Raw genomic sequence first — 114139 nt, forward strand, 5'->3', positions numbered from 1 at the left:
GCTTCCTGCCGCCGCTGTCGATCGACGACGACCTGCTCCGCGACGGCCTGACCGTCGTCCTCGACGGGCTGGCCGCGTCGTGAGCGCCACGATCCCCGCCACAGCGTGGCCCAGCGTCCCCGACGCCACCGGACCAGCCGCCGAACAGGCGGTGCTCGACCGCGTCCCCACGGGCCTCCTGGTCGACGGTGTCTGGCAGCCGGCGGCCGACGGCGGTACCTTCGCCGTCGTCGACCCTGCGACCGGCGAAACACTCCTGCACATCGCCGACGCCTCGCCCGAGGACGGCCGGAAGGCGCTCGACGCCGCCGTCGCCGCACGGCACGGCTGGGCGACCACGCCCCCGCGGCAGCGCGCCGAGGTGTTGCGCCGCGCCTTCGACCTGCTGCAGGAGCGACGCGAGGAGTTCGCGCTCCTGATGACGCTGGAGATGGGCAAGCCCCTGGCCGAATCTCGCGGCGAGGTCGCGTACGGCGGCGAGTTCCTCCGCTGGTTCTCCGAGGAAGCGGTCCGGATCGGTGGTTCGTACGGCACCAACCCCGAGGGGACCGGCCGCGCCACCGTCTCGCACAAGCCCGTCGGACCCGCGTTCCTGATCACGCCGTGGAACTTCCCGTTGGCGATGGCGACCCGCAAGATCGCACCGGCGCTCGCCGCAGGCTGCACCGTCGTCGTGAAGCCGGCCGAACTGACGCCGCTGACCACCCTGCTGTTCGCCGACCTGCTCGTCGAGGCCGGTGTGCCCGCCGGCGTCGTCAACGTCGTCCCGACCACCCGGGCCGCCGACGTCTCCGCACCCGTGATCGCCGACCGGCGCCTGCGCAAGCTGTCCTTCACCGGTTCCACGCCGGTCGGACGCACACTGCTCGGCCAGGCGGCACAGAACGTGCTCCGGACGAGCATGGAACTCGGCGGCAACGCCCCGTTCCTGGTGTTCGCCGACGCCGACCTCGACCTGGCGGTGGAGGGCGCGCTCGCCGCGAAGTTCCGGAACACCGGCCAGGCCTGCACCGCCGCGAACCGGTTCCTGGTGCACGAGGACGTCGCCGACGAGTTCACCCGCCGGGTCACCGAGCGGGTCGCCGCGATGCGGGTCGGCCGGGGGACCGAGGACGGCGTGGCCATCGGGCCGCTCATCGACGCCCGAGCCGTGGACAAGGCGCACCGCCTGGTCACCGACGCGGTCGAGCGCGGGGCGACGCTCCGGACCGGCGGACACCCGGTCGACGGGCCCGGCACCTTCTACGCACCGACCGTCCTGACCGACGTGCGACCCGGCAGCGCGATCCTCGACGACGAGATCTTCGGGCCGGTGCTCGCCATCCGCACGTTCCGCTCCGAGGACGAGGCCGTGGCCGCCGCGAACGACACCGAGTACGGTCTGGTCGGATACGCGTTCACCGAGGACCCGGCACGCGGGCAGCGCCTGATGGAGCGGCTCGAGACCGGCATGCTGGGGCTGAACACCGGGGTCGTGTCGAACGCCTCGGCCCCGTTCGGCGGCGTGAAGCAGTCCGGCCTCGGTCGCGAGGGCGGCGGCGAGGGCATCGCCGAGTACCTCGAGACCATGTACACGCTCACCCCGGACCCGTTCCGGCACACCGACAGCACCACGACCGCACAGGGAGCAGCTCGATGATCGAGAAGGACGTCGTCGTCATCGGAGCCGGTGTCGCCGGTCTCACCGCCGCGAACCGCCTGCGGGCCGCCGGCCTGCGGGTCGCCGTGCTCGAGGCCCGCGACCGCGTGGGGGGCCGCACCTGGACGAACGACATCGACGGGGTGACCCTGGAGATCGGCGGGCAGTGGGTCTCGCCCGACCAGACCGCACTGCTCGAGACCCTCGACGAGCTCGGCCTGCAGACCTACGACCGGTACCGCGAGGGCTCCAGCGTCTACGTCGACGCCGACGGCACCCGGACCGAGTACACCGGCGACATCTTCCCCCTGCCCGAGGCCACGGCGAACGAGATCGAACGGCTCGTCGCCGTCGTCGACGAGTACGTCGCGAAGGTCGACCCGGCCCGCCCCTGGGAGACCCGGGACGCGGCCGCGCTCGACGAGGTCTCGTTCCGCGCCTGGCTGCACGACCTCAGCCCGGACCGGGTCGCGACCGACAACGTCGAGCTGTTCATCGCCGGCGCGATGCTCACGAAGCCCGCGCACGCGTTCTCGGCGCTGCAGGCCCTGCTGATGGCGGCGTCCGCCGGGAGCTTCACCAACCTGGTCGACGCCGACTTCATCCTCGACAAGCGGGTCGTCGGCGGCATGCAGCAGGTGTCCGAGCGGCTCGCCGAGCGCCTCGGCGACGACGTGCACCTGAACGCGCCGGTCCGGACGCTGCGGTGGGGTGACGACGGGGTCGTCGCGCTCGCCGACGGCGGCATCGAGGTGCACGCCCGACAGGCACTCGTCGCGGTCCCACCGCCCCTGTACTCGCGGATCTCGTACGAGCCGCCGCTGCCCCGACGCCAGCACCAGCTGCACCAGCACCTGTCGATGGGCTTCGTGATCAAGGTGCACGCCGTCTACGACCGTCCCTTCTGGCGTGCGGCGGGCCTGTCCGGCACCGCGTTCAGCCCGTACGAGGTCGTTCACGAGGCGTACGACAACACCTCGCACGGTTCGGAGCAGGGGACCCTGGTCGGGTTCGTCTCCGACCAGCACGCGGACGACCTGTTCGCGCTGTCGACCGAGGAACGCCGGGCCCGGGTGCTCGCCTCGCTGGCGCACTACTACGGCGACGGGGCCCTGTCGCCCGTCGTCTACTACGAGAGCGACTGGGGCACCGAGGAGTGGACGCGCGGCGCCTACGCGGCGAGCTTCGACCTGGGCGGGCTCGTCCGCTACGGCGCCGACCAGCGCGCCGCGGTCGGTCCGATCCGGTTCGCCTCGAGCGACCTGGCCGGGCAGGGCTACCAGCACGTCGACGGTGCCGTGCGCATCGGGCGCGAGGTCGCCGAGGAGATCCTGGCGGTCGTTCCACAGCCCACTGCGGCACGGTAATCACCTCGGCGGGTTACGGCTGGGTGCCCCGTCCAGGCGCCGACGCGTACCGTCCGGGCCATGAGTGACGCAGCGAACGGGTCGAGCGAACCCACCAAGGACCAGGAGCAGTACACCGAGGACCTGCCGGACGGGTCGCCCACGGGCGACGCGACGGAGGACCCGCAGCAGGACAGCGACACGGACTCCGGCGGCGAGCCCGCCGACCCGCAGCAGTAGCGGCGACCCACGGACGGACGGGAGGCGCGGTGCCAGCTGGCACCGCGCCTCCCGTCCGTCGTGGGGCCGGCTGCAACACACCGGCGTCTTGATCGGACGCAGTCACGTCAGCGAGACGCCGCCGGATTCGGCGGCGTCTCGCGGAGACGCCGGCGTCTCCGCGTCGGTCAGCCGATGCGGATCAGCTTCTTGTTCACGAACTCGTCGGCCCCCAGGGGCCCGAGCTCGCGGCCGAAGCCGCTGCCCCTGACGCCACCGAACGGCAGCTCCGGGCTGTCCGCGCCGACGATGTTCACGTAGACCATGCCGGCCTCGATCCGGTCGGCGACCCGGAGCGCCTGGTCGGCGTCGGTCGTGAACAGGTACGAACCGAGGCCGTACGGGGTGTCGTTGGCCAGGGCGATCGCCTCGTCCTCGTCGGCGACGCGGTACACGGCGGCGACGGGGCCGAAGAACTCCTCGCGGTAGGCGTCGTTGTCCGGTGTGACGTCGGTCAGGATCGTCGGCAGGAAGGCGTTGCCCTGGCGGTCGCCGCCCGTGACGACGGTCGCACCCTGCTCGACGGCGGCAGCGAGCTGTTCCTGCAGCCGGTCGGCCGCGGCCGGGGACGACAACGGACCGAGTTCGGCACCGGGCACGCTCGGATCGGTCGGTTCGACCGCCGACATCGCCGCGGTGAACTTCGCCAGGAACTCGTCGTACAGGCCGTCGACCACCAGGAACCGCTTCGGGGCGTTGCAGACCTGGCCGTTGCCTTCGAGCCGGGTGGTGACTGCGGACTCGACGACGGCGTCCAGGTCGTCGGTGGACAGCACGATGAAGGGGTCGGAGCCGCCGAGTTCGAGCACCACCTTCGTCAGGTTCCGGCCGGCGATCTCGGCGACCGCGGCACCGGCGCGCGCCGAACCGGTGAGCGAGACGCCCTGCACGCGCGGGTCGGCGATGACGTCGGCGACCTGGTCGTTCGTCGCGAACACGTTCGTGTAGGCGCCGTCCGGGAAGCCGGCATCGTGGAAGATCCGCTCGATGGCCAGGGCGGACTCCGGGCACTGCGGTGCGTGCTTGAGCAGCACGGTGTTGCCGATGACCAGGTTCGGTCCGGCGAACCGGGCGATCTGGTAGGCGGGGAAGTTCCAGGGCATGATGCCGAGCACGACGCCGATGGAGGCCTTGCGGATGAACGCGGACCCCTCGGACCCGTCAGCCAGGGTGATCGGCTGGTCGGCCAGGAACGCCTCGGCGTGGTCCGCGTAGTAGTCGTAGATGTCGGCGCAGAAGTCGACCTCGCCCTCCGCCTGGTCGATCGGCTTCGCCATCTCGCGCACGATCGTGGCGGCGAGCTCGGCGTGCCGCTCCCGGTACAGGTCCGCGACCCGGTGGAGCAGGGCCGCGCGGTCGGCGACCGTCGTCGTCCGTGACCACTCGGTGTGGGTGCGGTCGGCGGCTGCGACGGCGTCGTGCAGCTCCGCGTCCGTGATGGTCGGGTAGGTCTCGAGGGTCGTGCCCGTGGTGGGGTCGGTGACGGCGTACATGGCGTCCTCTCGTGGTGGCGGTCAGGCCTGGTCGGTCAGCTGCTTGTTCACACCGGTGACGGGCTGGTTCTCGTCGAAGCCCTTCGGTGCGACCCGGAAGCCCTTGGTGATGACGAGCAGGTAGACGAACCCGATCGCCGCCCACACTCCTCCTGCGATCAGGGCGTCGGCATGGAGCTGCGACCAGAGCACCCCGGTCAGGAGCATCGCGACCCCCGGCAGCACGATGTAGCGCCAGCGGTCGCCCGCCGTGTGACGGCGTCCGTTCCGGATCGCGAAGTGCACGATCACGGTGGCGTTGACGAAGGTGAACGCGATGAGCGCGCCGAAGTTGATGTAGGCCGCGATCGTGTCGAGCGAGAAGCTCATCGCCAGCAGGGTGACCGCGCCGACGAAGACCACGTTGAACACCGGGGTGTGCGTACGGGGGTGCACGTAGCCGAAGACCCGCTTCGGCAGCACGTTGTTCCGGCCCATCACCATGAGCATGCGGGCGACGCTGGCGTGCGACGCGAGACCCGAGGCGAGTGCGGCGACGAACCCGGCCGACACCAGGACCGCCTGGAACACCGGGCCGCCGACGAGCAGGCCGATCTGGGGGAGCGGGTCGTCGGTGAACTCGCCGAACGGCGCGTTGGTGGGGAAGCGGAGCTGGGCGAAGTAGGCGGAGACCAGGAAGATCGCGCCGCCGAGCAGAACGGTCAGCATGATCGCCTTCGGCATGATGCGGATCGACTTCGCCTCTTCCGTGTACATCGTCACCGCGTCGAAGCCGATGAACGAGAAGCACACCACCGTCGCCCCGGTGAGCAGGGCCGACATCGTCACGCCGTCGTGGACGAAGGGTTCGGCGCTGACGATCGTGCCCGCACCGGCACCGTGGGTGAGCTCGATCACGGTGAAGACCACGAACGCGATCATCGCCAGGACCGCACCGATGAGCAGCACCATGTTGAGGTTCGACGTGCCGCGCATCGACAGGCAGATCACCGTCGTCACGAACACCGTGTACACGACGACGGTCACCCACGGGGGCAGCCCCGGGAACACCTGCTCCAGGTAGAGCCGGATGATCAGGGCGTTCACCATCGGCAGCAGCAGGTAGTCGAGCAGTGACGCCCAGCCGACCATGAAGCCGAGGTTCGGGTGCATCGACTCCCGGACGTACGTGTACGCGGAACCGGCCGCGGGGTAGACGCGCACCATCTTCCCGTAGCTGACCGCGGTGAGCGCCATGATGACGAGTGCGATGAGGTACGCGCTCGGCACCGCGCCGTCGGTCTGCCCGGAGACGATGCCGAAGGTGTCGAACACGACCGTCGGGGTCATGTAGCCGAGGCCGAGTCCGACGATCGCCCAGAGCCCGAGGCTCCGCTTCAGCGACCCGCCGCGCACCGGTGCTGCCGGCGCGGTGACCGCGATCGGTGATGCCATGTGACTTCCCTGCTCTTCGGGGCCGGGCAGCGTCGCCCGGATCAGTTCGGAGCACCATACCGACGGGTCGGCAGTGGGCGGACCGGCCGCGGTGTACAGGTGATCGGCACCCGCTGTACACCGCGGCGGTGGTTCAGGCCACCGGTTGCTGCTGCGTGATGCAGTGCAGCCCACCACCGCGTGCGAACACCTGTCGCGCGTCGATCGAGCGGACCCGTCGGCCCGGGTACGCCTCGGCGAGGATGCCCCTGGCGCGGTCGTCAGCGACCGGGTCGCCGAACGCGCAGGCGATCACGGCACCGTTCACCACGACGTGGTTCACGTAGTTCCAGTCCACCGGTCCACCGTCGTCCGACAGCGTCGAGGGGGCGGGCAACTCGATGATCGTCGCGTCGGTCGCCTGCTCGAGCGCACGCCGGATCTGGGGCACGACCAGGTGGTCCGGGTGGCCCGCATCCGGCTGGGCGTGCAGCAGGACCGTGCCCGGGTCGGCGAAGGTCGCCACCATGTCGACGTGCCCCCGGGTGCCGAAGCCGTCGTAGTCGCGCGTCAGACCGCGGGGCAGCCAGATCACCCGTGTGGCGCCGATCGTGCGCGCCAGCTCCAGCTCGACGCGCTCCCGGTCGGCGTACGGGTTCCGGCGCGGGTCGAGCTGCACCGTCTCCGTCACGAGCACGGTGCCGGTGCCGTCGACGTGGATCGCCCCGCCCTCGTTGACGAGCAACGACGGGTTCCGTGTGGCTCCCGCAGCACGGGCGACCGTCGCGGCGACCTCGGCGTCACGCGTCCAGGTCGACCACGGGTTCGCCCCCCAGCCGTTGAAGACCCAGTCGACTGCGCCGAGTCGCCCGGTGTCGTCGTCGACGACGAACGTCGGACCGATGTCGCGCATCCAGAAGTCGTCGAGGGGCGCCTCGAGCACGTCCACGCCGGACGACAGCAGGTGAGCGGCATCCGCGCGGGCGACCGGGTCCACGATGACGGTCACCGGCTGGTGCTCGCTGATCGTGTTGGCCGTGGTCGCCCACGCCGTGCGCGCGGCCTCGGCACTCGCCGCGTCGTCGCCGAGCGTCAGGCCGGGGCGCGGGAACGCCATCCAGGTGCGTTCCTGCGGAGCCGTCTCGGGAGGCATCACCCACGTCATGCGCGCGCCTCGCGCCCGGCGGTGGCCGGTTCCACGGCCAGGGCCGCGTCGATCGCGTCGCGTGCGCCGTACGCGTGGCGTTGCTCGTCGACGGGGTCGACGAGCCCGGCGTACAGGTCGGGTCGCCGGGTCAGGTAGAAGGGGAACAGCCGGAGCCACTCCGTCCGGGCGTCGAGGTCGAGGTCGGCGACGAGCACCACGCTCGCGTCACGGGGCGCCTCGACGAGCACCCGGCCGAACGGGTCCGAGATGAAGGACGAGCCGTAGAACGTGATGTCGCCCTCGTCGCCCCACCGGTTCGGCACGACCATGAACTGTCCGGCGGTGATGCCGTTCGCCACGATCACCCGCTGCCAGATCGGCGCGGTGTCGAAGTCGGGGAAGGTCGGTTCGGAGCCGATCGCCGTCGGGTACACGAGCACCTCGGACCCGGCGAGGCCGTAGGACCGGGCGACCTCGGGGAACCACTCGTCCCAGCAGGTCGGCAGCCCGAGGCGCGCGCCGAGTCCGGCGGGCTCGTACACCGGGAAGGCGTCGTCGTCCGTCCCCGGGCGGAAGTACGTGTCCTCGTGGTAGCCGGCGCTGATCGGGATGTGGGTCTTCCGGGTCCGGCCGACCAGGGTGCCGTCGGGCGCGACGAGGATCGCCGTGTTGTACCCGCGCGGGTCGTCGGGCTGGTCGTCGTCGTCCGGCCGCTCGTACAGGGAGGCGTGCACGAACACCCCGTGCTCGATCGCCTGGGCACGGGCGAAGGCAACGGTCGGACCGTCCTGCAGCGACTCGGCGAGGTCCTTCGGGGTCCCGCTCGCCGGGGAGTCGCCCGGGTAGCGGCGCAGCGTCAGTTCGGGCAGGAACACCGCGGTGGCTCCGTGCGCTGCGGCGGTCGCGATGCCGTCGGCGAGCTGGGCCCGGTGCTCGTCCGGGTCGGGGAGCCACCGCACCTGCACGAGGGCGACGCGGAGGGACCGGCGGGATGCGCCGGTGTCGGCGTGCAGCGGCGACGGGAGCGAGGGGGCGGTGACGACGTCCATGCGCCATTGTTGATCACACGATCAACTACCGCAAGGCCTTCAGCTGATGATGTTGACCGCGCGCGAGATGACCAGTGCCAGCAGGATGAACCCGCTGAGCGCCTGGTAGGCCATGATCATCTTCGCCCGGACGGTCATGGGCATCGTGTCCGTCGGGCTGAACGCCATCATGTTCGTCATCGCCACGTAGAGGTAGTCGAGGTAGACCGGCCGCCAGTCCGCGGTCTTCGGGTCGGTCTCCTGCGGGAACTGGAAGTCCGCCTCGGCACCCGCCCACAGCTCGGGGCGACGCCGTGCCACCGGACCCCCGCGGTCGAGCTCCCAGTAGACGAGCCCGAACACGATGATCGTGCTCACCCAGACCTGCAGCGCGGTGAGCAGCACGGCCGCACCGTCCGCGTGCCCGCCGAGCAGCTCGGTGATGGTCCGGATGACGGTGAGCTGGCTGGCGACGGTGAGCAGGGCCGCGAGCGCGAACGACAGCCAGCGTGACCAGGTGGTCTCGCGCGTCAGACGCCGCGGGTTGAAGACGATGAGCGGGGCGAGCAGCAGGACGCCCAGGACGGGCACCACCCATGACGGGAAGAACAGCACCTCGTCGGGCAGGAACAGGCTCAGCGCCAGGTTCACCAGGACCGCGACGGCGACCGGTGCCCGGTGTTCGTGTCTCGGTCGGGTCCTCGTCGGGGTCACCGAGCGAGTGTCGCACGGGCCGACACCCGCGGGGGTGTGGCGCTCAGGGCGTGGACAGCGGGTCGGCGAGCGAGAGCGGCTCGAGCTGGGTGTCGAGCAACCGCCCGGCTGCCCGCAGCCCGGACAGCAGCGCACCGTGCACGGTCGCCGGGTCGTCGCTCCAGGTGGCCTCGCCGGCGAGCTGCACCCGGCCGGACGGGGTGCCGAGCAGGTCGTGGTCGTCGGGTGACGCCCCGACGTGCAGGTACGAGTACGAGCCCCGCGAGAACGGGTCCTCGGCCCACCGGGTGATCCGGAACGCGTCGGGCCGGGGGACGGACGCGCCGAACATCTTCCGCAGCGCCACCACCCCCTCGTCGACGACCATGGCGTCCGGCAGGGTCTCGAGTCGACGGGCTCCGGCACCACCGACCAGGGCGGCGAGCACCGGCGCACCGGTCACCCGGGACATGTCGTACCAGGAGTGCCAGTCGACCCCGGCGGACCCCTGCTGCCGGACCACCCACGAGTCGCCCCAGAACCGTGAGGGGAACCGCAGGAACACCTTGTCGTAGGTGCCCATCCCGAGCCGGTCGAGCGCTCCGGTCACCGGCGCGGACAGGGGCGGGTCGAAGACCACGTCGCCGGCCTGCAGCACCCCGAGCGGCACCGTGACGACGACCTGCCGTGCCACCACGGTGGCGCCGTCGGTGAGCCCCATCGTCACCGAGTCGCCGGCCTGGGTCACCGACCGCACGACCGACGACAGCCGGACGTCGAGACCCTCGGCCAGCGCGCGGGCGTACTGGGCGTAGCCGCCGGGGAACACCACCTCGTCACCGGGGACGTGCTCCTCGTCGAGGCCGTGCGCGTCGAGGACGGTCACGGGGGCACCGCAGAGGTCCTCGGAGCGGTGGGCCGTGTACTCGCGGACCCGTGCGGCCCGGTCGCCCTGCCACTGCAGCGACCGCAGCACGGTGTCGACGGCGGCCGCGTAGGTCGAGGGCGGGGGCGCTTGCGCGACGACGGCGTCGAGGGCCGCGTCGACGGTGTGCAGGTCCGCCACGAACGCCGACGTGTCCTCGGCGGAGAGTGCGGCGCCGGACGGGTCGTGCCACGCGATCGGCCGGCCGTCGAACTGGAAGCTGCCGACCGTGAACTCCACGGTGTCGATGCCGAACGCCGACGCCAGGGCCCAGAGCGGGTTGCCGTCGACCCCGTGGATCCACGAGGCGCCGAGGTCGACCGGAACCCCGAGCGACGAATCGGTCCAGGTGCGCCCGCCGATCCGGTCGCGGGCCTCGAGCACGACGACCCGCTGCCCGCCGAGTGCGAGCGCCCGGGCGGCGGCGATCCCGGCGATCCCCGCCCCGACGACCACGACGTCGGCGTCGAGACCAGCAGCCATCAGTGTCCTCCGGTCAGCGGTGCCATCAGCCGGGCCGCCAGACTCGGCCGCCCGGTCAGCGCTTCCTCGCGGTCGGCAAGGTCGGTCGCGACGAGTCCCGCGTTCGCCCCGAGGAACCGCAGCGGCTCGGGCTCCCAGTCGGGCGATCGGTGGTTCACCCACGGCAGTGCGGTCAGTGCCGTCGACTCGCCGCGCACGAGGTCGGCGAGGGTCCGTCCGGCCAGGTTCGTCGTCGACAGGCCGTCCCCGACGTACCCACCGGCGCTGCCGACGTGTCCGTCCCAGGTCACCGAGGCGCACCAGTCACGCGGGACCCCGAGCGGTCCGCCCCACGTGTGGGTGACCGGGGCGTCCGCGACGACGGGGAACAGATCGACCAGGGCCCGCCGCAGGTGCTCGAACACCCGCGGTACCCGGTCGTACCCGGGCGTGATCGCGGATCCCCAGTGGTAGCGGGCTCCGCGGCCGCCGAACGCCAGCCGGTCGTCGGCCGTGCGCTGCCCGTACACGAGCAGGTGCCGGTAGTCGGAGAACGTCTGCCCGTGCTCGAGCCCGATGCGCTCCCACGCGGACGCCGGCAGCGGGGCCGTCGCGATCATGAGCGAGTACAGCGGCAGGATCCGCCGCTTCGTCTGCTCCAGCTGGGCGCCGTACCCCTCGACCGCGATCACCACGGCGCCCGCCGTGACGGTGCCGCGCGACGTGACCACACGCCCGCGATCCCAGGACGAGACGGGCGTGTGCTCCGCGATCCGGACGCCACGGGCCTCCAGGGCGGCCGCGAGGCCACGCACCAACGCGGCGGGCTGCACGCGCGCGCAGTCCGGGGTCCAGGCGACACCCGCCGATCCGGCGGCGTCGCCCGCTCGAGCGGGTCGCCACGTCATGTCGTCGCCCCATGCCGCGGAGGACGCGACCTCGTCGTGGGCGGCGCGTTCCTGCACGGCGGAGCGTGCGTACAGGACGGTTCCGCCCTTCACGTAGTCGCAGTCGACCTCGGCTTCGGCCGCGGCGCGGCCGACCTCGTCGACGGTGTCGCGCATGGCGGCCCGCAGCGCCAGTGCGGCGTCGCGCCCGTGCTCCTCGGCGATCGCGGAGGCGGACCGCGGGAACAGCGCCGAGCACCAGCCGCCGTTCCGACCGGACGCGCCGAAGCCGGCGATCTCGCGTTCCAGGACGACGATCCGGAGGCCCGGGTCGGCCCGGTGCAGGTACCACGCGGTCCAGAGACCCGTCAGTCCACCGCCCACGATCACGACGTCGGCCGTCGTGTCGCCGTCGAGCGGCGGCCGGGGCGTCAGGTCGTCGCGTCCGGTGGACGCGAGCTGGTCGAGCCAGAACGAGGCGCCCCGGTAGCCGCCCACGGTCAGATCTTCGTCCAGGCCTCGGACAGGACGCTCCGCAGGATCGACGTCATCTCGCGGAACTCCGGCTGCCCGATGGTCAGCGGCGGTGCGAGCTGCACGACGGGGTCACCGCGGTCGTCGGCCCGGCAGTACAGCCCCGCGTCGAACAGTGCCTTCGACAGGAACCCGCGCAGCAGCCGCTCGGACTCGTCGTCGTCGAAGGTCGTCTTGGTGGCCTTGTCCTTGACGAGCTCGATGCCGTAGAAGTAACCGTCACCGCGGACGTCCCCGACGATCGGCAGGTCGAGCAGGGTGTCGAGCTCGGCGCGGAAGAGCGGGGCGTTCTGCTGCACGTTGGCGAGCAGCCCCTCTTCCTCGAAGATGTCGAGGTTCTCCATCGCGACGGCGGCCGACACCGGGTGCCCGCCGAACGTGTAGCCGTGGTAGAAGGTCGTGTCCCCCTTGGAGAACGGCTCGAACAGGCGATCGCTGATGATCGTCGCGCCGATCGGGGAGTACCCGGAGGTCATCGCCTTGGCGCACGTGATCATGTCCGGCACGAAGCCGTAGGTGTCGCAGGCGAACATCGTGCCGATCCGGCCGAAGGCGCAGATGACCTCGTCCGAGACGAGCAGCACGTCGTACTCGTCGCAGATCTCGCGCACCCGCTGGAAGTACCCGGGCGGCGGGGTGAAGCAGCCGCCGGAGTTCTGCACCGGCTCGAGGAACACCGCGGCGACGGTGTCGGGGCCCTCGAACTCGATCATCTCGCGGATCCGCTCCGCCGCCCAGAAGCCGAACTGCTCCTCGGTGCCGCCGGGGAAGCCCATCTCCTCGGCGCGGTACGAGTTCGTGTTCGGTACCCGGAAGCCACCGGGGGTCAGGGGCTCGAACATCTCCTTCATCGCCGGGATGCCGGTGATCGCCAGGGCGCCCTGCGGGGTGCCGTGGTAGGCGACCGCACGGGAGATCACCTTGTGCTTCATCGGCTTGCCCTGGAGCTTCCAGTAGTACTTCGCGAGCTTGAAGGCGGTCTCCACCGCCTCGCCGCCGCCGGTGGAGTAGAAGACCTTGTTGAGGTCACCGGGGGCGTGCTCGGCCAGCCGGTCGGCGAGCTCGATCGCCGCGGGGTGCGCGTAGGACCAGATCGGGAAGAAGCTCAGCGTCTCCGCCTGCTTCGCGGCCATCTCGGCCAGGCGCTTCCGCCCGTGCCCGGCGGCGACGACGAACAGGCCGGACAGCCCGTCGATGTACTCCTTGCCGTGGCTGTCGTAGACGTGGTGGCCCTCACCGCGCACCATGATCGGCACGTCGGCGCCGGCCTGGTTCGCACCGTGCCGGGCGAAGTGCATCCACAGGTGGTCCCGGGACTTCCGCTGCAGGTCGGCGTCGTCGACCGGTGCGAACGGGTCGTACGAGCCGAGGCGGGTGGGCTGTTCGGTCTTCTGGTCGGAGATGGTCATCGCGTTCCCCAGTCGTAGAGCTGTTTGCGGAGTTGCAGGTAGACGAAGGTCTCGGTGCCGGCGACGCCCGGGATGGCCCGGATGGTGCCGTTGAGCAGTTCGATCAGGTCGTCGTCGTCCTCGCACACGACCTCGACCATCAGGTCGAAGCTGCCGGCGGTCATCACGAGGTAGTCGACCGCCGGCAGCTGCTCCAGGGCATCGGCGACGGTTCGGGTGTCGCCGCTGACCCGGATGCCGATCATCGCCTGGCGGTGGAAGCCCAGTTGCATCGGGTCGGTGACCGCGACGATCTGCATGACGCCGGTCTCGGTCAGCTTCTGCACGCGCTGTCGGACCGCCGCTTCACTGAGACCGACGGCCTTGCCGATCTCGCCGTACGGGCGGCGCCCGTCCGCCTGGAGTTGTTCGATGATCCGCTTCGAGGTGTCGTCGATCGGTCCCGGACGTCGTGGTGCTGCCGCCATGCCGGACAGCATGGCAGCGAGGTTCGGGGCGCGCAAGGGATTCCGTTGTGAACACCGTGTTTCGCGACGATTTCCGTTGTTACGGTTCTCCACAACCTCCGGATCCTTCTTCCGCGCCGTCGGAATCCGTGTCAGTATCACCGCCATGCTGGACGCACAGAGCACGGCGACGGCGGACACCGACACCCGGGTCCTGCGGAACTTCGTCGGGGGTGCCTCGATCGAGTCGACCGCCGACACCACGTTCGACCTGGTCGACCCGACCGACGAGCACGTCTACGGCACGTCCCCGGTGTCCACCCCCGCCGACGTCGACGCCGCCTTCGGTGCGGCCTCTACCGCGTTCGAGTCCTGGCGCCGCACCACCCCCGGCGAACGGCAGCTCGCCCTGTTCCGGATCGCCGACGCGATGGAGCAGCGGGCGTCGGAGTTCGCCGACCTCGAGTCGCTCGACACCGGGAAGCCCCGCGCCTCCCTGGTCGAGGACGAGATCCTGCTCTCCGTCGACCAGATCCGTTTCTTCGCCGGGGCCGCCAGGAACCTCGAGGGCCGGAGCGCCGGCGAGTACCTGGCCGACCACACCTCGTTCGTCCGGCGTGAACCCATCGGTGTCGTCGCCCAGGTCACCCCGTGGAACTACCCGCTCAACATGGCGGTGTGGAAGTTCGCGCCGGCGCTCGCCGCGGGGAACACCACCGTGCTCAAGCCGAGCGACACGACACCCCTGTCGACCCTGCTGCTCGCCGAGGTCGCCGCCGAGTTCCTGCCGCCGGGGGTCCTGAACGTCGTCGTGGGGGACCGCACCACCGGCGCCGCGATGATCGACCACCCCACCCCGCAGCTCGTCTCCATCACCGGGTCCGTCCGCGCCGGCATGGAAGTCGCCCGTGCCGCCGCCGGGGACCTCAAGCGCACCCACCTGGAGCTCGGCGGCAAGGCACCCGTGATCGTGTTCGACGACGCCGACATCCCCTCGGCGGTGGCCGGGATCGTCGCCGCCGGGTTCTTCAACGCCGGACAGGACTGCACCGCCGCCACCCGGCTGCTCGTGCAACAGGGCATCCACGACGAGTTCGTCGCAGCGCTCGCAGCAGAGGCACGCGTCAACGCGAGAACCGGGTCAGACGGTCACTACGGCCCCGTCAACAACGCGAACCAGCTCGCGCACGTGCAGTCGTTCCTGGACACGCTGCCCTACCACGCGACGATCGAGCTCGGCGGCGCACGACAGGGTGACCGCGGGTACTTCCACGAGGCCACGATCGTCGCCGGCCTGCGCCAGGACGACCGTGCCGTGCAGCAGGAGATCTTCGGCCCCGTGCAGACCGTGCAGCGGTTCTCGACGGAACAGCAGGCCCTGACGTGGGCGAACGGCGTCGAGTACGGCCTGGCGAGCTCGGTGTGGACGACCGACCACGCGCGTGCGATGCGCTTCGCCCGCGACCTGGACTTCGGTTGCGTGTGGATCAACACGCACATCCCGATCGTCGCCGAGATGCCGCACGGCGGGTTCAAGCACAGCGGGTACGGCAAGGACCTGTCCCAGTACGGCTTCGACGACTACACCCGCATCAAGCACGTCATGTCCTACATCGGCTGAGGCCGACCACCCCCTGGAGGCACCATGGCAATGACCGGAACGTTCGCCGAATCGGGAGCCGATCTCCGGCTCGACCAGATCACGAAGTCCTTCCCCGGCCACACCGCGGTGGACAGCCTCGACCTGACGGTGCCCGCCGGCTCGTTCTTCGCGTTGCTCGGCCCGTCGGGCTGCGGCAAGACGACGACCCTGCGGCTCGTCGCCGGGCTCGAGGAACCCACGAGCGGCACCATCACCATCGGCGGCCGGGACGTCACCGAAACGAAGCCGTACCAGCGGCCCGTCAACACGGTGTTCCAGAACTACGCGCTGTTCCCCCACATGAGCGTGCTCGACAACGTCGCGTTCGGGCTGAAGCGCCGCCGGATCCCGGACCCGATGACGAAGGCCAAGGAAGCGCTGCGGCTCGTCGAGCTCGAGGGGTCGGCGTCGAAGCGGCCCGCCCAGCTCTCCGGCGGCATGCAGCAGCGCGTCGCCCTGGCCCGCGCGATCGTGAACCGGCCGGCCCTGCTGCTGCTCGACGAGCCCCTCGGCGCCCTCGACCTGAAGCTCCGCCACCAGATGCAGCTCGAGCTGAAGACGATCCAGGCCGAGGTCGGACTCACGTTCCTGCACGTCACCCACGACCAGGAAGAGGCGATGACGATGGCCGACACGGTCGCCGTCATGAACGGCGGCCGGATCGAGCAGATGGGCAGCCCGCAGGACCTGTACGAGCTGCCGCGCACCGCGTTCGTCGCGAACTTCCTCGGCCAGTCGAACCTGCTCGAGGGCGAGGTCCGCGGCACCGATGCCGGCCTGCTCGTCGTCGCCACCGCGGCCGGCTCCATCGCGGTGCCGGCCGACCGAGCCGTCGCCACGACCGGTCGCGTCGTCGTCGGCGTCCGGCCCGAGAAGCTCAAGATCCGCACCGCCGAACCGACCCCCGAGGCCGGACGGAACATCCTCGGCCCCGGTCGGGTCGTGGACGTCTCGTTCTCCGGCGTCAGCACCCAGTACCTGGTCGACGTGCCGGGCGCCGGGCGCGTCTCGGTGTTCGCGCAGAACTCGAAGGGCGGGCCGCGGATCGCGACCGGCACCGAGGTCTGGCTCACGTGGGGCGTCGACCACGGGTTCGGCCTGGAGGCGCACCCCGCGTCCGACGCGACCGTCACCACCCAGGACGACCCGGGCCTCCAGTCCGTCCCCGCCACGGCAGGATCGCTCGCGTGACCGGCGCGGTGCCCGGTCCGGACCTGCTGCGGGGGCTGACGTCGGCCCGCGTGAGCCGACGCGGCCTGCTGGCCGGCGGCGGGGCCGCCGCGCTGGCCGCCCTGCTCACCGGCTGCAGCATCAAGGGCTCCGCCGCCGCCGGCGCCGAGGACACCGTCGACTGGGCGGCGTTCTGGAAGGACGCGAAGGCGACCGGCATCCTGAACTTCGCGAACTGGCCGCTGTACATCGACTCCGACCACGGCAAGTCCGAGTCCCTGGCGCTGTTCAAGCAGGAGACCGGCATCGCGGTCGACTACCAGGCGGTGATCCAGGACAACGCGACCTTCTACGCGACCGTCTCACCGATCCTGCGGGCGCACGGTGCGACCGGCTACGACCTCGTCGTCATGACGAACGGGTTCGAGCTGACCCAGATGATCAAGAACGGGTTCGTGTGCGAACTCGACCACTCGCGGCTGCCGAACTTCGCCGCGAACGCCTCGGACTCCGTCAAGGACCCCATCTACGACCCGGGCAACAAGCACTCCGTCGTCTGGCAGACCGGGTTCACCGGGCTCGCCTACAACCCGAAGTACACCGGGCGGAAGATCACCTCGCTCAAGGACCTGCAGGACCCGGCCTTCGAGGGCCGCATCGGACTGATGAGTGACAACACCGAACTCGGGTCGCTCGGACTGCTCGCGCTCGGCATCGACCCGGAGACCTCGACGCCCGCCGACTGGCGGAAGGCCCAGGCCTGGCTGCGCGAACTGCGGCCGAGCGTCACCGGCTTCTACGACCAGAGCTACATCAACCGGTTGGAGAACGGCGACACCTGGATCACCCAGGCGTGGTCGGGCGACGTGTTCCAGGCGCAGCAGTCCGGGTTCCCCGACCTGGAGTTCGTCACGCCGGAAGAGGGGCAGATGACCTGGCACGACAACATGCTCATCCCACGGCAGGCCGCGAACCCGGTGTCGGCGCTGGAGTGGATGAACTTCTACTACACGCCGAAGGTCGCCGGGATCGTCGAGGACTGGGTCAACTACGTCTGCCCGGTGCCCGCGGCCGAGGACTACGTGCGGGACGAACTCGACGACGCCACCGTGGCGGACAGCCCGCTCGTGTTCCCCTCTGCGGACGTGCTGGAGCAGTCGCACGAGTTCCGGGTGTTCGAGAACTACGACGAGTACTCGGAGTGGAACGGCATCTTCAACGCGGTGGTGCAGTCGTGAGCGCGGTCGGAGTGACGCCGGGGCTCGCTCCCGGTGGTTCCGCCGGCCCGGCGCCGGTGCGGCGGGGACGCCGTCGGAGCACACCGTTCTTCCTGGCGCTCGTCGGCACCGCGTACCTCTGCGTGTTCTTCGTCATCCCGCTGGTGTCCGGGCTGATCGTCTCGCTCATGACCGGCAACCCGGACGACGGCTACACGTTCACCTGGAACTTCGGGATCTACGGCTCGCTGTTCGTCGACCCGCAGGTGCCCTACCTGACGTTCCTGCTCCGGTCGCTCTGGTACGGAGCCGCCGCCACGATCGCCTGCATCGTCGTCGGGTACCCGGTGGCGTACTTCATCGCCTTCCGGGTGTCCCCGCGGTGGAAGAACCCGCTGCTCATGCTCGTGTTCATCAGCTTCCTGGTGTCGTTCATCATCCGGACCGACATGTGGGCGTTCGTGCTCGCGTCGCAGGGCCCGGTCGTCACGACGCTGCAGGCGCTCGGGCTGGCCGGCAAGGACTTCCACATCCTCGGCACCGGCGGCGCGGTCATCTTCGGCGACGCCTACAACGACCTGGCCTTCATGGTGCTGCCGATCTACGCCGCCCTCGAGCGCATCGACCCACGACTCGGCGAGGCCGCGAACGACCTGTACGCCGGCAAGTTCCGGGCGTTCTGGCACACCACGCTGCCGCTGTCCCGCTCGGGCATCTTCGCCGGGGTGCTGCTCGTCTTCATCGACAGCGTCGGCGACCCGGTGAACTCGGCCCTGCTCGGCGGCACGAACACGTACACGATCGGTCAGGCGATCCAGGACGCCTACTCCGGCAACCAGCAGTACAACGTCGCCGCAGCCCTGTCGACCGTGCTCATGGTCGTGCTCGGCATCATCCTGTTCATCTACGCCCGCGTCTCCGGCACCGACGACCTCGAGGACCTCGTATGACCGCCGTCGCACCGTCCCGATCCGCCGCCGCTCCGGCCTCGCCCGTGACCGGTTCCGTCGCCGGCCGTCCGCGTCGTCACGGGGTGAACCGTCGTGGGCCCTGGCTCGCCATCGTGTACTGGGTGACGATCGCGATCACCCTGGTGCCGATCGTCTACATGATCGTGTACTCGTTCAACGACGCCCCCACCAACCGGCTGTCGTTCGCCTGGAACGGTTTCACGACCTACTGGTACGCGAACCTGGTGAACGTGTCCGGGCTCGGGGCGGCGTTCGTCACCTCGGTGCTCGTCGCGTTCCTGGCCGCGATCATCTCCGTCGCGATCGGGCTGCCCCTCGCGCTGGCGCTGGAGCGGTACCGGTTCCCGGGTCGCGGAGTCGTGAACACCGTCGTGTTCGCCGACATCGCTGCACCGTCGATCGTCGTCGGTTCCGCGTCGCTCTCGTTCTTCCTGTCGGTGGGGCTCGGCACCGGGTTCCTGACCGTGCTCATCACGCACGTGGCGTTCGACGTCGCCTACGTGGTGGTCGTGCTGCGGGCCCGGATCGCGGGGACCTCGCGGGCGCTCGAAGAGGCCGCGGGTGACCTCGGGGCGACGCCGTTCCAGGCCTTCCGGCTCGTCACCCTGCCGCTCCTGGCGCCGGGCATGCTCGCCGCCGGGCTGCTGGCGCTGGCGATGTCGATCGACGACTACGTGATCACCTCGTTCGTCGCCGGGCCCGCGGTGACCTTCCCGCTGTTCGTCTACGGCGCCGCGAAGGCGGGGATGCCGCCGCAGGTGCTGTGCTTCGGGACGCTCGTGTTCGCGGTGGGGCTGCTCGTCGCGCTGCTGAACGGGGCGCTCAACCGGCGGCTGGCGCGCACGCGGGGGTAGGGCTGCGCGCGCTGGCGCTCCGGCGCTCTGGTGCGAGGTTCCGTCCTCGGTGCGAGCCCGCGCGCCTCGCACCGAGTACGGAACCTCGCACGGAAACACGAGGCCGGGGTGATCAGGACGCAGTGTCGGCGAGCTGCGGGCCGAGTGACCGGCGTCGGGCCTGCAGCACGGGGTTGACGGTCGCGACGAGCATGATCAGCAGGCCGATCGCGGTCACGAACGGCACCGGCCGGAGTGGGGTCGCGGGCGGGCACCGGCACGGTGTCGGGTGCGTGGTGCGCGCTTGTAACCGGGCACGGTGCTTGGAAGCTCGCACGGGGTGAATAGGTGCGCACGGTGCGGACGGGAGGCGCGTGGCGGGCTGGCGCCGTGCCTCCAGACTGCGGGTGGTGCGTCCACAGCACGGTGCGGCCTTCGCGGGCCGGTGCGCGATCGGCGCGAGTCGCACGGTGCGGGCGGGAGTGCAGTGGACGTGACGACCGGTGGACAGGAGTGTTACGGGCACGAGTCGGGCGGTGTGCCGCGGTGCGTGCCACAGGGCACACGCGTAGGTTCCAGCCATGAGTGCAGAGCTGACGCTCGGCGCCGAGGAAGAGCTGCACCTCATCGACCTCGAGTCCGGCCGACTTTCCGCGAAGGCCCCGCGCCTTCTGCCCAAACTGCCCACCGACCGCTTCGGCGCCGAGCTGCAGCGCACGACGATCGAGACGAACACCCCGGTGGTGCGGACCCTCGACGACCTGCGGCGGGTGATCGTCGACCTGCGCAGTGAGCTCAGCGCCGCGATCGCCCCGGCCGGCGTCACCATCGCGGCCGTCGGCACCGCGCCGAGGTCGGAGTACGCCGACTTCGAGCTGAGCTCCGGCGGTCGGTACGGCCGGATGCAGGAGCAGTACCGGATGCTCGTCGACGAACAGCTCATCTGCGGCCTGCAGGTGCACGTCGGGGTGAGCGACCGCGACCTGGCGGTGCTGATCGCCCAGCGGGTGGCGCCGGTGCTCCCGGTGCTGCTCGCCCTGAGCGCGTCGAGTCCGTTCTGGAACGGGCAGGACACCGGGTACGCCTCGTTCCGCAGCATCATCTGGCAGCGGTGGCCGTCGGCCGGCAGCTTCGGTCCGGTCGAAGACGCCGCCGAGTACGACCGGGTGCTCGACGACCTGATCGCCTCGGGCGTGATCGCCGACAAGAAGATGGCCTACTTCGACGTGCGGCCGTCCTCGCACGCACCGACGCTCGAACTCCGGGTCTGCGACGCGACCCCGGTGGTGGACGACGCCGTGCTCATCGCCGGACTCTTCCGCGCCGCCGTGCGCAAGGCCGAGAAGTCGGTCGTGTCGGGCGCCGAGTGGCATCCGCGCAGCGAACCCCTGCACCGTGCGGCGATGTGGCAGGCCGCCCGCTCCGGGTTGAGCGGGGAACTCGTCGGCCTCGGACAGCACCCCGAACGCCTGCCCGCCGAGGTCGCGGTGCGCCAGCTCGTGTCCCGCCTGCGCCCGGAGCTCGAGGAGCTCGGCGACTGGGGGACGGTGACGGAGCTGCTCGACGCGACCCTGGCCCGCGGCAACTCCACCGACCGGCAGCGCACCGCGTACGCCGAGCGCGGGGAGATGGACGACGTCGTCGCCCTGGTGGTGGAGGACACCGCGGGGCTCCCGTCCGGACGCGACGAGGACCCGGTGGTCCCGATCCACGGGTACCGCGTCCGCGCCGGCGACGAGGCGGTCGGCCCCGGGGCACGCCCTCGTCCGGCGTTCCGTGACCTGGCGGCGTTCTTCGACGGCTGGGACGCCGAGACCGCGATCGAGCGCTGCATCGCCCGCGACGTCTGGACCCGCGAGCACCACGTCGGCTTCGTGGTGGACGGCGGGGCGCAGGAGTTCGGCTGCGACCTGGTGCCCCGGACGATCAGCGCGTACGAGTGGTCACAGCTCGAGCGTGGCCTGGGGCAGCGTGCCCGCGCGATCGAGCTGTTCCTGCGTGACGCGTACGGCGACCGGCGGATCGTGGCCGACGGCGTGCTGGACGCGGACCACTTCGTCGGCGCGAAGGGCTGGGACCCGGACGCCACCCGGCTGCCGGCGACCGCCGTCCGTGCGCCGGTGCTCGGGTTCGACCTGGTGCGCAACGAGTTCGGCGGCTGGCGGGTGCTCGAGGACAACGTCCGCTCGCCCTCGGGCGTCGCGTACGGCATCGCCCTGCGCGAGCTGATGGACGACGTCGTGCCGGACGCCCCGCGGCCGGCGCACCTGCGCGACCCGCACAGCGTGACCGACCGCCTCCGCCGGACCCTCTGCGCGAACACCTCCGCGGTGACGGGCGCGACCGACCCCGTGATCGCGCTGGTCAGCGACGGCCCCGCCGCCGGCGCGTGGTTCGAGCACCGCAGGCTGGCCGACGGGGCCGGGTTGCGCCTCCTGGCCGGGTCCGACCTGGACGTCCGTGACGGACGCGTGGTCGACGCGACGACGGGCGACGTGCTCGACGGGCTGTACCTGCGGATCGACCGCGACGTCAGCGCGCTGACCGCGGAGCACGCTCCCGACCTCGGCGCGCGGATCCTCGACGCGGCGGAGGCAGGACGCGTCTACCTGGCGAACGCGCCGGGCAACGCGCTGGTCGACGACAAGGCGATGTACGTCACCGTGCCGGACCTGATCTGGTACTACCTGGACGAGAAACCCCTGCTGGCATCGGTGCCGACCTACCGCACGAGCATCGAGGTCGAACGGCTGTCGGTCCTGGACCGCGTCGGGGAACTCGTGACGAAGCCGGTCGACGGCGAGGGCGGCCGCGGGGTCCTGATCGGACCGAGCGCGAGCGCCCCCGAGGTGGCCGAGCGACGGCGGGAGATCGCCGCGGACCCAGCCGGGTGGGTGGGGCAGGAGGTGGTGCAGCTGTCCTCGCACCCGACGATCGGACCCGCAGGTCTCGACCCGCGGCACGTCGACCTGCGGGCCTTCGTCTACGCGACGGGGACCGGACCGGACGACGTGCACCTGGCCGACGTCGCCCTGACGCGCGTCGCGCCCGAGGGCAGCATGGTCGTCAACTCGTCGCAGGGCGGCGGCGCGAAGGACACGTGGATCGTGGGGAACGCCCCGGCGGACACCGAGGGAGAGCGCTGATGTGTGGACTCGCGGGCGAGATCCGGTTCGACGGCCGAGCGCCGGACGTCGGGGCGGTCGCCCGGATGACCGGCTGCATGACGCACCGCGGCCCGGACGGCGACGGTCTGTGGGCTCGCGGCCCGGTCGCGCTCGGGCACCGACGGCTGTCCATCGTCGACCTGTCCACCGCGGGCGCGCAGCCGATGGTGCTGGCCGAGGCCGGGCTGACGATCGCCTACAACGGGATGGTCTACAACTACCGGCAGCTCCGCGACGAGCTGCACGGCAAGGGGCACCGGTTCGCGTCGACGTCGGACACCGAGGTCATCGCCCTGGCGTACGCCGAGTGGGGCACCGCGTTCGTCGACCACCTGATCGGGATGTTCGCCATCGCCATCTGGGAGCACGGCAGCGGCCGACTCGTGCTCGCGCGGGATCGGCTCGGCATCAAGCCGCTCTACGTCGCGCCCGTCCCGGGCGGCCTCCGGTTCGCGAGCTCGCTGCCGGCGATCCTGGCCGGCGACGCCGGCAGCAGCCGCACGAGCGGCAGCGGTGGCACGGGCACCGGCACCAAGGAAGTCGACACGTCCATCGACCCCGTCGCCTTCGCCTCGTACATGAGCTTCCACTCGATCGTCCCCGCGCCCCGCACGATCCTGGCCGGCGTCGGCAAGCTCCCGCCGGCGACCGTCCGGGTGATCGAGCCCGACGGCACCCCGCACGACACCGTCTACTGGGAGCCCCGTTTCGAGCGTGACCCCGCCCGGGCCGACTGGTCCGAGCGGGACTGGGAGCAGGCGTTCATCGGCTCGCTCCGCACAGCCGTCGAGCGCCGGATGGTGGCCGACGTCCCCGTCGGGGTGCTGCTCTCCGGCGGGATCGACTCCTCGCTCGTGGTCGGGCTGCTCGCCGAGGCCGGGCAGCAGGACCTCGCCACGTTCAGCATCGGGTTCGAGGCGGCGGGCGGCGAGTCCGGCGACGAGTTCGAGTACTCCGACCAGGTCGCTGCGCACTTCGGCACCGACCACCACCGCATCCACATCCCCTCGTCGCGCCTGCTCGACGGCATCGACGGTGCGGTCGCCGCCATGAGCGAGCCGATGGTCAGCCACGACTGCGTCGCCTTCTACCTGCTGTCGCAGGAGGTCTCGCAGCACGTCAAGGTGGTGCAGTCCGGCCAGGGCGCCGACGAGGTGCTCGCCGGGTACGACTGGTACCCGCCGCTCGCCGACGTCCCGCGCGACCAGGCCGCCGAGGCGTACCGCTCCGTGTTCATGGACCGCCGGTGGTCCGCGCTGCAGGGCCTGCTCGGGGAGCGGTGGAAGAGCGACGACGACACCCCGTCGGCTTTCGTCGACCGCCAGTTCGCACGGCCGGGCGCGGAGACGAGCGTGGATGCCGCGCTCCGCAGCGACACCACGATCATGCTCGTCGACGACCCGGTGAAGCGCGTCGACAACATGACGATGGCGTGGGGGCTCGAGGCCCGCGTGCCGTTCCTGGACCACGAGTTCGTCGAGCTCGCCGCCGCGATCCCGCCGTCGATGAAGCTCACCGACGGCGGCAAGGGCGTGATGAAGCGCGCCTCGCGTGGGATCGTGCCCGACGCCGTGATCGACCGCAGCAAGGGCTCGTTCCCGGTCCCCGCCATCCGGCAGCTCGAGGGCCCGTACCTGGAGCGCGTCCGCGACGCGCTGCACGCACCCGAGGCGCGGGAGCGCGGGCTCTTCGACCCCGCCACCGTCGAGCGGATGCTGCAGGACCCGAACAGCACCAGGACCGCGATCGGCGCGAACGCGCTCTGGCAGCTCGGCCTGATCGAGATGTGGCTGCAGCAGCAGGGGGTGCGGTGACCGTGGGTTCCGTCCGGACTGGAGGCGCGCAGGGCGTCGCGTCGTCGGCCACCGTCGAGCCGTCGGTCACCACCAGGGCCGCGGCCGACCTGGGTGCGCGCCTCACCGCCGCCTGGGGGTCGTGGGGACCGACCATGACCCGGAACGCCCGGCGGGTGGCGTTCGTGAGCGACCGGCACGGCACCCCCGAGGTCTTCGTGCAGGACGTCGTCGTCGACGGCGAGCTGCCGGAACCGGTGCGGATCGCGCTGTCCGACGATCCGGTGATCCGGGTGTCGTGGTCGTCCGACGGGGAGTGGCTCGCCGTCGCCATCGCGACCGACGGCGGCGTGAAGCAGCAGGTCTGGGTGGTGCGGCCGGACGGCTCCGACGCCGCGCAGATCGCCGGCTCGCGGTACCAGCACGCCGAACTCGGACCGTGGAGCCGCAGCGGACACCGGGTCGTCATCACCCTGCCCTCGACCGAGCCCGAGCAGCCGGCCCGTGCGTACCTGGTCGACCCGGTCACCGGGGATCGCGACGACCTGGCCGTGGGGGAACTCATCCACATCCTCGACCTGTCGGTGGAGGAACGGCTCGTCGTGCTGAGCGACGGCCAGCGCGGCCAGGAGTTCGTCGTGGTCGTCGACCGGCTGACCGACGAGAGCCACGCCCTGTTCGCCGACGACCCCGACGGGTCCGCCGAGATCGCGTTCCTGCGACCTTCGCCCGCGAGCGAGACCAGCCCGCTCGTCGCCTACGTCGCCACCGAGGCCGGACTGCCCCGCCGCGGACTCGTCGCGCAGCCCGTCGGGCCGCACGGCTGGCGCGGCACACCGCGGCGGATCGTCGAGCGCGACGACGCCGAGCTCGAGTACCTGGACGCCGACGACGCCGGCCGCACCCTGCTGCTCGTCTGGAACGTCGACGGTCGCAGTGAACTCGACCTCATCAACACCCACGACGCCTCGCGCACCCCCGTGCCGGACCTGCCCGGGTACGTCGTCACCGACCCCGTGCTCAGCCGTGACGGCCGGAGCGTGCTGCTCGCCGTCGAGGGACCGACCCGGCCGCGCGAACTGTGGCGACTCGACACGAACGCGCTGACCTGGAGCCGGGTCACCGACGTACCGGTGCTGCCGGACGTGCAGCTGGTCGAGCCGACGCTCGAGCGGTTCGCCGCCCGCGACGGACTGGAGCTGACCGGGTGGCTGTACCGGGCCGTGGAGCCGACCGCGTCGGCGGCGCATGCCGACCCTGGTGCTGGTGCCGCGCCTCCCGGCCGCGCAGCGCTCGTCCACCTGCACGGCGGACCTGAGTCGCAGGAACGACCCACGTTCTCGCCGCAGCACCAGGCGCTCGCCGCCGCCGGGGTGACCGTGTTCGCACCGAACATCCGCGGGTCCTCCGGGTACGGCCACGAGTTCGTGCACGCCGACGACCTGGCGCTGCGGTGGAACGCGCTCGCCGACGTCGTGGACTGCGCGCGGTTCCTGGTGACCAACGGGTACGCCGAGCGTTCCCGGGTCGCCGTCGAGGGACGCTCGTACGGTGGGTACGCGACGCTCGCGTCGTTGGCCTTCACGCCCGACGTGTTCGCGGCCGGGGTCGCGGTGTGCGGGATGAGCGACTTCGCGACCTTCTACCGGGACACCGAACCGTGGATCGCGGCCGCTGCCGCCACGAAGTACGGCCACCCCGTCGAGGACGAGGCCCTGCTCGCGGCACTGTCGCCGATGCGCGCGATCGACGACGTCACGGCGCCGCTGCTCGTCGTGCACGGTGAGCTCGACACGAACGTGCCGATCGGTGAGGCGCACCAGGTCGTCGCGGCGCTGCGGGAGCGGTCGCACGACGTGGAGTACCTGGAGCTCGAGGGTGAGGGGCACGAGTACCGGCGGGCGGCGTCGCAGGCGCTGCTGGTGCGGCGGATGGTGGAGTTCGTGGCGGCGCGGCTGGGGTGAGGCCTGGCGGGGCGGGGCGCTCGGTCTGGCGCTCGGTCTGGTGCGAGGTTCCGTACTCCGTGCGGCGCACGTGCCCTCGCACCGAGTACGGAACCTCGCACGGGGCGTGGGCCCCTTCGCACCGTGCGAGCCGCGGCTCGGCGTCACCGGGTGCAACGATGCGCCGGCGGCGCTCGCCGCGGGCGGAGAATGGTGGCATGACGACGACTGCGCCGACCTCGACCGCGCTGCCCCGACCGGGAGAGGTCCTCGTGGCCTCGGCAGCGGAGGTTGAGCAGGTCGTCCACCGTGCCACCAACCAGTACGCCTCCGGCGTCGTCGCGGACACCGCCGGGTGGGCGGACGGCGATCGTCGGCGGATCGAGGACCTCGGGTTCCGTGGTGGTGATGCCCGCGGCGAGGCGCTCCGGACCCTCGACCTGACGATCGCCGACGACGGAACCCCGACGCGCATGCTCGACGCACCCGCGATGGCCGCGCTGAACAGCCACCACGCGCGGTTCGCCGAGCGGCGCGGCGACGTGGTCCGCTACCAGACCGACGTGTCGGTGTGGACGGGGATCCCCGAGCGACCCACCGCGCAGGACTGGGAGGACGTCCGGGCGCTGCTCGGGTCGGGCGGGATGCTCGGCGTCGGTGCGGCTGCCGTCCTGCCCGAGGGGTGGGAGCTCGTCGAGGGTGCCGGCGGCGTGCAGCTGACCGGTGAGGCGATCGAGGGTGCGCCGGACGACGAAGCCGTCGTGCTGACGCCCGACGACGTGCCGGAGATGACCGCCCTGGTGGAGCGGACGAAGCCGGGGCCGTTCCTGCCGCGCACGATCGAGCTCGGCACGTACCTGGGCATCCGGCGGGACGGGCGGCTCGTCGCCATGGCGGGGGAGCGGTTGCACCCGCCCGGGTGGACCGAGATCAGCGCGGTGTGCACGGACGAGGCGTACCGGGGGCAGGGGTTCGGGCGTCGGTTGGTGCTCGCCGTCGCGCACGGGATCCGGGAGCGTGGGGAGACCCCTCTGATGCACGCGGCCGCCGGCAACACCGGGGCGATCGGGCTGTACCAGCACCTGGGGTTCCGCCTGCGGGACCGTGGGGCGCCGCGGTTCGTGCGGGTGCCGGACGGGAGCGATCGGCCGGCCGGGAGCGGCAGTTCGGGGGGTTGACTGCCCCGAGTGGCGCTCCGCACACTGTCTTGGTCGCCGGGGGACCTCGGCGCGTCATGACAGGAGAACCATCATCGTGAGGACGTCGTCGTGGACCGCAGGTGCGGTCACCCTCGGTATCGCGCTGGCCGCGGTCGTCGTCTCGACCGGCCCGGGTTCACCGGCGGTCGCAGCGCCGGCGTGCAAGGGGGACCGTGTCACCCTCGAGCAGCTCGCGAGCGGGTGCGCCGTGGCCACGCCGACGATCGTGCTGCCCGACGGCCGGCAGTTCGTCGTGCCGGAACCGGGCACGACGGTCTCCGCGCTGCCGGTGGCCGCGTCGGGCGTCGACGACGGCGGGGACGTGTCGATCACGAACACCGGCCGCGCGGGTGTCGCGGTGCGCGTCGACGATGCCTGGTCCGGGTCGGCGGCCGCCGTCCGGCAGGAACGCCAGGCGCTGCGCGACCGGGTGGCCGCCGCGGTCGTGACGCGCGGAGCGGCCACCACGTCGGCCACGAAGGCGGCCACGAGCTGCACCAACACCTCGTACACCCGGCTCGGGTTCCGCTGGGCGGGCCCGGTGAACTGGAGCTACAACCCGAACAACCAGAAGGTCACCGGTCCGTCGGCGATCGGGGCCGGAGCCGACGCCTGGACCGGGCCGGTCTCGTCGTGCGGCCGGACGATCACCTCGACCGCCGACCAGAAGCACCTCGGGGTGCTCAAGCAGGCGATGGGCGTCACCGCGACCGGTGGCTGCGGAGCCGCGAACGCGTCGAGCGTGGTCGGGTGGGGGTCGCTGCCGAAGGACACCCTCGGCGTGACCTGCGTGTGGTCGCGCTCCGGCACGGCCGTCGAGACGGACCAGCGGTACTCGACGTCGGTCAACTGGTCCGCCGCCGCGACCTGCTCCGGGGCACGGTTCGACCTGCGTGGCGTCGCCACGCACGAGTGGGGTCACGCCTACGGGCTCGGGCACACGGCCGCGAACAGCGGCCTGGTGATGAAGCCGTCGGTGTCGACGTGCGAGACGAGTCAGCGCGGCCTCGGCCTCGGCGACCTGCTGGGGATCGACGCGATCTACTGATCGGGACGCCTTCGTGGATTCTCTAGGATCGACCCATGTCCACGACCATGCCCGGCTTCGGGACGGAGCGCATCACGCAGCTCGGTCTGCGTGATCGCGTCTACGACCGGGTGCTCGAGGTCCTGATGGGCCACGACGTCGAACCGGGCATGCGGCTGTCGATCGACGGCCTCGCTCGCTCCCTCGGGGTCTCGCCGACCCCGGTGCGCGAGGCGCTGGTGCAACTCGAACGCACCGGCCTCGTCACCCGTGAAGCGAACAAGGGGTACCGGGTCTCCCCGCCCCTGGCCGGCGACCAGCTCGAGGCCCTGTTCGACGCCCGGCTCATCGTGGAGAGCGGCGCCGTCGAGCTCGCGGCCCGCGGTGACGTCGACGGCCTGCGCGAGCGACTCGCGGCAGCGCTCGACGAGCAGGCTGCGGTGGCCGTAGAGGTCGCGTCCGTCGGGGCTGCGCACGCCCCGGAGGAGCTGATGGCCCGCTTCTTCCGCAGCGACTGGCAGTTCCACCAGCTGATCTTCGACGCGACGCGGAACCCGTTCCTCGAGGAGATGTCCGAGATCATCACGACGCGCGTGCACCGCATGCGGCAGATCGTCGAGGGTGGTGGGGACGACACCGATCGCGCCGTGCAGGAACACCGGGCCATCCTGGAGGCGCTGGCTGCGGACCCGACGTCGGCCGTCGCCGCGATGCGGCTCCACATCGACGCCGTCCGGTTGCGTTCGCGCGCGGACGCATCCCACACCAGCTGAGGCAGAGGGGTTGCGATCTGGCGACGTGCGAGTATCTTTCCTATAGGAAAGAGGTTCATCGCCGAACCACCACGACATGCAAGGGAGCATTCCGTGACCACTCCACAGGACTGGGTCGACCAGGATTGGGACCCCACCACCTGGACGTCGGAGACCTGGCCGATCGCCGCGTGCCTGCACGGGTTCGCGCAGGTCACCCGCGACGGGACGGCCTTCCACGACGCCCCCGCCGAGGTGTGGGACGAGGTGTTCGGGCAGATCGAGGCCGTCGGCTTCTCGCTCGCCGAACTCGCCGACAGCCACATCCGCCCCGCAGACCTCGAAGCCTCGCGCCGCGACGAGCTGTTCGCCGTCGCGAAGTCCCACGGCGTCGGGATCCCGTCCGTGCACCTGCAGCGCAAGAGCGTCATCCAGCCCGGGCACGAGGAGGAGAACCTCGCCTACGCCCACCGCACCATCGACGCGGCGGCCGAGTGGGGCATGCAGGTCTTCTCGACCGGGCTGCACCAGCCGTTCACCGACGCCCAGAAGCGCGCGCTGTGGTTCTGGACGGCACCGGGCCCGAAGGACCCCGACGACCCCGAGGTCTGGGCCGCCGCGGTCAAGCGACTGCGGGAGCTCGGCGAGCACGCTGCGAGCGTCGGGCTGCCGATGGCGCTCGAGCTGTACGAGGACACGTACCTCGGCACCGCCGACAGCGCGGTCCGTCTGGTCGAGGAGATCGGGCTCGACAACGTCGGGCTGAACGCGGACGTCGCGAACCTCATCCGGCTGCACCGTCCGGTCGAGGACTGGCGGGAGCTCTTCGCGAAGACCATGCCGTACACGAACTACCTGCACGTGAAGAACTACACCCGTGACGAGGCCGGCGACGGCAGCCGGGCGACGAGTGCGCCGAGCACCATGGAGACAGGCCTCATCAACTACCGCCAGGTCCTGCGCGACGCCGTCGCCGACGGGTTCCGCGGGATCGTCATGACCGAGCAGTACGGCGGGGACAGCCTCGGCGTCTGCGCCACCAACCAGCAGTACATCCGATCCGTCCTCGCGACGACGAAGCTCGACGCGACGGCGACCCCGACTGCAGCAACCAGCACCGAAGGAGCAATCCGATGAGCACCCTCGACATCGCCGTCGTCGGGTCCGGCTACATGGGCGGCGGGATCGCCCAGGTCCTCGCCCTCGCCGGCCACACCGTCCGGATCGCCGACGTCTCGGCCGAGATCGCCGCGTCCAACCGAGCCCGGCTCATCGCAGAGACCGAGCAGTTCGTCGCGGACGGCCTGTTCCCCACGGACGCCGTGGCACGCGTCGAGGCCCACCTCAGCGCAGCCGCCTCCATCGAGGAAGCGGTCGCCACGGCGGACTTCATCGAGGAGGCCGTGCCCGAGAAGCTCGAGATCAAGCACGCCACGCTCCGCCGCATCAGCGAGGCCGCCCGCCCAGACGCCGTGATCGGCTCGAACACCTCGACGATCCTGATCGAGTCGCTGGCCGAGGCGGTCGTGGGTCCGGAGCGGTTCCTCGGCGTGCACTTCTCGAACCCGGCACCGTTCATCCCCGGCGTCGAGCTCATCCCGCACCCGACCACGAACGAGCACGCGATCGAGGTCGGCGAGACCGTCGTCGCCGCGACCGGCAAGCAGTCGGCGCGGGTGAAGGACTCGACGGGGTTCGTCCTGAACCGCCTGCAGTACGCGCTGTTCGAGGAGGCCACGAAGATCGCCGACGAGGGCATCGCGAGCCCCGACGACATCGACACCATCGTGCGGACCACGTTCGGGTTCCGCCTGCCGTTCTTCGGCCCGTTCGCGATCGCCGACATGGCCGGGCTCGACGTCTACGCGTTCTGCTTCGAGTCGTTGCAGACCCGCTGGCCCGAGCGCTTCGCCACCCCGCCGTCGCTGCAGCAGCACGTGGACGCCGGTGAGCTCGGCACGAAGTCCGGCGCCGGGTACCTCGAGGTCCCCGCCGACCGCACGCCCGAGCTCGTCGCCTACCGGAACAAGGCGTACGTCGCGATGCAGAAGCTCCTCGACGAGCTCGGCCCGGCACCGATCCACTGAGGCGGGAGGGACACCATGAGCGACCAGAACCAGTCAGCCGGCCAGCACCAGGACCGCACCGTCGTCCTCACCGGGGCCGCCTCACCACGGGGCATCGGCCGCGCCACCGCCCATCACCTGGCCGAGGCCGGGTGGGACGTCGGGATCATCGACCTCGACCAGACGGCGAGCGAGCAGGTCGCCGCCGAGATCCGCGAACAGCACGGCGTGCGGGCCGTCGGCGTCGGGGCGAACGTCGCCGACGAGTCCGCCGTCCGTGCGGCCTTCGACACGATCGAGGCCGAACTCCGGCCGATCACCGCACTGGTGAACCTGGCCGGGGTCTCGTCCGCGCACGCCTACCTCGACCTGCCCGAGGGGGAGTGGCACCGGGTGCTGTCGATCAACCTCGACGGTGTGCACTTCGCCAGCCTGCGGGCGGCGGAGTCGATGGTGCGTTCCGGCTACGGGCGCATCGTGAACCTGTCGTCGGTCTCCGCCCAGCGCGGCGGCGGCACCTTCAGCAAGACCCCGTACACGGTGGCGAAGGCCGGCGTGATCGGCCTGACCCGTGGCCTGGCGCGCGAGCTCGGCCCGCGCGGCGTCACGGTCAACGCGATCGCCCCCGGTCCGATCGACACCGACATCATGGGCGGCACCCTGTCCGAGGAGCGGAAGGCCGAGATGGCCGCCGACGGCGTGCTGCCGCGCATCGGTACCCCGCGGGACATCGCCGCCGCCGTCGCGTACCTGATCAGCGAGGACGCCGGGTTCGTCACGGGCCAGACGCTCAACGTCGACGGCGGCCTGTACATGCACTAGGGCCAGCCGCCCACGGAACGCGCGCCGACCGGGCGACGCGATCCGTGCCTCCCGTCCGGACGACCGAACCGACCGCCGGACGCCAGAACGACCGCACCGTGCTCGCAAAGGAGCGAACCCGTGTCACTACCCCCTGCCCCCGCGCTCGGGTCGACGAACGACCCCGGCCTGAAGTCCGCCATCGGCAAGGCGACGAAGCACCTCATGCCGATGCTCGTCATCCTGTACTTCGTCGCGTTCCTCGACCGCACGAACGTCGGCTTCGCCGAAGAGGCCCTGCGCGTCGACCGTGGCATCTCGGACGCCGCCTTCGCCCTGGGCGCCGGCATCTTCTTCATCGGCTACGCGATCTTCGAGATCCCGTCGAACCTGCTGCTCAAGCGGTTCGGTGCGCGCTTCTGGCTCGCCCGCATCGCCGTCACGTGGGGCATCGTCGCCGCACTGTTCGCCTTCACGACGAACGACACGATGTTCATCATCCTGCGGTTCATCCTGGGTGTGACCGAGGCCGGGCTGTTCCCGGGCGTGATCATGTACCTGTCCGAGTGGTTCCCGAACAAGGTGCGCGTGCGCATGTTCGCGATCTTCTACCTGGCGCAGCCGTTCTCGCAGATGATCGGCGCCCCGCTGTCCGGCGGCCTCATCAGCGTCGGTGACCAGGTCACGCCGTTCCACGGCTGGCAGGTCATGTTCGCCGGCGAGGGGATCCTCGCGGTGCTGGCGGGCGTCGCGGCCCTCGTTTTCCTGACGAACAGTCCGCAGCAGGCGAAGTGGCTCGAACCGGGCGAGAAGGCGTCGCTCACCGCGGCCATGGAGCGCGAGGACACCGCCCGCAGCGAGGACGGCCCGAAGGGCATCTGGCGCGCGATGGCGAGCGGGCGCGTCTGGTACTTCACGATCATCTACTTCTGCCTGCAGGTCGCCGTCTACGGCACGACGTTCTACCTGCCGCAGCAGGTGTCCTCGCTGCTCGGGCAGGACGTCGGCTGGCAGGTCGGTCTGGTGTCCGCGATCCCGTGGCTCGTCGGGCTCGTCGCCTGCTACCTGATCGGGTCGCGTGCGGACTCCGTCGGTCGCCGTCGTCGCTGGGGCACCCTGTTCTACGTCACGACCGGCCTGTCGATCCTCGGCTCGGCGTGGGCGGGTGCGAACGGGCAGCCCGTGCTCGGCATCCTGTTCATCACCCTGGCCGTCGCGAGCTTCCTGGCCGTCGGCCCGATCACCTGGGCGTACCCGACGGCGTTCCTGACCGGTGCCGCAGCCGCCGCGGGCATCGGTCTGATCAACTCGCTCGGCAACCTCGGCGGGTTCGTCGCCCCGATCATGCGCACCGCGATCAACGAGGTGGTGCCCACCGACAGCGGTGCGTTCGGCATCGTCTCGCTCGGCGTCCTGGCGTTCGTCGCCGCGGTGATGATCTTCTGCACCAAGTTCTTCCGCGGGGCCAAGGCCGACGAACTGCTCGACACCTCGCACGTCCGCACCACCGACCCGAAGGGCAGCAAGCGATGACCAGACTGTTCAACGACCCGGCGGACTTCGCCGACGAGGCGACCGACGGCTTCGTCGCCGCGAACGAGCGGTGGGTGCGCGGGGTGCACGGCGGGGTCGCCCGCTCCACCACGAGTCCCGACGGCACGGTCGCGGTCGTGATCGGCGGGGGTTCGGGCCACTACCCCGCGTTCGGCGGGCTGGTCGGACACGGCCTGGCCGCCGGTGCCGCGATGGGCAACCTGTTCGCCAGCCCCAGCGCGCAGCAGGTCACCGGGGTCGCGAAGGCCGTGGAGCACGGTGGCGGGGTGCTGCTCAGCTACGGCAACTACGCCGGTGACGTCCTGAACTTCGACGCCGCGGCCCGCACGCTCGAGGCCGACGGCATCCCGGTCCGGACGGTCCGCGTCACCGACGACGTGACGAGCGCCCCGGCTGACGACCGCGCGAAGCGCCGCGGCATCGCGGGTGACCTCTGCGTCTTCAAGGTGGCCGGCGCCGCCGCCGAGCGCGGGGACGACCTCGACACGGTCACCGCCGTCGCCGAACGGGCGAACGACCGGACGCGCAGCTTCGGCGTCGCGTTCTCCGGGTGCTCCCTGCCCGGCGCCGAGGAACCCCTGTTCACGGTGCCCGAGGGCCGGATGGCGGTCGGCATGGGCATCCACGGCGAGCGTGGCATCGACGAGACGGACGTGCCCACCGCCGACGGTCTGGCCGAGCTGCTGGTGTCCCGTCTGCTCGACGAACTGCCCGACGGCGTGGCGCTCGAGGGCCAGCGGGTGGTCCCGATCCTGAACGGCCTGGGCTCGGTCAAGTACGAGGAGCTCTTCGTCGTCTACCGCTCGGTGCAGCGGCGCCTGACGGACGCCGGGGTCGTCATCGTGGAGCCCGAGGTCGGCGAACTCGTCACGAGCTTCGACATGGCCGGGGTCTCCCTGACGCTGTTCTGGCTCGACGACGAGCTCGAGGAACTCTGGGCAGCACCCGCGGACACGCCCGCCTACCGCAAGGGCGGTGCGGTCGCCGAACAGCGGGTCGACCCGTCCACCGTGGCGGCGGACGCCGAGGGCGTCGGCGTCGGCCCGGCGACCGACGAGTCCCGTGCGGTCGCCGAGCAGGTCGCCGCCGGGTTCGCCGCGGTCCGCGCCGTCCTCGACGAGCACGCCGACGAACTCGGGCGCATCGACGCCGTGGCCGGTGACGGCGACCACGGCATCGGGATGCAGCGCGGATCGCACGCCGCCGACGTCGCGGCCGCCGACGCGGTCACCCGCGGTGCCGGTGCCGGCACCGTCCTGCTGGTCGCTGCGGACGCCTGGTCCGACAAGGCCGGCGGCACGTCCGGTGCGATCTGGGGTGCCGCCCTGGAGGCACTGGGTCGCGTGGTCGGGGACGACTCGCGTCCGTCGGGTGCCACCGTCGCGCAGGGGGTCCGCGCGGCCACCGAGGCCGTGCTCGCGTTCGGCGCCACCGTCGGTGACAAGACGATGGTGGACGCCCTGGTGCCGTTCGACGAGGTGCTCCGCACCCGGCTCGACGCCGGGGCGGCGCTCGCCGAGGCCTGGGGCGACGCCGTCCGCGCCGCCCGACAGGCAGCGGACGCCACTGAGTCCCTGGTGCCGAAGATGGGCCGGGCACGGACCCACGCCGATCAGGCCGTCGGCACCGCGGACCCCGGTGCGCTGTCCTTCGCCCTCGTCGTGGAGACGGTCGCCCCGTGATCACCGTCGGGGTGTCGCTGAAGACGTACTTCTCGCACGCCCGGACGCTGTCGTGGGCGGCCGAGGTCGCCGACATCGCCCGGCGACACCCCGCGGTGCGCTCGGACGCGGCGTCGCTCTTCGTGGCGCCGACGTTCCCGGCCCTCGTCCCGGTGCGTGACCTGCTCGAAGGCACCGGTGTGCAGCTCGCCGCGCAGGACCTGTCGTGGGCCGACGCGGGCGCGTTCACCGGCGAGGTCTCCGGCGCCGAACTGCGGGAGATCGGTGTCGACCTGGTCGAGATCGGGCACGCCGAACGGCGCTCCCTCTTCCACGAGGACGACACGACGATCGCGGGGAAGGTGCACGCGGCCTTCCGGAACCACCTGCGTCCGCTGGTCTGCGTCGGGGAGCCGGACCGGGCCTCCGATCCGACCGAGGCCGTGGCGGCGGTGACCGCGCAGCTCGACCGGGCCGTCTCGACCGCCGTCGCGGACGGTCTCGCCGGGCCCCTGACCGTCGCCTACGAACCGGTGTGGGCGATCGGCGCACCGGCACCCGCACCGGACGACCACATCGTGGCGGTGCTCGCCGGGGTCGAGCAGCACCTCACCACCCGGCCCGAGCTGCACGGCAGCACCGTCCTCTACGGCGGCAGTGCCGGACCGGGTCTGCTCACGCGGGGGCAGGGCCGGATCGGCGGCCTGTTCCTCGGACGGTTCGCCCACGACCCCGCAGCGGTCGAGGCGATCCTCGACGAGGTCGTGGCGCTCAGCTGAGCTGGTCGCGGACCCGCCGTGGGGCGCGACCGAGTAGTTCGCCGAGCAGCGGGTCGGTGCCGGCGAACAGGCCCCGCTCGGCGGCCTGGTACATGCCGAGCAGGAACGCGACCATGTGCGGGTCCTGCCCCGCTGCCAGCGCACGGGCACGCCACTCGTCCTCGCCCAGGGCCTCGAACCCGATCGTCCGACCGGACACCTCGGACGCCTGCCGAGCCAGGTCGGCGAAGGTCGGCGCGTCCGGAGCGGTGAGCGTCACCGGTCCGTCGAACGGCTGGTCGGCGAGCAGGATCGCGGCGGCCGCCTCGGCGGCGTCCTCGCGGGCGGTCCACGACACCGGGCCGTCGACGGGGACGGACACCGTGCCGGTCTCCTGCCACGGGCCCGTCATCCAGGCGGCGCTGTGCGCGTAGAAGCCGTTCCGCAGGCTCGTCCACGGCAACCCGGAGTCGCGGAGCAGGTCCTCGGTGGCGGCGTGGTGCGCTGCGGGCACGAAGGGCGAACCGTGCGCGGCGCCCTGGTGGCTCGTGTACAGGACCCGGCCGACGCCGGCGTCCACGGCTGCGTCGACCGCGGCACGATGCAGCGCGACGGCGTCGGCGGCCGGGTCGCTCGACGAGACGAGCAGGAGCTGATCGGCGCCCGCGAAGGCTGCCGGCAGGGTCTCCGGTTCGGCGTAGTCGCCGCGGCGGACCTCGACACCGCGGTCGGCGAACCGCTGTGCTCGGGCCGGATCACGGGCCACCACCGCCAGATCGGACGGCGCGAGGTGCTCGAGCAGGTGGTCGGCGGTCGCGCCGTTGAGGGCTCCGGTGGCACCGGTGATGACGATCATGACTTCTCCGTATCGGTGGAAACAGCGAGTGGATATCGCTGGTAACACAGTGATAGCACAGATCCGTTATCGTTGTTCCGTGATCGAGCAGGGAAGCCAGCGCGACGAGACGCGTTCGCGCATCGTCGAGGTCGCCGGCACCATGTTGCGCGACCGCGGTGCCGCGGCGGTGACCACGCGGGCGGTCGCGGACGGCGCAGGCGTCCAGGCCCCGACCATCTACCGGCTGTTCGGCGACAAGGACGGTCTGCTCGAAGCGGTCGCCGAGCACGCGATGGCGACGTTCTCGGCGATGAAGGCCGACGCCGTCCGGGCTGCTCGTGACGAGGCAACCGACCCCGTCGAGGACCTGCGCACCGGGTGGTCGATGACGATCGGCTTCGGGCTGGCGAACCCCGACCTGTTCGTGCTGTTGAGCGACCCGGAGCGCGGCCGTCGGTCGGCAGCCGCCCGCGCCGGTACCGCGCTGCTCGCCGAACGCATCCGGCGGGTGGCCGAGGCCGGACGACTGGCCGTGCCGGAACACCGCGCGGTCGAGCTCGTGCACGCGGCCGGCACCGGTGCGGTGCTCGCGATCCTGGCCGCTCCGGCGGACGAGCGGGACCCGTCACTCGCCGATGACGTCCTCGACGCGGTGCTCGGGCGGATCCTCGTGCCGAGCGGGCCGACGACGGACGACGGTGGCGCGGCCCCAGGTGGTCGCGGTCGGGGGACCGACGCCGTGACGAGCGCCGCGATCACGCTCCGTGCCGCAGCGCCCCGGCTCGATCGACTGTCGGCAGCCGAGCGGACGATGCTCGCGGAGTGGCTCGACCGGATCGCCGCGGACTAGTCCTCGCGGGCGCCCGCCAGGCCGTGGTCGTGTGCGTAGACGACGAGCTGCACCCGGTCGCGCAGTGACAGCTTGCCGAGGATGCTCGAGATCTGGGTCTTCACCGTCGACTCGGTCACGTACTCCCTGGTGGCGATCTCGGCGTTCGAGAGCCCACGGGACGCCCACCCGAACACGACGCGCTCCCGCTCGGTCAGGGTCGCGAACTCCGGCGGCTGCGGTGCGGGGGCCCGCGCCACGTCCATGCCGAACAGCTGCGCGAGGTCGTTCGGTGCGATGACCGAGCTGCCCTCGTGCACGGCCCGCACCGCGGCGAACAGGAACGGCGGCGTGGTGTCCTTGAGCAGGAACCCGCTGGCGCCGAGCCGGATCGCGGTCGCCGCCGCCGGGTCGAGCCCGAAGGTGGTGAGCACGACGACGCGGGGCAGCGGGCCCGGGACGGCGCCGGAGTAGAGCTGGCGGACGGTCTCCACGCCGTCCATGCCGGCCATCCGCATGTCGAGCAGCACCACGTCGGGGCGCACCTCGGGGATGAGCGCGAGCGCTTCGGCGCCGTCGGAGGCCTCACCGACCACGCGCATGTCGTCCTGGGCGTCGAGCACCACCCGGAGCCCGGCGCGGAACAGCGCCTGGTCGTCGGTGAGCAGGATCCTGATCGGTTCGGTCATCGGACGGGTCCCCCTTGGACGTCGAACGGGATGCGGGCGCGTGCCGTGAACACGTCGTCCAGCACGGCGGCGTCGAACGACCCACCGAGGGCGCCGAGGCGCGAGTCCATGCCGTCGATCCCGCGGCCCGAGCCGGCGGTGGTGCCGTCGCCGGCGACGTTCTCGACCTCGAGCACCAGGTCGGCGTTCCGCCAGGTCTCCCGCACGACGACCGGGTTGCCGGGGGCGCCGTGGCGCAGGGCGTTCGTGAGCATCTCCTGCAGCACGCGGCGGGCGGCGGTGCCGGTGTCCGGGCGCAGGGCCAGCGGGACCCCGCGCACCGTGCGGTCGACGTCGACCCCGGCGTCGCGGATGCCCTGCACGATCTCCTCGAGCGAGCCCGGGCCGGTCGCCTCGGCGGAGCCGTCGATGTGCCCGAGGACCTGTCGGACCTCGACCAGGGAGCTCCGGGCGGTGCTCGCGATGGTGGCGCTGACCGCTCGGATGCGCGCCTCGTCGTCGAGGAACGGCACCGAGTCGGCCTGAGCGATGATGACCGCGAGCGAGTGGCCGACGACGTCGTGCACGTCGCGGGCGATGTCCGCGCGGATGCGTTCGGACTCGGCGACGTCGATCGCGCGGGTGGCGGTGGCCTCGGCCTCGGTGGCGACGGCTTCGGCACGTGATGCTGCGGCCTCGGCGTCGGCACGGCGCTCCGACTCGCGGTCGCGGGAGCGGAAGGCCCGGACGGCGACCCCGCCCGCCCAGACCCCGAGCAGCGCGGTCACCGGGGCGGCCATCGCCAGGAAGGCCTGGTCGCGCGGGCCGTTGATGAGCACGAGGAACCGGAAGCCGGTCGACGCCAGGTAGACCGTGGCACCCGCCCCGGCGACGACCGCGAGTACGCCCGAGACGACGACCTCGGTGCGGGTGCCCACGACGGCGGCGGTGCCGATCACGACGAAGAGCGCGAGGTCCACCAGCGACGGGCGCTCGCCGCCGCCGACCTGGATCACCCCGAGGACGACGACCATCGCCATCGCGGCGGACGGGGAGATGCGACGCAGGGCGATCGCCACCGAGGCCGACAGCACCGCGGCGAGGCTCGCGTGCTCGAGCTCGAGGTCGATGGGCAGCAGGAAGACGAACGCCGCCAGGGCCGCCCAGGCCACGTCGACGGCGATCGACCGGGTGGCGAGCGGCCGGAGGAACCTGCCCCGTTCGGTCACGAGAGCGATCCTCCCATGCCGTACCGGCGTCACGCGGGCGGGGTCATGGCCATGAGTGCGATGACGGTGGCGACCACGATCGCCGCGCAGAGCAGCAGGGTGGCGATCGTGTGCTTGGTCGAGGTCTGCATGCTCCCAGCCTGCGCAACCGGACGGCCGCGGGCATCGGGCGGTCGACCGAAGGGACTCGTCCTGCCGGGTGAAGCCGACGGTGGACCCCGACCCGTCGAACGGCGCATCCGGGACACCCTCTGCGTGATCCGGCCACCTTGGGCGGCCGCTCAGTGCCCCCGGCGAACCATCGGCCGTGCAATCGCTCGATCGACACGAAGGAGCACGATTTGTACTTCCACAAGCAGGAACTCCAGTTCACGGCAACGCCCGACAAGCCCGACGCGATCTACGCCCGCAAGCTGCAGGAGGTGCTCGGCGGCCAGTACGGAGAGATCTCCGTCGCCATGCAGTACCAGTTCCAGGCGTGGAACATGCACATCCCCGGCAAGTACCGCGACATGGTGTTCGGTATCGGCGCCGAGGAGATGGGCCACGTCGAGATGCTCGCGACGATGATCGCGCAGCTGCTCGAGAAGTCCCCGCTCGGCATCACCGAGGACGCGCTGCAGGACGACCCCACGGTCGCCGCGATCGTCGGCGGCACGGACGTCCAGCACGCGATCGTCGCCGGTGCGGGTGCCCGTCCGGTGGACAGCAACGGCAACCCCTGGCAGGGCTCGTACATCACCGCCAGCGGCAACCTGCTCGCCGACTTCACGGCGAACGAGAACGCCGAGATGCAGGGTCGTGTGCAGGCCGCCCGGCTCTACCACATGACCGACGACCACGGCGTGCGGGACCTGCTGTCCTTCCTCATCGCCCGCGACACCATGCACCAGAACATGTGGGCGACCGCTGCCGCCGAGCTGCGCGAGAAGGGCGTCGAGGGCTTCCCCGTGCCGAGCAACTTCCCGCAGTCGAAGGAGAACCAGGAGGTCAACTACCAGTACCTCAACTTCTCCGACGGCGCCGAGGCGAAGAACGGCCCGTGGGCGAGCGGCCCCTCGTTCGACGGCAAGGGCGAGTACTCGTACCACGACGGCCCGACCACCTCGGTCCCGATGCCCCCGCCCACGCACCCCGACGTCCGGCTCTACGGCACCACCGAGCTGCCGAACGTCGTCGAGAAGACGGCCGGCCTGGTGCAGGACAAGCTGAACAAGGAGTAGTCCCGACGGTCGCCCACGCGACCCACGGACGACAGGAGGCCCGGCGCACGACGTGCACCGGGCCTCCTGTCCGTCAGGTGGTCACCGCACCGACGGGGCGGACCCGCCCACGGTCATCAGCGCCCCCGTCTCGGGTTCTTCGTCGCGTGGTGCCTCGAAGATGCCCGAGTAGGCGCGGACCGCGCTCCAGCCCGCGATCAGCAGGGCCGTGCCGAGGACCGCCGCGACCCAGGGCGCCAGGAGCGACTGCTCGAACAGCCGGGGCGCGGCGACCCAGGTCAGGAACGTGCCGGTCAGGCTGCCGGTGGCCCCGAGGAGCACGGCGGTGCGCCGGTCCAGACTCGTCAGCGCGAGCGCTGCGGTGACGACGAGGACCGCGACCACCGCGTTCAGCAGGACGGACGTCATCGCTCAGCTCCTCACTCGGCGGCGCCGGAACCGGCGGCACCGGAACCGACCGCGAGCTGCTCGGACGCGCCACCGACGGTGACCGCGATCTTGCGCGGCTTCGCGGACTCCTTGACGGGGATCGTGACGCTCAGCACTCCGTTGTCGTACCCGGCGGTGATGCGCTCGGCGTCCAGGCCGTCGCCGAGCGTCAGCTGCCGGACGAACGTGCCGGGCTGGCGCTCACGCGTGAGCCACTGCGAGCCCTCGGGCGCGCCCAGGGTGCGCTCGGCGCGGATGGTCAGGACGGAGCCGTCCACGTCGATGTCGACGGAGCCCGGGTCGATGCCGGGCAGGTCGACGTCGAGGACGTAGTGGTCCCCGGTGCGGTACAGGTCCATCGGCATCGAGCGCGGACCGGCTGCGGTGCCGAGGAGCGAACCCGCGAGTCGGTCGAGCTCGCGGAACGGGTCGAAGTTCATCGTCATCGAAATCAACTCCTTCGTGGTTCTCGTTGAGTCCCCTCGACTCAACTGCCACCGTTTTAGCACTCGACCCTGGTGAGTGCCAAGAGATCGCTCAGAGGACGCCGAGAACTCAGCCGAGCAGGGGCTCGAGCCGCGCGACCGCCGTTCGCAGGTGCACCAGGGCCTCGCCGGGCGACTCCACCCGGGCCGCGGGCGCGGACAACGTCAGCCCCGCCACGAGCTCACCGCACTCGCCGCGGACGGGCAGTGCCAGGCACCCGAAACCCCGCACGAAGGCACCGACCTGCGACGCCGAGGCGCCGCCGGCCGCGTGCAGCCGCCCCATCGCGCTCGACCCGGGTGCCGATCGCAGGGCGGTCGCGTCGAGGAGCGGGAAGTCCGGGTCGACGTCGACGTCGCAGATCCCGTCGGCGTCGTACCGGGCCAGGTGCACCCCGGCGCGGACTGCCGAGCGCACGTCGGACAGCACGGACCGGACGGCGCGGGGGAGTGGTGGGACAAACGGGGCCGCGGCCGGGGCGACACCGGCGAGCTCCGAGACCTTGTGCCCCAGTGCGAAGCCACGCAGGTCCGGCAGCCGCACCAGGTACTCGTCCTCCACGAGCAGCGTGATGAGCCGGTAGGTGGTCGCCCGCGGCATCCCGAGCGCGTCCGAGATCTGCTGGGCGGTGACGCCGGGCCCGGCGTGCGCGACCGCCTCGAGCACCGCGAGGGCGTTCTGGATCGCCTTCGGCTGCCGCGCGCGGAGACCGGGTTCGCTCACCGCACCCCCGTCCCGTGGCCGGGTCCGGCGGACGACCGGGAGGCGCCCAGCAGGTCCGCCTCGACCGGCACGTCGTACACCGCCCGGCTCCGACCCCGTCGCCAGGGTCGCCGACGGGTCGCCACCAGGAACGCGACGACGACCGCGGTGACCGCCCCGACGGCGAGGACGACGGCCGGCCACCGGGGCGATGCGGCCTCGACCCCGGCGTAGGTGAGCAGCACGGCGGTGAGCAGGACACCGGTCGTCACCGCGGTGGTCGCCACCCCGGTCGTCAGCTCGCCGATGCGTCGCAGGAACACCGGAGCCGCGAAGCACGTCATCGCGTACGCCGTCAGGTACCCGAGTGCCGCGACGACGAGTTCGGCCTCCATCAGGGACCAGGTCGGGATGCCGGTGAGGAGCCCGAGGACCGGCAGCGCGGTCAGCACCGAGCATGCCAGCACCCCCGCGACGAAGGGTGTCCGGAACCGGGGCGACGCCCGCCCGAGGGCGGCCGGCAGCACCCCTTCACGGCCCATCGCGAACAGCACCCGGACGAGCGCCGTCGTCGAGGCGATCGCGCACGCGGCGAACGAGGCGGCGATCCCGAGGTCGAGCGCCCACCCGACCCACTGCATGCCGAAGGCCGTGGCGAGCTCGTTGACCGGCGACGCGCTCGTGGCGAGGTCGGCGCCGATCGCGGCGAACCCGGTCTGCTGGGCGGCAGCGCTCACGACGTAGAGCACGCCCGCGACCAGGACGGTCCACGAGATCGCGCGGGGGATCGCCTGGAACGGACGCCGGGCCTCCACGCCGAGCACCGACGCGCTCTCGAACCCGACGAAGGCCGTGACCGCGAGCGCCGTGCCCACCGCGAAGGGCGCCGGTGCGGTCGGGCCGAGTGCGAGGGCGGACGTGTCGACGGGCTGCAGCCGTGCGACCAGGGCGACGATCAGCACGACGATGACGGCGACGGACAGGGTCTCGACGAGCAGGGTGAGGCGCGTGGACAACCGGACCCCGAGGGCGATGACGGCGAACACCGCGGCACCCATGGCGGTGATCACCACGACCGTGACCAGGGAGCCGGTGCCGGCCGTCGGGACGAACCGGGACAGCAGGTAGTCGAGGTAGTAGCCGCTGCCGGTGAGCGAGAACATCGCGATGAACCCGTAGCCGAGCAGCAGTGCGGCGCCCGCGACCACACCGGCCGCCGGCCCCAGGCCGAGCGAGACGTAGGTGTAGAGCGAGCCGGTGCCCGCCACGCGTCGGACGAACTGGTTCACGGTGCGTCCGACCAGGAACGACAGCGCCATCGCGGCGAGCAGGGACCACGTCGCGCCCTGCCCGGCGACGGTCGCGACCAGCACCGGGATCGTGGTGGCCGCCGCCGACGGTGCGACCGCGGACACCGACTGCGCCAGCACGTCGACCGGGCCGATGCTCCGCCGGGACAGCCCGTCGACGGGGGAGCGCGTGCCGATGCCCGGCACCCGTGGCGGGTCGGCGATGGCACGGTCGAGCGCGGTCATGCGGCAACGGTACGGGGGCTGCGTTGCCCCGGTGTCTCGGTCGTGTTTCGCGGTGGTCTCGGGCAAATGAGACGCCTCGCCCGGGCCGTCCCATTCGGGTGCGTGCGGGTTTCACACCCGTGGAACGGGGGCGCAACCCCAGCGCGGGACCGTGGTCCCACCCCGACCCAGTCACCCGAACCGGAAGGCCACGATGTCCAGCATCACGAAGGACCCCGCGTCACTCGGAGCCGTACCCGCACCGCAGCGGACCATGCGCGGCTCGCTCGGCGTCACCGCGATCGTGTTCATGGTCGTCGCGGCCGCCGCCCCGCTCACCGTCGTCGGCGGTGCCGCCCCGCTGGGCATGCTGCTCGGCAACGGCGTCGGGTTCCCGTCGCTCTACGCCGCGTCCGCCGTGATCCTGCTGCTGTTCTCGGTGGGTCTGGCGGCGATGACCCGGCACCTGCCACGACCCGGCGCCTTCTTCACGTTCGTGGGCCACGGGCTCGGTCGTCCGGCCGGTGCGGGGGCGGCCACCCTGGCGCTGCTGACCTACACGACGATCCAGGTCAGCGTGCACGGCTACATCGGGTACCTGCTCGGGGTGACCGTCACGGGCCTCGGTGGGCCGGACATCCCCTGGTACGTGTGGTCCCTGGTCGTCGTGGCGCTCGTCGGGGTGCTCGGCTACCGGCACATCGACCTGTCGAGCAAGGTCCTCGGCGTCCTGCTCGTCGGCGAGGTCGGGATCGTGCTCGTTCTGGTCGCCGCGATCGTGTTCCGCGGCGGTGCCGACGGGCTCTCGCTCGCGCCGTTCGAACCGACCCACGTCATGTCCGGCTCACCCGGCGTCGGCCTCATGTTCGCGATCGCGGCGTTCATCGGGTTCGAGGCGACCGCGATCTTCCGCGACGAGGCGAAGGACCCGGAGCGCACGATCCCCCGGGCCACCTACACCGCCGTCATCGGCATCGGCGTGTTCTACACGCTGGCGTCGTGGGGACTCGTGATGGCCTGGGGTCCGGACGGCGTGCTCGCCGAGGCTGCGAAGGACCCGGGCGCGCTCATCCTCACCACGGCGGCGCGGTACATCGGCACCGCGGGCGAGGCCGTCATGAACGTGCTGCTGCTCACGAGCATGTTCGCCTGCGTCCTGTCCTTCCACAACGTCATCACCCGGTACCAGCACTCGATGGCGAACGCCTCGCTCCTGCCCGGTCGTCTCGGCACCGTGCACCGCAAGCACGAGTCGCCGCACACCTCGAGCGTCGTGCAGACCGTCACCGCCGCCGTGCTCATGGTCCTGTTCGCCGTCCTCGGCCTCGACCCGGTCCTGCAGGTCTTCAGCTGGTTCGCCGGGGTCGCCACCCTGGGCGTGGCGATCCTGATGGCCGCGACGAGCCTCGCCGTCATCGTCTACTTCCGCCGGAACCGCGCCGACCGCCGCATCTGGAACACCGTCATCGCCCCGGTCCTGGGGTTCGTCGGGCTCGTCGCCTCGGCCGTCCTGATCTGGGCGAACTTCCCGACGCTCGTCGGTGACGTCGACGGTTCCGGAGCGAGCGTCTTCGGTGTCGTCAGCACCGTGCTCACCGGCCTCGTCGTGGTCGTGCCCGCCGTCGGCGTGCTGCAGGCCGTGGTGCTGCGCCGGCGCGACCGCCGCCGCTACGACCAGATGCTCGACCGTCTCGCCAGCGACGGCTGACCGACCCACCCGACCCGCGCCTCCAGACCGAACCGAAGGAACCACCAGCATGACCCTCACCGATCCCGTCACCACCACCACCCACCCGCTCGCGAACCTGAGCCCCGACGAGTTCACCGCCGTCCGCGACGTCGTCACGGCGCAGCCGGACTGGACCGACACCACGCGCTTCGTCTACGTCGGCCTCGACGAGCCGCACAAGCAGCAGGTCCTGGCCTGGCAGGCCGGCGACGGTCCCCTGCCGGACCGCCGTGCCCGCGTGATGCTCCTCGACATGGCGACCGGACGCTCCACCGACGGCGTCGTCTCGATCACCGACCGGATCGTCCTGTCCACCGACGTGCTCGACGGGTCCCGTGGACAGCTGCCCGTCCTCATCGAGGAGTTCGACGCCGTCGGCGAGATCGCGAACGCGGACGAGCGCTGGGTCGCCGCCCTGGCGAAGCGCGGCCTGACGCCGGACGAGGTGAAGTGCGTCCCGCTGTCGGCCGGGTACTACGACTACCCCGAGGAGGAGGGGCGCCGGATCCTCCGCGTGCTCGCCTTCCGCCAGGACCACCCCGCCGACCACGTCTGGGCGCACCCCGTGGACGGCCTGTCCGTGTACGTCGACGCCGCCAACCGCGCGGTGACCCGCATCGTGGACGTCGCGGAGATGCCCGTGCCCGCCACGTCCGGCAACTTCGACGACCCGGCGGTGCAGGGCGAACCGCTCGACCTCAAGCCGATCGTCATCACGCAGCCCGAGGGGCCGTCGTTCTCGGTCGACGGCGAGTTCGTCGAGTGGGCGAACTGGCGGTTCCAGGTCGGGTTCGACGCCCGAGAGGGGCTCGTGCTCCGGCAGCTGTCGTGGCAGGACGGTGCGCGGCTGCGGCCGATCGTCTACCGGGCCTCGATCGACGAGATGCTCGTGCCCTACGGCGACCCGTCGCCGGTGCGGTTCTGGCAGAACTACTTCGACACCGGCGAGTACCTGTTCGGACGCTTCACCAACTCGCTCGAGCTCGGTTGCGACTGCGTCGGCGAGATCAAGTACTTCGACGCCGTCCTGGCGGACGAGCTCGGCAACCCGCAGACCATCCGGAACGGCATCTGCATGCACGAGGAGGACTTCGGCACGCTGTGGAAGCACGGGGACATCTACACCGGGTCGCAGGAGGTCCGGCGCTCCCGTCGGCTGGTGATCTCGTTCTTCACCACCGTCGGTAACTACGACTACGGGTTCTACTGGTACCTGTACCTCGACGGCACGATCGAGTGCGAGGCGAAGCTCACCGGCGTCCTCTTCACCTCGTCGTACCCGGGTCGGACGGAGTCCGGTGCGGACTACCCGTACGCCTCCGAGGTCGCGCCCGGCCTCGGCGCCCCGTACCACCAGCACCTGTTCTCGGCACGGCTGGACATGATGGTCGACGGGCTGTCGAACGCGGTGGACGAGGTCGACGCCGTCCGGGTCCCGGTCGGCCCGGGCAACGAGCACGGCAACGCGTTCACGAAGTCGGTCACCCGTCTGTCGTCCGAGTCCACCTCCGGCCGTCTCGCCGACGCGTCGAAGGCCCGGACGTGGTTCATCTCGAACACCGAGGAGCGCAACCACCTCGACCGCCCGACCGGGTACGTGCTGTACCCGCAGGACGCTCCGGTGCTGCTCGCGGACGACTCGTCGTCGGTGGCCGCACGCGCCGAGTTCGCGCGGAAGCACCTGTACGTGACGCAGTACGACCCGGCCGAGCGCTTCGCCGCCGGTGACTTCGTGCACCAGAACCCCGGCGGGGACGGCGTCGCCCGGTACGTGCAGGGGGACCGTCCGCTCGACGGCGAGGACATCGTGCTGTGGCACACCTTCGGTCCCACGCACTTCCCCCGGCCCGAGGACTGGCCCGTCATGCCCGTCGACTACGCCAAGTTCACGCTCAAGCCGTACGGGTTCTTCCCGCGGAACCCGGCCCTGAACGTGCCGGCGTCGATCGGGGTGTCGGCCGGGTCGCACTGCTCGCACCACGTCTCCGGCGCCGTCGAGGCCGCACACGACGCAGCCGAGCACCAGCACGACCACGGGCACGACCACGGGGACGGGCACTGACGTGACCGACCTGCTCGGGCTCGCGGCCATCGTGCCGGCGTCGGCCGGGGCCTGCTGCACGGTCGGGGCCTGGCGCCCCGGCCGTGCGGTCGACGTCGTCGCCGCGGTCGCGATGGTGGCGGCGATGGTCGACGGAGCGTTCGGACCCCGGGTCCTGCCGGGTGTCCTGTGGTTCCTGGTGCTCGCGTTCCTCGCCGTGGTGGTCGCCGGGGTGCACCGGTTGCAGTCCACGTCCGCCTGGAGGCGCGGGTCGGCTCAGCCGCCCGGCGCGGCCTCGGCGCACGGCCGGTACGGGCGGCTGCACGCTGCCCTGGGCCTGCTGGTGATGGGTGCGACGGGAGTCGGCATGGCGCACGACGCCGGCGCCGCGGGGATGCACCAGCACCTCGGGGTGGTCGCGGTGACGTGGCAGGTGGTGCTCGGCGGGTTGACCCTCGGGTACCTGGTGCTCACTGTCCACATGCTCCGTGACGGCGTCCGGCGACGATCACGTGCGCTGCCGCTGGTCGAGACCCTGGCGATGGGTGTCGCGGTCGCGGTGATGTCCGCGGCGATGGTCTGAGGCGCTCGCCGGTCGCCGGGTGCCGCGTGCCGATGGCGGTCCGTCCTGCTCAGCGCGCCAGGAACGGGTCGATGACCGCCCATGTCGACTCGGGGGCCTCGAGGTGGGGCAGGTGCCCGGCCGCCGGGACCTCGGCGAACACCGCACCCGGCACGGCCGCCGCCACCGCGCGACCGTACGCCGGGGTCACGACCCGGTCGCTCGCGCCGAACACCACGAGCGTCGGCACCCGCACCGCCCCGAGTCGACCGAGCAGGCTCGGGTCGCTCATCGACCGGCCGGCGACGACCGCCATGGTCTGCCCGTTCGAGCGCTGCACCGCGCGCCGTTCCTCGGTGACGGACGCCGGGTCCTGGTAACCCCGCTCGGGATCGTGCCAGGCGACCTCGGCCAGCCCGCGGGCATCGAGGGCGAAGAAGTCGGCGATCGGTTCGCCCTCGACCACCGCACCCACGCCGTCGATGTCGACGACGGTGCCGACGACCCCGGCGAACCGGTCGTCGGCAGCTGCCTGCACGGCCATCTCGAGGGCGATCCAGCCGCCGATGGAGGACCCGACCACCACGACGTCCTGCTCCCCGGCGGTGACGAGCTGCTCGAGGTACGCGGTCGCCAGGGCCGGGACGGAGTCGATCCCGTCCGGGCGCGGGGTGCCGTCCCAGCCCGGGTGTGTGGGAGCGACGACGTGGAAGGCGGGTGCGAGGTGCGCGACGATCGGTGCGACGGTCCGGGGGCCACCGCCGCCGTGCAGGACGAGCGCGGTGCGGGTGCGGGTGTCGGTCATGGGGTCTCCGTATCAACATGTTTATGTACGAGTGTTGATACCGTAGCACCATGCCGACCGACCTCGAAGCCCTGGGCCACGCCGTCAAGCGGGCGCAGTACCGCAACCACCGCACGATGGACGCCGCCCTGCGCGACCTCGGCGTGACGCTCGTGCAGTGGGACGCCCTGCGCGCGATCGACCGGATGCCCCGCGCCTCCGGGCACGACCTCGCCGTCGCGACGTTCCAGAGCGACCAGGCCTTCGGCACCCTCGCGAACCGGATGCTCGACCGTGGTCTCATCACCCGGACCGCCGGGCGCGGCCGCCGGATCGAGCACACCGTCACCGAGGACGGGCGGCGGGTGCTCGACGAGGGGCACCGCATCGCCGAGGAGGTGCTCGACTCCCTGTTCGCACCCCTCGACGAGCCGCGACGGGCGGCGCTCCTGCAGCTCCTGACGACCCTGACGGATGCCGCCGAACCGTTCGGCGCGCAAAACGTACACAGTGCGAATGGTTCGTTGAACTGATCGTTCACTTCGTGAAAGAGTTCAGGCGTCCGCAGGGGACACACGGCAAGCGAGAAGGGCGGGACACGACATGCACAGCACGTACTCCGGGATGCCTCGGACGGCACGGATCGGTGGCAGCCACACGCGCGTCGGTCTCACCGACCCGGCGATCATCGACGCGTACGTCGAGCGTCGCATCCAGGACCCCTCGCTGCTCGCCGGTCGTTCCGAACCGTCCTACGCGGACTTCTTCAGCACGCCTGCCGTTTAGCAAGGAGCGCATGACCCCATGCCGTTGACCGTCGTCCGTCGAGAGCACGTCCACCTCTACGCCCGCGAACCCGAGTCCGGGGTCGCGAAGACCGCCGTCGACGCGCTGCTGCGCCTGCAGCACGCCGAGGACCAGCAGATCGAGTCCGCCCGCATCGAGAGCGGCCTGTCGAAGAACGAGTTCCTCGCCGTCCGGTACATGCTCCAGGCGCACCGGGACGGCCGGACGATGGGCCCGAAGGACCTCGCCGTGATGCTCGCCGTCTCGAACGCCTCGGTCACCAAGATCGTCGACGGGCTCGTGCAGAAGGGCCTGCTGTCGCGCACGGCGCACCCCACCGACCGTCGTGCGCAGGTGCTCGCCCCGACCGACCAGGCCGCCGAGAAGATCGACGCCTCGTACGCGCGCTTCCACGCTGCCGTCGTCGAGGTGCTCGAGCAACTCCCCGACGCGGACAACGCCGTCCTCGCCGACTCGCTCACGAAGATCGTCGACGCGCTCGCCGCGGGCACGCCCGCGCCGGTCGACGAGTACACGGTCGACGACCAGGACTGACGCGAGCGCACACGGCTGACGCGACCCGGCGGGTGCGACGCGACCCCGAAACGGACTGGAGGCCCGTGGTGCGCCCGCCACGGGCCTCCAGGCCGGACGGTGGCGAGAAAACCTTCCAGCGGTAAGTTGGGTGCATGACCCACCCCGCGGACGACGCCGACGCGGCCCAGCCGCGCCGCGGCGGGTACCGCAAGGGCGCCGAGCGACGCACGCAGATCCTCGACGAGATGATCCGCATGGTCGCGGAGCAGGGGGTCGACGCATCGTCGCTCCGCTCGGTGGCCGAAGCCCTCGGGATCACACACGCGGCACTCCGCCACTACTTCCCCAGCCGCGACGAACTGCTGCTCGCCGTCTACCGGGAGCACGAGGTCCGCGAGCAGGGCGCGCCCGACCGGATGAAGTCGGCGATCGGCGACATGCGCGAGAGCGCATCGCGCAACCGGGCCGTGCCGGGGCTGGTGCAGCTGTACACGACCCTCGCGGCCGACGCCGTGCAGGAGGGCCACCCGGCCACACGCGACTTCATGCGCGAACGCTTCGCCCGGCTGCGCGCCGAACTCGCGGAACTGATCGAGGCGGACCAGGCGAGTGGCCGGATCCGCGCCGACCTGGACCCGGTCGACCTGGCGAGCCTGAGCATCGCGGCATCCGACGGACTGCAGGTCCAGTGGCTGCTCGACCCGGACGCCGTCGACGGCGAGCGGGTGCTGCGGCTGCTCGAGCAACTCGTCCCGCCGGTGCGCTGAGCGGCCACGGGGTACGCCTCGCTGCCGGTGGCACAGCGACCGGCCGGTAGAAGGGCAGCATGACCACTTCCACGCGCACCCCGCTCGGCGTCACGCTCGTCGACGGGGGCGCCAACGTCGCCCTGTTCTCGAGCACCGCCGAGCGGGTCGAGTTCTGCACCTTCGACGACGACGGCACCGAGCACCGCACCGAGCTCCGCAACCGCACCGGCTACACCTTCCACGACGTCGTCCCCGGGGTGAGGGTCGGCACCCGCTACGGCTTCCGCGTGCACGGCGCGTGGGACCCGGCGAACGGCCTCCGCCACAACGGCGCGAAGCTCCTGCTCGACCCTTACGCCACCGCGATCGACGGCACCTACGAGTGGGGCCAGGCGCTCTTCGGTCACGACATGAACGAGCCCGAGCAGATCGACGAGACCGACTCGGCCAGCGCGATGCCCAAGTCCGTCGTCGCCGACCGGTCCTTCGACTGGGACGGTGACACCCTGCTGCGGACCCCGCTCGCCGACACCGTCGTGTACGAGGTGCACGTCAAGGGCTTCACGAAGCAGCACCCGGACGTCCCCGAGGAGATCCGCGGCACCTACGCCGGTATGGCCCACCCGGCAGCGATCAAGCACCTCACCGACCTCGGCGTCACCGCGGTGGAGCTGCTGCCGACGCACCAGTTCGTGCAGGACTCGACGCTCCTCGACAAGGGCCTCCGCAACTACTGGGGCTACAACAGCATCGGCTTCTTCGCGCCGCACGACGAGTACTCGTCCGCCGGCACCGCCGGGCAGCAGGTCGCCGAGTTCAAGGAGATGGTGAAGGCCCTGCACGCCGCGGGGCTCGAGGTCATCATGGACGTCGTCTACAACCACACCGCCGAGGGCAACCACATGGGCCCGACGCTGTCGTTCAAGGGGATCGACAACCAGTCGTACTACCGGCTGGTCGAGGGCGACGAGGCGAACTACTTCGACACCACCGGCACCGGCAACAGCCTGAACGTCGGGCACCCGGCGGCCCTCGGACTCATCATGGACTCGCTCCGCTACTGGGTCGAGGAGATGCACGTCGACGGCTTCCGGTTCGACCTGGCCACGACGCTCACCCGCCAGGACGGCGAGGCCGAGAAGCACTCCGCGTTCCTCGACATCATCCACCAGGACCCCGTGCTGCGCGAGGTCAAGATGATCGCCGAGCCGTGGGACACCGCCGGCTACCAGGTCGGCGGGTTCCCGGCCGACTGGTCCGAGTGGAACGGTAAGTACCGCGACGACCTGCGTGCCTTCTGGCGCGGCGACGAGGGCGCCCTCGGCGACGCCGTCCAGCGGGTCCTGGGCAGCCCGGACGTCTACGAGGGCTCGCGGCGCTCCCCGTTGTGCTCGATCGACTTCGTGACCGCCCACGACGGTTTCACCCTGGCCGACCTGACGATGTACGCCGACAAGCACAACGAGGCGAACGGCGAGGACAACAACGACGGCGAGAGCGACAACACCTCGTTCAACGGCGGCATCGAGGGCCCGACCGACGACGGCGCGGTGAACGACTACCGCGACCGGCAGCGCCGCAACTTCCTCGGCACCCTGCTGCTCTCCGCCGGCGTACCGATGATCCTGGGTGGCGACGAGCTCGCCCGGTCACAGGGCGGCAACAACAACGCGTACTGCCAGGACGACGAGATCTCGTGGTTCGACTGGGCGGCCGCCGACCAGGACCTGCTCGCCTTCACGACGGCGGCCATCGCGTTCCGTCGGCAGCACCAGGCGCTGCGTCCGGAGTGGTTCCGCACCGCGCCGGGTGACTCGGAGTCGACGGTGACCGTGCTCCGTGCCGACGCCGCCGGGTTCGAGGACGGCGACTGGGCGGACGGCGGCAACCGGGCCGTGACGCTCGTGCTGCACCAGGGCGACGACACCGTGGCCGTGCTGCTGAACGCGTCGGACACCACGGTGGAGTTCACGCTGCCGGAGCGTCCGGGTGGGGGCAGCTGGTCCCTCGGGCTGTCGAGCGACCCCGACCAGGCCGTGGTGGGCGACGCGGCGACGCTCCTCGTGCGCGACGCGTCCTTCACCGCGCTGGTCTGACGGGTTCGGGCTCGCGCGGGGGCGTCGTTCGCGTCGCTCGTGTCGTGGTCTTCGCTTGGTGAGCAGAAATGGTCGGGTCCCCGTTCGGGACCCGACCATTGCTGCTCACGAAGTGGTGCGCGTGGTGCGCGCGGCGCTCCTAGGCGTTCGCGCCCGCGGTCAGCACGGCTGCCGCGGGGTCGAAGTCCTCGGGGAGCGGCGGGATCGCGTCCACGCTCGACGTGATGTCGACGGCGGAACCCGACTCGGCGGCGTCACGGATGCCGAGCAGCACGTCGAGCACGTGCAGCGCGACGGCGCCGGAGGCACGCTCGGGGCGGTCCTCGGCGATGGCGCGGGCGAGCTCGACGACACCGGTGCCACGACCCCAGGTGGAGCCGACCGCCTCGAGCGTCTCGGGCTCGTCCTGCCCGTAGCGCCAGAGCTGCGACGAGCCCTCGAACGTGTTCGGGTCCGGCAGCGAGATCGTGCCGAGCGTGCCGTTGATCTCGACGAAGCCCATGCGCGGCAGGGCGTGCTGGAACGAGAACGTCGACTGGGCGGACTGCCCGCCGGCGAACTCGATCAGGGCCGCGTGGTGCGTCGGGACCTCGACCGGGAACGTCTCGCCGGCGCGGGGGCCGGACGCGATCGTGCGACGGTCGAGCGACTTCGACGAGACGGCCTGCACGCGCGAGGCGGTGCCGAACGCGTGCACCAGGGTCGTCACGTAGTACGGGCCCATGTCGAACAGGGGGCCGGCACCGGTGGCGAACAGGAAGTCCGGGTTCGGGTGCCACGCCTCGGGGCCGGGGACGTGGAACAGCGTCGTCGCGGACAGCGGCTCGCCGATGTCACCGCGGGCGATGGCCCGGAGCGCCGTCTGGATGCCCGCGCCGAGCACGGTGTCCGGAGCGGTCGCGACACGCAGGCCCTTGGCCTTCGCCGACTCGAGCACCGCGGCGGCCGACGCGTGGTCGGTCGCGATCGGCTTCTCGCTCCAGACGTGCTTGCCGGCGTCGATGATCTGCTGGTCGACCTCGGCGTGTGCGGCCGGGATCGTCAGGTTGATCACGATCGAGATGTCGTCGCGGGCGAGGAGCTCCTCGACCGATCCCGACGAGGCGACGCCGTACGCCGCCGCCTGCTCAGCGGCACGCTCGAGCAGCACGTCGGCGACGAAGCGGACCTCGACGTCGGCGAACTTGGTCAGGTTCTCGAGGTACTGCGTGGAGATGTTGCCGGCACCGATGATGCCGATCCCGACACGGCTCACTTGTCGTTGTCCTTGAGCCAGGTGAGGGACTCGGTGATGCCCTCGAAGACGTCGCCCTTGTACGCGTCGAACTCGACCACGCGGATCGCCTGCGGTGCGGCGGCGAGGATCGCGGTCACGTCGACGTCGCCCTGACCGGCCGGCGTCTGGTTCTCGAAGGCGCGCTGCAGCGCCTCGGGCACGATGAGGGCGCTCTCGGACGAGGGCAGCGCGGTGCGGATGTCACCGTCGACCTTGCCGTCCTTGACGTGGATCGCGACGACACGGTCGCCCAGGCCCTTGAGCACGGCGGGGGCGTCGGCGCCACCGACGGTCGCCCAGAAGGTGTCGACCTCGAGGACGGTCTCCGGCGACAGCTGCGACACGAAGAGGTCGTAGACGGTGCGGCCGTCGACCTTGTTCGTGAACTCCCACTGGTGGTTGTGGTACCCGAACTGCAGGCCACGGCCGGCGGCCTCGGCGGTCAGCTCGTTGACGCGCTCGGCGATCTTCGCGACGTCGTCGGCGGTCTGCCAGCGGTCGGTCGGGATGAACGGGTCGATGACGGTGCGGATGCCGAGGCGTTCGGCGGCGTCCCAGATCGGCGCGGTGTCCTCGGCGTCGATCACGGCGACGTGGCCGGACGGAGCCTTGAGGCCGGTGGCCGCGAACGCACGCTCGAGGTCGGTGGCGCGCTCGACGAACGCGTAGGGCTCGACGTTCTCGTACCCGATCTCGGCGACACGGGCGATGGCCTTGTCGAGGTCTTCGGCGATGGCGTCGCGCAGCGAGTACAGCTGCACAGAAGTGGTGGGCATTGCAGAGGCTCCTTCGATCCTGTCTGGGTGTCGCGGCCCGTCGAGGAGCGATGCTCCGCGGCGAGATCGATGACGACGCTACCCCAAAAACCACCCGGTGTGTAGTTTTTGCTGCCCCGTGTGACGACCCTGGTGTTGCAGGCAACACGTGTCGATGTATGCTCGCGTCGGAAAAACCTTGTCAGGCAAGGTTTTCATCGACTCAAGGAGGCGTCATGAGCACACCCGAACCCGGCAGCCCGGCACTGCTCAACCCGGAAGAGGGCATCACCCAGCCCGTCAGCACGGTCAAGGTGGGCATCGGCTACCAGATCGCCCTGTTCCTCGGGCAGTTCGGCCTCTTCGTCGCGCTCATGGCGCCCGTCTACGTGAGCATGCAGCTCAAGGCGCAGGCCCTGGTCGGCGACGACGCTGCGAACGTCATCGGCTCGGTACTGCCGATCGGCGCGTTCGGTGCGCTCATCATGAACCCCCTCGCGGGTGCCCTGTCCGACCGCACCCGCACGCGCTGGGGCCGTCGTCGCCCCTGGCTGCTCAGCGGTGTCGTGGTCTTCGCGATCGCCCTCGCGTGGATCGCCTACTCGCCCGACGTCCTGAACCTGACGCTGGCCTGGCTGCTCGCCCAGCTCGCCGCGAACGCCACCCTCGCCACCCTGCTCGCGAGCTTCGCCGACAACGTGCCGCAGCTGCAGCGCGGCCGGTCCTCGAGCATCATCGCGCTCGCGCAGAACATCGCCGTGCTCGCCGGCACCTACCTGTCGGTCTTCTTCGTCGCGAACCTGCCCGTGCTGTTCATCGCGCCCGGCATCCTGGCGATCATCCTGGTCGCCGTGTACGCCGTCGTCGCCCGTGACGACCTGCCGACCTACACGCTCAAGAAGTTCACGTTCCTGAACCTCGTCGCGTCGTTCTGGACGAACCCGGTCAAGAACCCGGACTTCGCGTTCGCGTGGTGGTCGCGCTTCCTCATCATCCTCGCGACGTTCATGTTCACGACGTACCGGCTGCTCTACATGCAGGAGCACATCGGCATCGAGAAGCCGAAGGACGCCACGGCCGCCGTCGCCTTCGGCGTCCTGCTGTACACGATCGCGCTGCTGGTCAGCGCGGCCCTGTCCGGCTGGGCGTCGGACAAGCTCGGTCGCCGCAAGGTGTTCGTCGGCGGGTCGACGGCGATGTTCGCGGTCGGGCTCGTCGCGCTCGCGCACGCCGACACGGTCACCGGCTTCTACGTCGCCGAGGTCATCATGGGCTTCGCCTACGGCATCTACTCGGCCATCGACACGGCGCTCGTCGTCGACGTGCTGCCGAACGCCGACCGGCCCGGCAAGGACCTCGGTGTCATCAACATCGCGAACGCGCTGCCGCAGTCACTCGCGCCGGCGATCGCCCTGTTCTTCCTGAAGGTCGGGTCCGACGGAGCCGCCGACAACTACGAGCTCATGTGCTGGGCCGCCGGCGCGATCGCCCTCATCGGCGCACTCGTCGTGATCCCCATCAAGCGGGTGCGGTAGCGCCCGTCTCGCAATGCGACCATCCGTCGCGCAACGCGACGAAAAGAGGACGGGAGGCCCGTGGCGACGCCGCCACGGGCCTCCCGTCCGTGTGCCTGGTCGCGTCAGCGGGCCCCGATACCGTGAACCCCATGCTCGCCGCCGCCCCAGCCCCGTTCGACACCCCCGCCGGCCGCATCGTCGGGACGCTTGACGGCGACGTGGTGCGGGTGCTCGGGATCCCGTACGCGCAGGCCGAACGGTTCGCCCCGCCGCAGCCGATGCCACCGATCGAGGGCGAGCTGCACGCGTCCACCCCGTCGCCGGTCGCACCGCAGCCGCACGAGGAGTTCGTCGACCTGCTGCTCAACCCGATCCAGGGCATCGAGGTCGACGAGCACTGCCAGCGGCTCTCGATCACCCTGCCCGCCGACGTCCGTCCGGGGGAGCAGCTGCCGGTGATGGTCTGGATCCACGGCGGCTCGTACGTCATCGGCGGTGGCGACCTGCCGATCTACGACGCCCGCGACCTGGTGACCGAGCAGCGCGTGATCGTGGTGTCGGTCACGTTCCGGCTCGGCGTGCTCGGGTTCCTCGGTGACGGCGAGACGATCCCGGCCAACCTCGGGCTCCTCGACCTGGTCGAGTCGCTCCGCTGGGTGCGCGCGAACATCGCCTCGTTCGGCGGCGACCCCGACCTGGTCACCGTCTTCGGGCAGTCGGCCGGCGGGGACGCGGCCGCGCACCTGATGATCAGCGCCGGTGCCGAAGGGCTCTTCCGTCGCGCGATCATCCAGAGCGCTCCGCTCGGGCTGTCCCGCCGTCGGGCACGGATGAACCGCGCGATGGTCCGGGCGGTCGGCACCGTGCACGCCGACACCCCGCTCGAGGACCTGCTCGACCGTCAGGCGCTCGGCACCCGGGCCGCCGCGCCGTACGGACTCGCCGCCGGCATGCCGTTCGGCACCCAGTACGGGTTCGCGCCGCTGCCCGCCGAGCGTGACCTCGACGCCGCGTGGAGCCGGGTCGCGCCCGACGTCGACGTCCTGATCGGGTCCGGCTCGGACGAGGCCGGCATGTACGTGCCGCTCGTGCCCGGCCTGCGTCGGGTCACCCGGTCGCGGGTGCTGCGGTCGGCCCTGCGGTGGTGGGTCGTCCGTCCGCTGTCCGACGTCATCTACGGGCGCGACGCCCGACGGTTCACCGAACGGCACCGACGCGCCGGCGGCCGCGCGACCTCGTACCGACTGCACCGCGGTGTCACGAGCGCCCCGACCGGAGCCGTGCACATGAGCGACCTGCCGCTGCTGCTCGGTGGCCGCGAGGCCTGGGCCGGCACCCGGTTCGTCCCCGAACGCGACTGGCCCGAGGTCGAGCGCCGCGGCCGGGCCTTCCGGGCGATTTGGGCCGACTTCGCCCGCACCGGCGAGGTCCGGGCCCCCGACGACGAGACGCTGACGTTCGACCGCGGCTGACCCAGAGCGGGTGACGGTGGCCGCGCCCCCTGAACTGGCGGTCGCGGGCCGCTGACCGGCCCCGCACAATCGTCAGCATGCCCACGACCGACGTCGACCTCCGCGCACGCATCATCGCCGGGGCGATCAGTGCCTACCGAGCCGGGGACTTCCACCGTGTCGGGCCCGACGAGGTCGCCGAGCACGCCGGGGTCACGGCCGACGAGTTCCATCGGGCGTACCCGATGTGGGAACTCCTGGTGGTCGCGGTCATGGACAAGTGGAACAACGGCAGCCGGCGCCAGCTCTGGCCGATCGCGGAGCGGGACGGCACGGTCGCCTACCTGCGAGCCCGGCTCGCCGCGGGCGTCGAGGACCCGGCCCTCGTGCGGCTCCGGGTCGCGGTGCTCAGTGCCGCCTCGAACCCCGACCACCCCGCCGCCGGGTGGTTCCGCACGCAGTACACGCGGGCGTTCGAGGACGTCACCCTCGCCCTGGTCCGTGACGTCGTCGCCGGCCGGGAGTCCCGTGGCGCCTCGCCCCGGCACGCCGCCGAGCAGCTGATGGCCCTGTACGAGGGGCTCCAGCTGCAGTCCGTCATCCGGGACGACGGGGAACCGCTCAGCGCCTTCGACCGGGCGGTCGCCCGGATGCGCGTGGGCTGGGCGGCGGCACGCGTCGACGCCTGATCCGGGTCGGGCGACCACGTCGGGTCCGGTCGGCACCATGCGGGCCCGGGGCCTCGAGCGGCGAGCGGTCACGACTCCCCGCGCGTGCAGCGTCGCGTGGTCGTGTTGCGGCGTCTGGCGGTGCCGCAAGCAACGGTTCGTGACCGCTCGGCGGGCAGCCATCGGGGTGTCCTGACCGCGCGTCTGCGTGGACGTCCCGGTGGCACGCCGGACGGCCGGGAGGCCCGTGGCGGCGGCGACTCGCGCCTCCCGGCCCGCGGGGTGGTCGCGACACACCGCACGGGCTGCCTCGCGTGGTCACGTTCCGTCGTTTGCGGGCGGCGGGGCCGACGGTCTGTGACCGCTCGGTGTGCAGGCCGCGGGGGGTCGTGACCGGTCGGCGGGCTGGTGGAGCGCCCGAACCACCCCGGTCCACGGCCTGGAGGCCCGGCGCGGCTGGCAGACGTCGGTGCACCCACCTGGCATGGTCGGCCCATGGAGTACACGGACTACGACACCCGGCTCGCCGCCTACGGCGTGATCACGGACGGTGACCGCGTGCTCCTGGCGAAGCTGCGCCACCCCGATGCGGGCACGTGGACCCTGCCGGGCGGCGGGGTCGAGTTCGACGAGACCGTCGAACAGGCCGTCGTGCGCGAGATCCGCGAGGAGACCGGGTACGAGGCCCAGGCCGGTGCCCTGCTCGGGGTCCGGCACCACATCGTCCCCGCAGAGCGCCGCATCCACGCCAACGGCCGGCCGATGAAGGCCGTGCAGGTGGTGTTCCGGGCGACCATCACCGGGGGAGCCTTGCGGCACGAGCTCGACGGCTCGACCGACGAGTCGCGGTGGATCTCCGTCGCCGAGCTCCCGCACCACCGCCACGGCCTGCTCGTGCCGATCGCTCTCGGCTGGGCGGGTGCCCTGTCCCGCTGACCGCATCACCCGGCGGTCAGACGGCGAACTGCTGTGGGACGTGGGCTGTTGCTGCGCTGCCTATGTGGCCTGCCCGTTCATCGCTCACCCAGCAGGGCGGAGATGCTGTCAAGCCAGTTCTGCGTGAGGTACTCGTCGGTGAACAGGTCGCGCCACTGCTCGGTCGGCGCGAACTCCCGCTCGTCCAGGTTCCACTCTGCGCGGACGCGTTCGCGCTCGGCGAGGAGTTCCTCGCGGGTCCATTGCCGTCCCAGCACCTTCGTCATGGCCGTCCTCTCGTCGGTGAGAGGACGGTAGGACGATCAGCAGCGCCGGCGCGAGCTTTCGGAATACAACATGTTCACTCCTCGATGACGCTGAGGACGTTGCCCGACGGGTCGGTGAACCAGGCGATGAGCGGGCCGCCCTTCCGGTTCACACCCCGGTCGTCGGTCATCCCCTCGTACTGCAGGAACACGACGCCCTTCGCGGTGAGCTCGTCGACCGCGGCGTCGATGTCCGGCACCGGGAAGTTCAGCACCGTGAAGGCCGCCGGTTCGTGACCCGGGCCCTTCGGGTAGACGAGCACCTGGTGTCCGCCGCCGAGCTGCAGGAAGAGCATGCCGTGGTCCTCGGTGACCTCGACCCCCAGGACGTCCTCGTAGAACGCCTTCGCCTCGGGCACGTCGCGCACCGAGAACCCGCTGAACGCCTTCGTCGCATCGACCATGCGGCAAGTGAACCACTGCGGTCCGGCGTCGGTGCGCTCTGCGAGGATGAAGCCGTGAGCGACTCCGGCACGACCGTCGACCAGGCCGTCGAGCGCGCCGTCGAACTGGCCCGTTCGAGCCACCGCACCGTGCTCGGGATCGCCGGAGCGCCTGGTGCCGGCAAGTCCACGCTCGCCCGTCGCATCGTCACCGCCGTCGACGAGCGCCTGGGTGCGGGCACCGCGGTGCAGGTCCCGATGGACGGCTTCCACCTGTCGAACGCGGCGCTCGACGCCCTCGGTCGGCACGACCGCAAGGGCGCGGCGGACACCTTCGACGCCGACGGGTACGTCGCGCTCGTCCGCCGACTCGTCGCCGCCGACGAGGACGTGGTGTGGGCACCGGACTTCGACCGTCGCGTGGACGAACCCGTCGCCGGCAGCATCGCGGTGCCCCGCGCAGCCCGACTCGTGGTGTCCGAGGGCAACTACCTGCTCGACGACACCGCTCCGTGGTCGGCGCTGCCCGCACTCTTCACCGAGACCTGGTTCTGCGCCGTCGCCGACGACGTGCGGCTCGACCGCCTGGTCGGCCGGCACATGCGGCACGGCCGCGACCACGACGCCGCCCGCGCGTGGGCGGTGGAGGTGGACGGCGTGAACGCCGCGAGGGTCGCGCCCACGGTGATCCGGGCCTCCAGGACGGTGTGGACGTGACCACCGACCACCACCACGCGACACGACACGAGGAGCGACCATGACCATCGCCATCACCGGAGCGACCGGCAACATCGGGGGCGCCGTGAGCGCGGCGCTCGCCGCGGACGCCGTGCCGTTCCGGATGCTCGTGCGCGACGCCTCGCGTGCGCCGGAGCTGCCCGGCACCGAGGTCGCCGTCGCGACCTTCGCCGACGTCGACGCGAGCCGAGCGGCGCTCGAGGGCGTCGAGGTGCTGCTCATGGTCTCGGCGGCCGAGGCCCAGGACCGCCTCGACCAGCACCGGGCGTTCGTCGCCGCGGCGGCCGACGCGGGCGTGCGGCACGTCGTCTACACGTCGTTCCTCGGCGCGGCTCCCGACGCGACCTTCACGCTCGGACGCGACCACTGGGCGACGGAGCAGGCGATCCGCGAGAGCGGGATGGCGTTCACGTTCCTGCGCGACAGCTTCTACCTGGACTTCGTCGAGGACCTGGTCGGCGAGGACGGCGTGATCCGCGGCCCGGCCGGCGACGGTGCCATGGCCGCGGTCGCCCGCGCCGACGTCGCCCGTGTCGCGACCGCGGTGCTGCACGACCCGGACGCCCACCGCGACCAGACGTACGAGCTGACCGGCCCCGAGGCGATCACCCTCGCCCAGGCGGCGGCGATCGTGTCCGAGGTCCGCGGCCGCACGGTCAGCTACCACCCGGAGACCCTGGACGAGGCGTACGCATCACGTGCGCGGTGGAACCCGGAGCCGTGGCAGGCCGACGCCTGGGTGAGCACCTACACGGCCATTGCCGAGGGGGCGCTCGCGCACGTGTCCGGCGACGTCGAACGCATCACCGGCCGTCCGCCGATGTCCCTGCGCGAGGTGCTCGCCGCGGGCTGATCCGCGCGCGCGGCGCCCGTGCCGACGTCCTCGGTCAGGACACCCGTCGCGCGGCGAACGTCCCGACGACGCCGAGGGTGAGCACCGCGACGAGCACGACGAGCAGCGGTGCCGTCCAGGTCCCCGTCGCACCGTGCAGGGCACCGGCGACGAGCGGCCCGGCCGACCCGAGCAGGTACCCGCCGCCCTGCACGAACGCGGACATCCGGCGGGCGTCGGCGTCGCTCGAGACGATCCGCACGATCACGATGAAGATCACGGTGATGCCGCCACCCTGGGCCGCACCGCCGAGCACCGACCACAGCAACCAGAGCTCCGGGGCGAACAGCAGCCCGAGCGGCATCGCCAGCCACAGCGTGCCGACCAGGGCGATGATCGCCGCCGGACGCCACCGGGTCGCGAGCAGCGGGACACCGAGCGCCCCGACGACGGCCAGGATCTGGAACACCGACGAGCTCGCGCCCGACGACGCCTTCGAGAAGCCGATCTCGTCGTGCAGCAGCGTCGGGATCCACGCGGTGAGGGCGTAGTACGAGAACGCCTGACCGCCGAAGGCGAGCGTCAGGCCCCAGGTGATGAGCCGTCGTGCCGGTCGGATGGGCTCGGCGGCGGCGACCCGTGCGGCCTCGGCGGCGCGGGCGGTCCGGATCGCCCCGGTGTCGAGCACCTGGTCGATGGGGCCGGTGACGGGCAGCGGTTCGTCCCGCTCGGACGGCAGCGGGCGACGCCAGGCGTCCCGAGCGCCGACCGCGTAGGTCCAGGCAGCGGCGGCGATGAGTGCGAAGACCGCCCAGATCGCGATCGCGACCGGCCAGCCCCACAGGGCGGCCAGGGGAGCGGTGCCGAGCGACGTGATCATCGACCCGACGTTGAGCGCCGACGTGTACACGCCGGTGACCAGGCCGACGCGTTCCGGCGAGGTGTCCCGCCGGATGACCACCGGGATCACCACGTTGCCGATCGTGATGCCGATGCCGATGACCGCGGTGCCGATCAGCAGCGCCGCCGACGAGGGCATCGAGCGCACGACGGTGCCGGCGAGCACGATGACGAGCGACAGCGAGACCGCGCGCTCGGGGTCCGCCTTCGCGATGACCCAGCTGGCGAACGGCGTCGCGAGGGCGAAGCACAGCACCGGGATCGTCGTCAGCAGCCCGGCGATCGTCGCGGTCAGGCCGAGGTCGGCGCGGACGTCGCTGATGACCGGGGCGGTCGCGACGATCGGGCCGCGGAAGTTCAGTGCGATCAGGACGATGGCCGCCGGCAGCAGCCAGGCGGCACCGCGGAGCCCCCGCCGGACGACGTCGCCGCTCATGCGGACGGCGTCGCGGACGGCAGCAGGATCGGCAGCAGGTCGAGCGGGGTGGCGGCGCGGGCGATGGTGCCCTCGGCCTCGTCGGGGGAGCCGTAGCCCCACTCGGCGAAGACGACCGGGACGCCGTGCACGGTCGCGCCCTCGACGTCGTGCTTCCGGTCGCCGATCAGCACCGGGCGGCTGATGTCGAAGCCGTGGGCCTCGAGTCGTCGCAGTGCCTCTTCGACGACGTCGGCCTTGCTCGACCGCACCTCGTCGTCGCTCGCACCCGTGATGATGTCGATGTCCCCGGTGAGCCCGTAGTGCTCGAGGATGTAGGTCGCCGGGGTCTCCGGCTTGCTCGTCGCCGTCGAGATCGGCAGCCCCGCCTGGTGCAGGGTGCGCAGCACGACGTCGATGTCCGGGAACATCTCGGAGTCGAGCGCCCCGTGCGAGAAGTAGTGCTCGCGGTAGACGGCGAGGGTGCGGTCGGCCAGTTCGTCGTCCATGCCCATCGCGACCCGGAACGTGTCCATGATCGGCGGGCCCACGAACGACATCAGGGTGTCGTGGTCCGGCACCGGGACGCCGACGGTGCGGAAGGTGTGCGTCAGGCTCTCGAGGATGCCCGGCGCGGAGTCGCTGATGGTGCCGTCGAGGTCGAACAGGATGGCGGAGAACGGGCTGGTCATGTCCTGTCCACCCTAGCCGGGCCGTGGCGGCGACCATCCGGGATCCGTCGGCGGCGGGGCGGGGGTGCGCCGTGCCTCCAGGCCGGACGGCCCGACGCGGATCAGAACAGGCGGGTGTGGCCGCCCTCGATGCCGCGCATCGCGTCGTAGTCGAGCACGAGGACGCGGATACCGCGGTCCTCGGCGAGGGTTCGTGCCTGCGGTGCCACCGTCTGCGCCGCCAGCACGCCCTGCACCGGACGCAGGTGCGGGTCGCGGTTCATGAGCTCGAGGTACCGGGTGAGCTGCTCGACCGCGTCGATGTTGGCGTTGCGCTTCATCTCCACTGCGACGCTCGCTCCCGCATCGTCGCGGGCCAGGATGTCGACCGGCCCGATCGCCGTCATGTACTCGCGGCGGACCAGGGTGTGGCCGTCACCGAGGAGCTCGATCTGCTCGGCCAGGAGCTGCTGCAGGTGCGCCTCGACCCCGTCCTTCACCAGGCCCGGGTCGGCGCCCAGGTCGTGGGTCTCGTCGGACACGACCTCGTACAGCGAGACGATGAGCTTGTCCTGCGTCTTCTTCTGGGTGACCGTCCACACCTGCGTGATGCCGGCGCTCGACTGCTCGTCGTCCGGCTCGGTGATCTCGATCGAGCAGGGCGGGCTCATCCAGTTCAGCGGCTTGTAGCTGCCGCCGTCGGAGTGCACGAGCAGGGAGCCGTCCGCCTTGAGCATGAGCAGGCGGGTCGCGAGCGGCAGGTGGGCTGAGAGCCGGCCCGCGTAGTCGACGGAGCACCGGGCGATGACGAGACGCACCCCGGAAGCCTAACCGGCGTGGTGTCGTCGGCCGGACGAGGCGCGCGGCCCGTGCAGCGTGCACGGATTCACATGCCCGTAACGACGTTCTGCACATGTACCGCAAACCGATGCCGTCCTACCGTGGCTGACACCCCGATCGGCCCACGCCGACACCCCTCCCCGAGGAGCCACGATGGCCAGCGAGACCGCAGTGTCAGCACCACGAACCCCCCGTTCCGAGTCGGTCGCCGTCGACGACTACTCGCTCAGCCGAGTCCCGATGTCCGCACGCTACGGCTGGTTCCAGGTCGCCGTGCAGCGCTTCGGGCAGATCTCGGCCCTGTCCCAGTTCCTGCTCGGTGCGACGCTCGGCTTCGGCATGAGCTTCTGGGACGCCTTCTGGGCGATCACCCTGGGCGCCGTGATCCTGGAGATCGTCTCGGTGCTCGTCGGCGTCATCGGCGTCAAGGAGGGCCTGAACACCTCGGTCATCGCCCGCTGGACGGGCTTCGGCAAGGCCGGCTCGGCGCTGGTCGGGCTGGCGATCGGGCTGAGCCTGATCGGCTGGTTCGGCATCCAGTCGGGCGTCTCGGCGGCCGGCCTGGTCTCGATCCTGCCGATCCTGCCCGCCTGGGCGTGGTCGCTCGTGTTCGGGCTGCTCGTCACCGCGATCGTCCTGCGCGGGTTCCACTCGATGCAGTGGCTGGCGAACGTGACCGTGCCGCTGTTCCTGGTGCTCGTCGGCTGGGCGGTCATCGTCGAGCTGAGCCGGCACTCGATCGCCGAGCTCGCCGCGCGTGCCCCGGCCGGTCCGGAGCTGAGCTTCGTGGCCGGCACCACCCTGGTGGCCGGCGGGTTCATCGTCGGTGCGGTGATCACGCCGGACATGACGCGCTTCAACCGGTCGGTCGGCGACGTCGTGAAGCAGACGCTGCTCGGCGTGACGCTCGGCGAGTACGTCATCGGCCTGGCCGGTGTCCTGCTCGCCCACGCCGTCGGCTCCGCGGACATCACCCGCGTGATCACGTCGAGCGTCGGCTGGGTCGGCATCCTCGTTATCCTGCTCGGCACGTTCAAGATCAACGACTGGAACATCTACAGCTCGAGCCTCGGCGTCACGAACTTCATCGACGCGGTGTTCGGCAAGCAGGTGAACCGCGGGCTCGTGACGCTCGTGATGGGCGTCGTCGGCTCGGTGCTCGCCGCGGTCGGGTTCCTCGGGGCCCTGACACCGTTCCTGTCGGTGCTCGGGGTCGTCTTCCCGCCCATCGCCGGGATCATGGTGGCGGAGTACTTCGTCGTGAAGCGCTGGCGCCGCGAGCTGAGCGACGCCGAGAACATCCCGGCGACCTCGCCCACCTGGGTGCCGGCCACCCTGGTCATCTGGGCGATCGCATCGCTCATCGGGTACTTCGTCGCCGTCGGCATCCCGTCGATCAACTCCGTGGTCATCGCCTTCGTGCTCTACGTGGTCGCCGGCAAGGTCGGGCTGATCCGCGGCGTCGGAGTCAGTCGGACCGAGGCCGCGCCGGCTGCATCGTCCGCCCCGGTCGCCGCAGCGCCCGCCGCACCGGCCACCCCGGCCGCCTGACCCGGGCGCTCCCCGAACGGCCGGTCGCGTCGCCGCACCCCTGATCCGCGCGACGGCGCGGCCGGTCCCCACGAACCAGCACCACCCCACGAACCAGCACCACCCCACGACCCAGCACCACCCCACGAACAAGCACCACCCCACGACCCAGCACCACCCCGCGAACACCCCACGCCCGCACCACCGCACCCCGCACCCGCACCACCGCACCCCGCACCCGCACCACCGAAGGGAACCCCCATGCGCATCGGCATCGACGTCGGCGGCACCAACACGGACGCCGTCCTGATGGACGGCAGCACCGTCCGTGCGGCGGTCAAGCGGTCCACCACCCCCGACGTCACCTCGGGCATCGTCGCCGCGCTCGACGGCCTGCGCGAGCAGCACGCCTTCGGCCCCACGGACATCGACGGCGTGATGATCGGCACCACCCACTTCATCAACGCCCTGGTCGAGGCACGCGGCCTCGCCCCGACCGCCGCGGTCCGCCTGGGCCTGCCGGCGACGGCGTCACTGCCCCCGTTCACGGACTGGCCCGGGCACCTGGTGTCGGCCGTGCACGCCCAGCCGTTCCTGGCGCACGGCGGCCACGAGTTCGACGGCCGCGTCATCTCCGAGCTCGACCCCGAGGAACTCAAGCGGCACGCCGGTGCCATCGCGGCCGCGGGCATCCGTTCCGTCGCGATCTCGTCGGTGTTCTCCCCGATCAACGACGAGTTCGAGCAGCGCGCGCAGGAGATCATGGCTGCGGAGCTCGGGCCGGACGTGGCGTTCTCGCTGTCGTCCGAGATCGGTCGCATCGGCCTGCTCGAGCGCGAGAACGCGACGATCATCAACGCGGCGCTCCGTGAGCTCGCCGACCGCATCGTGGACGGCCTGTCCGGGTCGGTCACGGGCAGCGGCATCGACGCACCGCTCTTCCTGAGCCAGAACGACGGCACCCTGATGGACGTCGAGTACGCCCGTCGCTACCCGGTCGCGACGTTCGCCTCGGGCCCGACGAACTCGATGCGTGGTGCAGCCGTGCTGTCCGGCTTCGACACCTGTGCGGTCGTCGACGTCGGCGGCACGACGAGCGACGTCGGCGTCCTGACCGCGGGCTTCCCGCGTGAGGCCACGGGCGAGGTCGCCGTCGCCGGCATCCGCACGAACTTCCGGATGCCCGACGTCCTGTCCGTCGGCATCGGCGGCGGCTCCCGCATCCGCGAGGACGGCAGCGTCGTCGGGCCGGACTCCGTCGGGTACCGCCTGACCGAGGAGGGCCTGGTCTTCGGCGGCTCCACCCTGACCGCCACCGACGTGGCCGTCCGCGGTGGCCGTGGCGCGATCGGGGACCCGTCGCTCGTCGCCGGGGTGCCGGCCGAGGTCGCCGCCCGTGCGCTCGACGTCATCGCGGAGCGCGTCGCCGACATCGTCGAGCGGATGCGCACCTCGTCCGACCCGCTGCCCGTTGTGGCGGTCGGCGGCGGCTCGGTGCTGCTGCCCGACACCCTGCCCGGACTCGGCACCGTGCACCGCCCGGAGCACTACTCGGTCGCCAACGCCATCGGCGCGGCGATCGCGCAGGTGAGCGGCGAGGTCGACAAGGTCTACGCGATCAGCGACGGCCGCCGGTCCGCCGTGGTCGACGAGGCCCGGCAAGAGGCAGTCGACCGTGCCATCGCGGCCGGCGCCGACCCCGGCTCGGTGGACATCGTCGACTTCGACGAGGTCCCGATCCCGTACCTGCCGGGCAACGCGACGCGGATCCGCGCCAAGGCCGTCGGCGACCTGGCACTCGGGGCGCTGGTCCGATGAGCGCCACGCAAGCCGCGCCGACAGCACCCCCACTCACCTCCATCGGCGCCGACTGCTCCGCCCTCGCCCGCGGCGCCGCGATCCTCGGCACCGGCGGCGGCGGTGACCCCTACATCGGCCGCCTGCTCGCCGAGGCCGCCGTCCGCGCCCACGGCCCGGTCGAGATCGTCCAGGTCGAGGACCTGCCCGACGACGCCGTGGTGCTCTCGGTCGCGATGATCGGCGCTCCCACGGTGATGGTCGAGAAGCTGCCGTCCGCCGGCCAGTTCGCCGAGGCCATCCGCAGCCTGTCGGCGTTCCTCGGGGTCACCCCCACGCACCTGGCCTGCATCGAGGTCGGCGGCGTGAACTCGACGACCCCGATCGTCGCCGCTGCCGAGCTCGGCCTGCCCCTGGTCGACGGCGACGGCATGGGCCGGGCCTTCCCCGAGGTGCAGATGGTGCTGCCGACCCTGTCCGGGGTCAGCGCGACACCGATGGCCCTGGCCGACGAGAAGGGCAACACCGTCGTCTTCGACACGGTCGACAACCGGTGGGCGGAACGGCTCGCCCGCACGGCGACGGTCGAGATGGGCTGCTCCGCGATCACGGCGCAGTACGCCATGTCCGGCGCGCAGGTGAAGGAGTCGTTCGTCCGCGGCAGCCTGTCGCTGAGCGTCCGGCTCGGCGAGACGCTGGTCCGTGCACGCAGCGAGAACGCCGACCCCGTCACGGCGGTCACCGAGGTGCTCGGCGGCACGGTCGTGTTCGAGGGCAAGGTCGCCGACATCGAGCGCAAGACCGTCACCGGGTTCGCCCGTGGCACGGCCCGCATCGCCGGTTCCGGCAGCGACACCGGCCTGGAGGCGGTGCTCCGGTTCCAGAACGAGCACCTGCTGGTCGAGGTGGCCGGCCAGGTCCGCTCCACGGCTCCCGACCTCATCATCACGTTGGACGCCGAGACCGGCGAGCCGATCACCACCGAGTCCCTGCGCTTCGGCGCCCGCATCCGGATCGTCACGGCACCGGCCGACGAGCGCTGGCACTCCCCGGACGGCCTGCGCCTGGCCGGCCCGCGGTACTTCGGCTACGACACCCCCGCGGTCCGCCACGACGGCACCACGAGCGCGGGCGAACTGGGCACGGGTGGCACGAACACGGGAGCGCACCGATGAGCTGGATCCTCGACGTCGACGACCTGCCCGACCTGGCCCGCGGTGCCGCGCTGCTCGGCACCGGCGGCGGAGGCGACCCCACCATCGGGATGCTCCTGGTCCGTGCCGCGATCGAACAGCACGGCCCCGTCACGATCCTCGACCCGTCCGAGGTGCCCGACGACGCCCTCGTCATCCCCACCGCGCAGATGGGCGCACCGACCGTGGTGCTCGAACGCATCCCGGCCGGACCGGAACCGCTCGGCGCCCTCCGTCGGCTCGAGGCCCACCTGGGCCGGACGGCGACCGCCACGATGCCCATCGAGTGCGGCGGCATCAACTCGATGATCCCGCTGCTCGTCGGTGCCACCGGTGGCCTGCCCGTCGTCGACGCGGACGGCATGGGCCGTGCGTTCCCCGAGCTGCAGATGGAGACCTTCTCGGTCTACGGGGTCCCCGGCAGTCCGCTCGCGATCAGCGACGAGAACGGCCACGGCGTCATCATCGAGACCGGCACGGACAACAAGAAGATGGAGTGGCTCGCCCGCGGGGTCACCATCCGGCTCGGCGGCGTCGCCTACATCGCCGAGTACGCCATGTCCGGCCGCCAGGTGCAGGAGACCGCCGTCCCGCGCACGCTCTCCCTGGCACTCGCCGTCGGTCGGGCCATCCGAGTTGCCCGTGAAGCCCACCGCGACCCCATCGACGCGCTCGCCGAGGCCCTCGGCACGACGATCTACACGCACCTGCGCGAGCTGTTCGACGGCAAGGTCGTCGACGTCGAGCGCCGCACGGTCGACGGGTTCGCCCGCGGTCGTGCCACCGTGCAGGGGACCGACGGCTCCGAGCTCGAACTCCGGTTCCAGAACGAGAACCTGGTCGCCCGGCGGAACGGCCGCCTCGTCGCCGTCGTGCCCGACCTGATCTGCGTCCTCGACGCCGAGACCGCCGAGCCGATCACCACCGAGCGCCTGCGGTTCGGGCAGCGCGTCCGGGTGATCGGCATCTCGACCCCCGACCTGATGCGGACCCCGGAGGCGCTCACCGTGTTCGGGCCGTCGTGCTTCGGACTCGACGAACCGTTCGTCCCGATCGAGGAGCTGCACGAGCACGTCCGCCCGGCCGCCCCGGCGGCCGGCTGACGAACGGGCCGCGCGCCGACCCCGGCGCCCGGCCCGTGCACCCGACCCCCGGCCCCCGGCCCCGGGCTCCGGCCCCGAAACCCGACCACGGCAGCAGAATGGACCCATGGACCAGGGTGAGCGGCGGGGCGGCGGTGTGGCGGGCCTCCAGGCCGACGACGCGACCGTCTTCGGACGCGGCACCGCCCTGCTCGGCTGCGGCGGTGGCGGCCGCGTCGACCACATGGTCAGCGCGCTCCGCTTCGCACTCGGCGACCACAGCGTGCCGGTCGTCGACCTCGACGACCCCGCGCTCGGATCGGTGGTGGCCGTCGGGCTGATCGGGTCGACCACCGTGCTCGAGGAGAAGATGCCGAGCGGTGAGGAGCTGCCGGCCGCGCTCGCGGCGGTCGAACGCTGGACGGGCACCCGTGCCGACGCCGTCGTCGCCGCGCAGATCGGCGGCGTGACCGGACCGGCTGCGGCCCTCACCGCACACGCCGCCGGACTGCCGCTCGTCGACGCGGACCTGGTCGGCCGCGCGGTCCCGCGCATCGACCAGCTGTCGGTCTTCGTCGGCCCGACCACGACGGTCACGGCGGCGGCGGCCACCACGAGCGGCCTGCGGATCGTCGTCGACGCCCGGCACCCCCACGACGTCGAGACCGTCTGGCGCGAGGCTGTCTCGCACAGCGGCGGCTGGGCGGCCTTCGCGATCGGCCCGGTCCCGGTCGCGCTGCTGCGCGAGCGGGCCGTCGTCGGCAGCGTGCAGCGCGCGCTCCGGATCGGACGCGCAGCGGGTGGCGCACGCGACGCGGCGGAACTCGCCGCGCTCATCGGCGGCCGGGTCGTCGCGCAGGGCCGGGTCATCGACGTCCAGCGCGAGGGGGACGCGCTCGCGTTCGTCCGCAGCAGCCTGGCCATCCGCGACGCCGGCACCGGTGCGGTCGCCCGGGTCGAGGCGGGCAGCGAGTACGTGCACTGCCTGGTCGACGGCCTGCCGGTCGCCAGCACCCCGAGCGTCATCACCGTCGTCGACGCACGCTCGCTCGCGCCGGTGGCGACCGACCGCACGCGGGTCGGCAACGAGCTCGCGGTGCTCGTGCTGCCGTCGGCACCGTGGTGGTGGGCGGACCCCGACCGCACCGCGCGCATGGGACCGCGGGCGTTCGGCATCGACGCGGACGTCGTGCCCGAGGCCGTGGGCCAGGTGCTCGCGTGAACGCCGTCGGCGACCTGCTCCCGCTCCTGCCGCCCGGCACCCGCCTGCTCGTCGGCGCCGGCAGCACCGCGGTCCGGAGCGTCCGCGGGGTGGTGGGGACCCCCGACCAGGTCGGCCGGTCCCTGTCGCAGGGCGACGACGTCGTCGTGCTGCTCACCCCCGTCGACCGCGCGGACGCGCGCTTCGACGTGCTGCTGCGCCGGGCGTCCGCGGCCGGCACCACCCTGCTCGTCGTCGACGGGGCACTGGAACTCGGCCCCGGCACCACGACGCTCGCCGACCGGCTCGGTGTCGCCGTGCTCGCTACCCCGGACCCGTGGGCGACCTCGGTCCGGCTGCACGAACTCATCGGCACCGGGATGGGTCCGGCGGCCCGGGCAGCCCTCGACGCCTCCCGCGTCGCGCTCGACGCCGGCCCCGAACTCGACGACCTGTTCGCCCGGCTCGACCGCTCGCTCGGCCACCCGGTGCGGTTCCTCGACGCCTCGGGCCTGGCGCTCCGCGGAGCCGCCGTCGACGACGCGGCCCGCGCCGTGCTCGTCCGCCGCGCCGGCACGAGCGACGTGCTGACCGCCGAGGGCGTCGACGAGACGCTCGTGGCGATCCCGGTCGGCACCGGCATCGGACCGCGCGCCTGGCTGGCAATCGGCCTGCCCGTCCCGATCGCCGCCGAACAGCAGGTGGTCGCGAGTGCCCTGCAGGTGGCCGCCGTCGCCGTCGGGCACCGGCTGCTGCTCACCCGGCTCGACGACGAGCGCGACGCCCGCTACCGGATGGCGATGCTCGACGAACTCCGCGCGGCCGACGGGGCGCCCGCCCCGCAGCTCGTGCAGCGGACGATCGCCGCCGGGTGGCGGCTGGACGCCTGGCACGTCGGCGCGCGCGTGGTCGCGCGGCAGGGCGTCGACCTGGTCGCGCTCCGCCAGCAGGTCGACGCCGCGGTGCGCGCCGAGGGACTCGACGCGGTCGTCGTCGAACAGGCGGACGGCTGGGTGCTGTGGCTGTCGGAACCCGACGAACCCGGCCGGGAGGCAGTGGCCGACATCGCGGGTCGGCTGCGGCGCGCGCAGAACACGCTCCGCACCACCGTGGAGACCAACGTGGGCGTCGGCAGTCTGCAGGCGGGCCCTGCCGGGCTGGTCCGGACGCTCGGTGAGGCGGGCGACGCCGCCCGCCTGGCCGCCAGCCGTCCGGAGTCCGGGCACTTCGTGCACGTCGACCGGCTCGGGCTCGCGCAGCTGCTGCTCGCGTGGACGCAGACGGACACGTTCCTGCCGGCCTCGCGGCAGTTGCTCGCACCGCTCGAGCGCGGTGGCGGCGCGCTCCTGACGACGCTCGCCGCCTACCTGGACGCGGAGTCGTCGATCGCCGAGACCGCCGCGGTGCTCGGCGTGCACCGGAACACCGTGTCCGACCGCATCGCGCGGGTGGAGCGGCTGCTCGGGGTGGACCTGTCCGACCCGGAGACCCGGCTCGCCCTGCACCTGGCGACGCGGGCGCGGGCCGGCGACGGCGGCTGATTCAGTTCCTGTTGCTGGACTTCTCGGTCTCGCGCTTCGGGGTCCCGCTCGTCTTGGCGGTCCCGCGGGCGGGCCGGGCGGCGGCGCCGGTCTCGCGCGCCGCACCCGAGGCCAGGCCGGCCGCGACGATGAACACGAAGACGATCAACAGCGCACCGAGCAGGCCGATCTCCTCACCGAGGAACCCGATCAGCGGCGGCCCGGCCAGGAACGCCACGTAGCCGATCGTCGCGACGGCGCTGACCTTGGCGGCCGCGGTGCGGGGGTCGTCGGCCGCGGCGGACATGCCCATCGGGAAGCCGAGGCTCGCGCCGAGGCCCCAGAGCACGACGCCGACGATCGCGAGCGGCACGTTGTCGATGAAGATGAGCATGCCGAGGCCGACCACCGCGACGGCGGCGCTGATGCGCAGGATCGGCACGCGGCCGAACTTGTCGATCAGCGGGCTGCCGGCGACGCGGCCGGCGGTCATCGCGGCCAGGAACACCGTCAGCACGGCAGCACCGCCGGCGTTGTCGAGCCCGTGGCCGTCGATCATCGCGAGGGGCAGCCAGTCGTTCGCGGACCCCTCGGCCAGCGCCATTCCGAGCACGATCACGCCGATGAGCAGCGTCGAGGGCTGTGCCCAGACCTGCCAGCGGGTGAGCGGGGTCGCGACCGGGCTGGTGTCGGTCGACACCGGCTGCTCGAAGCGGTGCTCGTCCTGGAACTTCGTGACGGCGACGAGCATGGCGGCGCTCGTGACGACGACGAGCACGATGAAGTGCCACGAGACCGGGATCTCGAACCGCTCGGCCAGCGCACCGAGGCCTGCACCGGCGAGCGTGCCGAGGCTGAACGCGGCGTGGAACAGCGGCATGATCGTGCGTCCGCCGGCCTTCTCGGCGGCGGCGCCGGAGACGTTCATCGACACGTCGCACAGGCCGTTGCCGAAGCCGAACGCGATGAGCGCGATCCAGATGGCGGCGAAGCCCCACCCGAGCGTGACCGCGACCCCGGCGAAGATCATCCCGACCGCCAGGCACGCCGCAGCCACCTGCACGCCCCGACGGGCACCGAGCTTCGCGACGATGTGCCCGGCGAACGTCAGACCGCCGATGGAGCCGACGGCCATGCCGAGCACGAGCAGACCCATCTCGAACGTGCTCGCCCCGAGGGAGTCGCGGACGCTCGGGATCCGTCCCAGCCACGTCGCGATGTCGAGCCCGGACAGGGTGAACACCACGAACACCGCGATGATCCAGGCCTTGGTGGTCGGGACGGTGCGGGTGGACGGCGTCGTCATGGTGGTTCCCATCGTGCTGCGGCGCGCTCGGTAGTGCGCGTTCTGGTGCGTGTCAGTGCTGGTCTTGCGGCTGTCGAATCGATTCGACTGCTCGTTCCGGCTACGCTAACGGGCGATGGACGAACCGGCAACAGGACCCGGCGCGTCGCCTTCCCGCGGCGGCGCCACACGTCCGTCGCGCCCGACGCTGGCAGCGGTCGCCCGTGCTGCCGGTGTCGCGCCGTCGACGGCCTCGCTCGCCTTCAGCGGTCTCGGCCCGGTGTCCGAGGACGCGAAGGCCCGCGTGCTGGCCGCTGCCGCCGACCTCGGTTACGGCGGCCCCGATCCCCGTGCCCGTTCGCTGCGCCGCGGCCGTTCCGGCGTCATCGGCGTCGTGATGGACGAGCGCCTGAGCGATGCGTTCCGTGACCCGGTCAACGTCCTGACGCTCGACGGCATCGCCGAGGTCGCCGGTGCTGCCGGTGCCTCTCTGCTGCTCGTCCGGAGTCCGCTCGACGACGAGCAGGGCGCCGGCCCGCTGGTGGATGCCCCGATGGACGCCGTCGTGCTCGTCGGGTGCAACGTCCGGATCGACCCCGCCGTCGCGGTGCTGCGCCGTCGGCAGATCCCCGTCGTCGCGATCGAGGCGGACGAGATCGAGGGCGCTGTCCCCGTCCAGCTCGACAACCGAGATGCCTCACGCCGTGCTGCGGAGTACCTGCAGGGGCTCGGCCACCAGGACGTGGCCGTCGTGACCCTGCCCCTCGATGCCGCACGCCGCCGTGGCCCGATCGACGCAGCCCGGCAGGCCGAGGGCATCGCCTTCACCACGCTCGAACGCCTGCGTGGTGTGCGCCAGGTCTACCCGGACGCCGTCGCGATCGAGACCGCCGGCAGCTCGGTGGAAGAGGGACGTCTCGCCGGCACCGAGCTCTTCGCGCCGGATGGCCCCCGTCCCACCGCCGTCATCGCGCAGAGCGACCTGATCGCGGTCGGCGTGATCTCGGCCGCACTCGACACCGGACTCCGTGTGCCCGAGGACGTCAGCGTCGTCGGGTTCGACGGCATCACGGTGGACGACAGCCTGCTCCACCGCACCCCGATCCGGCACCTGACCACCCTGGTGCAGCCCTTCGTGCAGAAGGGCCAGGCCGCCGCACGTGCCGCTCTGGCCATGCTCGAGGGGGCGGAGCCGCAACCGGCGTCGTTCACGTCGGAGTTGCGGGTGGGGGACACGACCGGGCCGCCGCCGGGATCAGACACCCGCTGACACGGGCACCGTGTCGCTCCGCCAGCGGGGTGCAGGACCGCTGTCATCCGTCGGCGTCGAGCCGACGAGCGACGCGCAGCCCTGCGGCGACGGCAGCGAGGAGTCCGGCTCCGGAGAAGAGCAGGGAAGGCAACCACGGCCCTGCGCCGTCCGCTTGGCCGCCGACCCAGATGAGGACGGATTCCGCCGTGACGGCGACCGTCGACGTCACCACGACGGCGGCCGGCACAGTGCTGTCGGCGGGGACGAGGACCCCGGCGAGGTACGCGATCGCGGCGGCCGCTGCCAGGACCGCGAGGTGGTGCACGAGCGCCGCTGCCGTCGGAGGCGCCCCGACCGCCGTGTAGAAGACGGCCGAGAGCAGCAGCGCCGGCAGCGCGCCGGCCCCGAGCTGGGTCGCGACGATGTGCGTCGCGCTGATCCCGGTACTCCGGTACATCCACGCCCACCGTGCGACCCGTGCCCATGCCAGTTCCAGCGGCGCGGCAGCGACCATGCCGGCAGCGACGACGGCGGTCGCGAGCGGCAGCGCCCCTCCGCGTACCGCGATGCCCAGGAGGACGATCGCCGCCAACGACACGGTCCCGGAGATCTGCGCGAGGGGCTGCCTGAGGGCCATCGCGGTTTCCCGGCCGAGCCACCCCACGTGCGTCGGCAGCGCGTGCCGCAGCGTGACGAGCCGGTGCGGCTGACTGATCGGTTCTGTCGGTTGCGCGAACCGGGTGCCGAGGACGCTCGCCGTCAGGACCGCGGCGGAGAGGCCCGCGAACGCCGTCGCAGCTGCGGACCCATCGACACCGTGCCCGCCGGTGACCGCGTCGACCCAGGTCGCTGTGGACGGCGTGCGGTTCTCGCGGGCAGACGCGGTCGAGTCGTACACGGCGAGGGCCACCAGGGTGACGGCCGCGAGCACCACCCCGAGTTGCGACGTCGCGGCGGCGAGCCGGGCGCCCGTGCAGAGCAGCCGCACCAGTTCACCGACGAGCACCACCGCGACGGCGGTGGCCGCGTTCACCCCGAGCAGGATGGCGAACGACAGTGGGCCCTTGCCGACCAGGGACGTCAGGTACGCGGCCGGTCCGATGGCGAGCAGCAGCGATGCGAGGACGACGAGGAGGGTGAACGGCAGCGACTCCCCGACCCGTGCATGGAACCGTCTCGCTGAGAGCACCTGCGCGGCGGTCCGGAGCTCCGAGTGGCCAGGTGCCACGATGAGGACGAGGACCGCGATGCCGCCCGCCGTGGTGACCTGTGCCGCGGTGAACGCGTCGACCAGGACGTCACCGCTGATCAGGGAGGACGTCGGCAGGTCCGCGGGCAGGAACCGGGTGAGGAATTCGTAGGCGAAGAAGTTGTACGAAACCACGGCGATGCCCAGCAACGACGCCAGCAGCCAGGCCGCCAGCCGCCCGCCGACGCTCTGCACCAGGTGTCGCCGCAGGACCAGGACGGTCGTGCGCGCGACCGCGACGGTCGCCTTCATCGCCGCGACCGCTCCGCGCGGGCGAGCGCGTCGATGAAGAGCCTGCTCGACCGGGCAACGGACTCCTGGATCCCGGTCATCTCGAGGAACACGTCCTCGACCGATCTGCCGTGCTGTGTCATGGCGTCGACGCGCTCGTCCATCCGGAGCCGGCCCTGCTGGAGGATCAGCATCCGGGAGGCGATCGACTCTGCAGAGGCCAGGTCGTGGGTCGAGAGCAGGACCGCGCCTCCTTGGCGTGCGAACTCGCCGATCAACGCTCGCAGGAGCGCGGCTGACTCCGGATCCAGACCGCGCAGCGGTTCATCGAGGACCAGCAGGCTCGGGGCCCGCAGGAGCGCCGCGAGCAGTTGGAGCTTCCGCTTCATCCCGTGGCTGAACGTGGACACGAGGCGAGCCGCAGCGTCCTCGAGGTGCAAGCACTCCAGGAGTCGTTCACGGTGCCGTCGCCCCACGCGGGATCCGTGCAGGGCCTCTGCGAAGTCCAGGTACTCGTGTCCGGTCAGCAGCTCGGGCATCGGCAAGTCGTCAGGACAGAACCCGATGCCCGTGTGTCCACCGGCCGACACGGGCACGCCGCTGACGAGGACCACGCCAGCGGACGGCCTGGTCAAGCCGGTGACGATGTGGATGAGCGTGCTCTTCCCTGCACCGTTCGGACCGGCGAGCGCGACCACCTCGCCGGCGTTCACAGTGCCGGAGACGTCCCTGAGCACGGCGTGCCGCCCGTACGACTTCGAGACGGCCTGGAGGTCAAGCATCGGGAGCTCCTTGCAGTGCGGTACGGAGTTGGTGCCCGTCTGGAGCGCTGCGGGTGAGGCTCAGGAGGTGCACCATGAACAGTGCTGCGATCGGATAGGCGATGAGGTAGGGCAGGGGCAGCGCGAGGACGAAGAACCCGGATGCCGTCGCCGCGAGCGGCCCGGCGATCGCGACGAGGCCGTCGTCGGTCCGGGGCAGGGTCCACCGGATGATCTGCCCGGAACCCCACCGGCCGACGCCCACGACGATCGACCGCTCCCGGTCAGCGAGAGCGACGTGCGCCGCGGCGTGTGCGAGCTCGTGGATGAAGGGCGACAACGCGAACAGCATGAACGACAGCACCAACGGGATGACCGTCCCGCTGCCGAAGGACGCCGCGGAGATGATGGAGATCGTGGTCGCTGGCAGGAGGACGACACCGGACACGGCGACGACCAACCGCCAGGAGGCCTGGGTCGCGGCGGTCACTGCCGCGACCCAGGCGTCGGACCGTGCTGCGAGCACCTACCCGAGCGGAGCGACAGTGCGTCGGGCACCGCGTCGTCGGGCGGCCAGCCCTGCTCCGACGGCGCCGAGGAGCGCGAACCCGAGTGGCAGGATGAGCAGTCCCGGTCCACCGACCGCGGTGACCGCATCCGCCGATCCGGAGACCTCGACGATCGGTCCGAAGGACGTCGGCCCGTCGCCGTTCAGAGCGGACGCGAACGCCCACAACCAGATCGCGCCGTCGACGACAGCGCCGAGGACGAGACCGAGGAGGCCCCCGAGCGCCGCGTACAGCCCTGCACGCTTGGCTGCTACAGCTTGTGGCATGTGACCCGCACCTCCCACGAGGACAGGTTGACGACCGAGTCGAGGACCCCGCCGTTCGCGGCGCACAGCGCGACCGCACCGATGACCACGGTCGCGCCGAGTGCGAGGAGCACGACGATCGCGACCACGATGATGATCGGGATGACGCTGTTGGTCCGGACGGCCGGGTGGGAGGATCGCCAAGCGTCCGTCAGGGAGAGACGGGCGGCGGTCGCGTGTGGTGACAAAGCGGTCATGACATCTCCTTCGTTGACTGACATGTCACACACTGCACCCCGAGTGCCACGCTGTCAATCAATGGAGTCAGGTATCGCAGATCGCGATCGCCGCCGCACCCCGAGCCCCACCACCGCGACCAGGTTCACCGCACTCCCCACCAAGAACCCCGTGGTGCCACCCGCGACACCGGCGACGGGTCCGAGCACCGCCATGAGCCCAGCCCCGACGACGAACCCCGCGACCGAGGCAAGGGCGACCTGCCGTGAGCGTCCAGCGGCGAGCAGCAACGCGGCGGGCACGAGCCCCACGGTGAACACCCACACGGCGACCATCAGGTACCGCAGGTCCGCGACGGCAGCGGCACCCTCGGCGGGGTAGACGATCGGCAGGAACCACCCGGCGAGCAGGGCGACCAGGCCGAACACGACGGCGGATGCCGCAGCGAACCCGACGACGAGCAGCAGGGCCCCGCGGGAGCGCAACGATCCACCGTCGGTCCGGTGCGCGAACGCCGGCACGAGCACCTGCCCCAACGCCTGCCCGAGCATCGACGCCGGCGTCGCCAGGGTGAACGCGGCGGCGTAGACGCCGGCGTCGTGCGCCGACGACGTCACCTGCGCCGAGATCATCGTCAACTGCAGCAACCCGTTCGAGGTCACCACCGCCAGCACGTTCCACGCTGCGAACCCGAGCACCCCGGCGGCGGGTTCACGCGAAGCAGACGCGAAGCCGTTGCCCCGCGGCCAGCACGCGATCGCGAACACCGTGTACCCGATGGCCAGGGGCAGCAGCACGAAGGGCTCGAGCCGCGCGACGCACGCCACCACGAGCAGCCCGAGCGCCAGGACGCTCGTCACGGAGTCCCAGAGTGCGACCCGGGGTGCCCGGTCGTAGCCGAGCTGCGCGCCGCGGGCGTAGCAGTAGAGGCCGTAGCCGACGACGACCGCGGCACCACCGAGCACCATGCCGGGGCCGTTGCCCCAGGCCAGCGCGATCGGCACGGTGACCGCTGCGAGCACCACGCTCGACACCAGCATCGAGACCCCGAGCAGCCGGTTCACCGCGGCGTCCGACCGCCGACCCCGCAGCGCGATCGCCAGGAACCGTGACGCGGTGTTGCCCGCGGCGTTCGGCCAGAGCAGCGCGACGAACACCGAGAGCGACAGCAGCGCCGTGGTCTGCCCGAGGGTCTCGGTGCCGAACACCCGACCGACGACGACGGTCACGAGCAGCTTCGCGACACCCTGCACCCCGATGCCGACCGTGGCGAGCACGGCCGACGAAGCCACCGAAGACGACGGGCCCGCAGAAGCAGCAGGCCCGCTCACCGCGCCAACGCCTGTTCCACCCAGCCGCGCCGGTGTGCCCGCACACCGAGCGTCACCGCCCGGACCCCGATGTAGCCGAGGGCGAAGGCCGCCCACAGCCCCGCGAGCGTCCCACCGGTCCACCAGAGCAGCGGCAGGTACACGACGAGGTTCAGGCCTCCGGCGGTGGCCAGGTACCGCGCGTCCCCGGCGCCGATCAACACTCCGTCGAGCACGAAGACGTACCCGGCGACGGGCATCCCGACGGCGATGAGCACCAGCACGACGGGCAGGGCGTCCCGCACCGCCTGCGAACCCGAGAACACCGGCCCGAGCACGCCGCTCACCGCCAGGGTCAGCACCCCGAGCAGCACACCGCCGGCGATCCCGAGCAGCACGAGCCGTCGCGTCACCAGTCGCACCCGCTCCGGGTCACGTCCGCCGAGTCCGTGCCCGACGAGCGCCTGCCCGGCGATCGCCAGGGCGTCGAGCGCGAACGCCAGGGTGGAGAACACCGTCAGCCCGACCTGGGTCGTCGCCAGCCCGGTTGTCCCCAGCCCGGCAGCGGCCCCGACGGTCGCGAGCATCGCGATCCGCAGCGACGCGGTCCGCAGGAACAGCCATGCCCCCGACCGCAGTGCCCGGGCGACGCCCGAGGCGCCGGGTCGCAGCGGTGCCCCCGACGACCGAGCGGCCCGCACCGCGATGCGCACGTAGACGACGGCCATCGCCCACTGCACGATGACGGTGCCGGCGGCGGATCCCTCGACGCCCCAGCCGGCGCCGTAGATCAGGACGGCGTTGAGCAACCCGTTCGCGACGAACCCGATGGTCGCGACGACGAGCGGGGTCTTCGTGTCCTGCAGCCCACGCAGCAGTCCGGTCGAGGCGGTCACCACCAGGATGCCGGGCAGCCCGATCAGCGAGATGGTCAGGTACGCGGTCGCCGCCGCCGACACCTCGGCTGAGGCGCCGAACAGGTCGACGAGCGGTCCGGCGAGCGGCCACCCGACCAGCGCCAGCACCACCCCCAGCACGAGCGCGAGCCACATGCCGTCGATGCCCGCGTGCACGGCTCCGCGACGGTCGCCACCACCGAGCGCCCGTGCCACGGCCGGGGTCGTCGAGTACGCCAGGAACACCAGCAGCCCGGTCACCGTCGACAGCACGGCACTCGCGAGCCCGACAGCCGCCAGCGGCGTCGCCCCGAGGTGCCCGACGAGCGCGGTGTCGGTCAGCAGGAACAGCGGCTCGACCACGAGCGCTCCGAGCGCCGGCACCGCCAGCCGCACGATGTCGCGGTCGACCGCGCGCCGCTCAGCGGTCACAGCGGGTCGCGTCGGTCGGTGCACCGACCCATTCTGTCGGCGATGCCGACCCGTCGTGGTCGCCGGGCGGGGTGGACGCGACCCCGTGACGGACTGGAGGCCCGTGGCCGTGTCCGCCACGGGCCTCCAGTCCGGTGGTCCCACGTCGTCAGGCCGGACGCGTGTTCCGGCCGACCACTCGCGTCAGTCGGCGCGCGGTTCCGCAGGGACGGCGCCGGTGGCGGCGTGTGCGGGGTCGGCGGCCTCGGTCGACGGCTCGTCGGTGCCACGGGCCCGGCCGATGACGTCCATCACGTGGTAGACGACGATCGCGGCGATCGTGCCGACGATGATGCCGCCGAAGCTCGCCTGGCCGAAGCGGAACGTGAAGTCGGCGATGCCGATGATCAGGGCGATGCCGGCCGTCAGCTGGTTCTTCGGCTTCGAGAAGTCGACGCGGTTCTCGACCCAGATCCGGATGCCGATGACGCCGATCAGGCCGTAGAGCGCGGTGGTGGCGCCGCCGAGCACGCCGGCCGGCACCGAGGAGATGACGGCGCCGATCTTCGGTGACAGACCGAGCAGGACGGCCGCGATGGCGGCGACCCAGTAGGCGGCGGTCGAGAAGACGCGGGTGGCGGCCATGACGCCGATGTTCTCGCCGTAGGTGGTGGTGGCGGAGCCGCCGCCGACGCCCGCCAGGACGGTCGAGATGCCGTCGGCGAAGAGCGCGCGACCGGTGAGCGGCGTGAGGTCACGGCCGGTCAGCTGCCCGACGCCCTTGACGTGGCCGACGTTCTCGGCGACCAGTGCCAGGACGACCGGCACGAACGCCAGGTAGATCGCGAGCTGCGACGGGTCGAAGGCGGGAGCGGTGAACTCCGGCAGACCGATCCACGGTGCTGCGTCGACCTTCGAGAAGTCGACCTGGCCGCCGATGAGCGCCGCGACGTAGCCGACGAGCACACCGATGACGATCGACAGCCGGCCGATCAGGCCCTTGAACAGGACCGTGACCAGGATGATCGCCGCCAGGGTGATGAGCGCGATGACCGGGGCCGCCGTGAAGTTGTCGCGGGCCGCCGGAGCCAGGTTGAAGCCGATCAGGGCGACGATCGCGCCGGAGACCACCGGGGGCATCAGCCGGTCGATCCACCCGGCACCGGCCAGGTGCACGACGAGCCCGACGATCGCGAGCAGCGCGCCGACGACGATGATGCCGGACAGGGCGAGCGGGATGCCGCCGATCTTGGTCGCCGCACCGATCGGGGCGATGAACGCGAACGACGAGCCGAGGTAGCTCGGCAGGCGGTTGCCCGTGATGAGCAGGAACAGGATCGTGCCGATGCCGCTGAACAGCAGCGTCGTCGACGGCGGGAACCCGGTCAGCAGCGGCACCAGGAACGTGGCGCCGAACATCGCGACGACGTGCTGCACCCCGAGTCCGATCGTCCGGGGCCAGGTGAGCCGTTCGTCGGGTGCCACGATCGTCGTCGCGGAGACGGTCTTGCCGTCTCCGTGCAGCTTCCACGGAAGTCCCATGCGAAGACCGTACCGGCAGCCGTGTTCCGGTGACGACCCGGATCGACCTGCCCCATGGGGTCGGTGGCTATCGTGGACCGCATGACCGACGTCGCACGTGCCTCCGGCATCCACACTGACGAACTCGACCCCGCGGTGCGCCCCCAGGACGACCTGTACCGCCACGTGAACGGGACCTGGATCGAGGCGACGCCGATCCCCGACGACAAGGCCCGGTACGGCTCCTTCACGGTGCTGGCCGAAGCCGCCGAGATCGCCGTGCGCGACATCATCGAGCGCTCGCAGCAGGCCGCCCCCGGCACCGAGGAGCGCAAGGTCGGTGACCTCTTCACCTCGTTCACCGACGAGGCACGGCTCGAGGAGCTCGGCACCGCACCGATCGAGCACCTGCTCGCCGAGATCACCGAGATCCAGTCCGTGCCCGAGGTCATCGCCGCCGTCGGACGCTTCGAGCGCATCGGCCTGCCGAGCTTCCTGCAGCTCTTCGTCGACAACGACCCGGGCGACCCCGAGTCCTACGTCGTGTTCCTGGAGCAGTCCGGCCTCGGGCTGCCCGACGAGTCGTACTACCGCGAAGAGCGCTTCGCCGACATCCGCGAGAAGTACCGCGAGTTCGTCGCGGCGATGTTCCCGCTCGCCGGCCTCGACGACGGCGGCGCCCGCACCGAGCACGTCATCGCGCTCGAGACGGCGCTCGCCGCCCAGCACTGGGACAACGTCACCACGCGTGACAGCCAGAAGACCTACAACAAGCTGCCCTGGGCCGAGGTCGCCGCGCTCGCGAAGGGCGTCGACCTGCAGACCTGGTGGCAGGCCATCGACGCCCCGGCCGGCGCGTTCGAGACCGTCGTGGTGCGCGAGCCCTCGTTCATCACCGGCCTGGCCGACCTGCTGAACGACCAGCCGCTCGAGGTCTGGAAGGACTGGCTGCGCTGGCAGGTCATCCGTGGGTCCGCGGCGTACCTGACGAGCGCGTTCTCGGCCACGAACTTCTCGTTCTACGGCACCGCACTCACCGGTGCGCCCAAGCAGCGCGACCGCTGGAAGCGCGGCGTCTCGCTGGTCGAGGGCGCGATGGGCGAGGCCGTCGGCCGCATCTACGTGCAGGAGCACTTCGACGAGACCTCGAAGGCCAAGATGGACGACCTCGTCGCCAACCTGGTCGAGGCGTACCGGCAGAGCATCACGGCGCTCGACTGGATGACCGACGAGACCCGTGCCCGTGCGCTCGACAAGCTCGACAAGTTCACGCCGAAGATCGGCTACCCGGTGAAGTGGCGCGACTACTCGGCGCTGCCCGTCCGTGCCGACGACCTGGTCGCGAACGTCCGCGCGGTCGCCTCGTTCCAGGTCGACCGCGAGCTCGGCAAGATCGGCAAGCCGATCGACCGTGACGAGTGGTTCATGACCCCGCAGACGATCAACGCGTACTACAACCCCGGCTTCAACGAGATCGTGTTCCCGGCCGCCATCCTGCAGTTCCCGTTCTTCGACGCGAACCGCGACGCCGCCGCGAACTACGGCGCGATCGGGGCCGTCATCGGCCACGAGATCGGCCACGGCTTCGACGACCAGGGGTCGCAGTACGACGGCGACGGCAAGCTCGAGAACTGGTGGACCGAGGCCGACCGCGCGGCGTTCGAGGAGCGCACGAAGGCCCTCATCGCCCAGTACGACGCCCTGGTGCCGACCGAGGTGCCCGACAGCCACGTGAACGGTGCCCTGACGATCGGCGAGAACATCGGTGACCTCGGTGGCCTGTCGATCGCGTGGAAGGCGTACCTGCTGTCGCTCGACGGCCAGGAGCCCCCGGTCGTCGACGGCCTCACCGGTGCCGAGCGCTTCTTCCTGAGCTGGGCACAGGCCTGGCGCATGGCGATCCGCCCGGAAGAGGCGGCTCGTCTGCTGAGCATCGACCCGCACTCGCCCAACGAGTTCCGCTGCAACCAGGTCGTGCGGAACATCGACGTCTGGTACGACACCTTCGGCGTGACCGAGCAGGACGCGATGTACCTCGACCCCGCCGAGCGCGTCGCGATCTGGTGATGACGGAGCCGGACGCGGCCCGGTCGTCGCGCCGCCGGCGACCGGACGACCGCCCAGCAGGTGGCGGCCGCGGTCGTGGGCGGCACAGCGGCCGGTCCGACGACCGCTTCACCGCCACCACCGAGGCCCTCGGCGCCCTCGCGCTCGAGGGCGCCGGGGTCAGCGCCTCGGTGATCGACACCTCCAGCGGCAAGGCCCTGCTCGCGATCGACGACACCCTGGTGCAGCCGGTCGCGAGCCTGGGCCGCGTCCTGCTGCTCATCGAGGTCGCCGCCCAGCTCGAGGACGGCCGCCTGCACGGTGACCGACTGCAGCGCATGGCCCGTGACACCGCGACCGGTGCCGGCCTGTGGCAGTTCCTGCAGGAGCCGACCATGCAGGTGCCCGACCTGGCGACCCTGGTCGGGGCCACCGCCGACGCCTGGGCCATGAACGCACTGCTGTCGACCGTCGGCATCGACGCCGTCCGCGAGCGTTCGGAGTCCCTGGGCATCGAGCGCACGGCGTTGATCGACCGTGTGCGGGACCGCCGCGGACCGGATGACGCCCCCGACGCCTCCGTCGCACCGACCGGGGAGCTGTCGTGGGTGATGCGCGGACTGGCGCTCGGCGAGGTCGTCGACGAGGCGGTGTCCAACCGCGTGCTCGGCTGGTTGTCCCTGGCGAGTGACCTGAACCTGGTCGCCGGGTCCTTCGGGCTCGACCCCCTGGCGCACCGTGCGCTCGACCACGGGCTGCAGGTCGTCGCGGTCACCGGGTCGAGCACCGGTGTGCGGGCCGAGGCGGGGATCCTGCGGGGGCCCGGGTCGTCGGTCAGCTACGCCGTGACGGTGACCTTCGACGACGCCTCGTTGCAGCGGCGGTTGGCCGTCGTCGAGGCGCTGCGGACCATGGGCACCGAGGTGCTCGAGGCGGTGCACGCCCCGGCTCGTCGCTGACGCCACTCGCCGCTCGCCGCCGTCGCTCAGCGCAGGAGCATGAAGGAGCGCAGCGGCTGTGGGTCGACGTCGTGGGCCTCGACGAGCCCACGTGACTCGTAGAACGCCCGCTGCCCCGGCTCATCGTCGGTGAGCAGGACCGTCTGGCGAACGCCGGCGTACCGCTGCAGGACGGCGTCGAGGAGTGCACCGCCGATGCCGGACCGGTGCGCGGACGGCAGAACGAGGACGTCCTGCACGTACACGATCGTCACCCCGTCGGAGACCGTGCGGAGCAGGCCGAGCAGGTGTCCGTCGCCGTCGCGGGCGGTCAGCACGGTGTGCGAGCCGGCGATCGCCGCTGTGAGGGCTGCGGGGTCCTGCGTGTACGCGGTCCACCCGACGGCATCGTACAGCGCCACCAGCTCGTCCATGCCCGGTCGTTCGTCGCTGATCGTGGTGGTCACGGTGCCCATCGTGCCCGAGCCGGACGAATCATGCGGCCTCGGGATCACACCGGGGTGACCGTCAGCGATCGGCGGAGTCCGCTCCGCCGGACTCGACCTCGCGCAGGTACGCGGTGATGTCGATCGGTCGGGTGTCGGGGAGCGTGATGTCCTCGGGGCGGATGGGACGCATGCTCACGCTTCCTCGTGGTCGATCACGCGTCGGGCGCCGGCTTCGACGCCCATCGCGACGAGCAGGGTCATGAACCCGGCGAAGCGGACGACCTCGGAGACACCCATCAGGGCGGCCCACGCGGTGAGCTGCGGTGCGCGGGTGAGGGAGTGCCGTCGCGCCGTCGGTGCGGAACGGGGAGCGGTCGTCGTCATGGGGTGCCTTCCGGTGGGGTTGGTGCCAATCCTCCGGATCGGGACACGGTGCGTCGTCGTCGTCGCGGATCGTCGAACCTACTGCGTCCGCAGTACGTGCCGGTGGGGTGGAGGCAGGAGACTCGGGGGATGACGAACGACGGCGATCTCGTGCTGCCACCGAACCCGTGGTGGCTCCGGTCCCCGGCGCTCCTGCCCGAGCTGGCCGCGGGTCTCGCCGTGGCCGGTGCAGCGGTGGAGATCGTCCGAGTCGTCGTCGCTGGCGCTGGTGTCTTCCCGTTGCTCGGTGTGCTGCTCGGCATCGCCGGTGTTGCCGTGGCTCGTCGGTACCCGTGGCCGGGGGTGCTGCTCACCGTGATCGGCTGTGCGGTTGCAGCGGTGCAGGGGTGGGACCCGATCGTGGGGTGGACGATCGTGGTGTTCGCGCTGTTCTCCGTCACCCTCCGCGGTGCGGCCCCGTTCCGCATGGTCGTGGCGACCGCGCTGCCGCTCTACCTCGTGGTCGCGGTGGAGTCCGGCGCGGGTCTGGTCAGTCCCGACGCGTTGGCGGCGGTCGCGGCGTGTGCGGCGGCCGGAGCCACGGGGGCTGCGGTCTGGGCACAGCTCCGGTACTGGTCGGCCCTGCGGGAGCAAGCCCGCGAGGCGATCGCGTCACGGGACCTCGAAGCCCGCCGACGCGTGGACGCCGAGCGGCTGCGCATCGCCCGCGACCTGCACGACGTCGTCGGTCACCAGATCGCGGTGGCGAGCATGCACCTGGGTGCGGTCGAGGTCACCGTCGACCGCGACCCGGTGACGGCAGCACGCGCCGCAGGTGACGCGCGAGAGGCGTTGCGGATGGTCACCGCCGAGACGCAGCAGATCCTCGAGCTCCTCCGGTCACGGGACACCGCTCCCGACCAGACGGTCGCCGGACTGGGCTCGCTGCCCGCGTTGGTGTCGTCGTTCACATCGATCGGGCTCGACGTCGTCTCCGACGTCGAGCTGCCGGACGAACCGGTCGCCCCCGTGGTCGAGGTCACCGTGTACCGCGTCGTGCAGGAGGCACTGACCAATGCGCACCGGTACGGGATCGGCACGGTCACGATCACCGTCCGCGCCGAGCAGGGGCGACTCCACGTGGTCTCCGACAACCCACGCGCGCCGCGGACCAAGCAGACGCAGGGTTCGGGGTTCGGGCTCGTGGGCATGCGCGAACGCGTCGGGGCCGCAGGCGGGACACTGGACGTCGACGAGCGACCCGATCGGTTCGTCGTGCACGCCGTGCTGGCGCTGGACGGAAGGAAGCTGTCGTGACGACGATCCTGCTGGTCGACGACCAGGCGATGATCCGCGTCGGGCTCCGCACCATCCTCGAGGCGCACGACGACCTCACTGTCGTCGGCGAGGCCGGCGACGGCTTCGAGGCCCTGCGGTTCCTTGAGACGACGACGGTCGACGTCGTCCTGTTGGACGTGCGGATGCCGGGGATCGACGGCGTCGAGACCACGCGCCGCCTCCGTGAGCGGTTCTCCGCCGAGCAGCTCCGAATCGTCATCCTGACGACGTTCGAGCAGGACGAGATCGTGGTCTCGGCGCTCCGGGCCGGTGCGAACGGCTTCCTCGGCAAGACCGTCGGACCCCGCGAGCTCGTGGCGGGCATCAACGAGGTCGTCCTCGGTGGTGGAGCACTCTCCGCGGCTGCGCAGGCTGCGGTCATCGCGCAGGTCAGCTCCCAGTCCGACCGCGCCATCGACACCGATGCGCAGGAACGTCTCCGAGCGCTGACCCCGCGTGAACACGACGTGGTGGTGGCGATCGCCCGCGGCGGCGACAACGACCGGATCGGCCGGGAGATGTTCGTCTCGCCCTACACCGTGAAGACCCACGCCAACCGCGCGATGGCGAAGCTCGGCGTCCGTGATCGCGCGCAGCTGGTGTCACTCGCCTACCGCGCCGGACTCGTCGACTGACCCGGACCTACTGCGGACGCAGTAGGTCCGTCGCTCCGACGGGACGACGGCCGGACGGAGCGTTGCTCGGAGCATTGAGGAGTACCCGCCGCGACGGTCTCCGCGTGGCTTCCTCTTCTTCTCTCCGGGAGCATCATGCCCAAGGTCCTCGCCGCGATCGGACGCTTCAGCGCCCGGCACCGGCTCATCATCGTCGCCGTCTGGTTGGTGCTCTTCGCGGGCCTCACCGCGGTCACCGCCGCCGGCATGGACACCAGTGCCACCGGCTCGGCCGGCAACAAGACCGCCGCCGCGAAGGCGCTCACCGTCGTCAACGAGAAGTTCGACCTCGGCTCCTCGTCGTCGGGCGACGCGAAGACGCTGCAGCTCGTCCTCCAGGCGCGAGACGGAGCGAAGGTCACCGACCAGGACACCGCCGCCGAGGTGCAGGCAGTCCTCGCCGACGCGAAGAACCTTCCGCACGTGCAGACGGTCTCGGACCCGTTCGCCCAGCGGAGCCCGATGGTCTCGAAGGACGGCACCACGGTCATCTCCACGCTGACCTTCTCCGGCGTCACCGAGGCGAACCAGGAGAAGACGTACGACACCGTCCTGGACTTCGCAGCCGACCACCGTGCTGCCTTCCACGCCGAGGTCGGCGGGCACCTGTTCGGGGACACCTACGCCACCTTCGGTCCCGGCGAGGTCATCGGGATCCTGGTCGCGTTCCTGGTGCTGTTCCTGACGTTCGGTTCGCTCCTGGCCGCCGGAGCGAACATGCTCGTCGCGATCTCCGGGGTCGCCGTCGGGACGGTCGGTGTCCTCGCGTACTCCGCGATCAACCCGATCCAGGGGACGACCCTGACGCTCGCGACCATGCTCGGACTCGCCGTCGGGATCGACTACACGCTGTTCATCCTCACCCGGTTCCGCTCGGAGCTCCGCGAGGGACGCAGCGTCGTCGACGCGGTCGCCCGGGCCACCGGCACCGCGGGCACCGCAGTCGTGTTCGCGGGCCTCACCGTCATCATCGCCCTCGTGGGTCTCGTCGTGACCGGCAACGAGGTCATCACCGTGATGGGCCTCGCCGGAGCGTTCAGCGTCCTGATCGCGGTGCTGATGGCCCTCACGCTGCTCCCCGTCATCCTGGGGACCCTCGGGTTGCGCGCCCTGCCCCGGAAGCACCGGGAACTCCTCGCCGCCGGCCAGTCGATCCCGCAGCGTCCCGCGAACCGCAAGAACTTCCTCCGCGGGTGGGCCAGGTTCGTCACCGGACGCCCGTGGCTCGCACTCTTCGGGGCCGTCGTCGTCCTCGGGCTCGTCGCCGCACCGGTCCTCGACATGAAGACGGCCTCCAACATCCCCGGTGGCTCCGACCCGACTTCGTCGGAGCGGAAGGCCTACGACCTGATCGTCGACGAGTTCGGCGGCATCCAGTCCCCGCTGCTCGTGCTCGTGCAGGGTGACGACGTCACCAGCAACCTCACCGCGGTCGAGGACGAGATCACGGGCCTCGACCACGTCGAAGCCGTCGTCCCCGGCCAGGTCACGAAGACCGACGACGCCGCACTCCTCACCGTCATCCCGACCGGCGGTCCGATCGCCGAGAGCACGAAGCAGCTCGTCACGGACATCCGCGACGAGACCACGGCGATCAGCGGCGTGCGCGTCGAGGTGACCGGCGAAACCGCGATCGGGCTCGACGACACCGCGCAGATGAACCGGGCACTGATCACCTACATCATCGTGATCGTCGCGCTGTCGTTCCTGCTCCTGATCGTGATGTTCCGATCCCTGCTCGTGCCCCTGTTCGCCACCCTCGGGTACCTGTTCTCCGTCGGGGCGGCGTTCGGCGCATCGGTCGCGATCTTCCAGTGGGGCTGGCTCGACCCGCTCATCGCCGCACCCCAGGGCGACCCGATGTTGAGCCTGCTGCCGATCATCCTGGTCGGGGTCCTGTTCGGGCTGGCGATGGACTACCAGGTGTTCCTCGTGTCCCGGATGAAGGAAGAACACTCCCGCGGGCTGAGCCCGAAGGACGCCGTGTTCTCCGGGTTCACCAAGTCCGGCACCGTCCTCGTCGCAGCAGCCACGATCATGGCCGTCGTCTTCGCCGGCTTCGCCACGAGTGAGATGGCCGTCGCAGCGTCGATCGCCGTCGGGCTGCTCGTCGGGGTCCTCGCAGACGCCTTCCTGGTGCGGATGATGATCATGCCGGCGCTCCTCACGCTCTGCGGGGAAGCAGCCTGGTGGATGCCGCGCTGGATGCGGAAGGTCATCCCGAACCTGGACACCGAGGGTCACGGACTCGACCGGGCTCCCGAGCACGACCGGGGGACCGGGGCCATCCCGGTGCCGGTCAGCTAGTCGGCCAGCACCTCAGGGCCGAAGGAGCCGTCCCGCTGCGATCGCAGCGGGACGGCTCCGCCCGTGCACAGGCAACCGCCGAACGCCGCATCCGGCTCGGTCGGCGTCCAGGGACCACGGGCACACTCCGAGGCAAGCAACCCGAGCAGCGGAGGTCGGACATGACGGGCAAGCACGAACAAGCACGAGGCGACGAGGGTCGCGCGGACGGGGTCGAACCCCGGGCCGGAGCCTTCACGGACAGCGAGATCCCGGGCGAGGAGCACGTCGAGTCGACGGAGCCCGTCGGCGAGTTCGTCTCGAGCGACATCCCCGGCGAGACGCGTCCGACCGGAGCCGGACCCGACGGCGAGTACGTCGACTCAGACATCCCCGGCGAGGCCGAGCCGGCCCAGAACGGCGAGGTCGGCGAGTACACCGACACCGACAAGGTCTGACGAACCAGAGGAGCCCATGCTCAAGGATGAGTACTCATCCTTGAGCATGGGCTCCTCTGCGTTGTCGCTCCGCGCCTGACGGTCAGTCGATGAGCTCCGCCGCCACCAGGCGGCGGAGCGTCTCCACGCCCGCGGGCGGGCAGCGGTCCGCGTCGGCGGAGGTGACCCACTCGACCTCGTCCACCTCGGCCGAGGCGACGGGCGTGGCGGAGTCCAGCGGGCCTCCCGGCCGGACCAGGAACAGCGTCATCGCGACCATGGTCCCCGGAGCCTGCCCGTGGGCGGGCTCGAGCACGACGCCGAACGGGTCGACGTCGTCGGCGGTGAGCCGCAGGCCGGTCTCCTCGTACGCCTCGCGCACCGCGGCTTCGACGTCGGTCTCGTGCGGCTCCGCCTTGCCGCCGGGCAGGTAGAGCACGTCGCGCGCCCGGGCGCGCACCATCAGGACACGTCGGTCACGCACCAGCAGCAGCGCACTCACGCGCAGCGTGGGTGGTTGCGAAGCGGCCTGGAGGCTCAGCTCGCGTCCGCCTGGTCGTCGCGATCCGAGGTGGTCGGGTCCAGTGCCGTGCGGTCGGCCAGCGGGACGACGGGCGACGGCAGCTCCGGCTCGGCCGCGGGACGGACGCCGTACAGGGAGTCGATCGCCCCGACGAACTCCTCGCCGCGACCGGCGCGACCGAGCTCACGGGCGCGGACCGAGGGACGGTGCAGCAGGACGCCGACCAGGTGCCGGAGCGCCCGCTCGGTGTGCTCGACGGACTCGCCGTCGGCGTCCGCGCGGCGCTTGGCCCGCTCGATCTCGTCGTCGAGGATGTCGAACACGTGCTTGCGGAACGCCACGAGCGCCGGGGTCGTCGACTGCTCCATCGCCTGCGCGCGGAACCGGGACACGGCGTCGTCGACCATCGCGCGGGCCTCGGACTCGGCGTTCAGCTCGGAGATGGGGGCGTGGATGCTGATCGTCTCGAGGTCGAGCAGTTCGACGCCGTCGACACCGGCGGCCGCGGGGTCGACGTTGCGGGGGAGCCCGAGGTCGATGACGATGCGGCGGACCCCGTCGTCGAGGTCGGCCGGTGCGACGACCGGGACCTCGCTCGAGGTGCAGGTGATCACGACGTCGCTCTCGCCGATGGCCTGGCGCAGGTCGCGGGCGGCGACGAGGTCGTGCTTGGCGGCGAACCAGGGCGCCCGGCCCGACGGCGAGAACACCTGGATGTTCGTGGCGCCGCGGTCGCGCAGGGCGGCGATGGTGGTGGCCGCGTAGCTGCCGGTGCCGACGAGCAGCACGCGGGTGCGGGCCCAGTCGGTGACCCGCGACGAGGCGAGTTCGAGGCCGAGGCGCACGAGCGACCGGCCGGCGGCGCCGATGCGGGTGCGGGTCTTGACGCCGCGTGAGGTGTGCGCGGCTTCTTGGAACAGGCGCTCGAGGTCCGAGGTGGTGGTGCCGTTCGACCGGGCGTCCTCGAGCGAGCGACGGACCTGCCCGGAGATCTCGGTCTCGCCGACGACGACGGACTCGAGTCCGCTCGACACGGCGAACAGGTGCTGCACGACGTCCTTGCCGTCCAGCACGTTGACGGAGTCCAGGACCTCGGTGGCGTCCAGGTCGCTCGCGGCGGCCACGGCCTGCACGGTGGCGGAGACGGCGGAGTCGCTCTCGTCGCCCGCGATGTCGAGGTACGCCTCGAAACGGTTGCAGGTGGCGAGCACCACGGCACCGTCCAGGACGCCGGCATCCGTGACGAGTCGGCTGGCTGCCGCGGGTGCACCGATGCTCAGTCGCTCCAGGAGATCGAAGCTGGCGTTGCGATGCGACGCCGTGAGACAGATGAGCACGTAGTCAATGGTAACGCGCTCGATGGGAGAATCATCCGGTGACCGAAGCGACGACCACATCCCTCCCCGACTCCCACCCCCTGGCATCAGGGCGGACGAATGGTTCCCGCCTGGTACGGGCCCTGCGGGGTGACCGTCCGGAGACGCTCCCGGTGTGGTTCATGCGGCAGGCCGGACGGTCCCTTCCGGAGTACCGGGAGCTTCGGATCGGCACAGCCATGCTCGACGCGTGCCTCGACCCGGAGATGGCGTCGGAGATCACCCTGCAGCCGGTCCGCCGGCACGGGGTCGACGCGGGCATCTTCTTCAGCGACATCGTCGTGCCGATCAAGCTCGCCGGTGTGGACGTCGAGATCGTCCCCGGTCGTGGACCGGTGCTCTCGTCGCCGATCCGCACCCCCGCCGACGTCGACGCCCTCGAGCAGCTCGACCCCGCGGCCCTCGCCCCGATCGAGCAGGCCGTCCGACGCACGGTCGAGCAGCTCGGCGACACCCCGCTGATCGGTTTCGCGGGGGCGCCGTTCACCCTCGCCGCCTACCTGGTCGAGGGTGGCCCGTCCAAGGACCACATCCGCGCCCGCACGCTCATGCACGCCGACCCCGAGACCTGGTCGCGGCTGCTCGCCTGGGCCGCCGAGGTGTCCGGGATGTTCCTCCGGGCACAGGTGCTCGCCGGGGCCTCGGCCGCGCAGCTCTTCGACTCGTGGGTCGGGTCGCTGTCCCGCGCCGACTACGTCCGGTCCGTCGCCCCGCACTCCGCCCGGGCGATGTCGCACGTCGCCGAGCTCGGGGTGCCTCGGATCCACTTCGGCGTCGGCAGCGGCGAGGTACTTGCCGACATGACGACCTTCGGCACCGACACCGTCGGCGTCGACGCGGTCGGGGTCGACTGGCGCCTGCCGCTCGACCAGGCGGTGCAGCGCGTCGGCACCGGCGTCAGCGTGCAGGGCAACATCGACGCGGCGATGCTCTCGGCGCCGTGGGACGTCCTCGAAGCGCACGTCCGCGACGTCGTCCGTCGGGGCGGTGCCGCACGGGCCCACGTCGTGAACCTCGGCCACGGGGTCCCGCCCGAGACCGACCCGGCCGTCCTGACCCGGGTGGTCGAACTGGTCCACTCGCTCGGCGACGGCCGCGCGGACGACGGTGCAGCGCAGGACGGAGCCGACGCGTGACCGACGTCGTCGTGGTCGGCGGCGGGGTCGCCGGGCTCGTCACCGCCCGTGACCTCGCCAAGGGCGGCGCCCACGTGGTGCTCGTCGAGTCCTCGGGGGAGCTCGGGGGCATGATCCGTCGGCACACCGTCGGCGGGATCGACCTGGACATGGCGGCGGACTCCTTCGCCACCCGCACGGACGCCGTCGGCCGCCTGGCGATCGAGCTCGGGCTCGGCAACGACGTCGTCGCCCCCGACCCGCGCGGCGCCTGGCTGATGACCCGCGACGGCCGGACCTCCCCGATCCCGGCGACCGGGCTCCTCGGCATCCCGAGCACCCCGATGGCCGCCGACGTGCTGGCCGTGGTCGGGCAGAAGGGTGGCCTGCGCGCCCAGATGGACTCGCTGCTGCCGGCACCGGTGGGCGCCAAGGCCTCGTCGCTCGGCGAACTCGTCCGCCGGCGCATGGGGGAGCGGGTGCTCGACGACCTCGTGGTGCCGATCGCCGGTGGCGTGCACTCCACGCACCCCGACCAGCTCGACCCCGACCGGGTGGCTCCGGGCCTGCGTGCCGCACTGCTCCGCGAGGGCTCACTCGCCCGGGCCGTGCTGTCGCTGCGGGCGCGCGCGGCCGCCGGCACCCCGGTGCAGGGGATCCGCGGTGGGACGGTGCGCCTGGTGGACGAGCTCGTCGCCGACATGGAGACCTACGGGGTGGACGTCCGGCTGCACACCCGGGCGACCCGCATCGAGGCGCACGCGGTCGAGATCGTCAGCGCCGACGGCACGACCGAACGGCTGCCGGCCCAGCACACCCTGTCCTCCGTCGCCGACCCGGAGCGCACCGCCGCCCCCGACCGGACCGGTATCCAGCTGGTCACGCTCGTCGTCGACCAGCCGGAGCTCGACGCCGCCCCGCGTGGCACGGGGATGCTCGTGCACCCCGACGCCCAGGCGGTGTCGGCGAAGGCCCTCACGCACGCGACGGTGAAGTGGCCGTGGCTGGCCGACGTGGCGGACGGACGTCACGTCCTGCGGCTCAGCTACGCGACCACCGCGACGGACCCTGCGGGCGGGGCCACGAGCCTCCCGGTCGACCCGACCGACCCCGTCGGCCGCCGCGCGCTGCAGGACGCGTCCACGCTGCTCGGTGTGCCGATCACGGCTGACCGCGTCAGCGGCGCCGCACGCGTCGGCTGGTACGGACCGGACCTCACCGCGGCCGGGCTGGCCGAGGGCGTCGTCGGCATCGGTGAGGCCTCGACCGGACGGGGCCTGGCGGGGATCATCGCCGCCGCTCGGAAGGCAGCCGACGAGATCCTCGGTTCCTGAGCGGACCGCGCAGCCCCCGAGGGCTACTGTTGGTCAGACCGCCGGACGTATTCCGTTCGGTGCATGACCACCGCACAACCAATGCACGGAGGAATCGCACATGCGCGGAAAGCTCCTGTTCGTCGCCGGCGCCGCACTCGGGTACGTCCTGGGATCGCGAGCCGGACGGGCGCGGTACGAGCAGATCAAGACCGTCAGCGGCAAGGTCTGGAACAGCAACGGCGTCCAGAAGGGCGTGCACGTCGCCGAGGACTTCATCGCCGACAAGACCCCGGACGTCGCCGAGTTCATCGGTGAGACGACCAAGAAGGCCGTCCGCAAGGTCGGCCAGAAGAAGGACACCACCACCTCATGACCGACACCCGCGATCGCAAGTCGCGTTCGCTGTTCGGCCTGGTCGGTGACGTCCCGAAGCTCGTCAAGGGCCTGGTCAAGGGCGAGATCGACCTGCTCAAGGCCGAGATGCTCGCGAAGGCGAAGATCTTCGGCCTCGCAGCCGGTCTGCTGGTCGGTGCGCTCGTCGTCGTGCTCTACGCGATCGGCGTCCTGCTGACCGCAGCCGTGATGGGCCTCGCGACCGTGATGCCGGCGTGGCTGGCCGCACTGGTGGTGGCCGTGGTGATGCTGATCATCGCCGCGACCCTCGGCCTGATCGGCTGGAAGCGCCTGAAGAAGGGCCTGCCGATCACGCCGAAGCGCACGATCGCCAGCGTCAAGGACGACATCAACGCGGTGAAGGGCCTCGGCAAGAAGCCGACCCCGCCGACGCAGTACGGCAGCCGCAAGCCGGACGTCGACGGCCGCTCCTGAGCGCCGACAGCCCCGACAGCCGCACCACCGACGGAGGAACCGTGACCGACCCGCACGACGATCTCGCTGCTCGCGTCGCCGCGACCCGCGCCCAGCTGTTCGACACCCTCGACGCGATCGAGGACAAGCTCAACGTCCCGAAGCAGATCGGGATCGCGGCGTCGAAGTTCAAGCGCGGTCTCGACGAGAAGCCGGTGCCCTACCTGGCCGGTCTCGCAGCCGGCGTGGCGGTGGTCGGGGGTATCGTCGTGATGGTGCTCCGACGGCGGTAGACCGCCCGAGCGCGGTCCACCGGATGCGGGGCGGCCAACACCCTGGCAACCGATAGGACAATGGATCCATGAGCTCCGACGCGCCCACGAACACCGGGCCCGTGCCCGCGCACGACCACCCCCACACGGAACCCGCCGAGACCGGTCACCCGGACTCCGGGATCGACCCGAACCTGCTGACGGCCTACGCCCTCTGGGCAGTGTTCCGCCGGCCCCTCGGTCCGGTCCACCGCGTCGGCGACGACGCCGTGGCCGAACTCGACACCGTGATCGCCAGCGCCGCCGAGCGCGGGGTCACGATCCGTGGCTTCTACGACGTCTCGGCCTTCCGTGCCGACGCCGACGTCATGGTCTGGCTGCACGGCGACGACGCGCAGGCCATCCAGGCCGTGCTGCGCGAGATCCGTCGCACCGGCCTGTTCCAGGACGCCGAGCCGGTCTGGCACGTGATGGCCATGCACCGCGAGGCCGAGTTCAACAAGCGGCACACCCCCGCGTTCCTGCGCGGCAAGGACCCCGAGGCGTGGATCACGGTGTACCCGTTCGTCCGCTCCTACGAGTGGTACCTGCTGCCGGAAGAGGAGCGCTCGAAGATGCTCCGCGACCACGGCATCGCCGGCGCGAAGTACCGCCGCGTGCTCACGAACACCATCGCGACCTTCGCCCTGAGCGACTACGAGTGGATCCTGCCGCTCGAGAGCCCGGACCTCGTCGACCTGGTCGACCTGATGCGCGATCTCCGCTACACCGAAGCGCGCATGCACGTGCGCGAAGAGGTCCCCTTCTTCACGGGTCGTCGCGTGACGACCGCCGAACTCCCGGAGGTGCTGTCATGACCGACACCAGCATGATCACGAACGGCCAGGTCCTCGCCGCCACCCCCGCGGCGGCGTCCGGTCCCGAGCACGTCGAGACCCCGACCGCCTACGACGCGATCCTGCTCGCCGGCTTCGGTGGCCCCGAGGGCCAGGACGACGTCATCCCCTTCCTGCGCAACGTCACCCGCGGCCGCGGGATCCCGGACGAGCGTCTCGAAGAGGTGGCGCACCACTACCGCCACTTCGGCGGCGTGAGCCCGATCAACGCGCAGAACCGTGCGCTCAAGGCCGCGCTCGAGGCCGAGCTGGCGTCGCGCGGCATCGACATGCCGGTCCTCTGGGGCAACCGCAACTGGGAGCCCTACCTCGAAGAAGCCTTCACCGAGGCGGCGGACAAGGGCTACACGAAGCTCGTCGCCATCGCCACGAGCGCGTACTCGTCGTTCTCGAGCTGCCGGCAGTACCGCGAGGACTACGCCCGCGTGCTCAACGAGACCGGTCTGATCGACACCATCCAGATCGACAAGATCCGCCAGTTCTTCGACCACCCGGGCTTCGTCCGCCCGTTCATCGACGGCGTCCGCGACGGCATGGCCCGCGCGATCGCCGAGAACGAGGGCCTCGACGTCGCGACCGAGCTGCAGGTGCTCTTCTCGACGCACTCCATCCCCTCGACCGACGCCGCCCGCTCGGGCCCCGACTACCGCGGGTTCGACGAGCACGGCGCGTACGAGGCGCAGCACCTGGCCGTCGGCGAGGTCGTCCTCGACCAGGCCTGGGCCGAGCTCCTCGAGCAGCCCGAGCACGCGCACCTGCAGGGCACGTCGAAGCCCGCCTGGAAGCTCGTCTACCAGTCGCGCTCCGGCCCCCCGACGCAGCCGTGGCTCGAGCCCGACATCAACGACTACATGAACGAGGACCTCAAGGGCGGCCCGACGCGTGCCGTGCTGATCGTCCCGCTCGGCTTCGTCAGCGACCACATGGAGGTCATGTGGGACCTCGACGAGGAAGCCACCGAGACCGCCGGTGAGCTCGGCTTCTGGTCGCTCCGCACGCAGACCCCCGGCATCGACCCGGCCTACGTGTCCGGTCTCGTCGACCTGGTGCTCGAGCGGGTCAACGGCACGCCCAAGGCCGAGCGCCCGCACATGACCGACATCGGCCCCTGGTACGACGTGTGCCGTCCGGGGTGCTGCGAGAACGTGCGAGCGGGGTTCAAGCCCGCCGCCGCGGGCGTCGCTCCGTGACCGACACGACCGTGAACGACCCCAGCGCCACCGGGCCCGACGGCCCGACCCCGATCCGGCTCGGCACCCGTGCCAGCCGGCTCGCCGTCGCGCAGTCGCAGGACGTCGCCGACCGCCTGGCGAAGGCGGCCGGTCGGCCCGTCGAACTCGTCACCGTCACGAGCGAGGGCGACACGAACCGTGCCTCCCTGGCGTCGCTCGGCGGCACGGGTGTCTTCGCCAGCGCCCTGCGTGAAGCGCTCGTCGCGGGCGAGGTCGACGTGCTCGTGCACTCGCTCAAGGACCTGCCGACCGCGCCGTACCCGGGCCTGACGATCGGTGCCGTGCCGAAGCGTGCGGACGCCCGTGACGTCCTCGTCGCCCGGAACGGCGCCACCGTCGACACCCTGCCCGAGGGCGCGAAGGTCGGCACGGGTTCGCCCCGCCGTGCCGCGCAGCTCCGTGCGCAGCGCCCCGACCTCGACGTGGTCGACATCCGCGGCAACATCGACACCCGCCTCGGCCGGGTGGACGACGACCTCGACGCCGTGGTGCTCGCCGCCGCCGGCCTCGGGCGCATCGACCGCCTGTCAGCTGCCACCGAACTGCTCGACCTCGGCTTCTGGCCCAGTGCTCCCGGACAGGGCGCGCTCGCGGTGGAGATCCGCTCGGACGAGACCGACCGTGGGCTGCTCGCCGCTCTCCGCAAGATCGAGCACGCGCCCACCCGCCTGACGGTGACGGCCGAGCGCGAGGTCCTCGCCAAGCTCGAGGCCGGCTGCTCCGCCCCGATCGGTGCGACGGCCGTCGTGGACGCCGAACTGCTGCTCGTGTCCGCGACCGTCTACCGCCCCGACGGCACCGAGTACCGCACCGCGTCGCACGCGGCCGTGCTCGACGGGTCGGCGCAGGAGCGTCTCGACGAGGCGCTCGCAGTCGGCGGCCGCGTGGCGACCGAGCTGCTCGAGAACGGCGCTGCCGACCTCGCCGACCTGGCGACCACCGTCGCCGAGGACACCACGGACGGGCCGTACACCGCGGGTCCCGGCCTCGCGACGCCGGCCGAGTAGGCGGTCACCACGGAACCCTCCACCACCGCGACGGACGAGGCGCGACCCCCGGTCGTCCTCGTCCCGCGTGGCGGTGCGTGGGGGGACCGGGTCGCCGAAGCGGCGCGGGCCCGAGGGCTCGCGCCCGTCGTCGTCCCCCTCATCACGGACGCTCCGCCGTCCGATCCCTCCGCACTCGACGCTGCGGTCGGCCGCCTGGTCGCCTCCGGTGCGGTCGGGAGGAACGGATCGCCCGCGCCGGTCGGTGAACGAACCCCTGTGGCTGGTTACGCATGGGTGGTGGTGACCAGTGCGACAGCGGTGACGGTCCTGTCGGAACGCGTGGCGGGCCTCCCGGCCGGGGTGCGCGTCGCTGCGGTCGGCGAGCCGACCGCCCGTGCCGCGCGCGCTGCGGGCTGGGTCGTCGACCTGGTGCCGACCGAGACGTCCGCAGCCGGCCTGGTGCAGGAGTTGCCGGACACCGACGGTACCGTGCTGTTCCCCCGCTCCGAGATCGCCGCACCCACGCTCGTCGACGGCCTCCGTGCCCGCGGCATCGACGTGGACGACGTGGTCGCGTACCGTACCGTGGGGACCGGCGACGAGCCGATCACCCTCGAGACGACGCCCGCTGCGGTGCTCGTGACGAGCGGCAGCGTTGCCCGCGAGATCGCCCGCCGGATGGCCCCGCTCGACCCCCGCACCATCGTGGCCTGCATCGGCCCCGGGACCGCGACCGACGCCCGTGCGGCCGGACTGCCCGTGCACGCGGTCGGACGCACTCGGTCCGCAGAAGCCCTGCTCGACGCCGTCGTCGAGGCACTGAACCCAACCACCCCCCACCAGGAAGGTCACCCGTGACTGGACGCTTCCCCCAGGTCCGCCCCCGTCGGCTCCGCGCCACCCCCGCGATGCGACGACTCGTGGCCGAGACCCGGCTCCACCCGGCCGAGCTCGTGCTGCCGATGTTCATCCGCGAAGGCGCGACCGACGCCGTGGACATCTCGAGCATGCCGGGGGTGCAGCAGCACTCCCTCGACTCGTTCCGCCGCGCGCTGGTCGACGCCGCGTCGGTCGGTGTGGGTGGCGTGAACCTGTTCGGCGTCCCGACCACGAAGGACGCCACCGGCTCCGGCGCGACCGACCCGGACGGCATCCTCAACGTGGCGATCCGCGTCGCTCGCGAAGAGGTGGGGGATGCCCTCGTGGTGCAGTCCGATCTGTGCCTCGACGAGTTCACCGACCACGGACACTGCGGTGTGCTGGCAGCCGACGGCTCCGTGGACAACGACGCCACCCTGCTGCGCTACCGCGACATGGCGGTCGCGCAGGCCGAGGCCGGTGCCGAGCTCGTCTGCATGAGCGGCATGATGGACGGCCAGATCGCCGCAGCACGTGACGCCCTCGACGGCGCCGGACACAGCGGGACCGCGCTGCTCGCCTACGCCGCCAAGTACGCCTCGGCGTTCTACGGGCCCTTCCGCGAGGCCGTGTCGTCGTCGCTCGTCGGCGACCGCCGGACGTACCAGATCGACGCCGCGAACGGTCGGCAGGGGCTCCGCGAGGTCGAGCTCGACGTCGACGAGGGCGCCGACATCGTGATGGTGAAGCCCGCGATGAGCTACCTCGACGTGCTCGCCGAGACCGCTGCGACCTCGCCGGTCCCGGTCTGGGCGTACCAGATCTCCGGCGAGTACGCGATGATCACCGCAGCAGCGCAGAACGGGTGGATCGACCGCGACGCCGCCGCGATGGAGTCGCTCGTCGGCATCAAGCGCGCCGGTGCCGACGCGATCCTGACCTACTTCGCCGTCGACATCGCGCGGAAGCTCAACGAGGAAGCGGGCCTCCGCACCTCGGGCAGCACCGCGGACGTCGCCGGCATCGCCTCGACCGGGAAGGCCCCCGAATGACCACGAACGACCAGCTGTTCGGCCGTGCCAAGAACGCGATCCCGGGTGGTGTGAACTCCCCGGTCCGCGCCTACGGGTCGGTCGGTGGCACCCCGCGGTTCCTGGTGTCCGCGAAGGGCGCCTACGTCACCGACGCCGAGGGTCGCGAGTACGTCGACCTCGTCGCGTCGTGGGGCCCCGCGATCCTCGGTCATGCCCACCCCGGCACGGTCGAGGCGGTGCAGCAGGCCGCCGCGCGCGGGCTGTCGTTCGGGGCGTCGACCCCCGGTGAGACCGAGCTTGCCGAACTGGTGAAGCAGCGGGTGTCGGTGGACGGCGACGGCCCCATCGAGAAGCTCCGGATGGTGTCGACCGGCACCGAGGCCACGATGACGGCGATCCGGCTGGCCCGCGGCTACACCGGCCGCGACCTGCTCGTGAAGTTCGCCGGGCACTACCACGGCCACTCCGACTCCCTGCTGGCCGAGGCTGGCTCCGGCGTCGCGACCCTGGCCATGCCGGGCAGTGCGGGCATCACCGCCGAGACCGCGGCGCAGACCCTCGTGCTGCCGTACAACGACCTCGACGCCGTCCGCCGCGCCTTCGACGAGCACTCCGAGCGCATCGCCGCCGTCATCGTCGAGTCCGCCGCCGCGAACATGGGCGTCCTGGCACCCGAGCGCGGCTTCAACCGTGCCCTGGCGCAGATCACCCGGTCGCACGGGGCGCTGCTCATCGTCGACGAGGTCCTGACCGGGTTCCGCGTCGGTGCTGCTGGCTGGTGGGGCCTCGAAGCGTCGAAGGTCGTGCCGGACGGTGCCGGGTGGAAGCCCGACCTCATCACGTTCGGCAAGGTCATCGGCGGTGGCATGCCGCTCGCCGCCCTCGGCGGTCGGCGCGAGGTCATGGACTTCCTCGCCCCGCTCGGGCCGGTGTACCAGGCGGGAACCCTGTCGGGGAACCCGTTGGCCGTCGCCGCCGGCATCGCCACGCTGCGGGCCGCGACGCCGTCCGTGTACGAGTCGCTGAACCGCACGGCTGCGGTCATCTCCGCGGCCACGTCGGACGCCCTGTCGGCCGAGGGCGTCGCCCACACCGTGCAGCGCGCCGGCAACCTGTTCTCGTTCGCGTTCACCGAGCAGGCACCGCGGAACTACGACGACGTGCGGGCGCAGGACGTGTTCCGCTACGCGCCGTTCTTCCACGCGATGCTCGACGCCGGGGTCACCCTGCCACCGAGCGTCTTCGAGGCGTGGTTCGTCACGGCCGCACACGACGACCGCGCGGTCGGACGGATCCTCGACGCCCTGCCCGCGGCCGCGAGGGCTGCTGCCGCCGCGACCGCGTGACGGGCGCGGAGGCTGCCGCCGCGACCGCGTGACGGGCGTCGGGGCTCAGGAGCAGTCGGCCTTCGTGAAGGTCGTGTCGACGGTCTTCGACGAACCCTCGAACTTGTAGGTGTACCGCATGTCGACGTCCTCGTCGAGGAGCTTCTTCGTCTCGCTGTTCGAGCAGAGGTTCGGCCCGACGGCGTCGCGGATGGCCCCCTCGGTGATCGAGGCCGGGTCGACGTTCGACGACACCGTGTAGTCGTAGTGGATCGCGGCGCCCTCGGCCTCGATCCCGGTCCACGTCGTGACGGAGTCGACCTGCTTGGGCAGGTCGCTCTGCTCGCGGATCTGCTCGACGGCCTTCGAGACCTTCTCTTCCGTGGAGTCGCTGAAGGCCGCGTTGAGGCCCTGGCGGACGAGGAACGCCACCACCACGGCCACGACGACGCCGAGCACCGAGATCAGGACGCGCTTGCCGCGGGAGGACGACTTGGGCGGGGGTGCGTAGGGAGCGGCTCCGGCCGGGGCCTGGTAGGGCTGGCCGGCGGGCTGCTGCTGCTGGTACGGCTGGCCGACGGGCTGCTGCTGCTGCTGCTGCTGCTGCGCGTAGGGCTGGCCGGCGGGCTGCTGCTGGGGCTGGCCGGCGGGCTGCTGCGGGTACTGCTGACCGGTCGGCTGGCCCGTGTTCGGCTGGCCCGTGTTCGGCTGCCCGTCGTTCGGCTGCGGCTCGGACCCCGGGTAGGGCGGCGGCGTGTTCGTCATGGTTCCCCCTGGTGACGGTCCGCGGCGTGACACCGTGGTGCGGTGCCGGGGTCCCTCCCCGACACGGGCCGCGGACACTGAACGGCCATTCAAGCACGCGTCAGGCGGATCGGCGTGCCGCCCAGCGCCCTTCCGACCGCAGGATCGCGAGCGGGAAGTCGAACGCGTGCGACACCGCCGACGACGTGATGACCTCGTCCGAGGTGCCCTGGGCAACGACGGCGCCGTCACGGAGCAGCATCGCGTGCGACGTCGAGGCCGGCAGGTCCTCCAGGTGGTGGGTCACCATGACGCTCCCCAGCTCGGGGTGCCGGTGCCGCAGCGCGTCGACGGTCTCGAGCAGGTGCTCCCGTGCGGCGACGTCGAGGCCGGTCGCCGGCTCGTCGAGCAGCAGCAGCTGGGGTTCGGACATCAGAGCGCGGGCGATGAGGGCGCGTCCCCGCTCACCCTGCGACAGCACCGGCCAGCGGGCGTCCCGTCGTGCGCTGAGTCCGACGTCTGCGATGTGCTGCTCGGCCAGCGCGACCTGCTCGGCCGAGGGCTCCCACCGCATCATGAGGTCCGTCGTGCCGGTCAGCCCGGTGAGCACCGTCTCGAGCACCGTGAGCGGCGAGAGCATCCGGTGCCGAGGGTCGACGTGGCCGATGTGCTCCCGGAGTTCGCGGACGTCGACGCGTCCGAGGCGGCGACCGAGGACCTCGACCGTGCCGGCGGTGGGGTGCCCGGTCGCGCCGAGGACGGCCAGCAGCGTGGACTTGCCGGCACCGTTCGGTCCGAGCAGCGCCCAGTGCTCCCCGCGCCGGACGGTCAGGTCGACGTCGTGCAGCAGGTCGCGGCCGGAGCGCGTGACGCGGACCCCGGTGGCGTGGATCAGGACGTCGTCGTGCGCGTCGGTCATGACCCCATCGTGCCCCACCGCGCCGTGACGTCGTCCACGTGCGCCCGTGCGACGTCGACGAACAAGCGAGCTGCGAGCCGAGCGGTCCCGACGGCACCGCTGCCGGCGGTGGCGTCGAGCGAGAGCCAGAGTGCCTCCGCGTCCCACTGCCGGAACGCCGGAGCCTCGGGCAGTGCGTACGCGAGCCTGGACATCACGAGGCGCAGCGCCGCACGCGTCCAGCGGTTGCCGGACTGCTCGGACAGGAACCGGGTGACGGCGAAGGCGCTCTCGGTGTAGCGGTGGTCGCGGACCTGGCCGTCGGCGCGGGCGCGTTCCACCAGCCGGTGGAACTCGTCGAGCGCCGGACCGTCGAGGCCGGGCAGGACGCGGACGGTCGCGTGGGCGAACACCCCGCTGATCAGCTCCATCGTGTCGCGCCAGGTGGTGAGCGACGGCTCGACGACACGGTACCCACCGCCGCCGCCCTCGACCAGGCCGAGGTCGTGCAGCCACCGGACCGCTTCGAGCACCGCCTGGGGCGGGGCTCCTGTCCGGACCACCAGGCCCTCGAGCGAGTGCGTCGAGCCCGCTGGCAGCGAACCCGAACGCACGTCGCGGAGGAGCGCGCGGTGCACGGCACCCGCGCGCCGTTCGGAGGCGTCATCGGCCGGTCGACTGGTCCGGGGGACCCCGATGTTCCGGCGGTGGACGTCGAACAGATCGTCAAGTACCTCGGCTGCCGCGGTGGCGTCGGCCGGGTCGCCGGTGTCCAGCGCCCGGGTGGACGTGGTGAACCAGGCGTCGACGTCGTGGACCGACCAAGCCCGGGTCGGCACGCGGGCCCAGCGCAACCGCTCGAACGCCCGATGGCCGAGGTCGCGGACCAGGGCGTTCGGGCAGTGGTCGAACCAGAACTGGCAGGTGGCGGAGAAAGCCGTGGGGCGCTCCGGCAGCCGCAGGGCCGCGGTCAGTGCGGCACGTGCGACCAAGCGCTCGTACTCGCCGCGCTGCTCGGCGGTGAGCGTCGGGATCGTGGTCCGGAGCGCCGGGCCGATCAGCGCGATCCAGTCGTCGAGCGCATCCGACAGGTCGGCGTCGGACAGTTCCTCGTACAGCCACGTGTCGTCCGGACGTCGGGTCAGTAGCCCCAGGTCCTCCAGACGTGCGGCCGCACCCCGCACGTGGCCGTGCGGGACGGCCCATGCCCAGCGCATCGCGTCGAGGTCGACGGCGACGGGTCCGCGGGGCCCGGCGCGGACATGGGCGAGCAGCGCCTCGTACGCGTCGTCGTTCGACGCCGCCCACGGGTCGGCGTCACCCCACTCGCCGTCGACCACGGGGATCAGCCGCGGTCGGCGCGGACCGCCTCGATGTGCTGTTCGAAGTTGCGGGTGAGGGCGCGTCCGGCCTCGGCAGCGCCTTCGCCGTCGCGTTCGGAGAGGGCTTCGTGCAGGATCGAGAAGAACGCCTCGGATCCGTACTGCTCGAACGCCGGCGTGGGGTTGAGCGTGAAGCGGACCCGCTCCATGGCGCCGACGGCCGCGTTCTGCACCAGGGGGTTCCCGGAGTGCTCGACGGCGAACTCGATGATCTCGGTGAGGGCGCCGCTGAAGCCGTAGTCCCGCACCTTGCGCATGCGGTCGGCCTTGTCGAGCAGCACGGTGAGGGCGTCGACGTCCTCGTCGCTGTACTCGGGGACGCCCCAGCGCAGGCTGAGCTCGAAGAACCCGGCGGTCGCGCGGGTCGCGATGACCCAGTCCTCGAAGGTCGGGGTGGCGACGCGGGTGTACCGGTTCGCCTCCATCTCGACCAGGCCGATGTCGACGAGCTTCGCGATCGCCTCGCGGATCGGGGTGCGACTCACACCCAGCCACTGGACCAGCTCGTCGTCGTTCAGGCGCTCGCCGTGCTGCAGTGTGCCGTCGCGCAGGGCCGCGAGCATCTTGTCGTAGACGACGTCGCGCAGGAGCTTCCGGGGAGAACTCTCCACGGTGGACTTGGGGACCGGCATGTCATCTCCTCGAGGACGAAATCGACACTCGAAATCCTAGCGTGCCAATATGCAAACGTTTGCTAAATCAACCGCTGGAGAAGCTTTCCGGATCAGCCCGCCACGGCGACGACCGTCCGGCCGTGCACCCGGCCTGCGACGACCTCGGCTCCCACCGCGATGGCCTGCTCGGGCGTGACCGTGCGGGTGACGTCGGCCAGGAGCGCCGCGTCGAGGTCGGTCGCGAGCCGGTCCCACGCTCGACGTCGGAGCTCGAGCGGGGCATCGACGGAGTTGATCCCGAGCAGCGAGACCGACCGCAGGATGAACGGCAGCACGGTCGTCGGCAGCGCTGCGTCCTGCGCCAGCCCGCACGCCGTCACCGCACCGCCCCACCTGGTCGAGGCCAGGACGTTCGTCAGCGTGGCCCCGCCGACGCTGTCCACCGCTCCGGCCCAGGTGGCGCGCTGCATCGGCTTGCCCGGCTCGGACAGGGTGCCGCGGTCGATCACCTCGGTTGCCCCGAGTCGGCGGAGCGAGTCCGTGTTGGCGGCGCGACCGGTCGACGCCGTGACCCGGTACCCGCGGGCCGCCAGCAGTGCGATCGCCACGGTGCCGACGCCGCCGGATGCCCCGGTCACCAGCACCGGCCCGTCGTCCGGTGCGACGAAGCGCTCGAGCGCCAGCACACTGAGCATCGCCGTGAACCCCGCGGTGCCGATGGCCGCCGCGAACGAGTCGTCGATCGCCTCGGGCAGTACGACGAGCGACGCGGACGGCACCACGGCCTGCGTTGCCCAGCCCCCGTGCCGGGTCTCACCCAGGCCAGCGCCGTTCAACACCACCCGGTCACCGATCGCGACCTCGTGCACGCCCGGCCCGAGCCCCGACACCGTGCCGACGACGTCGATCCCCGGCACGAGTGGATCGAGCCGGGCGACACCGGGGTTCCGTGCGAGGGCCAGGCCGTCCTTGTAGTTGACGCTCGAGTAGGTGACGTCGACGAGGGCCTCGCCCTCGGCCGGATCCGGCAGGTCGACGTCGGTGACGGTGGGCGGGGCTGTACTGGACACGAGGACGGCGCGGGTCATGCGCCGGACGCTACCCCGGGCCTCCCGGCGGCCTGCCCGTTCTTTCCCAGAACGCGCGCGATGCCTGGTGGATTCGGGCGTACCGGGGCAGAACATCCGACCAGGTACGCCCGGTTCGCCCAGGTACGCCCGATCTGACCCGGCGCAGAGTCGGCGCGCCCAGCAACCTGTCCGTTCTTTCCCAGAACGCGTGCGATGCCTGGTGGATTCGGGCGTACCGGGTCAGAACATCCGACCAGGTACGCCCGATTCGACCAGGTACGCCCGAAACCGCCCAGCCCAGCCCCGCCCCGACCCCAGCCCCGCCCCGACCCCGCCCCCAGCCCGCCCCACTCAGCCGAACATGATGGCGGCCTCGTCGAACCGCGCCTGCGGGACGGTCTTGAGCTCGCCGAGCGCCTCCTCGAACGAGACGTGCTCGATCTCGGTGCCCCGCAGCGCCACCATCCGGCCCCAGCGCTCCTCGACTACCGAGTCGATCGCCGCCAGCCCGAGCCGGGTCGACAGCACCCGGTCGTACGCGGTCGGCGTGCCACCGCGCTGGATGTGCCCCAGGGTCGTGGCCCGCGTCTCGATGCCCGTCATCTCCTCGATGAGCGGCGCGAGGCGCTCGCCGATGCCGCCGAGCCGCGGGCGCCCGAAGGCGTCGAGCCCGCGCTCCGTGTGCGCCGTGTCCTCGTGGTCGGGGACGAAGCCCTCGGCCACCACCACGAGCGGTGCGCGACCGCGGTCGTAGGCGGCCCGCACCCACTTCGCGATCTGTTCCATGCTCGTCTTCTGCTCGGGGATGAGGATCGCGTGCGCGCCCGCGGCCATGCCGGAGTGCAACGCGATCCAGCCCACGTGCCGGCCCATCACCTCGGCGACCATGCAGCGCGAGTGCGACTCACCGGTGGTGCGCAGGCGGTCCATCGCCTCGGTCGCGATGGCGACGGCGGTGTCGAAGCCGAACGTGTAGTCGGTCGCGCCCAGGTCGTTGTCGACCGTCTTCGGCACGCCCACGATCTTCAGGCCGGCGTCGGTCAGGCGCTTCGCGGCGGCCAGGGTGCCCTCGCCGCCGATCGCCACGATCGCGTCGATGCCGTGCCGCTGCAGGGTCGCGGAGATGTTCTCGAACCCGCCGTTGGGGCCCTCGAACGGGTTCGTGCGGCTGGTGCCGAGGATCGTGCCGCCCTGCTTCGCGATGCCCTGGATGTCCTTGCGGCCGAGCGGGACGATGTCGCCGTCGACCACCCCGCGCCACCCGTCGCGGAAGCCGACGAAGTCGTGTCCGTAGATGGCGATGCCCTTGAGGACGATCGCGCGGATGACCGCGTTCAGGCCGGGGCAGTCGCCTCCGGAGGTGAGGATGCCGATGCGCATGGTGAACTTCCGTCGTCGGGTGGTGGGGATCAGTGCCCATCATGACTGACGGTGGTTCCGCATTACCATCCCCGTGTGTCCCTGCTCGCTTCCGCCGCCGTCGACGCCGCTGGTGCGTCCGGTGACGCGTCTCGCGTCGACACGGTGTACCGGCCTGGAGGCGCGGTGGACGTCGCGTCGACCCTGCGGCCCCTGCAGCGCGGCTCCGGCGACCCGGCCTTCCAGGTGGTCGGCGGCGTCGTGTGGCTCGCGCTGCGCACGCCCTCCGGTCCCGCTTCCGTGGCGATCCGGCGTGCCGGCGACACCATCGCGGTGTCGGCGTGGGGCAGCGGAGCCCCGTGGGCGGTCGAGCACGCCCCCGATCTGCTCGGACGCGGCGACGACTGGTCGTCGTTCGACGTCTCCGGCAACGAGTTCCTCGCCGCGGCACGACACCGGCAGCCCGGGCTCCGGCTGCTCCGCACGAACACCGTGGTCGCGATGCTCGTGCCGGCGATCATGGAGCAGAAGGTGACCTCGCGCCAGGCGTGGGGCGCGTGGCGGTACCTGCTCCGTCGGCACGGCACCCCGGCGCCCGGTCCGGCACCCGCGGGCATGATGGTGCCGCCGGACGCTCCGACGTGGGCGCGGATCCCGAGCTGGGAGTGGCACCGGGCGGGCATCGAACCGGGGCGCTCGGCCACCGTGATGCGCGCCGTGAAGCTCGCGCCGGCACTCGAACGGACCCTGGTGCACGGCCGCGGCGGCGAGGTCGTCTCCACGAAGCTGCAGTCGATCCCCGGGGTCGGTCGGTGGACCGCCGCCGAGACCGCGCAGCGCTCCCACGGTGACCCGGACTCGCCGAGCGTGGGGGACTTCCACGTGCCGGCGCTCGTCGGGTGGGCGCTGACCGGTGCCCCCGTGGACGACGACGGGATGCTCGAGCTGCTCGAACCCTGGCGCGGGCACCGGGAGCGTGTCGTGCGGTTGATCGGCGGCTCCGGGTTCCGGAAGCCGTCGTTCGGGCCGCGGATCACGATCCAGGACCACCGGGGGCACTGAGCGCGTCTGTCGGGCGGGTGTGTATGGGTCCGCAAAACACCGGTGTTCGCGCTTTGCACACCGGCACGTGGGTGTTCGGAGTGCGAACACCGGTGTCCCGCAGGGCGTCAGGGGTGACGGGTGCCCTCGCCCGCCAGCACGGCGCGGTAGCCCTCGCGGAACGTCGGGTACCGCGGTGTCCATCCCGTCGACCGGAGCAGCGCGTTCGACAGGCGCTTGTCGCCGCCGGCCTGCCGCGCGTCACCGTCGCCCGTCGACGGCTCGGCGACGTGGAGTTCCTCGGCCAGGAACCGCAGCACGTCGTCCAGCCGGCTCGGTTCGTCGTCGGTGCCCAGGTAGAGCGGTGCCGGGTCCGGCAGGGCCGCCAGGTGCACGAGCGCTGCGGCAGCGTCGTCGCGGTGGATGCGGTTCGTGTGCGGTGAGGTCCCCTGCGCCAGCCGTGCGGCACCGGACCGGACCTGGTCGATGAGCCGCTCGCGGCCCGGACCGTAGACGCCCGACAGCCGGACCAGCACGGCGCCGGGAGCGCGTTCGCGCAGCAGGACCTCGGCCTCGACCAGGACCTCGGCGGTCGGGGTCGCACCGCGCGCCGGAGTTTCCTCGGTGACCTCGCTGCCGTCCGAGACGTCGTACACGGCGGTCGAGGACACGACGAGCACCCGGGGGTCGGCGTCCGAGGCGTCGATGCCGTCGAGCACGTTGCGCAGCCCGTCGACGTAGGTGGCGCGGTACTCGTCGACGTCGCGGCTGCCGGCGGCGAAGGCCACGACGACGACGCTCGTGTCGGCCGGGATCTCGGGGACCTCGTGTCGAAGGTCGACGCTCCGGCCGGTGATCGGCGCGGGGATCAGCTCGGCGCGGCGGCGGAGTCCGATCACGTGGTGGCCCAGGTCGGCGAAGCGCAGGCCGGCTTCGGTCCCGAGGTCGCCGCATCCGGCGATGACGACTGTCGTGGAGTTCTGCACGGCTCGACCTTGGCACGGTCTCATGGTGGAAGGCGGGGAGCTTGGTGATAATGGTTCTCAACTGGACGATCACCGTCCGGTCTTCTCGACAGGAGTTCCATGTCCCCTCGATCCCTGCGTCTCCTCCCCGCGCTCGTCCTGGCCGGGCTCGTCCCCCTCATCGCCACCGCGATCGCCGTCCCCGCGTCGGCTGCACCCGCCGTGACACGGACCGCCCACCACAGCTGGCTCGTCACGGCTGACCCGACGGCGAAGCGCGTGTACGTCAACGACGCCGTGACCGGTCGGCGGACCGCCACCCTGAGCGGGATCGAGTTCGGCACCCACGCGGGCTCCGTGCAGCTCGGCCACGGGCGGATCGCGTTCATGGACGAGTCGAAGCCGCAGCTCGACGTCATGGCGATCGGTCCCCGCGGCACCGCGCGGATCGCGCAGCACTACGCGATCCCCAACGCCGACGGGCGCTGGGAGCGTGCCGGCTGGTTGTCGACCGACACCGCACGCCGGCACCTGGCGGTCGGCTCCGACTTCGACGGCTCCGAGCGGCAGCGGGTCACGGTCATCGACCTGCAACGGAAGGTGGAGCGCACCGCCCGGATCGACACCTCGACGGTGCAGCTCGCCACGACGGGCAAGCGCGGCACCGAAGAGGTCGAGACGTTCCTGGTCGGCAGCCCCCTGCGCCTGGTCGTCACCGCGGGCGGACGCCTCGACGCCTACTCCGTGTCCGCGATCATGCGCGGCGCGACGCACCCGCGCCCCGTCGCGACCACGCCCCTGGGTGCCTACCCGCACGGCCCGATCGTGAACGCCACCGGGACCGTGATCGGGTCCGACCTGGCCGCCGGCGTGCAGACCGTCCGGGTGACGCGGACCGGCTTCACGGGCTCCCGGTCCGTCGCGTACCCGAAGCCGAGCGTGCAGAGCTACCGGCCCCGCATGGCGCCGGACGGGACGACCGTGGTCGGCACCCAGGCCGGCAGCACGGCTGCGGGCACCCCGTGGAACGCCGTCCCCGCGTACCTGACCACCTCGTCGACGTCCTCGAGCAGGATCCGCAGCGTCGACCTCGGCACCGGGTCCTTCACCCGTGTCGCCGTCACCGCCCGGTTCGCCGCCGTCGCGCTGACGTCGGGCACCGGAGACTCGCTCGTCCTGGTGCGGAAGCAGGCCGACGGCGTCTACTCCGGCCGGACGACCTCGGTCCCGCTCACGCCGTTGCGCAAGGGTCCCGTCGCCGGACAGCCGGCCACCGGGGCCTCGGTGCGGTTCACCGCGGCGACCGACGACGGCCGCAGTGTGTTCGTGACGCGGGGTGACGAGGGGGAGATCACCCAGATCGACACCACCGGCACGAAGCCCTCCGTGCTCCGCACCATCACGCTGCCGACGGCGCTCGCCGGGGGCGGGTACCTGACGACGGTCGACCCGACGGTGCGTCCCTACGACCTCAGCGGTCGCTGACCGGCCGACCTGCCGGCGGGCCGAACCGCTGACTGACCGCCCGACCAGCCGCCGACCGCCCATCGGGGTGGTCGGCGGCTAGGGTCCTGGTGTGATCGTCTGGTTGAACGGAACCCACGGGGCGGGGAAGACGACGACGAGCCGACTGCTCCAGCCGCTGCTGCCCGGCTCGCGGATCCTCGATGCTGAGAAGGTCGGCGAGGTGCTGATGGACGTCACGCCGGGGCTTCCGGCCAGCGACAACTTCCAGCACTGGGATCCGTGGCGGCCGCTCGTGGTCGAGACCGCTCGTCGGGTGCACGACTACGTGGGCGGGCCGCTCATCATGCCGATGACGGTCCTGGTCGAGGCCTACTGGCGGGAGATCGCCGCGGGGCTCGCGGACCACGGGATACCGATCCGGCACTTCGTGCTGCACGTCGACGGGCCGACGCTCCGCGACCGGATCCAGAACGATCAGATCGTGGGGCCGTCGACGTTCCGGTTCGCGTACGTCGACGCCTACGCCGAGGCGGCGCGCGGCTGGCTGCACGCCGAGGCCGAGGTCATCGACGCGACCGAGGCTCCCGCCACCGAGGTCGCCCGGGCCGTCGCGGACGCGGTGACGTCAGAGCGCTGACAGCACGAGCGCCCGGAGACCAGGGGCCTCCGGCTGCGCGTGGTCGACCAGCACCGCCCGCATCCCGGCTGCCCGGGCACCGGCCACGTCGCGCTCGGGGTCGTCACCCACGAAGAGACAGTCCGCCGGGTCGACGTCGAGCTGTGTTGCCAGGGCGTGGAAGGCGCGGACGTCCGGCTTCTGGAACCCGATGCGTTCCGAGATGCAGACGACGTCGAACGCGTCGGCCAGGCCGGTCCGAGCGAGCTTGTCGA

Annotated in this window: 109 protein-coding genes (2 of these 109 only partly in view); 64 read left to right on the forward strand and 45 right to left on the reverse strand. The window is 71.8% G+C overall.

All coding sequences use genetic code 11. From position 1 onward, the window contains the following. The 4 genes from gabT to ABRP24_RS03635 all read left to right on the forward strand — a co-directional run. On the forward strand, positions 1 to 83 hold the 3' end of the coding sequence (gene gabT, locus ABRP24_RS03620) for a 4-aminobutyrate--2-oxoglutarate transaminase (RefSeq protein WP_301600468.1). Its footprint begins 1279 nt before the window's first position; only the last 83 of its 1362 coding nucleotides appear in the window; the start codon falls outside the window, past its left edge; it ends in the stop codon at positions 81 to 83. A 68-nt stretch (positions 84 to 151) separates the two neighbouring features. Further along, a complete protein-coding gene (locus ABRP24_RS03625; protein ID WP_371836728.1) occupies positions 152 to 1639 on the forward strand; it encodes an NAD-dependent succinate-semialdehyde dehydrogenase in 1488 nt (495 codons plus the stop codon). After that, positions 1636 to 3006 (forward strand): NAD(P)/FAD-dependent oxidoreductase, encoded by a 1371-nt coding sequence (locus ABRP24_RS03630; protein ID WP_301600467.1) that lies wholly within the window; start codon positions 1636 to 1638, stop codon positions 3004 to 3006. The genes ABRP24_RS03625 and ABRP24_RS03630 overlap by 4 nt, the downstream gene beginning before the upstream one ends. Before the next feature lie 60 nt (positions 3007 to 3066). Then, positions 3067 to 3225 carry a hypothetical protein gene (locus ABRP24_RS03635; protein WP_301600466.1) on the forward strand — a complete coding sequence of 53 codons (159 nt, stop codon included), beginning with the start codon at positions 3067 to 3069 and terminating at the stop codon, positions 3223 to 3225. A 167-nt stretch (positions 3226 to 3392) separates the two neighbouring features. Here the strand turns inward: ABRP24_RS03635 and ABRP24_RS03640 are convergent, their stop codons facing one another. From ABRP24_RS03640 to ABRP24_RS03680, 9 genes are all read right to left on the reverse strand, one after another. Then, on the reverse strand, positions 3393 to 4757 hold the full coding sequence (locus ABRP24_RS03640) for an NAD-dependent succinate-semialdehyde dehydrogenase (protein ID WP_301597351.1): 1365 nt from the start codon (positions 4755 to 4757) through the stop codon (positions 3393 to 3395). Between the two features lie 21 nt (positions 4758 to 4778). After that, positions 4779 to 6191, reverse strand: coding sequence for an APC family permease (locus tag ABRP24_RS03645; protein WP_301600465.1), 1413 nt, complete (start codon positions 6189 to 6191; stop codon positions 4779 to 4781). Between the two features lie 133 nt (positions 6192 to 6324). After that, entirely contained in the window at positions 6325 to 7335 is a 1011-nt protein-coding gene (locus ABRP24_RS03650; RefSeq protein WP_301600464.1) for an agmatine/peptidylarginine deiminase, read from the reverse strand. Beyond that, complete coding sequence (locus ABRP24_RS03655) at positions 7332 to 8366, reverse strand: nitrilase-related carbon-nitrogen hydrolase (RefSeq protein ID WP_301628869.1); 1035 nt, start codon at positions 8364 to 8366, stop codon at positions 7332 to 7334. Before ABRP24_RS03655 ends, ABRP24_RS03650 begins: the two co-directional genes overlap by 4 nt. 39 nt (positions 8367 to 8405) lie before the next feature. After that, the gene (locus ABRP24_RS03660; RefSeq protein WP_173032549.1) at positions 8406 to 9059 is read right to left on the reverse strand and encodes a DUF1345 domain-containing protein; all 654 of its coding nucleotides are present in this window, start codon (positions 9057 to 9059) and stop codon (positions 8406 to 8408) included. 43 nt (positions 9060 to 9102) lie between these two features. Next, positions 9103 to 10446 carry an NAD(P)/FAD-dependent oxidoreductase gene (locus ABRP24_RS03665; protein ID WP_301628871.1) on the reverse strand — a complete coding sequence of 448 codons (1344 nt, stop codon included), beginning with the start codon at positions 10444 to 10446 and terminating at the stop codon, positions 9103 to 9105. After that, the gene (locus tag ABRP24_RS03670) at positions 10446 to 11810 is read right to left on the reverse strand and encodes an FAD-binding oxidoreductase (protein ID WP_301624124.1); all 1365 of its coding nucleotides are present in this window, start codon (positions 11808 to 11810) and stop codon (positions 10446 to 10448) included. Before ABRP24_RS03670 ends, ABRP24_RS03665 begins: the two co-directional genes overlap by 1 nt. 2 nt (positions 11811 to 11812) lie before the next feature. Then, complete coding sequence (locus ABRP24_RS03675) at positions 11813 to 13255, reverse strand: aspartate aminotransferase family protein (RefSeq protein ID WP_083404460.1); 1443 nt, start codon at positions 13253 to 13255, stop codon at positions 11813 to 11815. Continuing rightward, positions 13252 to 13734: an Lrp/AsnC family transcriptional regulator gene (locus ABRP24_RS03680; RefSeq protein ID WP_035809531.1), complete on the reverse strand. Its 483-nt coding sequence runs from the start codon at positions 13732 to 13734 to the stop codon at positions 13252 to 13254. The genes ABRP24_RS03675 and ABRP24_RS03680 overlap by 4 nt, the downstream gene beginning before the upstream one ends. A gap of 133 nt (positions 13735 to 13867) precedes the next feature. Here ABRP24_RS03680 and ABRP24_RS03685 point away from each other — a divergent pair, with 133 nt between their 5' ends. The 17 genes from ABRP24_RS03685 (at position 13868) to ABRP24_RS03765 (ending at position 36276) form a co-directional block, all read left to right on the forward strand. Continuing rightward, the gene (locus tag ABRP24_RS03685; RefSeq protein ID WP_349847593.1) at positions 13868 to 15322 is read left to right on the forward strand and encodes a gamma-aminobutyraldehyde dehydrogenase; all 1455 of its coding nucleotides are present in this window, start codon (positions 13868 to 13870) and stop codon (positions 15320 to 15322) included. Positions 15323 to 15352: 30 nt separating this feature from the next. Continuing rightward, positions 15353 to 16534: an ABC transporter ATP-binding protein gene (locus ABRP24_RS03690; protein ID WP_371836708.1), complete on the forward strand. Its 1182-nt coding sequence runs from the start codon at positions 15353 to 15355 to the stop codon at positions 16532 to 16534. Further along, a complete protein-coding gene (locus tag ABRP24_RS03695; protein WP_349847592.1) occupies positions 16531 to 17751 on the forward strand; it encodes a spermidine/putrescine ABC transporter substrate-binding protein in 1221 nt (406 codons plus the stop codon). The genes ABRP24_RS03690 and ABRP24_RS03695 overlap by 4 nt, the downstream gene beginning before the upstream one ends. Beyond that, positions 17748 to 18680 (forward strand): ABC transporter permease, encoded by a 933-nt coding sequence (locus ABRP24_RS03700; RefSeq protein WP_232749054.1) that lies wholly within the window; start codon positions 17748 to 17750, stop codon positions 18678 to 18680. The genes ABRP24_RS03695 and ABRP24_RS03700 overlap by 4 nt, the downstream gene beginning before the upstream one ends. Beyond that, positions 18677 to 19555: an ABC transporter permease gene (locus ABRP24_RS03705; RefSeq protein ID WP_027466954.1), complete on the forward strand. Its 879-nt coding sequence runs from the start codon at positions 18677 to 18679 to the stop codon at positions 19553 to 19555. Before ABRP24_RS03700 ends, ABRP24_RS03705 begins: the two co-directional genes overlap by 4 nt. Before the next feature lie 560 nt (positions 19556 to 20115). Then, positions 20116 to 22680, forward strand: a complete 2565-nt coding sequence (locus ABRP24_RS03710; RefSeq protein ID WP_349847591.1) for a carboxylate--amine ligase/circularly permuted type 2 ATP-grasp protein — start codon at positions 20116 to 20118, stop codon at positions 22678 to 22680. Continuing rightward, positions 22680 to 24515, forward strand: a complete 1836-nt coding sequence (locus ABRP24_RS03715) for an N-acetylglutaminylglutamine amidotransferase (protein WP_349847590.1) — start codon at positions 22680 to 22682, stop codon at positions 24513 to 24515. The genes ABRP24_RS03710 and ABRP24_RS03715 overlap by 1 nt, the downstream gene beginning before the upstream one ends. Further along, a complete protein-coding gene (locus ABRP24_RS03720; protein ID WP_349847589.1) occupies positions 24512 to 26458 on the forward strand; it encodes a prolyl oligopeptidase family serine peptidase in 1947 nt (648 codons plus the stop codon). The genes ABRP24_RS03715 and ABRP24_RS03720 overlap by 4 nt, the downstream gene beginning before the upstream one ends. A 197-nt stretch (positions 26459 to 26655) precedes the next feature. After that, on the forward strand, positions 26656 to 27615 hold the full coding sequence (locus ABRP24_RS03725) for a GNAT family N-acetyltransferase (protein WP_214520963.1): 960 nt from the start codon (positions 26656 to 26658) through the stop codon (positions 27613 to 27615). Between the two features lie 76 nt (positions 27616 to 27691). Next, positions 27692 to 28684 (forward strand): matrixin family metalloprotease, encoded by a 993-nt coding sequence (locus ABRP24_RS03730; RefSeq protein WP_173032536.1) that lies wholly within the window; start codon positions 27692 to 27694, stop codon positions 28682 to 28684. A gap of 35 nt (positions 28685 to 28719) precedes the next feature. Then, complete coding sequence (locus ABRP24_RS03735) at positions 28720 to 29436, forward strand: GntR family transcriptional regulator (RefSeq protein WP_027466961.1); 717 nt, start codon at positions 28720 to 28722, stop codon at positions 29434 to 29436. A 93-nt stretch (positions 29437 to 29529) separates the two neighbouring features. Next, positions 29530 to 30552, forward strand: coding sequence for a sugar phosphate isomerase/epimerase family protein (locus ABRP24_RS03740; RefSeq protein ID WP_349847588.1), 1023 nt, complete (start codon positions 29530 to 29532; stop codon positions 30550 to 30552). Further along, the gene (locus ABRP24_RS03745) at positions 30549 to 31502 is read left to right on the forward strand and encodes a 3-hydroxyacyl-CoA dehydrogenase family protein (protein WP_214524936.1); all 954 of its coding nucleotides are present in this window, start codon (positions 30549 to 30551) and stop codon (positions 31500 to 31502) included. The genes ABRP24_RS03740 and ABRP24_RS03745 overlap by 4 nt, the downstream gene beginning before the upstream one ends. A 15-nt stretch (positions 31503 to 31517) precedes the next feature. After that, positions 31518 to 32303 carry an SDR family NAD(P)-dependent oxidoreductase gene (locus ABRP24_RS03750; protein ID WP_349847587.1) on the forward strand — a complete coding sequence of 262 codons (786 nt, stop codon included), beginning with the start codon at positions 31518 to 31520 and terminating at the stop codon, positions 32301 to 32303. Between the two features lie 120 nt (positions 32304 to 32423). Beyond that, entirely contained in the window at positions 32424 to 33815 is a 1392-nt protein-coding gene (locus tag ABRP24_RS03755) for an MFS transporter (RefSeq protein ID WP_111057308.1), read from the forward strand. Next, positions 33812 to 35518 (forward strand): dihydroxyacetone kinase family protein, encoded by a 1707-nt coding sequence (locus tag ABRP24_RS03760; protein WP_349847586.1) that lies wholly within the window; start codon positions 33812 to 33814, stop codon positions 35516 to 35518. The genes ABRP24_RS03755 and ABRP24_RS03760 overlap by 4 nt, the downstream gene beginning before the upstream one ends. Then, positions 35515 to 36276 carry a triose-phosphate isomerase family protein gene (locus ABRP24_RS03765; RefSeq protein ID WP_349847585.1) on the forward strand — a complete coding sequence of 254 codons (762 nt, stop codon included), beginning with the start codon at positions 35515 to 35517 and terminating at the stop codon, positions 36274 to 36276. Before ABRP24_RS03760 ends, ABRP24_RS03765 begins: the two co-directional genes overlap by 4 nt. On the opposite strand, the gene ABRP24_RS03770 is transcribed toward ABRP24_RS03765, so the two are convergent. Then, positions 36269 to 37111 (reverse strand): NAD(P)H-binding protein, encoded by an 843-nt coding sequence (locus ABRP24_RS03770; RefSeq protein WP_138802229.1) that lies wholly within the window; start codon positions 37109 to 37111, stop codon positions 36269 to 36271. The two genes, ABRP24_RS03765 and ABRP24_RS03770, sit on opposite strands and share 8 nt — an antisense overlap. Positions 37112 to 37190: 79 nt before the next feature. Between ABRP24_RS03770 and ABRP24_RS03775 the strand changes: the two genes are divergently transcribed. Beyond that, positions 37191 to 37943, forward strand: a complete 753-nt coding sequence (locus tag ABRP24_RS03775; RefSeq protein WP_349847584.1) for a TetR/AcrR family transcriptional regulator — start codon at positions 37191 to 37193, stop codon at positions 37941 to 37943. Here ABRP24_RS03775 and ABRP24_RS03780 read toward each other — a convergent pair. Then, positions 37940 to 38611, reverse strand: coding sequence for a response regulator transcription factor (locus ABRP24_RS03780; protein WP_349847583.1), 672 nt, complete (start codon positions 38609 to 38611; stop codon positions 37940 to 37942). The genes ABRP24_RS03775 and ABRP24_RS03780 overlap by 4 nt on opposite strands. Then, positions 38608 to 39819 carry a sensor histidine kinase gene (locus tag ABRP24_RS03785; protein WP_232536553.1) on the reverse strand — a complete coding sequence of 404 codons (1212 nt, stop codon included), beginning with the start codon at positions 39817 to 39819 and terminating at the stop codon, positions 38608 to 38610. The genes ABRP24_RS03780 and ABRP24_RS03785 overlap by 4 nt, the downstream gene beginning before the upstream one ends. Before the next feature lie 341 nt (positions 39820 to 40160). Here ABRP24_RS03785 and ABRP24_RS03790 point away from each other — a divergent pair, with 341 nt between their 5' ends. Beyond that, entirely contained in the window at positions 40161 to 41042 is an 882-nt protein-coding gene (locus ABRP24_RS03790; RefSeq protein WP_259475115.1) for a manganese catalase family protein, read from the forward strand. An 81-nt stretch (positions 41043 to 41123) separates the two neighbouring features. On the opposite strand, the gene ABRP24_RS03795 is transcribed toward ABRP24_RS03790, so the two are convergent. The 4 genes from ABRP24_RS03795 to ABRP24_RS03810 all read right to left on the reverse strand — a co-directional run bounded on the left by ABRP24_RS03795 (position 41124) and on the right by ABRP24_RS03810 (position 44194). Continuing rightward, the gene (locus ABRP24_RS03795; protein WP_071248763.1) at positions 41124 to 41450 is read right to left on the reverse strand and encodes a hypothetical protein; all 327 of its coding nucleotides are present in this window, start codon (positions 41448 to 41450) and stop codon (positions 41124 to 41126) included. A gap of 11 nt (positions 41451 to 41461) precedes the next feature. Beyond that, a complete protein-coding gene (locus ABRP24_RS03800; RefSeq protein ID WP_071248766.1) occupies positions 41462 to 41917 on the reverse strand; it encodes an Hsp20/alpha crystallin family protein in 456 nt (151 codons plus the stop codon). A 109-nt stretch (positions 41918 to 42026) separates the two neighbouring features. Further along, on the reverse strand, positions 42027 to 42680 hold the full coding sequence (locus tag ABRP24_RS03805; protein WP_232536554.1) for a helix-turn-helix domain-containing protein: 654 nt from the start codon (positions 42678 to 42680) through the stop codon (positions 42027 to 42029). After that, positions 42677 to 44194, reverse strand: coding sequence for an APC family permease (locus ABRP24_RS03810; protein WP_051597039.1), 1518 nt, complete (start codon positions 44192 to 44194; stop codon positions 42677 to 42679). Before ABRP24_RS03810 ends, ABRP24_RS03805 begins: the two co-directional genes overlap by 4 nt. Positions 44195 to 44387: 193 nt before the next feature. On the opposite strand from ABRP24_RS03810, the gene ABRP24_RS03815 reads away from it, so the two are divergent. Genes ABRP24_RS03815 through ABRP24_RS03825 form a run of 3 tightly spaced genes read left to right on the forward strand, consistent with a single transcriptional unit; the run spans position 44388 to position 48526 of the window. Beyond that, on the forward strand, positions 44388 to 45881 hold the full coding sequence (locus tag ABRP24_RS03815; RefSeq protein WP_027466974.1) for an APC family permease: 1494 nt from the start codon (positions 44388 to 44390) through the stop codon (positions 45879 to 45881). Positions 45882 to 45930: 49 nt separating this feature from the next. Further along, on the forward strand, positions 45931 to 47964 hold the full coding sequence (locus ABRP24_RS03820; RefSeq protein ID WP_349847582.1) for a primary-amine oxidase: 2034 nt from the start codon (positions 45931 to 45933) through the stop codon (positions 47962 to 47964). 1 nt (position 47965) lies between these two features. Further along, on the forward strand, positions 47966 to 48526 hold the full coding sequence (locus tag ABRP24_RS03825) for a hypothetical protein (RefSeq protein ID WP_027466976.1): 561 nt from the start codon (positions 47966 to 47968) through the stop codon (positions 48524 to 48526). Positions 48527 to 48575: 49 nt separating this feature from the next. Here ABRP24_RS03825 and ABRP24_RS03830 read toward each other — a convergent pair whose 3' ends face one another. Beyond that, a complete protein-coding gene (locus ABRP24_RS03830; RefSeq protein WP_349847581.1) occupies positions 48576 to 49310 on the reverse strand; it encodes an alpha/beta hydrolase in 735 nt (244 codons plus the stop codon). Positions 49311 to 49360: 50 nt separating this feature from the next. Here ABRP24_RS03830 and ABRP24_RS03835 point away from each other — a divergent pair, with 50 nt between their 5' ends. The 5 genes from ABRP24_RS03835 (at position 49361) to glgX (ending at position 53457) form a co-directional block, all read left to right on the forward strand. Further along, positions 49361 to 49822 (forward strand): MarR family transcriptional regulator, encoded by a 462-nt coding sequence (locus tag ABRP24_RS03835; RefSeq protein ID WP_349847580.1) that lies wholly within the window; start codon positions 49361 to 49363, stop codon positions 49820 to 49822. Positions 49823 to 49892: 70 nt separating this feature from the next. Further along, positions 49893 to 50075: a hypothetical protein gene (locus ABRP24_RS03840; RefSeq protein WP_071248776.1), complete on the forward strand. Its 183-nt coding sequence runs from the start codon at positions 49893 to 49895 to the stop codon at positions 50073 to 50075. 18 nt (positions 50076 to 50093) lie between these two features. After that, positions 50094 to 50630, forward strand: coding sequence for a MarR family winged helix-turn-helix transcriptional regulator (locus tag ABRP24_RS03845; protein WP_071248777.1), 537 nt, complete (start codon positions 50094 to 50096; stop codon positions 50628 to 50630). A 134-nt stretch (positions 50631 to 50764) separates the two neighbouring features. Next, positions 50765 to 51379: a TetR/AcrR family transcriptional regulator gene (locus ABRP24_RS03850; RefSeq protein ID WP_027466979.1), complete on the forward strand. Its 615-nt coding sequence runs from the start codon at positions 50765 to 50767 to the stop codon at positions 51377 to 51379. A 59-nt stretch (positions 51380 to 51438) separates the two neighbouring features. Continuing rightward, on the forward strand, positions 51439 to 53457 hold the full coding sequence (gene glgX / locus ABRP24_RS03855) for a glycogen debranching protein GlgX (protein ID WP_301566144.1): 2019 nt from the start codon (positions 51439 to 51441) through the stop codon (positions 53455 to 53457). 139 nt (positions 53458 to 53596) lie between these two features. Here the strand turns inward: glgX and ABRP24_RS03860 are convergent, their stop codons facing one another. Beyond that, on the reverse strand, positions 53597 to 54712 hold the full coding sequence (locus ABRP24_RS03860; protein ID WP_349847579.1) for a Gfo/Idh/MocA family oxidoreductase: 1116 nt from the start codon (positions 54710 to 54712) through the stop codon (positions 53597 to 53599). After that, positions 54709 to 55509, reverse strand: a complete 801-nt coding sequence (locus ABRP24_RS03865) for a sugar phosphate isomerase/epimerase (RefSeq protein WP_171907779.1) — start codon at positions 55507 to 55509, stop codon at positions 54709 to 54711. The genes ABRP24_RS03860 and ABRP24_RS03865 overlap by 4 nt, the downstream gene beginning before the upstream one ends. Before the next feature lie 215 nt (positions 55510 to 55724). Here ABRP24_RS03865 and ABRP24_RS03870 point away from each other — a divergent pair, with 215 nt between their 5' ends. The 4 genes from ABRP24_RS03870 (at position 55725) to ABRP24_RS03885 (ending at position 60060) form a co-directional block, all read left to right on the forward strand. Then, positions 55725 to 57023 carry an MFS transporter gene (locus ABRP24_RS03870; protein ID WP_111032468.1) on the forward strand — a complete coding sequence of 433 codons (1299 nt, stop codon included), beginning with the start codon at positions 55725 to 55727 and terminating at the stop codon, positions 57021 to 57023. Positions 57024 to 57154: 131 nt separating this feature from the next. Continuing rightward, positions 57155 to 58477, forward strand: coding sequence for a carboxylesterase family protein (locus ABRP24_RS03875; RefSeq protein WP_349847578.1), 1323 nt, complete (start codon positions 57155 to 57157; stop codon positions 58475 to 58477). Positions 58478 to 58554: 77 nt separating this feature from the next. Continuing rightward, positions 58555 to 59145 (forward strand): TetR/AcrR family transcriptional regulator, encoded by a 591-nt coding sequence (locus ABRP24_RS03880; RefSeq protein ID WP_259411524.1) that lies wholly within the window; start codon positions 58555 to 58557, stop codon positions 59143 to 59145. Positions 59146 to 59619: 474 nt separating this feature from the next. Then, positions 59620 to 60060, forward strand: coding sequence for an NUDIX domain-containing protein (locus tag ABRP24_RS03885; protein WP_349847577.1), 441 nt, complete (start codon positions 59620 to 59622; stop codon positions 60058 to 60060). 77 nt (positions 60061 to 60137) lie between these two features. Here the strand turns inward: ABRP24_RS03885 and ABRP24_RS03890 are convergent, their stop codons facing one another. Beyond that, positions 60138 to 60326 (reverse strand): hypothetical protein, encoded by a 189-nt coding sequence (locus ABRP24_RS03890; RefSeq protein ID WP_071248808.1) that lies wholly within the window; start codon positions 60324 to 60326, stop codon positions 60138 to 60140. Positions 60327 to 60400: 74 nt separating this feature from the next. Beyond that, positions 60401 to 60769 (reverse strand): VOC family protein, encoded by a 369-nt coding sequence (locus ABRP24_RS03895; protein WP_111038647.1) that lies wholly within the window; start codon positions 60767 to 60769, stop codon positions 60401 to 60403. Between the two features lie 54 nt (positions 60770 to 60823). Here ABRP24_RS03895 and ABRP24_RS03900 point away from each other — a divergent pair, with 54 nt between their 5' ends. Then, positions 60824 to 61465, forward strand: coding sequence for a nucleoside/nucleotide kinase family protein (locus ABRP24_RS03900; protein WP_111057290.1), 642 nt, complete (start codon positions 60824 to 60826; stop codon positions 61463 to 61465). 40 nt (positions 61466 to 61505) lie between these two features. After that, positions 61506 to 62339 (forward strand): SDR family oxidoreductase, encoded by an 834-nt coding sequence (locus ABRP24_RS03905; RefSeq protein WP_349847576.1) that lies wholly within the window; start codon positions 61506 to 61508, stop codon positions 62337 to 62339. A gap of 34 nt (positions 62340 to 62373) precedes the next feature. On the opposite strand, the gene ABRP24_RS03910 is transcribed toward ABRP24_RS03905, so the two are convergent. The 3 genes from ABRP24_RS03910 to nucS all read right to left on the reverse strand — a co-directional run bounded on the left by ABRP24_RS03910 (position 62374) and on the right by nucS (position 65122). Further along, on the reverse strand, positions 62374 to 63654 hold the full coding sequence (locus tag ABRP24_RS03910) for an MFS transporter (RefSeq protein ID WP_349847575.1): 1281 nt from the start codon (positions 63652 to 63654) through the stop codon (positions 62374 to 62376). Next, positions 63651 to 64325, reverse strand: coding sequence for an HAD hydrolase-like protein (locus ABRP24_RS03915; protein ID WP_173032515.1), 675 nt, complete (start codon positions 64323 to 64325; stop codon positions 63651 to 63653). The genes ABRP24_RS03910 and ABRP24_RS03915 overlap by 4 nt, the downstream gene beginning before the upstream one ends. Before the next feature lie 101 nt (positions 64326 to 64426). Beyond that, entirely contained in the window at positions 64427 to 65122 is a 696-nt protein-coding gene (gene nucS / locus ABRP24_RS03920) for an endonuclease NucS (protein WP_349847574.1), read from the reverse strand. 175 nt (positions 65123 to 65297) lie between these two features. Between nucS and ABRP24_RS03925 the strand changes: the two genes are divergently transcribed. The 6 genes from ABRP24_RS03925 to ABRP24_RS03950 all read left to right on the forward strand — a co-directional run bounded on the left by ABRP24_RS03925 (position 65298) and on the right by ABRP24_RS03950 (position 73488). Then, on the forward strand, positions 65298 to 66695 hold the full coding sequence (locus ABRP24_RS03925; RefSeq protein WP_110863617.1) for a cytosine permease: 1398 nt from the start codon (positions 65298 to 65300) through the stop codon (positions 66693 to 66695). A 240-nt stretch (positions 66696 to 66935) separates the two neighbouring features. Further along, positions 66936 to 68492: a hydantoinase/oxoprolinase N-terminal domain-containing protein gene (locus ABRP24_RS03930; RefSeq protein WP_071404451.1), complete on the forward strand. Its 1557-nt coding sequence runs from the start codon at positions 66936 to 66938 to the stop codon at positions 68490 to 68492. Then, complete coding sequence (locus tag ABRP24_RS03935; RefSeq protein WP_349847573.1) at positions 68489 to 69646, forward strand: DUF917 domain-containing protein; 1158 nt, start codon at positions 68489 to 68491, stop codon at positions 69644 to 69646. The genes ABRP24_RS03930 and ABRP24_RS03935 overlap by 4 nt, the downstream gene beginning before the upstream one ends. After that, positions 69643 to 70767 (forward strand): DUF917 domain-containing protein, encoded by a 1125-nt coding sequence (locus tag ABRP24_RS03940; protein ID WP_349847572.1) that lies wholly within the window; start codon positions 69643 to 69645, stop codon positions 70765 to 70767. Before ABRP24_RS03935 ends, ABRP24_RS03940 begins: the two co-directional genes overlap by 4 nt. 106 nt (positions 70768 to 70873) lie before the next feature. Further along, a complete protein-coding gene (locus ABRP24_RS03945; protein WP_301600420.1) occupies positions 70874 to 71968 on the forward strand; it encodes a DUF917 domain-containing protein in 1095 nt (364 codons plus the stop codon). Beyond that, complete coding sequence (locus ABRP24_RS03950; RefSeq protein ID WP_035809322.1) at positions 71965 to 73488, forward strand: helix-turn-helix domain-containing protein; 1524 nt, start codon at positions 71965 to 71967, stop codon at positions 73486 to 73488. Before ABRP24_RS03945 ends, ABRP24_RS03950 begins: the two co-directional genes overlap by 4 nt. A 1-nt stretch (position 73489) precedes the next feature. Here ABRP24_RS03950 and ABRP24_RS03955 read toward each other — a convergent pair whose 3' ends face one another. Continuing rightward, positions 73490 to 74773: an MFS transporter gene (locus tag ABRP24_RS03955; protein WP_349847571.1), complete on the reverse strand. Its 1284-nt coding sequence runs from the start codon at positions 74771 to 74773 to the stop codon at positions 73490 to 73492. Between the two features lie 115 nt (positions 74774 to 74888). Between ABRP24_RS03955 and ABRP24_RS03960 the strand changes: the two genes are divergently transcribed. After that, positions 74889 to 76022 carry a substrate-binding domain-containing protein gene (locus ABRP24_RS03960; protein ID WP_349847570.1) on the forward strand — a complete coding sequence of 378 codons (1134 nt, stop codon included), beginning with the start codon at positions 74889 to 74891 and terminating at the stop codon, positions 76020 to 76022. A gap of 43 nt (positions 76023 to 76065) precedes the next feature. Here the strand turns inward: ABRP24_RS03960 and ABRP24_RS03965 are convergent, their stop codons facing one another. The 8 genes from ABRP24_RS03965 to ABRP24_RS04000 form a co-directional block, all read right to left on the reverse strand. After that, the gene (locus tag ABRP24_RS03965) at positions 76066 to 77505 is read right to left on the reverse strand and encodes a hypothetical protein (RefSeq protein ID WP_176707914.1); all 1440 of its coding nucleotides are present in this window, start codon (positions 77503 to 77505) and stop codon (positions 76066 to 76068) included. After that, positions 77502 to 78266 carry an ABC transporter ATP-binding protein gene (locus ABRP24_RS03970; RefSeq protein WP_349847569.1) on the reverse strand — a complete coding sequence of 255 codons (765 nt, stop codon included), beginning with the start codon at positions 78264 to 78266 and terminating at the stop codon, positions 77502 to 77504. The genes ABRP24_RS03965 and ABRP24_RS03970 overlap by 4 nt, the downstream gene beginning before the upstream one ends. Continuing rightward, entirely contained in the window at positions 78259 to 78771 is a 513-nt protein-coding gene (locus ABRP24_RS03975; protein ID WP_301597410.1) for a hypothetical protein, read from the reverse strand. The genes ABRP24_RS03970 and ABRP24_RS03975 overlap by 8 nt, the downstream gene beginning before the upstream one ends. Next, positions 78772 to 79080 carry a hypothetical protein gene (locus ABRP24_RS03980; protein WP_071248849.1) on the reverse strand — a complete coding sequence of 103 codons (309 nt, stop codon included), beginning with the start codon at positions 79078 to 79080 and terminating at the stop codon, positions 78772 to 78774. After that, complete coding sequence (locus ABRP24_RS03985) at positions 79065 to 79316, reverse strand: hypothetical protein (protein ID WP_071248852.1); 252 nt, start codon at positions 79314 to 79316, stop codon at positions 79065 to 79067. Before ABRP24_RS03985 ends, ABRP24_RS03980 begins: the two co-directional genes overlap by 16 nt. 54 nt (positions 79317 to 79370) lie before the next feature. Then, positions 79371 to 80588 (reverse strand): lipopolysaccharide biosynthesis protein, encoded by a 1218-nt coding sequence (locus ABRP24_RS03990; RefSeq protein WP_371836709.1) that lies wholly within the window; start codon positions 80586 to 80588, stop codon positions 79371 to 79373. A 35-nt stretch (positions 80589 to 80623) separates the two neighbouring features. Then, positions 80624 to 81934: an MATE family efflux transporter gene (locus ABRP24_RS03995; protein WP_349847567.1), complete on the reverse strand. Its 1311-nt coding sequence runs from the start codon at positions 81932 to 81934 to the stop codon at positions 80624 to 80626. A 183-nt stretch (positions 81935 to 82117) separates the two neighbouring features. Continuing rightward, positions 82118 to 83455: a uracil-xanthine permease family protein gene (locus ABRP24_RS04000; protein WP_176707921.1), complete on the reverse strand. Its 1338-nt coding sequence runs from the start codon at positions 83453 to 83455 to the stop codon at positions 82118 to 82120. A gap of 81 nt (positions 83456 to 83536) precedes the next feature. Here ABRP24_RS04000 and ABRP24_RS04005 point away from each other — a divergent pair, with 81 nt between their 5' ends. Then, entirely contained in the window at positions 83537 to 85501 is a 1965-nt protein-coding gene (locus ABRP24_RS04005; RefSeq protein WP_071248919.1) for a M13 family metallopeptidase, read from the forward strand. Further along, entirely contained in the window at positions 85501 to 86439 is a 939-nt protein-coding gene (locus ABRP24_RS04010; protein ID WP_301580947.1) for a serine hydrolase, read from the forward strand. Before ABRP24_RS04005 ends, ABRP24_RS04010 begins: the two co-directional genes overlap by 1 nt. A 26-nt stretch (positions 86440 to 86465) precedes the next feature. Here ABRP24_RS04010 and ABRP24_RS04015 read toward each other — a convergent pair whose 3' ends face one another. Together ABRP24_RS04015 and ABRP24_RS04020 are read right to left on the reverse strand one after the other, a co-directional pair. Then, on the reverse strand, positions 86466 to 86885 hold the full coding sequence (locus tag ABRP24_RS04015; RefSeq protein ID WP_371836710.1) for a GNAT family N-acetyltransferase: 420 nt from the start codon (positions 86883 to 86885) through the stop codon (positions 86466 to 86468). A gap of 174 nt (positions 86886 to 87059) precedes the next feature. Continuing rightward, complete coding sequence (locus ABRP24_RS04020) at positions 87060 to 87251, reverse strand: hypothetical protein (RefSeq protein WP_176707924.1); 192 nt, start codon at positions 87249 to 87251, stop codon at positions 87060 to 87062. Positions 87252 to 87380: 129 nt separating this feature from the next. Between ABRP24_RS04020 and ABRP24_RS04025 the strand changes: the two genes are divergently transcribed. From ABRP24_RS04025 to ABRP24_RS04040, 4 genes are all read left to right on the forward strand, one after another. Further along, positions 87381 to 88547 (forward strand): sensor histidine kinase, encoded by a 1167-nt coding sequence (locus ABRP24_RS04025; protein ID WP_176707925.1) that lies wholly within the window; start codon positions 87381 to 87383, stop codon positions 88545 to 88547. After that, positions 88544 to 89203 (forward strand): response regulator transcription factor, encoded by a 660-nt coding sequence (locus ABRP24_RS04030; protein WP_176707926.1) that lies wholly within the window; start codon positions 88544 to 88546, stop codon positions 89201 to 89203. The genes ABRP24_RS04025 and ABRP24_RS04030 overlap by 4 nt, the downstream gene beginning before the upstream one ends. A 135-nt stretch (positions 89204 to 89338) precedes the next feature. Further along, positions 89339 to 91549: an MMPL family transporter gene (locus ABRP24_RS04035; protein WP_349847564.1), complete on the forward strand. Its 2211-nt coding sequence runs from the start codon at positions 89339 to 89341 to the stop codon at positions 91547 to 91549. Positions 91550 to 91710: 161 nt separating this feature from the next. After that, positions 91711 to 91986, forward strand: coding sequence for a hypothetical protein (locus tag ABRP24_RS04040; RefSeq protein WP_027467022.1), 276 nt, complete (start codon positions 91711 to 91713; stop codon positions 91984 to 91986). A gap of 82 nt (positions 91987 to 92068) precedes the next feature. On the opposite strand, the gene ABRP24_RS04045 is transcribed toward ABRP24_RS04040, so the two are convergent. Both ABRP24_RS04045 and ABRP24_RS04050 read right to left on the reverse strand, forming a co-directional pair. After that, positions 92069 to 92467, reverse strand: coding sequence for an NUDIX domain-containing protein (locus tag ABRP24_RS04045; RefSeq protein ID WP_083404464.1), 399 nt, complete (start codon positions 92465 to 92467; stop codon positions 92069 to 92071). A 35-nt stretch (positions 92468 to 92502) separates the two neighbouring features. After that, a complete protein-coding gene (locus ABRP24_RS04050; protein ID WP_349847562.1) occupies positions 92503 to 93825 on the reverse strand; it encodes a glutamyl-tRNA reductase in 1323 nt (440 codons plus the stop codon). Positions 93826 to 93863: 38 nt separating this feature from the next. On the opposite strand from ABRP24_RS04050, the gene hemE reads away from it, so the two are divergent. The 11 genes from hemE to hemL all read left to right on the forward strand — a co-directional run bounded on the left by hemE (position 93864) and on the right by hemL (position 103729). Then, complete coding sequence (gene hemE, locus ABRP24_RS04055) at positions 93864 to 95000, forward strand: uroporphyrinogen decarboxylase (protein WP_349847560.1); 1137 nt, start codon at positions 93864 to 93866, stop codon at positions 94998 to 95000. Then, positions 94997 to 96313, forward strand: coding sequence for an FAD-dependent oxidoreductase (locus ABRP24_RS04060; protein ID WP_349847558.1), 1317 nt, complete (start codon positions 94997 to 94999; stop codon positions 96311 to 96313). The genes hemE and ABRP24_RS04060 overlap by 4 nt, the downstream gene beginning before the upstream one ends. 100 nt (positions 96314 to 96413) lie before the next feature. Next, complete coding sequence (locus ABRP24_RS04065; RefSeq protein WP_017887727.1) at positions 96414 to 96668, forward strand: hypothetical protein; 255 nt, start codon at positions 96414 to 96416, stop codon at positions 96666 to 96668. Next, complete coding sequence (locus ABRP24_RS04070; RefSeq protein WP_349847555.1) at positions 96665 to 97123, forward strand: phage holin family protein; 459 nt, start codon at positions 96665 to 96667, stop codon at positions 97121 to 97123. The genes ABRP24_RS04065 and ABRP24_RS04070 overlap by 4 nt, the downstream gene beginning before the upstream one ends. 41 nt (positions 97124 to 97164) lie before the next feature. After that, positions 97165 to 97395 (forward strand): DUF3618 domain-containing protein, encoded by a 231-nt coding sequence (locus ABRP24_RS04075; protein WP_027467026.1) that lies wholly within the window; start codon positions 97165 to 97167, stop codon positions 97393 to 97395. A 68-nt stretch (positions 97396 to 97463) separates the two neighbouring features. After that, on the forward strand, positions 97464 to 98231 hold the full coding sequence (hemQ, locus tag ABRP24_RS04080; protein ID WP_228513031.1) for a hydrogen peroxide-dependent heme synthase: 768 nt from the start codon (positions 97464 to 97466) through the stop codon (positions 98229 to 98231). Beyond that, on the forward strand, positions 98228 to 99460 hold the full coding sequence (locus ABRP24_RS04085) for a ferrochelatase (protein ID WP_027467028.1): 1233 nt from the start codon (positions 98228 to 98230) through the stop codon (positions 99458 to 99460). Before hemQ ends, ABRP24_RS04085 begins: the two co-directional genes overlap by 4 nt. Then, complete coding sequence (gene hemC / locus ABRP24_RS04090) at positions 99457 to 100509, forward strand: hydroxymethylbilane synthase (protein WP_232536557.1); 1053 nt, start codon at positions 99457 to 99459, stop codon at positions 100507 to 100509. The genes ABRP24_RS04085 and hemC overlap by 4 nt, the downstream gene beginning before the upstream one ends. 258 nt (positions 100510 to 100767) lie before the next feature. Further along, complete coding sequence (locus ABRP24_RS04095) at positions 100768 to 101349, forward strand: uroporphyrinogen-III synthase (RefSeq protein ID WP_349847551.1); 582 nt, start codon at positions 100768 to 100770, stop codon at positions 101347 to 101349. Next, positions 101346 to 102401 (forward strand): porphobilinogen synthase, encoded by a 1056-nt coding sequence (gene hemB / locus ABRP24_RS04100; RefSeq protein ID WP_349847549.1) that lies wholly within the window; start codon positions 101346 to 101348, stop codon positions 102399 to 102401. Before ABRP24_RS04095 ends, hemB begins: the two co-directional genes overlap by 4 nt. Further along, positions 102398 to 103729: a glutamate-1-semialdehyde 2,1-aminomutase gene (gene hemL, locus ABRP24_RS04105; protein WP_027467030.1), complete on the forward strand. Its 1332-nt coding sequence runs from the start codon at positions 102398 to 102400 to the stop codon at positions 103727 to 103729. The genes hemB and hemL overlap by 4 nt, the downstream gene beginning before the upstream one ends. Before the next feature lie 45 nt (positions 103730 to 103774). On the opposite strand, the gene ABRP24_RS04110 is transcribed toward hemL, so the two are convergent. The 6 genes from ABRP24_RS04110 to ABRP24_RS04135 form a co-directional block, all read right to left on the reverse strand. Then, complete coding sequence (locus ABRP24_RS04110) at positions 103775 to 104473, reverse strand: hypothetical protein (protein WP_349847546.1); 699 nt, start codon at positions 104471 to 104473, stop codon at positions 103775 to 103777. A gap of 100 nt (positions 104474 to 104573) precedes the next feature. Beyond that, positions 104574 to 105371, reverse strand: a complete 798-nt coding sequence (locus ABRP24_RS04115; RefSeq protein WP_138802278.1) for an ABC transporter ATP-binding protein — start codon at positions 105369 to 105371, stop codon at positions 104574 to 104576. Beyond that, positions 105368 to 106690, reverse strand: coding sequence for a hypothetical protein (locus tag ABRP24_RS04120; protein ID WP_349847544.1), 1323 nt, complete (start codon positions 106688 to 106690; stop codon positions 105368 to 105370). The genes ABRP24_RS04115 and ABRP24_RS04120 overlap by 4 nt, the downstream gene beginning before the upstream one ends. A gap of 5 nt (positions 106691 to 106695) precedes the next feature. Further along, on the reverse strand, positions 106696 to 107364 hold the full coding sequence (locus ABRP24_RS04125) for a GntR family transcriptional regulator (RefSeq protein WP_349847542.1): 669 nt from the start codon (positions 107362 to 107364) through the stop codon (positions 106696 to 106698). 92 nt (positions 107365 to 107456) lie between these two features. Then, entirely contained in the window at positions 107457 to 108434 is a 978-nt protein-coding gene (locus ABRP24_RS04130; protein WP_349847540.1) for an MDR family oxidoreductase, read from the reverse strand. Positions 108435 to 108767: 333 nt separating this feature from the next. Then, positions 108768 to 109796 carry a 6-phosphofructokinase gene (locus tag ABRP24_RS04135; RefSeq protein WP_111028748.1) on the reverse strand — a complete coding sequence of 343 codons (1029 nt, stop codon included), beginning with the start codon at positions 109794 to 109796 and terminating at the stop codon, positions 108768 to 108770. A gap of 75 nt (positions 109797 to 109871) precedes the next feature. Between ABRP24_RS04135 and ABRP24_RS04140 the strand changes: the two genes are divergently transcribed. Continuing rightward, the gene (locus tag ABRP24_RS04140; RefSeq protein WP_301566157.1) at positions 109872 to 110837 is read left to right on the forward strand and encodes a DNA-3-methyladenine glycosylase 2 family protein; all 966 of its coding nucleotides are present in this window, start codon (positions 109872 to 109874) and stop codon (positions 110835 to 110837) included. Positions 110838 to 110944: 107 nt separating this feature from the next. On the opposite strand, the gene ABRP24_RS04145 is transcribed toward ABRP24_RS04140, so the two are convergent. Then, the gene (locus tag ABRP24_RS04145) at positions 110945 to 111802 is read right to left on the reverse strand and encodes an NAD-dependent epimerase/dehydratase family protein (RefSeq protein ID WP_349847537.1); all 858 of its coding nucleotides are present in this window, start codon (positions 111800 to 111802) and stop codon (positions 110945 to 110947) included. 99 nt (positions 111803 to 111901) lie between these two features. On the opposite strand from ABRP24_RS04145, the gene ABRP24_RS04150 reads away from it, so the two are divergent. Both ABRP24_RS04150 and ABRP24_RS04155 read left to right on the forward strand, forming a co-directional pair. Next, positions 111902 to 113266, forward strand: a complete 1365-nt coding sequence (locus ABRP24_RS04150; protein ID WP_349847535.1) for a hypothetical protein — start codon at positions 111902 to 111904, stop codon at positions 113264 to 113266. Between the two features lie 91 nt (positions 113267 to 113357). Next, on the forward strand, positions 113358 to 113885 hold the full coding sequence (locus ABRP24_RS04155) for an AAA family ATPase (protein ID WP_301624029.1): 528 nt from the start codon (positions 113358 to 113360) through the stop codon (positions 113883 to 113885). On the opposite strand, the gene ABRP24_RS04160 is transcribed toward ABRP24_RS04155, so the two are convergent. Then, positions 113874 to 114139: the end of an HAD family hydrolase gene (locus tag ABRP24_RS04160; protein ID WP_349847533.1), read on the reverse strand. Its footprint extends 406 nt past the window's final position; only the last 266 of its 672 coding nucleotides appear in the window; the start codon falls outside the window, past its right edge; its stop codon occupies positions 113874 to 113876. The two genes, ABRP24_RS04155 and ABRP24_RS04160, sit on opposite strands and share 12 nt — an antisense overlap.

The sequence above is a fragment of the Curtobacterium sp. WHRI 8282 genome, assembly GCF_040223925.2.
In the GTDB taxonomy this organism is placed as follows: Bacteria; Actinomycetota; Actinomycetes; order Actinomycetales; family Microbacteriaceae; genus Curtobacterium; species Curtobacterium flaccumfaciens.

Coding starts and splice junctions, on each gene's coding strand:
- ABRP24_RS03640 (WP_301597351.1), bottom strand. CDS start 4,757: ATGTACGCCGTCACCGACCCCACCACGGGCACGACCCTCGAGACCTAC.
- ABRP24_RS03885 (WP_349847577.1), top strand. CDS start 59,620: ATGGAGTACACGGACTACGACACCCGGCTCGCCGCCTACGGCGTGATC.
- ABRP24_RS04070 (WP_349847555.1), top strand. CDS start 96,665: ATGACCGACACCCGCGATCGCAAGTCGCGTTCGCTGTTCGGCCTGGTC.
- ABRP24_RS03745 (WP_214524936.1), top strand. CDS start 30,549: ATGAGCACCCTCGACATCGCCGTCGTCGGGTCCGGCTACATGGGCGGC.
- ABRP24_RS03875 (WP_349847578.1), top strand. CDS start 57,155: ATGCTCGCCGCCGCCCCAGCCCCGTTCGACACCCCCGCCGGCCGCATC.
- glgX (WP_301566144.1), top strand. CDS start 51,439: ATGACCACTTCCACGCGCACCCCGCTCGGCGTCACGCTCGTCGACGGG.
- ABRP24_RS03815 (WP_027466974.1), top strand. CDS start 44,388: ATGTCCAGCATCACGAAGGACCCCGCGTCACTCGGAGCCGTACCCGCA.
- ABRP24_RS03800 (WP_071248766.1), bottom strand. CDS start 41,917: ATGACGATGAACTTCGACCCGTTCCGCGAGCTCGACCGACTCGCGGGT.
- ABRP24_RS03710 (WP_349847591.1), top strand. CDS start 20,116: ATGAGTGCAGAGCTGACGCTCGGCGCCGAGGAAGAGCTGCACCTCATC.
- ABRP24_RS03705 (WP_027466954.1), top strand. CDS start 18,677: ATGACCGCCGTCGCACCGTCCCGATCCGCCGCCGCTCCGGCCTCGCCC.
- ABRP24_RS03735 (WP_027466961.1), top strand. CDS start 28,720: ATGTCCACGACCATGCCCGGCTTCGGGACGGAGCGCATCACGCAGCTC.
- ABRP24_RS03655 (WP_301628869.1), bottom strand. CDS start 8,366: ATGGACGTCGTCACCGCCCCCTCGCTCCCGTCGCCGCTGCACGCCGAC.
- ABRP24_RS04135 (WP_111028748.1), bottom strand. CDS start 109,796: ATGCGCATCGGCATCCTCACCTCCGGAGGCGACTGCCCCGGCCTGAAC.
- ABRP24_RS04150 (WP_349847535.1), top strand. CDS start 111,902: ATGTCCCCTCGATCCCTGCGTCTCCTCCCCGCGCTCGTCCTGGCCGGG.
- ABRP24_RS03795 (WP_071248763.1), bottom strand. CDS start 41,450: ATGACGTCCGTCCTGCTGAACGCGGTGGTCGCGGTCCTCGTCGTCACC.
- ABRP24_RS03725 (WP_214520963.1), top strand. CDS start 26,656: ATGACGACGACTGCGCCGACCTCGACCGCGCTGCCCCGACCGGGAGAG.
- ABRP24_RS04085 (WP_027467028.1), top strand. CDS start 98,228: ATGACCGACACCAGCATGATCACGAACGGCCAGGTCCTCGCCGCCACC.
- ABRP24_RS04130 (WP_349847540.1), bottom strand. CDS start 108,434: ATGACCCGCGCCGTCCTCGTGTCCAGTACAGCCCCGCCCACCGTCACC.
- ABRP24_RS03925 (WP_110863617.1), top strand. CDS start 65,298: ATGGCCAGCGAGACCGCAGTGTCAGCACCACGAACCCCCCGTTCCGAG.
- ABRP24_RS03865 (WP_171907779.1), bottom strand. CDS start 55,509: ATGCCCACCACTTCTGTGCAGCTGTACTCGCTGCGCGACGCCATCGCC.
- ABRP24_RS03970 (WP_349847569.1), bottom strand. CDS start 78,266: ATGCTTGACCTCCAGGCCGTCTCGAAGTCGTACGGGCGGCACGCCGTG.
- ABRP24_RS03915 (WP_173032515.1), bottom strand. CDS start 64,325: ATGACCAGCCCGTTCTCCGCCATCCTGTTCGACCTCGACGGCACCATC.
- ABRP24_RS03845 (WP_071248777.1), top strand. CDS start 50,094: ATGCCGTTGACCGTCGTCCGTCGAGAGCACGTCCACCTCTACGCCCGC.
- ABRP24_RS04125 (WP_349847542.1), bottom strand. CDS start 107,364: ATGCCGGTCCCCAAGTCCACCGTGGAGAGTTCTCCCCGGAAGCTCCTG.
- ABRP24_RS03850 (WP_027466979.1), top strand. CDS start 50,765: ATGACCCACCCCGCGGACGACGCCGACGCGGCCCAGCCGCGCCGCGGC.
- ABRP24_RS04000 (WP_176707921.1), bottom strand. CDS start 83,455: ATGGGACTTCCGTGGAAGCTGCACGGAGACGGCAAGACCGTCTCCGCG.
- ABRP24_RS03895 (WP_111038647.1), bottom strand. CDS start 60,769: ATGGTCGATGCGACGAAGGCGTTCAGCGGGTTCTCGGTGCGCGACGTG.
- ABRP24_RS03945 (WP_301600420.1), top strand. CDS start 70,874: ATGGACCAGGGTGAGCGGCGGGGCGGCGGTGTGGCGGGCCTCCAGGCC.
- ABRP24_RS03870 (WP_111032468.1), top strand. CDS start 55,725: ATGAGCACACCCGAACCCGGCAGCCCGGCACTGCTCAACCCGGAAGAG.
- ABRP24_RS03940 (WP_349847572.1), top strand. CDS start 69,643: ATGAGCTGGATCCTCGACGTCGACGACCTGCCCGACCTGGCCCGCGGT.
- ABRP24_RS03930 (WP_071404451.1), top strand. CDS start 66,936: ATGCGCATCGGCATCGACGTCGGCGGCACCAACACGGACGCCGTCCTG.
- ABRP24_RS03635 (WP_301600466.1), top strand. CDS start 3,067: ATGAGTGACGCAGCGAACGGGTCGAGCGAACCCACCAAGGACCAGGAG.
- ABRP24_RS03690 (WP_371836708.1), top strand. CDS start 15,353: ATGACCGGAACGTTCGCCGAATCGGGAGCCGATCTCCGGCTCGACCAG.
- ABRP24_RS03960 (WP_349847570.1), top strand. CDS start 74,889: ATGGACGAACCGGCAACAGGACCCGGCGCGTCGCCTTCCCGCGGCGGC.
- ABRP24_RS03880 (WP_259411524.1), top strand. CDS start 58,555: ATGCCCACGACCGACGTCGACCTCCGCGCACGCATCATCGCCGGGGCG.
- ABRP24_RS04065 (WP_017887727.1), top strand. CDS start 96,414: ATGCGCGGAAAGCTCCTGTTCGTCGCCGGCGCCGCACTCGGGTACGTC.
- ABRP24_RS04005 (WP_071248919.1), top strand. CDS start 83,537: ATGACCGACGTCGCACGTGCCTCCGGCATCCACACTGACGAACTCGAC.
- ABRP24_RS03980 (WP_071248849.1), bottom strand. CDS start 79,080: ATGCCACAAGCTGTAGCAGCCAAGCGTGCAGGGCTGTACGCGGCGCTC.
- ABRP24_RS04010 (WP_301580947.1), top strand. CDS start 85,501: ATGACGGAGCCGGACGCGGCCCGGTCGTCGCGCCGCCGGCGACCGGAC.
- ABRP24_RS04025 (WP_176707925.1), top strand. CDS start 87,381: ATGACGAACGACGGCGATCTCGTGCTGCCACCGAACCCGTGGTGGCTC.
- ABRP24_RS03630 (WP_301600467.1), top strand. CDS start 1,636: ATGATCGAGAAGGACGTCGTCGTCATCGGAGCCGGTGTCGCCGGTCTC.
- ABRP24_RS03905 (WP_349847576.1), top strand. CDS start 61,506: ATGACCATCGCCATCACCGGAGCGACCGGCAACATCGGGGGCGCCGTG.
- ABRP24_RS03830 (WP_349847581.1), bottom strand. CDS start 49,310: ATGACCGACACCCGCACCCGCACCGCGCTCGTCCTGCACGGCGGCGGT.
- ABRP24_RS03665 (WP_301628871.1), bottom strand. CDS start 10,446: ATGGCTGCTGGTCTCGACGCCGACGTCGTGGTCGTCGGGGCGGGGATC.
- ABRP24_RS04110 (WP_349847546.1), bottom strand. CDS start 104,473: ATGACGAACACGCCGCCGCCCTACCCGGGGTCCGAGCCGCAGCCGAAC.
- ABRP24_RS03985 (WP_071248852.1), bottom strand. CDS start 79,316: ATGACCGCTTTGTCACCACACGCGACCGCCGCCCGTCTCTCCCTGACG.
- ABRP24_RS03675 (WP_083404460.1), bottom strand. CDS start 13,255: ATGACCATCTCCGACCAGAAGACCGAACAGCCCACCCGCCTCGGCTCG.
- ABRP24_RS03760 (WP_349847586.1), top strand. CDS start 33,812: ATGACCAGACTGTTCAACGACCCGGCGGACTTCGCCGACGAGGCGACC.
- ABRP24_RS04115 (WP_138802278.1), bottom strand. CDS start 105,371: ATGACCGACGCGCACGACGACGTCCTGATCCACGCCACCGGGGTCCGC.
- ABRP24_RS04040 (WP_027467022.1), top strand. CDS start 91,711: ATGACGGGCAAGCACGAACAAGCACGAGGCGACGAGGGTCGCGCGGAC.
- hemL (WP_027467030.1), top strand. CDS start 102,398: ATGACCACGAACGACCAGCTGTTCGGCCGTGCCAAGAACGCGATCCCG.
- ABRP24_RS03645 (WP_301600465.1), bottom strand. CDS start 6,191: ATGGCATCACCGATCGCGGTCACCGCGCCGGCAGCACCGGTGCGCGGC.
- ABRP24_RS03810 (WP_051597039.1), bottom strand. CDS start 44,194: ATGACCGCGCTCGACCGTGCCATCGCCGACCCGCCACGGGTGCCGGGC.
- ABRP24_RS04020 (WP_176707924.1), bottom strand. CDS start 87,251: ATGACGACGACCGCTCCCCGTTCCGCACCGACGGCGCGACGGCACTCC.
- ABRP24_RS03780 (WP_349847583.1), bottom strand. CDS start 38,611: ATGACCGAACCGATCAGGATCCTGCTCACCGACGACCAGGCGCTGTTC.
- ABRP24_RS03955 (WP_349847571.1), bottom strand. CDS start 74,773: ATGACGACGCCGTCCACCCGCACCGTCCCGACCACCAAGGCCTGGATC.
- ABRP24_RS03750 (WP_349847587.1), top strand. CDS start 31,518: ATGAGCGACCAGAACCAGTCAGCCGGCCAGCACCAGGACCGCACCGTC.
- ABRP24_RS03910 (WP_349847575.1), bottom strand. CDS start 63,654: ATGAGCGGCGACGTCGTCCGGCGGGGGCTCCGCGGTGCCGCCTGGCTG.
- hemQ (WP_228513031.1), top strand. CDS start 97,464: ATGAGCTCCGACGCGCCCACGAACACCGGGCCCGTGCCCGCGCACGAC.
- ABRP24_RS03685 (WP_349847593.1), top strand. CDS start 13,868: ATGCTGGACGCACAGAGCACGGCGACGGCGGACACCGACACCCGGGTC.
- ABRP24_RS03715 (WP_349847590.1), top strand. CDS start 22,680: ATGTGTGGACTCGCGGGCGAGATCCGGTTCGACGGCCGAGCGCCGGAC.
- ABRP24_RS03840 (WP_071248776.1), top strand. CDS start 49,893: ATGCACAGCACGTACTCCGGGATGCCTCGGACGGCACGGATCGGTGGC.
- ABRP24_RS03935 (WP_349847573.1), top strand. CDS start 68,489: ATGAGCGCCACGCAAGCCGCGCCGACAGCACCCCCACTCACCTCCATC.
- ABRP24_RS03680 (WP_035809531.1), bottom strand. CDS start 13,734: ATGCTGTCCGGCATGGCGGCAGCACCACGACGTCCGGGACCGATCGAC.
- ABRP24_RS04035 (WP_349847564.1), top strand. CDS start 89,339: ATGCCCAAGGTCCTCGCCGCGATCGGACGCTTCAGCGCCCGGCACCGG.
- ABRP24_RS03650 (WP_301600464.1), bottom strand. CDS start 7,335: ATGACGTGGGTGATGCCTCCCGAGACGGCTCCGCAGGAACGCACCTGG.
- ABRP24_RS03770 (WP_138802229.1), bottom strand. CDS start 37,111: ATGATCGTCATCACCGGTGCCACCGGAGCCCTCAACGGCGCGACCGCC.
- ABRP24_RS03820 (WP_349847582.1), top strand. CDS start 45,931: ATGACCCTCACCGATCCCGTCACCACCACCACCCACCCGCTCGCGAAC.
- ABRP24_RS03965 (WP_176707914.1), bottom strand. CDS start 77,505: ATGAAGGCGACCGTCGCGGTCGCGCGCACGACCGTCCTGGTCCTGCGG.
- ABRP24_RS03890 (WP_071248808.1), bottom strand. CDS start 60,326: ATGACGAAGGTGCTGGGACGGCAATGGACCCGCGAGGAACTCCTCGCC.
- ABRP24_RS03835 (WP_349847580.1), top strand. CDS start 49,361: ATGCCGACCGACCTCGAAGCCCTGGGCCACGCCGTCAAGCGGGCGCAG.